At 56.0% G+C, this 113,775-nt stretch carries 112 protein-coding genes and 1 tRNA gene (2 of these 113 cut by a window edge); 22 read left to right on the top strand and 91 right to left on the bottom strand.

Annotated features, from left to right (window positions below; genetic code table 11):
- Both ACLCGK_RS01170 and ACLCGK_RS01165 read right to left on the bottom strand, forming a co-directional pair.
- Positions 1-328: the 5' portion of a hypothetical protein gene (locus ACLCGK_RS01170; protein ID WP_410950939.1), read on the bottom strand. 62 nt of this gene lie to the left of the window's left edge; the window shows 328 of its 390 coding nt (coding positions 1-328); the start codon lies at positions 326-328; its stop codon lies beyond the left edge, outside the window.
- Positions 329-330: 2 nt separating this feature from the next.
- A complete protein-coding gene (locus ACLCGK_RS01165; RefSeq protein ID WP_410950938.1) occupies positions 331-729 on the bottom strand; it encodes a hypothetical protein in 399 nt (132 codons plus the stop codon).
- A gap of 320 nt (positions 730-1,049) precedes the next feature.
- Between ACLCGK_RS01165 and ACLCGK_RS01160 the strand changes: the two genes are divergently transcribed.
- The 3 genes from ACLCGK_RS01160 (at position 1,050) to ACLCGK_RS01150 (ending at position 3,270) form a co-directional block, all read left to right on the top strand.
- Positions 1,050-1,433, top strand: a complete 384-nt coding sequence (locus tag ACLCGK_RS01160; protein WP_410950937.1) for a hypothetical protein — start codon at positions 1,050-1,052, stop codon at positions 1,431-1,433.
- 90 nt (positions 1,434-1,523) lie between these two features.
- The gene (locus tag ACLCGK_RS01155) at positions 1,524-1,952 is read left to right on the top strand and encodes a hypothetical protein (RefSeq protein ID WP_410950936.1); all 429 of its coding nucleotides are present in this window, start codon (positions 1,524-1,526) and stop codon (positions 1,950-1,952) included.
- A 37-nt stretch (positions 1,953-1,989) separates the two neighbouring features.
- A complete protein-coding gene (locus ACLCGK_RS01150) occupies positions 1,990-3,270 on the top strand; it encodes a hypothetical protein (RefSeq protein WP_410950935.1) in 1,281 nt (426 codons plus the stop codon).
- A gap of 10 nt (positions 3,271-3,280) precedes the next feature.
- Here the strand turns inward: ACLCGK_RS01150 and ACLCGK_RS01145 are convergent, their stop codons facing one another.
- The 24 genes from ACLCGK_RS01145 to ACLCGK_RS01030 all read right to left on the bottom strand — a co-directional run bounded on the left by ACLCGK_RS01145 (position 3,281) and on the right by ACLCGK_RS01030 (position 30,050).
- Complete coding sequence (locus ACLCGK_RS01145; RefSeq protein WP_410950934.1) at positions 3,281-3,826, bottom strand: hypothetical protein; 546 nt, start codon at positions 3,824-3,826, stop codon at positions 3,281-3,283.
- 62 nt (positions 3,827-3,888) lie between these two features.
- Positions 3,889-4,140 carry a hypothetical protein gene (locus tag ACLCGK_RS01140; protein WP_410950933.1) on the bottom strand — a complete coding sequence of 84 codons (252 nt, stop codon included), beginning with the start codon at positions 4,138-4,140 and terminating at the stop codon, positions 3,889-3,891.
- 3 nt (positions 4,141-4,143) lie between these two features.
- Positions 4,144-5,211, bottom strand: a complete 1,068-nt coding sequence (locus tag ACLCGK_RS01135; RefSeq protein WP_410950932.1) for a hypothetical protein — start codon at positions 5,209-5,211, stop codon at positions 4,144-4,146.
- A 116-nt stretch (positions 5,212-5,327) separates the two neighbouring features.
- Positions 5,328-6,494 (bottom strand): hypothetical protein, encoded by a 1,167-nt coding sequence (locus ACLCGK_RS01130; protein WP_410950931.1) that lies wholly within the window; start codon positions 6,492-6,494, stop codon positions 5,328-5,330.
- Between the two features lie 2 nt (positions 6,495-6,496).
- On the bottom strand, positions 6,497-7,663 hold the full coding sequence (locus ACLCGK_RS01125; protein WP_410950930.1) for a hypothetical protein: 1,167 nt from the start codon (positions 7,661-7,663) through the stop codon (positions 6,497-6,499).
- 49 nt (positions 7,664-7,712) lie between these two features.
- The gene (locus ACLCGK_RS01120; RefSeq protein ID WP_410950929.1) at positions 7,713-8,651 is read right to left on the bottom strand and encodes a hypothetical protein; all 939 of its coding nucleotides are present in this window, start codon (positions 8,649-8,651) and stop codon (positions 7,713-7,715) included.
- On the bottom strand, positions 8,648-9,310 hold the full coding sequence (locus ACLCGK_RS01115; RefSeq protein ID WP_410950928.1) for a hypothetical protein: 663 nt from the start codon (positions 9,308-9,310) through the stop codon (positions 8,648-8,650). Before ACLCGK_RS01115 ends, ACLCGK_RS01120 begins: the two co-directional genes overlap by 4 nt.
- Positions 9,311-9,405: 95 nt before the next feature.
- Positions 9,406-10,656 (bottom strand): hypothetical protein, encoded by a 1,251-nt coding sequence (locus tag ACLCGK_RS01110; RefSeq protein ID WP_410950927.1) that lies wholly within the window; start codon positions 10,654-10,656, stop codon positions 9,406-9,408.
- Entirely contained in the window at positions 10,653-11,852 is a 1,200-nt protein-coding gene (locus tag ACLCGK_RS01105) for a hypothetical protein (RefSeq protein WP_410950926.1), read from the bottom strand. The genes ACLCGK_RS01110 and ACLCGK_RS01105 overlap by 4 nt, the downstream gene beginning before the upstream one ends.
- Before the next feature lie 64 nt (positions 11,853-11,916).
- Entirely contained in the window at positions 11,917-12,993 is a 1,077-nt protein-coding gene (locus ACLCGK_RS01100; protein ID WP_410950925.1) for a hypothetical protein, read from the bottom strand.
- Between the two features lie 2 nt (positions 12,994-12,995).
- A complete protein-coding gene (locus ACLCGK_RS01095) occupies positions 12,996-14,126 on the bottom strand; it encodes a hypothetical protein (protein ID WP_410950924.1) in 1,131 nt (376 codons plus the stop codon).
- Positions 14,123-15,268 (bottom strand): hypothetical protein, encoded by a 1,146-nt coding sequence (locus ACLCGK_RS01090; RefSeq protein WP_410950923.1) that lies wholly within the window; start codon positions 15,266-15,268, stop codon positions 14,123-14,125. Before ACLCGK_RS01090 ends, ACLCGK_RS01095 begins: the two co-directional genes overlap by 4 nt.
- Positions 15,265-16,146, bottom strand: a complete 882-nt coding sequence (locus ACLCGK_RS01085) for a radical SAM enzyme, Cfr family protein (protein WP_410950922.1) — start codon at positions 16,144-16,146, stop codon at positions 15,265-15,267. The genes ACLCGK_RS01090 and ACLCGK_RS01085 overlap by 4 nt, the downstream gene beginning before the upstream one ends.
- Positions 16,147-16,174: 28 nt before the next feature.
- Positions 16,175-17,512, bottom strand: coding sequence for a hypothetical protein (locus ACLCGK_RS01080; RefSeq protein WP_410950921.1), 1,338 nt, complete (start codon positions 17,510-17,512; stop codon positions 16,175-16,177).
- Between the two features lie 6 nt (positions 17,513-17,518).
- On the bottom strand, positions 17,519-18,781 hold the full coding sequence (locus ACLCGK_RS01075; RefSeq protein ID WP_410950920.1) for a hypothetical protein: 1,263 nt from the start codon (positions 18,779-18,781) through the stop codon (positions 17,519-17,521).
- A gap of 59 nt (positions 18,782-18,840) precedes the next feature.
- On the bottom strand, positions 18,841-20,106 hold the full coding sequence (locus ACLCGK_RS01070) for a hypothetical protein (protein WP_410950919.1): 1,266 nt from the start codon (positions 20,104-20,106) through the stop codon (positions 18,841-18,843).
- An 87-nt stretch (positions 20,107-20,193) separates the two neighbouring features.
- Positions 20,194-21,390 (bottom strand): hypothetical protein, encoded by a 1,197-nt coding sequence (locus tag ACLCGK_RS01065; protein WP_410950918.1) that lies wholly within the window; start codon positions 21,388-21,390, stop codon positions 20,194-20,196.
- A 17-nt stretch (positions 21,391-21,407) separates the two neighbouring features.
- Complete coding sequence (locus ACLCGK_RS01060) at positions 21,408-22,598, bottom strand: hypothetical protein (RefSeq protein ID WP_410950917.1); 1,191 nt, start codon at positions 22,596-22,598, stop codon at positions 21,408-21,410.
- The gene (locus tag ACLCGK_RS01055) at positions 22,595-23,434 is read right to left on the bottom strand and encodes a hypothetical protein (RefSeq protein ID WP_410950916.1); all 840 of its coding nucleotides are present in this window, start codon (positions 23,432-23,434) and stop codon (positions 22,595-22,597) included. The genes ACLCGK_RS01060 and ACLCGK_RS01055 overlap by 4 nt, the downstream gene beginning before the upstream one ends.
- Positions 23,435-23,494: 60 nt before the next feature.
- The gene (locus tag ACLCGK_RS01050) at positions 23,495-24,838 is read right to left on the bottom strand and encodes a hypothetical protein (RefSeq protein WP_410950915.1); all 1,344 of its coding nucleotides are present in this window, start codon (positions 24,836-24,838) and stop codon (positions 23,495-23,497) included.
- Between the two features lies 1 nt (position 24,839).
- On the bottom strand, positions 24,840-26,207 hold the full coding sequence (locus ACLCGK_RS01045) for a hypothetical protein (protein WP_410950914.1): 1,368 nt from the start codon (positions 26,205-26,207) through the stop codon (positions 24,840-24,842).
- A 1-nt stretch (position 26,208) separates the two neighbouring features.
- Positions 26,209-27,258, bottom strand: coding sequence for a hypothetical protein (locus tag ACLCGK_RS01040; protein WP_410950913.1), 1,050 nt, complete (start codon positions 27,256-27,258; stop codon positions 26,209-26,211).
- A gap of 3 nt (positions 27,259-27,261) precedes the next feature.
- On the bottom strand, positions 27,262-28,863 hold the full coding sequence (locus ACLCGK_RS01035; RefSeq protein ID WP_410950912.1) for a hypothetical protein: 1,602 nt from the start codon (positions 28,861-28,863) through the stop codon (positions 27,262-27,264).
- 47 nt (positions 28,864-28,910) lie between these two features.
- Complete coding sequence (locus ACLCGK_RS01030) at positions 28,911-30,050, bottom strand: hypothetical protein (RefSeq protein WP_410950911.1); 1,140 nt, start codon at positions 30,048-30,050, stop codon at positions 28,911-28,913.
- A 216-nt stretch (positions 30,051-30,266) separates the two neighbouring features.
- Here ACLCGK_RS01030 and ACLCGK_RS01025 point away from each other — a divergent pair, with 216 nt between their 5' ends.
- Positions 30,267-31,322 (top strand): RNA ligase family protein, encoded by a 1,056-nt coding sequence (locus ACLCGK_RS01025; protein WP_410950910.1) that lies wholly within the window; start codon positions 30,267-30,269, stop codon positions 31,320-31,322.
- A 31-nt stretch (positions 31,323-31,353) separates the two neighbouring features.
- Here the strand turns inward: ACLCGK_RS01025 and ACLCGK_RS01020 are convergent, their stop codons facing one another.
- The 6 genes from ACLCGK_RS01020 to ACLCGK_RS00995 form a co-directional block, all read right to left on the bottom strand.
- Complete coding sequence (locus ACLCGK_RS01020; RefSeq protein ID WP_410950909.1) at positions 31,354-31,743, bottom strand: hypothetical protein; 390 nt, start codon at positions 31,741-31,743, stop codon at positions 31,354-31,356.
- A gap of 98 nt (positions 31,744-31,841) precedes the next feature.
- On the bottom strand, positions 31,842-32,669 hold the full coding sequence (locus ACLCGK_RS01015) for a hypothetical protein (RefSeq protein ID WP_410950908.1): 828 nt from the start codon (positions 32,667-32,669) through the stop codon (positions 31,842-31,844).
- A gap of 102 nt (positions 32,670-32,771) precedes the next feature.
- The gene (locus tag ACLCGK_RS01010; protein WP_410950907.1) at positions 32,772-33,257 is read right to left on the bottom strand and encodes a hypothetical protein; all 486 of its coding nucleotides are present in this window, start codon (positions 33,255-33,257) and stop codon (positions 32,772-32,774) included.
- A gap of 76 nt (positions 33,258-33,333) precedes the next feature.
- Positions 33,334-34,470 carry a hypothetical protein gene (locus ACLCGK_RS01005; RefSeq protein WP_410950906.1) on the bottom strand — a complete coding sequence of 379 codons (1,137 nt, stop codon included), beginning with the start codon at positions 34,468-34,470 and terminating at the stop codon, positions 33,334-33,336.
- 85 nt (positions 34,471-34,555) lie between these two features.
- Complete coding sequence (locus ACLCGK_RS01000) at positions 34,556-35,476, bottom strand: hypothetical protein (RefSeq protein WP_410950905.1); 921 nt, start codon at positions 35,474-35,476, stop codon at positions 34,556-34,558.
- A gap of 50 nt (positions 35,477-35,526) precedes the next feature.
- Positions 35,527-36,480 (bottom strand): hypothetical protein, encoded by a 954-nt coding sequence (locus ACLCGK_RS00995; RefSeq protein WP_410950904.1) that lies wholly within the window; start codon positions 36,478-36,480, stop codon positions 35,527-35,529.
- A gap of 168 nt (positions 36,481-36,648) precedes the next feature.
- Between ACLCGK_RS00995 and ACLCGK_RS00990 the strand changes: the two genes are divergently transcribed.
- A complete protein-coding gene (locus ACLCGK_RS00990; RefSeq protein ID WP_410950903.1) occupies positions 36,649-38,196 on the top strand; it encodes a hypothetical protein in 1,548 nt (515 codons plus the stop codon).
- Between the two features lie 59 nt (positions 38,197-38,255).
- Here ACLCGK_RS00990 and dcd read toward each other — a convergent pair whose 3' ends face one another.
- The 6 genes from dcd to ACLCGK_RS00960 all read right to left on the bottom strand — a co-directional run bounded on the left by dcd (position 38,256) and on the right by ACLCGK_RS00960 (position 44,757).
- A complete protein-coding gene (gene dcd / locus ACLCGK_RS00985; protein WP_315696087.1) occupies positions 38,256-38,891 on the bottom strand; it encodes a dCTP deaminase in 636 nt (211 codons plus the stop codon).
- Between the two features lie 290 nt (positions 38,892-39,181).
- On the bottom strand, positions 39,182-39,859 hold the full coding sequence (locus tag ACLCGK_RS00980; RefSeq protein WP_410950902.1) for a hypothetical protein: 678 nt from the start codon (positions 39,857-39,859) through the stop codon (positions 39,182-39,184).
- 24 nt (positions 39,860-39,883) lie between these two features.
- A complete protein-coding gene (locus ACLCGK_RS00975; protein ID WP_410950901.1) occupies positions 39,884-41,251 on the bottom strand; it encodes a hypothetical protein in 1,368 nt (455 codons plus the stop codon).
- A gap of 11 nt (positions 41,252-41,262) precedes the next feature.
- A complete protein-coding gene (locus ACLCGK_RS00970) occupies positions 41,263-42,759 on the bottom strand; it encodes a DUF6384 family protein (protein ID WP_410950900.1) in 1,497 nt (498 codons plus the stop codon).
- Positions 42,760-42,915: 156 nt separating this feature from the next.
- Positions 42,916-44,112 (bottom strand): hypothetical protein, encoded by a 1,197-nt coding sequence (locus ACLCGK_RS00965; RefSeq protein ID WP_056798888.1) that lies wholly within the window; start codon positions 44,110-44,112, stop codon positions 42,916-42,918.
- 126 nt (positions 44,113-44,238) lie between these two features.
- Complete coding sequence (locus tag ACLCGK_RS00960; RefSeq protein ID WP_410950899.1) at positions 44,239-44,757, bottom strand: hypothetical protein; 519 nt, start codon at positions 44,755-44,757, stop codon at positions 44,239-44,241.
- A gap of 111 nt (positions 44,758-44,868) precedes the next feature.
- Between ACLCGK_RS00960 and ACLCGK_RS00955 the strand changes: the two genes are divergently transcribed.
- The gene (locus ACLCGK_RS00955; protein WP_410950898.1) at positions 44,869-45,081 is read left to right on the top strand and encodes a hypothetical protein; all 213 of its coding nucleotides are present in this window, start codon (positions 44,869-44,871) and stop codon (positions 45,079-45,081) included.
- Here the strand turns inward: ACLCGK_RS00955 and ACLCGK_RS00950 are convergent.
- From ACLCGK_RS00950 to ACLCGK_RS00935, 4 genes are all read right to left on the bottom strand, one after another.
- Entirely contained in the window at positions 45,051-45,806 is a 756-nt protein-coding gene (locus ACLCGK_RS00950; RefSeq protein WP_410950897.1) for a peptidyl-tRNA hydrolase, read from the bottom strand. The genes ACLCGK_RS00955 and ACLCGK_RS00950 overlap by 31 nt on opposite strands.
- A 423-nt stretch (positions 45,807-46,229) precedes the next feature.
- Entirely contained in the window at positions 46,230-46,484 is a 255-nt protein-coding gene (locus tag ACLCGK_RS00945) for a hypothetical protein (RefSeq protein WP_410950896.1), read from the bottom strand.
- Positions 46,485-46,494: 10 nt separating this feature from the next.
- The gene (locus ACLCGK_RS00940; RefSeq protein ID WP_410950895.1) at positions 46,495-47,565 is read right to left on the bottom strand and encodes a cysteine protease StiP domain-containing protein; all 1,071 of its coding nucleotides are present in this window, start codon (positions 47,563-47,565) and stop codon (positions 46,495-46,497) included.
- 10 nt (positions 47,566-47,575) lie between these two features.
- A complete protein-coding gene (locus ACLCGK_RS00935) occupies positions 47,576-48,526 on the bottom strand; it encodes a hypothetical protein (RefSeq protein WP_410950894.1) in 951 nt (316 codons plus the stop codon).
- Between the two features lie 223 nt (positions 48,527-48,749).
- Here ACLCGK_RS00935 and ACLCGK_RS00930 point away from each other — a divergent pair, with 223 nt between their 5' ends.
- The gene (locus ACLCGK_RS00930; protein ID WP_410950893.1) at positions 48,750-50,003 is read left to right on the top strand and encodes a hypothetical protein; all 1,254 of its coding nucleotides are present in this window, start codon (positions 48,750-48,752) and stop codon (positions 50,001-50,003) included.
- A gap of 89 nt (positions 50,004-50,092) precedes the next feature.
- Here the strand turns inward: ACLCGK_RS00930 and ACLCGK_RS00925 are convergent, their stop codons facing one another.
- Positions 50,093-50,740 (bottom strand): hypothetical protein, encoded by a 648-nt coding sequence (locus ACLCGK_RS00925; protein ID WP_410950892.1) that lies wholly within the window; start codon positions 50,738-50,740, stop codon positions 50,093-50,095.
- Positions 50,741-51,670: 930 nt separating this feature from the next.
- On the opposite strand from ACLCGK_RS00925, the gene ACLCGK_RS00920 reads away from it, so the two are divergent.
- On the top strand, positions 51,671-51,880 hold the full coding sequence (locus tag ACLCGK_RS00920) for a DUF1127 domain-containing protein (protein WP_410950891.1): 210 nt from the start codon (positions 51,671-51,673) through the stop codon (positions 51,878-51,880).
- A 73-nt stretch (positions 51,881-51,953) separates the two neighbouring features.
- Positions 51,954-52,910 (top strand): CNNM domain-containing protein, encoded by a 957-nt coding sequence (locus ACLCGK_RS00915; protein WP_410950890.1) that lies wholly within the window; start codon positions 51,954-51,956, stop codon positions 52,908-52,910.
- A gap of 204 nt (positions 52,911-53,114) precedes the next feature.
- On the opposite strand, the gene ACLCGK_RS00910 is transcribed toward ACLCGK_RS00915, so the two are convergent.
- From ACLCGK_RS00910 to ACLCGK_RS00870, 9 genes are all read right to left on the bottom strand, one after another.
- Positions 53,115-53,456: a hypothetical protein gene (locus ACLCGK_RS00910; RefSeq protein ID WP_410950889.1), complete on the bottom strand. Its 342-nt coding sequence runs from the start codon at positions 53,454-53,456 to the stop codon at positions 53,115-53,117.
- A 90-nt stretch (positions 53,457-53,546) separates the two neighbouring features.
- Positions 53,547-56,903 (bottom strand): CRISPR-associated protein Cas3, encoded by a 3,357-nt coding sequence (locus ACLCGK_RS00905; protein WP_410950888.1) that lies wholly within the window; start codon positions 56,901-56,903, stop codon positions 53,547-53,549.
- 61 nt (positions 56,904-56,964) lie between these two features.
- Positions 56,965-57,273 carry a hypothetical protein gene (locus tag ACLCGK_RS00900; RefSeq protein ID WP_410950887.1) on the bottom strand — a complete coding sequence of 103 codons (309 nt, stop codon included), beginning with the start codon at positions 57,271-57,273 and terminating at the stop codon, positions 56,965-56,967.
- A 35-nt stretch (positions 57,274-57,308) separates the two neighbouring features.
- Entirely contained in the window at positions 57,309-57,872 is a 564-nt protein-coding gene (cas6f, locus tag ACLCGK_RS00895) for a type I-F CRISPR-associated endoribonuclease Cas6/Csy4 (protein WP_315696122.1), read from the bottom strand.
- 60 nt (positions 57,873-57,932) lie between these two features.
- Positions 57,933-59,135: a type I-F CRISPR-associated protein Cas7f/Csy3 gene (locus ACLCGK_RS00890; RefSeq protein ID WP_410950886.1), complete on the bottom strand. Its 1,203-nt coding sequence runs from the start codon at positions 59,133-59,135 to the stop codon at positions 57,933-57,935.
- Positions 59,132-60,145, bottom strand: a complete 1,014-nt coding sequence (locus tag ACLCGK_RS00885) for a type I-F CRISPR-associated protein Csy2 (RefSeq protein ID WP_410950885.1) — start codon at positions 60,143-60,145, stop codon at positions 59,132-59,134. The genes ACLCGK_RS00890 and ACLCGK_RS00885 overlap by 4 nt, the downstream gene beginning before the upstream one ends.
- Complete coding sequence (locus ACLCGK_RS00880; RefSeq protein ID WP_410950884.1) at positions 60,142-61,509, bottom strand: hypothetical protein; 1,368 nt, start codon at positions 61,507-61,509, stop codon at positions 60,142-60,144. Before ACLCGK_RS00880 ends, ACLCGK_RS00885 begins: the two co-directional genes overlap by 4 nt.
- 112 nt (positions 61,510-61,621) lie before the next feature.
- Positions 61,622-62,770 carry a hypothetical protein gene (locus ACLCGK_RS00875; protein ID WP_410950883.1) on the bottom strand — a complete coding sequence of 383 codons (1,149 nt, stop codon included), beginning with the start codon at positions 62,768-62,770 and terminating at the stop codon, positions 61,622-61,624.
- A 21-nt stretch (positions 62,771-62,791) separates the two neighbouring features.
- Positions 62,792-63,895 (bottom strand): hypothetical protein, encoded by a 1,104-nt coding sequence (locus tag ACLCGK_RS00870; protein ID WP_410950882.1) that lies wholly within the window; start codon positions 63,893-63,895, stop codon positions 62,792-62,794.
- Between the two features lie 135 nt (positions 63,896-64,030).
- On the opposite strand from ACLCGK_RS00870, the gene ACLCGK_RS00865 reads away from it, so the two are divergent.
- Complete coding sequence (locus ACLCGK_RS00865; protein WP_410950881.1) at positions 64,031-65,656, top strand: AAA family ATPase; 1,626 nt, start codon at positions 64,031-64,033, stop codon at positions 65,654-65,656.
- A 47-nt stretch (positions 65,657-65,703) separates the two neighbouring features.
- On the opposite strand, the gene ACLCGK_RS00860 is transcribed toward ACLCGK_RS00865, so the two are convergent.
- From ACLCGK_RS00860 to ACLCGK_RS00850, 3 genes are all read right to left on the bottom strand, one after another.
- A complete protein-coding gene (locus ACLCGK_RS00860) occupies positions 65,704-67,293 on the bottom strand; it encodes a hypothetical protein (RefSeq protein ID WP_410950880.1) in 1,590 nt (529 codons plus the stop codon).
- A gap of 81 nt (positions 67,294-67,374) precedes the next feature.
- Positions 67,375-68,121, bottom strand: a complete 747-nt coding sequence (locus tag ACLCGK_RS00855; protein ID WP_410950879.1) for a hypothetical protein — start codon at positions 68,119-68,121, stop codon at positions 67,375-67,377.
- Positions 68,122-68,130: 9 nt separating this feature from the next.
- Positions 68,131-68,775, bottom strand: a complete 645-nt coding sequence (locus ACLCGK_RS00850) for a hypothetical protein (RefSeq protein WP_410950878.1) — start codon at positions 68,773-68,775, stop codon at positions 68,131-68,133.
- 129 nt (positions 68,776-68,904) lie between these two features.
- Here ACLCGK_RS00850 and ACLCGK_RS00845 point away from each other — a divergent pair, with 129 nt between their 5' ends.
- From ACLCGK_RS00845 to ACLCGK_RS00835, 3 genes are read left to right on the top strand one after another with little or no spacing between them, the layout of a single operon-like run.
- Positions 68,905-69,360 carry a hypothetical protein gene (locus ACLCGK_RS00845; RefSeq protein ID WP_410950877.1) on the top strand — a complete coding sequence of 152 codons (456 nt, stop codon included), beginning with the start codon at positions 68,905-68,907 and terminating at the stop codon, positions 69,358-69,360.
- Positions 69,361-69,367: 7 nt separating this feature from the next.
- Positions 69,368-69,868 (top strand): hypothetical protein, encoded by a 501-nt coding sequence (locus ACLCGK_RS00840; protein ID WP_410950876.1) that lies wholly within the window; start codon positions 69,368-69,370, stop codon positions 69,866-69,868.
- A gap of 30 nt (positions 69,869-69,898) precedes the next feature.
- A complete protein-coding gene (locus ACLCGK_RS00835; RefSeq protein ID WP_056798817.1) occupies positions 69,899-70,144 on the top strand; it encodes a hypothetical protein in 246 nt (81 codons plus the stop codon).
- Between the two features lie 48 nt (positions 70,145-70,192).
- Here ACLCGK_RS00835 and ACLCGK_RS00830 read toward each other — a convergent pair whose 3' ends face one another.
- Both ACLCGK_RS00830 and ACLCGK_RS00825 read right to left on the bottom strand, forming a co-directional pair.
- Complete coding sequence (locus ACLCGK_RS00830; protein ID WP_410950875.1) at positions 70,193-70,885, bottom strand: hypothetical protein; 693 nt, start codon at positions 70,883-70,885, stop codon at positions 70,193-70,195.
- Positions 70,882-71,541 (bottom strand): hypothetical protein, encoded by a 660-nt coding sequence (locus ACLCGK_RS00825; protein ID WP_410950874.1) that lies wholly within the window; start codon positions 71,539-71,541, stop codon positions 70,882-70,884. Before ACLCGK_RS00825 ends, ACLCGK_RS00830 begins: the two co-directional genes overlap by 4 nt.
- Positions 71,542-71,874: 333 nt before the next feature.
- On the opposite strand from ACLCGK_RS00825, the gene ACLCGK_RS00820 reads away from it, so the two are divergent.
- Positions 71,875-73,821, top strand: a complete 1,947-nt coding sequence (locus ACLCGK_RS00820) for a VacB/RNase II family 3'-5' exoribonuclease (RefSeq protein ID WP_410950873.1) — start codon at positions 71,875-71,877, stop codon at positions 73,819-73,821.
- Between the two features lie 276 nt (positions 73,822-74,097).
- Positions 74,098-74,541, top strand: coding sequence for a hypothetical protein (locus ACLCGK_RS00815; protein ID WP_410950872.1), 444 nt, complete (start codon positions 74,098-74,100; stop codon positions 74,539-74,541).
- A gap of 88 nt (positions 74,542-74,629) precedes the next feature.
- On the opposite strand, the gene ACLCGK_RS00810 is transcribed toward ACLCGK_RS00815, so the two are convergent.
- Positions 74,630-75,040, bottom strand: coding sequence for a hypothetical protein (locus ACLCGK_RS00810; RefSeq protein WP_410950871.1), 411 nt, complete (start codon positions 75,038-75,040; stop codon positions 74,630-74,632).
- A 328-nt stretch (positions 75,041-75,368) separates the two neighbouring features.
- Positions 75,369-75,542, bottom strand: coding sequence for a hypothetical protein (locus ACLCGK_RS00805; RefSeq protein WP_162949007.1), 174 nt, complete (start codon positions 75,540-75,542; stop codon positions 75,369-75,371).
- A 137-nt stretch (positions 75,543-75,679) separates the two neighbouring features.
- Between ACLCGK_RS00805 and ACLCGK_RS00800 the strand changes: the two genes are divergently transcribed.
- The 3 genes from ACLCGK_RS00800 to ACLCGK_RS00790 are packed head-to-tail and all read left to right on the top strand — an operon-like array spanning position 75,680 to position 79,299.
- Complete coding sequence (locus tag ACLCGK_RS00800) at positions 75,680-76,462, top strand: hypothetical protein (RefSeq protein WP_410950870.1); 783 nt, start codon at positions 75,680-75,682, stop codon at positions 76,460-76,462.
- A complete protein-coding gene (locus ACLCGK_RS00795) occupies positions 76,462-78,696 on the top strand; it encodes an ATP-dependent RecD-like DNA helicase (protein ID WP_410950869.1) in 2,235 nt (744 codons plus the stop codon). Before ACLCGK_RS00800 ends, ACLCGK_RS00795 begins: the two co-directional genes overlap by 1 nt.
- Before the next feature lie 24 nt (positions 78,697-78,720).
- Positions 78,721-79,299, top strand: coding sequence for a YcbK family protein (locus tag ACLCGK_RS00790; RefSeq protein ID WP_410950868.1), 579 nt, complete (start codon positions 78,721-78,723; stop codon positions 79,297-79,299).
- 18 nt (positions 79,300-79,317) lie between these two features.
- On the opposite strand, the gene ACLCGK_RS00785 is transcribed toward ACLCGK_RS00790, so the two are convergent.
- Positions 79,318-79,623 carry a hypothetical protein gene (locus ACLCGK_RS00785; RefSeq protein WP_410950867.1) on the bottom strand — a complete coding sequence of 102 codons (306 nt, stop codon included), beginning with the start codon at positions 79,621-79,623 and terminating at the stop codon, positions 79,318-79,320.
- 18 nt (positions 79,624-79,641) lie between these two features.
- Positions 79,642-80,949: an acyltransferase family protein gene (locus ACLCGK_RS00780; protein WP_410950866.1), complete on the bottom strand. Its 1,308-nt coding sequence runs from the start codon at positions 80,947-80,949 to the stop codon at positions 79,642-79,644.
- Positions 80,950-81,114: 165 nt separating this feature from the next.
- Between ACLCGK_RS00780 and dsbD the strand changes: the two genes are divergently transcribed.
- Positions 81,115-82,794, top strand: a complete 1,680-nt coding sequence (gene dsbD / locus ACLCGK_RS00775; RefSeq protein ID WP_410950865.1) for a protein-disulfide reductase DsbD — start codon at positions 81,115-81,117, stop codon at positions 82,792-82,794.
- Here the strand turns inward: dsbD and ACLCGK_RS00770 are convergent, their stop codons facing one another.
- From ACLCGK_RS00770 to ACLCGK_RS00750, 5 genes are all read right to left on the bottom strand, one after another.
- Positions 82,795-84,060 carry a hypothetical protein gene (locus tag ACLCGK_RS00770; protein ID WP_410950864.1) on the bottom strand — a complete coding sequence of 422 codons (1,266 nt, stop codon included), beginning with the start codon at positions 84,058-84,060 and terminating at the stop codon, positions 82,795-82,797.
- Positions 84,061-84,151: 91 nt separating this feature from the next.
- Positions 84,152-86,140: an AAA family ATPase gene (locus ACLCGK_RS00765; RefSeq protein WP_410950863.1), complete on the bottom strand. Its 1,989-nt coding sequence runs from the start codon at positions 86,138-86,140 to the stop codon at positions 84,152-84,154.
- A 262-nt stretch (positions 86,141-86,402) separates the two neighbouring features.
- Positions 86,403-87,443 carry a hypothetical protein gene (locus tag ACLCGK_RS00760; protein ID WP_410950862.1) on the bottom strand — a complete coding sequence of 347 codons (1,041 nt, stop codon included), beginning with the start codon at positions 87,441-87,443 and terminating at the stop codon, positions 86,403-86,405.
- 142 nt (positions 87,444-87,585) lie between these two features.
- Positions 87,586-87,915: a hypothetical protein gene (locus ACLCGK_RS00755; protein WP_410950861.1), complete on the bottom strand. Its 330-nt coding sequence runs from the start codon at positions 87,913-87,915 to the stop codon at positions 87,586-87,588.
- On the bottom strand, positions 87,915-88,457 hold the full coding sequence (locus ACLCGK_RS00750) for a hypothetical protein (protein ID WP_410950860.1): 543 nt from the start codon (positions 88,455-88,457) through the stop codon (positions 87,915-87,917). The genes ACLCGK_RS00755 and ACLCGK_RS00750 overlap by 1 nt, the downstream gene beginning before the upstream one ends.
- Positions 88,458-88,636: 179 nt before the next feature.
- Here ACLCGK_RS00750 and ACLCGK_RS00745 point away from each other — a divergent pair, with 179 nt between their 5' ends.
- Together ACLCGK_RS00745 and ACLCGK_RS00740 are read left to right on the top strand one after the other, a co-directional pair.
- Positions 88,637-88,903, top strand: coding sequence for a hypothetical protein (locus tag ACLCGK_RS00745; protein ID WP_315696162.1), 267 nt, complete (start codon positions 88,637-88,639; stop codon positions 88,901-88,903).
- Positions 88,904-89,105: 202 nt separating this feature from the next.
- Entirely contained in the window at positions 89,106-89,822 is a 717-nt protein-coding gene (locus ACLCGK_RS00740) for a hypothetical protein (protein WP_410950859.1), read from the top strand.
- A gap of 249 nt (positions 89,823-90,071) precedes the next feature.
- Here the strand turns inward: ACLCGK_RS00740 and ACLCGK_RS00735 are convergent, their stop codons facing one another.
- The 6 genes from ACLCGK_RS00735 to ACLCGK_RS00710 all read right to left on the bottom strand — a co-directional run bounded on the left by ACLCGK_RS00735 (position 90,072) and on the right by ACLCGK_RS00710 (position 92,728).
- Entirely contained in the window at positions 90,072-90,551 is a 480-nt protein-coding gene (locus tag ACLCGK_RS00735; protein WP_410950858.1) for a hypothetical protein, read from the bottom strand.
- Positions 90,552-90,590: 39 nt separating this feature from the next.
- On the bottom strand, positions 90,591-91,139 hold the full coding sequence (locus ACLCGK_RS00730) for a hypothetical protein (protein WP_410950857.1): 549 nt from the start codon (positions 91,137-91,139) through the stop codon (positions 90,591-90,593).
- Between the two features lie 52 nt (positions 91,140-91,191).
- Positions 91,192-91,545 (bottom strand): hypothetical protein, encoded by a 354-nt coding sequence (locus ACLCGK_RS00725; RefSeq protein WP_410950856.1) that lies wholly within the window; start codon positions 91,543-91,545, stop codon positions 91,192-91,194.
- A 65-nt stretch (positions 91,546-91,610) separates the two neighbouring features.
- Positions 91,611-91,982 (bottom strand): hypothetical protein, encoded by a 372-nt coding sequence (locus ACLCGK_RS00720; RefSeq protein ID WP_410950855.1) that lies wholly within the window; start codon positions 91,980-91,982, stop codon positions 91,611-91,613.
- 35 nt (positions 91,983-92,017) lie between these two features.
- Positions 92,018-92,347 (bottom strand): aminoacyl-tRNA hydrolase, encoded by a 330-nt coding sequence (locus tag ACLCGK_RS00715; RefSeq protein ID WP_410950854.1) that lies wholly within the window; start codon positions 92,345-92,347, stop codon positions 92,018-92,020.
- A gap of 302 nt (positions 92,348-92,649) precedes the next feature.
- A tRNA-Asp gene (locus ACLCGK_RS00710) sits at positions 92,650-92,728 on the bottom strand.
- A 244-nt stretch (positions 92,729-92,972) separates the two neighbouring features.
- On the opposite strand from ACLCGK_RS00710, the gene ACLCGK_RS00705 reads away from it, so the two are divergent.
- On the top strand, positions 92,973-94,205 hold the full coding sequence (locus ACLCGK_RS00705; RefSeq protein ID WP_410950853.1) for a hypothetical protein: 1,233 nt from the start codon (positions 92,973-92,975) through the stop codon (positions 94,203-94,205).
- Positions 94,206-94,274: 69 nt separating this feature from the next.
- Here ACLCGK_RS00705 and ACLCGK_RS00700 read toward each other — a convergent pair whose 3' ends face one another.
- The 19 genes from ACLCGK_RS00700 to ACLCGK_RS00610 all read right to left on the bottom strand — a co-directional run.
- A complete protein-coding gene (locus tag ACLCGK_RS00700; protein WP_410950852.1) occupies positions 94,275-95,459 on the bottom strand; it encodes a hypothetical protein in 1,185 nt (394 codons plus the stop codon).
- Positions 95,460-95,540: 81 nt separating this feature from the next.
- On the bottom strand, positions 95,541-95,876 hold the full coding sequence (locus ACLCGK_RS00695; RefSeq protein ID WP_410950851.1) for a hypothetical protein: 336 nt from the start codon (positions 95,874-95,876) through the stop codon (positions 95,541-95,543).
- 450 nt (positions 95,877-96,326) lie between these two features.
- Positions 96,327-97,094, bottom strand: coding sequence for a hypothetical protein (locus ACLCGK_RS00690; protein ID WP_410950850.1), 768 nt, complete (start codon positions 97,092-97,094; stop codon positions 96,327-96,329).
- A 1-nt stretch (position 97,095) separates the two neighbouring features.
- Positions 97,096-98,616, bottom strand: coding sequence for a hypothetical protein (locus tag ACLCGK_RS00685; RefSeq protein WP_410950849.1), 1,521 nt, complete (start codon positions 98,614-98,616; stop codon positions 97,096-97,098).
- Positions 98,613-99,590, bottom strand: coding sequence for a hypothetical protein (locus ACLCGK_RS00680; protein WP_410950848.1), 978 nt, complete (start codon positions 99,588-99,590; stop codon positions 98,613-98,615). Before ACLCGK_RS00680 ends, ACLCGK_RS00685 begins: the two co-directional genes overlap by 4 nt.
- 67 nt (positions 99,591-99,657) lie before the next feature.
- On the bottom strand, positions 99,658-100,590 hold the full coding sequence (locus ACLCGK_RS00675; RefSeq protein WP_410950847.1) for a hypothetical protein: 933 nt from the start codon (positions 100,588-100,590) through the stop codon (positions 99,658-99,660).
- Between the two features lie 2 nt (positions 100,591-100,592).
- Positions 100,593-101,690, bottom strand: a complete 1,098-nt coding sequence (locus ACLCGK_RS00670) for a hypothetical protein (RefSeq protein ID WP_410950846.1) — start codon at positions 101,688-101,690, stop codon at positions 100,593-100,595.
- On the bottom strand, positions 101,687-102,088 hold the full coding sequence (locus ACLCGK_RS00665; protein ID WP_410950845.1) for a hypothetical protein: 402 nt from the start codon (positions 102,086-102,088) through the stop codon (positions 101,687-101,689). The genes ACLCGK_RS00670 and ACLCGK_RS00665 overlap by 4 nt, the downstream gene beginning before the upstream one ends.
- A 29-nt stretch (positions 102,089-102,117) precedes the next feature.
- A complete protein-coding gene (locus ACLCGK_RS00660) occupies positions 102,118-103,353 on the bottom strand; it encodes a hypothetical protein (RefSeq protein WP_410950844.1) in 1,236 nt (411 codons plus the stop codon).
- 339 nt (positions 103,354-103,692) lie between these two features.
- Positions 103,693-105,183 (bottom strand): hypothetical protein, encoded by a 1,491-nt coding sequence (locus tag ACLCGK_RS00655; protein WP_410950843.1) that lies wholly within the window; start codon positions 105,181-105,183, stop codon positions 103,693-103,695.
- A gap of 374 nt (positions 105,184-105,557) precedes the next feature.
- On the bottom strand, positions 105,558-105,959 hold the full coding sequence (locus ACLCGK_RS00650) for a ClpXP protease specificity-enhancing factor SspB (protein WP_410950842.1): 402 nt from the start codon (positions 105,957-105,959) through the stop codon (positions 105,558-105,560).
- An 11-nt stretch (positions 105,960-105,970) separates the two neighbouring features.
- Complete coding sequence (locus ACLCGK_RS00645) at positions 105,971-106,453, bottom strand: NUDIX hydrolase (RefSeq protein WP_410950841.1); 483 nt, start codon at positions 106,451-106,453, stop codon at positions 105,971-105,973.
- Positions 106,454-106,504: 51 nt separating this feature from the next.
- Positions 106,505-108,163, bottom strand: a complete 1,659-nt coding sequence (locus ACLCGK_RS00640) for a hypothetical protein (protein WP_410950840.1) — start codon at positions 108,161-108,163, stop codon at positions 106,505-106,507.
- A 49-nt stretch (positions 108,164-108,212) separates the two neighbouring features.
- Positions 108,213-109,934 carry a hypothetical protein gene (locus tag ACLCGK_RS00635; RefSeq protein WP_410950839.1) on the bottom strand — a complete coding sequence of 574 codons (1,722 nt, stop codon included), beginning with the start codon at positions 109,932-109,934 and terminating at the stop codon, positions 108,213-108,215.
- A 114-nt stretch (positions 109,935-110,048) separates the two neighbouring features.
- Positions 110,049-110,867, bottom strand: coding sequence for an ammonia-dependent NAD(+) synthetase (gene nadE, locus ACLCGK_RS00630; RefSeq protein ID WP_410950838.1), 819 nt, complete (start codon positions 110,865-110,867; stop codon positions 110,049-110,051).
- Between the two features lie 9 nt (positions 110,868-110,876).
- Positions 110,877-112,085: a nicotinate phosphoribosyltransferase gene (pncB, locus tag ACLCGK_RS00625; protein WP_410951275.1), complete on the bottom strand. Its 1,209-nt coding sequence runs from the start codon at positions 112,083-112,085 to the stop codon at positions 110,877-110,879.
- Positions 112,085-112,723: an isochorismatase family protein gene (locus ACLCGK_RS00620; RefSeq protein WP_410950837.1), complete on the bottom strand. Its 639-nt coding sequence runs from the start codon at positions 112,721-112,723 to the stop codon at positions 112,085-112,087. The genes pncB and ACLCGK_RS00620 overlap by 1 nt, the downstream gene beginning before the upstream one ends.
- 77 nt (positions 112,724-112,800) lie before the next feature.
- The gene (locus ACLCGK_RS00615) at positions 112,801-113,643 is read right to left on the bottom strand and encodes a hypothetical protein (protein ID WP_410950836.1); all 843 of its coding nucleotides are present in this window, start codon (positions 113,641-113,643) and stop codon (positions 112,801-112,803) included.
- A protein-coding gene (locus ACLCGK_RS00610) for a hypothetical protein (RefSeq protein ID WP_410950835.1) crosses the window boundary here: on the bottom strand, positions 113,628-113,775 show its final stretch. It continues 659 nt past the right edge of the window; the window shows 148 of its 807 coding nt (coding positions 660-807); its start codon lies beyond the right edge, outside the window; its stop codon occupies positions 113,628-113,630. The genes ACLCGK_RS00615 and ACLCGK_RS00610 overlap by 16 nt, the downstream gene beginning before the upstream one ends.

Raw genomic sequence — 113,775 nt, 5'->3', positions numbered from 1 at the left:
TTGAGAAGGGTACCTCCAACTCAAGCTTTTGCGCCCAGGCCTCGGTTTTGTCCATGCAGTCACGTGCGACCACGTCCCTGGCAATCGGGATACCTCTGCCAATGACCCCCACAGTTCCCCTGGCAACGCATGACGCATAAAAGCTGACCAGGTTGCGGTGATCCTGGCTCTTGGTGCCGAGCGCAGCGTACATATCGTGGTAAGCCGCTTCCGGGGAATTGGCCTGGCGATTTGCCCAGGCGGAGATCCCATATGAAAAGACCGCCGTCGCCGCGATCGCGGCGCCTGCCAGCCACAATGCAGCCACAACGACTTTGCGCGCATTCATGCTCATTTACCATTTAAAAACGTTGAAGGAATCTGCGCGTAGATGGTTTGCTCGCCATGGCGCACATCCTGCTCAACCTGGAACAATTGAGCGTGCGTTGGCTTCAATAACAGCATCTGCTGCACCGTTTCGCCGAGACAGTTGGTGGCGGGGCCTGCACCTTTACGATCAGGCGTGCAAAGACGGTACTTGTCGATGAACGCTTTGTGCAGCGGTGACTTTTCCTGCAGCTGATCGTACAAGGCCTCAAGGCGATGCGTGCGCTCGACAGCCTTTTGGACTTCAAAGCCAAAGATGACCAGCACCACCAGCGTGCCGATACCAATCACGATGCCGTCCAGTGCGGTTTCGGCAATGCCGAGCCGGCGTTTCAAGCCAAACGGATGAGATGAATTGGACATGACGGTCTCATTGCCGGAGATCGGCAGCTGCAGGTCTGAAAGGTTGAGTTCAATATATCACTAAACAGTGCTGGTGTGTCATGGATTGATGCGGCAGCTGTGCAAGAACGGGGTGCCCTTGTGCATCCCTTGGAATATGCCTATATTGTACACACCGTTTGCAATCACACCGTTCTCATGAGTCCTTATTTACTTTACGTCACATTCTTTGCTGCATTCTGGCTTGGCGCAGGGTTCGCGATGATGCGGATCTTCTGGGTCAGGAGTAAAAGCACCCGACCATTGGCCAGGTGCTGGAGCAGCCTAATGGTGGTTATCGTATGGCCGTACCTGCTGAAAAAGTTACCCAGCTAATCCACTGGCTCAAGCTGAGGCGTCTTGCCTTCAGGTTTGATCACAAAACCAAGGTCATCTGCTTTGCTGGGTTCATCGTGCCAGGACTGCCGGCGATTGACAGTCCAGGTTGGCTGTATTTGGCCGCGCTGATCGGCGTGGTGGTATTGGCCGTGGCGCCTGTACTGATCGGTAAAAGCGTTGCCAAAGAGATCGAGCACCGATTTGGCAAGGCAGTGCTTGAGCGTGCGCTGCATCACTGCACGCTGGGCCGCTATTTGCGCAACAAGACGTTTACGATTGGTGATATTCAAGCGCAGCTTGAAGCCGAGCGACAAGCCCAATACGCAGGGGCAGCCAACGACGCTTAAATAGGATATTGACAGAATGGCAAGCAGCCACGATACTCCATCGCACTTGCCCCACGCCTTCTGCCGTGGGCCTCTTTGTCGGAGCCTGTCATGACCAAGTCGATTCTCCTGGATGGTACCTCTCGCCGGTTGTTTGAACAGCAGGCGCCCGCAGCGCTGAACCTGGATATGACCAGAAACACCGAAGGCGATTACGCTGACCCCATGACCCATGGCATGTACCTGGGCTTTCTGGTTGGGCATGTCACCGGCCTTTCCCACGGTCTGCGTGTGGCCAAAAGCGAGTTCGAACAGGCGTACACCACGGCTGCCGACCGGGCGATGATGGCACAATCGGAAATCGGCACCTCTGCAGGGCTGGCAGCAATTGACCTTGCGGTCGAAGCGTCCGATCACGACCGTGCCGCTGTTGCCCACTCCCTGGCTGGCTTCTCGCAAACCTTGATGAGCCAGCATGGCGAGATTGTTCGCACCATGACCCTCGAAAATCACCTGGCCAACTACAAGCAAGCCTCGTGATCGGCCACTGCCTGGCCGGCTTCTTGGAGACGTGGTGATGTTCGATAACCAGCCGACCGAACAGATCCTGCGCTGGATCAGTCAAGGCCAGGTTTTGCAGCAGCAATCCGAGTTGTTTCGCCATCAGACCCTCAGCCCGGATACCCTGCTGGTAGCAGGCTTCAGTGCACTGGAACTCCAGCGGGCGCTGGACTTTTTCCATGGATTTGCTCCCGCGCTGCAGAGCAGCATTACCCATTGGGTCGATGGCTTGCTCGCGGCTGATTATCGAAATAATGAGTTCGTCGAAACCCTGGGTGACCGCTTTCATGCTGTACTGATCAGGGGGCTTGCGACCGAAGCGGGAACATCCCACTGTTACCAGATTCGCTGCAAACAAGCGCGCAAGTGGATCGCCACAATTCATGAGCCTCGGGGCTGTGTGTCACACCGTTTCGACCTGGAGCTGTGGGACGGCGCCCATCTGCTCGGGCAGACCATGATTGAAAAAGCGTCTATCAAAGGGGCAGAGCACTCGCTCCTGATGCGCTATGCGCCTCGCGACTGCATCATCGGCATCCTGAGCCTGTGCTTGGCCAATGAGCGCGGTTCCTGCGAGGTGCCATTGCGCAGCAAACTGTGGGCGCCAGGGGGAGCGAGCGCTCTGGTCGAGGTCGGCCTCCAGCGTTCATCGCGTGTGCTCTGGGCTGACGATGCCACCCAAGCGGCATTGAAACATACGCCTGCAGTGGCGCTTTTTCCCAAGCTTGAAGGGGTCGCCCCCGGTAGATACGCCTATTACAGCGGTCAGTTCCAGAAAGAGAGTCCCCACCCAGTGGATGGGCGGCATGATCATTATGCGCTTCAATTTCCCGATGATCTTGGGGGAGCATACGCGACCCAAATACACAGCGACGGATGGATTGCCTGGCAAGCTCGATCGGATCAGGAGGATACATCTCAGGCCGATGGCCCCTTGAGCCTGGCTCTATGCGTCGATCTACGGCTAACTTCAGGCGATGTGCTGCTTGGGTGTGATCCTGGTGACTTTAACTGGGCGCCCTACGGTCGTGGAACTATCGAAGCCTACCGGATTGTCAGGCAGCGCCAGCACCTGCTCGATGTCCATGTGCTGGGGGCCTACGAGCGTTACTTGGAAGAACTGATGGGGATGTACCCTTTTGTGAAAGTCGCGGAGACCTACAGCCGCTACGAGGACTGGGCGCTGGAGATCGTTGAGACCCGGTCGCGGTACGAGTTGGTCAGCGTCTATTCTAGCAGTCGCCATGGCCTGCTCTGCAAAGCGATTCAAAGAATTTTATGGCGTCTTGCGCAGTGAGTAATGGCTTTTACGGGCCTGGCTCTTGATGTTGCACCTTAGACTCGAACTTGCAATTTGGCAGCAACCCAATTTCCTGCATGGCGACTACATAGCGAGCGAGCGCCTTGCGTTCTCCCGGCAGGTAGTCTTCCAAAAGACCACTTGCCAACCATTGCGTCAGCAAAGCGGCTGCCTCATCGCCAATCAACTCGCCCGGCTCGTTAGCCAAGGCCAGATATTCATCCCTCAGCTGTTCTGACAAGCTCAGGCCTTTTGCATCGGCGAGATAAGCCTGTGCCCCAGGCATGTGGCAATAGGCATGCACAAGCGCCCACAGCGGCTCCCCCAGGCCATTCTCGAACGCATGCTCATCGACCAGTACGCCGATAGGCAAATGGAGCGTTTCTGCCATGGTCAGGGCGAATAGATGGCAACGGCCATGGCGATAATGATCGACGGTGTAGGTTCCAAACACGGGAAAGTCGTCGATCACCTGGCAGACACTGTTGTCATACGGGAGCAGATCGGTTTCGGATAGCTGCGGCTTGGTTGGATTTTGCTGCACTCTTAACATTTCCTGACTCCGGGGAAGGCGCAGAGGTGGGCGAGATGCAAGGCGATCGGAGCTGAGCCCGTTTAGCTGCGCATGAAATATTGGGCGAACATGCCAAAGAACCTGTTCAACTGAGCGGGTGTCATCGGTTTGTTCATCATGATGCGAAACTCAGCCTCATCAAGCAGGGATTCGCTGGCCAGCTTCAGCCCGCGCTCCTCCAGACAATCCATCGGGCAGCGCCGTCTGGGCCTGAAGGCCTTGATCAGGAGGTAGAGGCACAAGGCGTAGAGGAGCAGGTGGATCAGTAGCTGGAAAGTGGACTGCAGGCTCATTGATCAATCCTGAATGGACTTGAATTTGGGGGATGCGGGGCAGCCGGCAACCGCGCCGACCTTGTCGAGAATCTCCACGAGATCCTGACCCGCCACCTTGCGATCGTGTTCAAGCTGGTCACTGAGCAGCTGAAGGATGTTCTCATTGGCTATCAGCAGTTCACGCACCAAGGCTTGCTGCGAGCGTTTGAGCTCGATCAGGGTCTTGTGGTTGTGGTCTTCCTGCCAGGTGTTCTGTGGTGCGTGGAAATAGATGAGATCATCATGGCCACTCAGGTATTTTTGGGCGAGGGTGTTCCAGTTGCGGTAATCACTGGCACCGCCGAGGCTGATTTCGCCCAGCAACAGTCGTTCAGCCTCAATGCCCGCAAGGGCGAACAGCATCTCCCATTCAACGTGGATTTTGCTGTCCAGGGCGTGGTTCCAGGCGGGCCCGGTGCAATAGCCCAGACTGCCACTGTCGTCGGATTTTTTGCGCATCACGATTTCCATGCCCAGCGGGAGGTGGCGATGCAGGCCTAGCACTACGGCATGCCCGGCTTCATGCACGGCAATGATGCGTCGATCCAGGGCTGTCAGGGGCTGCGCGTGGCCTGCCACAGGAAGGCCAAACAGGCTTTGGGTGTGCGTGGCCAGTTTCTCGCCCAGTTTGCGCACATAGGCTGTACCGATGAAGCAGATCAGGCAGAGGGTAATTTCAGCGAGGTGTTGGTTGATGAATTTGGACACCTCTGTCACATCACCCGCAATCAGTGGGCCAACCTGCAAGGCACCCGCGAACAGACCGACCAGTAGCGTTTGTTCAACGATGGCGCCGATTGAAGTATTTTGACCCCGGCCATTGCGAATCAGCGTGTTCCACATTTGCAGCCAGATCATACCCGGTAGCACCATGGGGGCGAAACTCTCGATCTTGAGTAAATGGATCAGGCTGGTCAGGGGGGCGAGCACCAGAAATGCCATGGTACCAATGGAAAGCAGGGAGTCGAGCAGTGACTGCTTTATGGACTCAGGCTCAACCGGCTCAAGAACGATATGATCCTTCGAGTCATGGGGCGAGGGGGTGCTCATTGGGTGTCCTTATGACAGTGGCAGCTGGTATCCAGTTGCCAATATACATAAAAACCGTAGGTGTGGCACCCCTGTGCAGGGGAGTCGATAGTTACCCGGCTTTGCCGGGAGCTGCTTCACAGACCCAGGTCGTCCGTGAGAATGTCCTCGCGCAGGCATTCCAACTGCAGCAGGAGGTCTTTGGAGCAATCCGGCGACAGCATACTCAGCAACGCTTGTTTGGCGCCCTGTTGCTTGATGCCATTGGTATCCTTGGCGCCGTCGATTAGGGTGGTCAGAATACGATTGACTGCCTGGGGATTTTGCAGGCTACCCGTGCCTGAGTCTGGCAGCGTGTTCAAAAACCTCATGACAGCTGGCCCGAAATAGTAGACGGAGGAGCTCTTGGCGATCATGTTCCATTGTGCCTTGGGAAACTGAAGGTTGGGGTAGCGATCGACCAGGCTGAGCAGGGCGACCACTTCCTCGCTGCTCAAACCCACTTTGCCGCGCTGCACGGGAAAGAGCTGGACGAGCTTGGAGCTCAGGCCTTTGTCACCAAAGTACTGATGGGCGATATCAAGGTAGGCGGAATCCATCTGCCGGATATCAAATTTGGTGTTGTCGAATACTGTTTGCGCCAGGTCATCATGGCCTGCCGCGCACAGCGGCGGGATGATCGTCAATGTTTCGACCCAATGCCCTTGCACCGCCGCAGCGGCTTGGATGACCGGCATATGGTTTTGCAAAATGCGGTTCATCTGCTCAGGCCACGGCGTCGAGATGGTGCTCATATGGTAGATGATCTCCTTCCCACCCATATCCTCCTGGCTGATATCAGGCATGGACAGGGCCGCCTCAAACAACTTCAGCGCAATATCTTGGCTCTTGGAAGAGAGCGCCGTGCAATATTCGCCAACACAACCGGGTCGCGAATCTTCGAATAAGCACCACTGCAAGTTTTCAAGAATCTGGTTATCCAGGGCCTCCGTAATGCCCAAATGCGCCGCAAGGTTCCGACCTGCAGCCACGAAGGGGATAGTGGCCAGCAGTACGTGCATGTGATCAGGGGCAATGGTCGGAGCCCCGGTGTCGGGGTCGCGGCGATCAGAACGAAGGAAGCTGCTGAGAAGCTGCTGTCGTAAGTCAGTGATGGCTCTATTTAGCCCGTTGGCAGCCAGGTCTTTGAAAACGGCATTCAGTGCTTGCAGCGGTGCAAGACAGGCTTGAAAGCCACTGTCTTCACAGGTTTCGATCAATGCACTGCCTTGATCTCGCATTTGCACAGCGAGCAACATATCCATTGTTACAGGCCCAGGTCTTCGCCGAGGATGTCCTCAGCATGGTGTTCAATACCCTTCATGAACTGGCGAAGCGCCGGCACTTGCTTAATATTGGCAAGCCATTGTGGCCGATGCTCCAACACGAAGCTGAGTGTGGTTTTCAGGTGGTCTTCATTCACGGTGTCCTTGTAGTTGACCACGGCAGTTTCCATCCAGCCAATCATCGAGCTGCTTGCTTTTGACGTGGTCAGGTGCAGATCATCAAATTTCACCAGCGGCGCCTTAGACGCAAGGAAATGCATCACCAGCAAGCCGGTGTGCTGCACATGGTCATCGTGGGTGAACGGCGTGTGTTTAATCTTTTCCACCAAGGGGGTCAAGTTCAAGCCCGTGCGCTTTTCAATCTCCAACAGCGCCGTATGCTTCAGGGTGTTCGATTTCGGGAAGCATTTGAGCAGCATGACTTGCGCGGCATCAGGGTAGCCATGCTCATGCAACGCAATAGCCTCCTCAACACGAGGCAGGTCAAAGGAAGTGCTGGTGCGCTCCACCGCAGGGATGAACTCCTTCAACACCAGCCCCAGGTCGTGATGGATCTCAATATCCAGCTGCTCTTTCAGTCCGCCGTAATAGGCCGCGATGGCGTAGGCCACGTTCTCGGGCGGAAAGACCTGCGGGCAGCTTTTGGACACATCGGCCAGGAAGCGGATGAACCCCAGGGCTGGCTCGCCATGGCCTTTGCCCTGCGCGGCGATGTCCCGGCAGATGCCGCAAGCGTCCTGCTTGAGCGTGTAGTGTTCGAACACGTTGGCACTGTCCGTGTAGGTCTGCAGGGCTCTGAGCAGTGATCGCGGTGAGCCGCTGATGTAAAACCGCAGTGCGCCATGGTCAGGAACAGGCAGGTGCATGGCTAAGCTTTCCTGTAGCTCGCTCCAATCCTCGGGCGAAAATACGAAAGCCGCGCTAAACCCGGCCTCCAGGTAAAGTCGCTGAGCCTGCTGAGTCGCTTGCTTGACCACGCCATCAAACCCCTTGCTGCGCGCAGGGGCGAGCAGGGCGCCAATGTTGTGCGTCAGCCGAATGGCCTGGTCAACGGAGGAGCCTTCACTGGTGCAGACATGAATCAGGCTAGAGAAGGCGTTCATGACCCTTTCGTGGGTCACAATGGCGGAATGCGGTTTATGGGGCATGGCAAGATCCTCGATATATCCCCAGTGTACCACCAGCCATCATGGCCAATTAAAGCCCTAAATCATTTTCCAGGTTCGCTTGAACATCCAGCTCAAGCCCCTTGGCCTGATATTGCTCCTGAACCCAGGCCACCAGCCCCTGGCCGCCCAGGTGTGGCAAAGCCCCCTGGCCACGGATTTCCCAGAGGATTCGGCTTTCCGATCCCGTGGTTAGCCACGTTATTTGGCGCGTGACGGGGTTTCGAGTGGCCTGCGGAAACCGTGCATGGACAATCGCCGCGCCCGCAGCTCGAATGGTGCAAGCGATCGATTTGAACTCAAGTGACCCACCGCGCAGGAGCAAGCGGTTGGACTCTTCGAAGAGTTGCAATACGACATCCAGTGCACCTTCCAAGGTGCTGGCGCCGCCGCGTAGCCCCTCACGGTCGAGCCACTTGAGCATGTCGACATGATCGCCAAATTTGTTCATTGCTTGGACTTGGCCAAGCTCCTGCGTGTGGTGGATGACCTCGAACTGTATTGGGCCCGCCAGGCCAGGGGCCAGGGAGAATGGCTCAACCTTCTGGTTTGGCAAAACAAAAGCCCCTGCCACATCGGCGACAAAAAGCGCGAAAGATGGATATTCGGTCACTGCGCTAATCAGTCGATCGAAAGCTTCCTCTTCCTCCGGATGCTGCTGCAACTCGGCGATCAACTCGTTCAAGGGGATCTGGGCGCCGCGCAGGCTGGCCTCGATTTGCGCATCGCACAGGCGATTGAGCTGTTTCGCCAGGTGCGAAAACTGCAACTCATCCCCGAGCTCCAGGCGCATGTGATCGCCCAGCCATTGGAGGCCAGTCGGGATAGAGCCATCTAGATACAGGGCGGGCAAGTAGCAGTCGTCTGCCGGGGAAGGTGTGCGCAATTCCTCCTTAAGCTTCAACCAGAAGAAAATGTCCAGGCGACTGTCGAGCAGTTTCAACACCTGTTTCTCTCGCGACTGGCTCATGGCTGCATCCACGGCTCATCATCGAGCTCATCGTCGAATTCAGGGCCATCATGGAGCGCGACCAGGTTGTTGAGCATGAACTCGGCAGTGACACCAAATGCCGGCAGGACGGCGTCGACTGCCTCCTGGTTGACCTCTCCCAGCGCGATCAGCTCGGGCAGGGTGGTTTTGCGCAATGAAACCGGGAGTCCCAGCATGGTGCCTTTGAAATGGTTGAGGACATCCTGCTGGGTACGCACCCCGTTAGCATCGAGTAGCAGATCACCCGTCGCATCGGCGAGCATGCTGTGCAATGGCGCGCCGTGCTGGTCGACCACCAGGATCAGGCTGTCAGGCGCCTGCAGATAACTGGCCAGCGCGACGGCGAAGGTGCAGTGGTGCTGGTGAGCGTATTTGAGGGTCAGGGAGGCAAGTTGGCCATATCGCTCAGGCTCGCTCGACAACAGGTCATGCAGCACCGTACTGTCCTCCAGCCCCTCGTAGAAGGGAATGATCTCGCCCGCCATGAAGGCATCAGCAAACTGCCGGGCAAATACCTCAGCACCTTCCGGAACTGGAGGTAGCGGTGCGCGCAAAGCGTTGGTGAGCCGATGGAGGGTCAGCTCGTCTTCTGCCGGCGCCGCGCTTAAATTTGTGGTGCCCGTAGTTAGGTGTTTCACAAGTTCAGCTCCTTGAAAGGCCGTCCTGGCGACCCCTTTAAACGAATGCTCAGTGTGCAATACTCGGGGCTAGCTGTCGATCGAGCTGCGTAGTCCTAAAGCCCCAGATCCAGGCACAGCTTCTCTTCCCTGACGCTCTCCATTTCCATGTAGGATTCAGGGAGGCCTTGTTTGATCAAGCGCTTGATCAGGTACTGATCCTTGGCCATGAACATCGAGAGTAAGTCCTGCCGTTTGTTGCGCGCCGTTTCGGTTATCCCCACCGATTTCAGCAGTTGGATCAGCTGCTGTTCGTAGAGAAAGCGACCCTCCGCGTTGGAGAATTTGCGCTGAATCAACCAGGGGAGCTCAATGTCCGAGAGATCGATCTGCAGCGCGTCCTTGTCCAGGAAATAGGAGGCGGACATTCTCCACTGTTCCTCAGCGTCCTCATTCAGCGAGGCGCGAATGAATGACTCGGGAATTTCCACGCCCAGATGGTCAAGGTCGTGGTACTTGCGCTCAGGCAGCTGGTGCTTGCGGTGCAGTACGCGCCGACCAACTTCCAGGGCAATTTGGCCAAAACCCGAATTTTTCATCGCGATCAGCAATTTTGGCTCCGGGGTGTTGTACCCCATGCTCAGCATCGGCAAAATCGTTTCGAAGGACTTCTCGTTGGCCTTGATGAATTTTTCCATGCCCGGATACAGGTATTGGGAGGTATAGGCCTGAGACTCAATGATCAATTGCCAGACGAAATCCGTCTTGGCCACCGTGTAGGCACTGTCGATCGGTGTCGCGCTGTCCCAGGCTCTGAACGCAATGTCCATGGCCTGGAACGCCTGCTTCTTCGAAAAATTGATCGCCATGGATCTCAGTTGCTCTGCACTGAAGACCTCTTGACGCAAGAATCGTTGGAGCAGTTTAACGTCCAGTGCCTCAGGCGTTTCTTTGTGCCAGCTCACGTAGTACTCGGCTGTAAAGGGCAGCCGGCGTTCCATGATGGGAAGTGCGTACACGGTGTCTTTCTGGAAAATGGGGTGGCGTTCGACGGCCTTGTAGGCCATGGACAACATCTGACGCTGGAAATATTCCCCCTGACCTTTAGCATGATGCTCCAAAACGTAGCAGATGTCTTCTACGCAGTTCTCGAAGTTTTCACAGATGTTCTTGAACGTCGCGAATTCGTGTTCATGGAGAGCCTCCCATGACGGTTCTTTGTCGCCGAACTCATGGCTACGCAAGTCCTCTTCGAAGCCCATGTGAAAACAATCGACAATGCGCTGCAAATCTTGCTCGATTCGCTTGAATCTCCACATCATCAACTGATGGGCATCATGCTCGTTCAAAAAGTCTGGTGTTTTCACAGGCCGAGGTCTCCCAGCAATCGCTCTTCACTCAAGGCCGCGCTGTGCCGCCAGTAGGGAGACTTTTTCAGCGTCTTGGCCATGTGCTCCTTCGCTCCGCGAACCGTTGCACACAGCTCGTCCAGGAAGGCCCCCGTGCGGACAAGGACGTGCTCATCCTCGGGGACATTCAGAAGTAACGCCACGCTGATGCGGTCGACATCGGCAGAAGTGAAATAACTGGCGTTGATGTGCATGTCGAAGTTTGGCCTGACCAGGCTGTAATCCAGCAAGTTGAGGTTCATGTATGTCAATGGGTAATTCTCACCGGCCAACTCGCAATGCACTTGCTCCAGGAGCGCCTGATCAACCACAAAACCCTCGTCTTCCAGCATGCGGATCAGGTCAGTCCCCTGATAGTCCTTGATCCATTCAATGCACAGGCACGTGGCGAGCTTGTCCAGACCGTTTCGGTACAAAGACCCGATAAAGTTTATGTCGTGGATGGAGGGCGCCTGTTTGGCGGTTGGACGCAAGGCCACCAACTGGTCTTGGTATTTCGCCAGCAGCTTGAAGTAGGGGTTTCCCATGTTCATTTCTTCGGCGAACAGGGTCACGTAATGCCTGAGGATGGTATCTGCAAAGGCGGGTGCATGTGGCATTGTCCGAGTTGCACTCCTGACACCCGCTTGCTGCTCGGATTCTAGCCGGGCAAAGTAATCCAGCAGGTGTTCTGCCACCATCGCAAAAGCCTCAGAGCTCAAGTTATCCGACATCATCTTCGTGTATGAGGCCAGGTCGCCAGGCCTGCAGAGCTCCAGGGGCGCAGTTTCAATAAAGCTCTGGGCGATGCGCATGCCGGTCTCAACGGGCAGCTGACGGGTGAGTGGCAGGATTTCCAGCTGCATCGGGAAGTGATTCAATAAGTGCTTGATGATGAAGGGCTTTGTATCCGGGTCTGCGCTACTTACCAGGTCGATATTGGACTTGAGGAGCTTGGTCACACGCTCTTGGATTAGGAGCGATCCCGATAGGGCAGGGTGCTTCAATGCTCGCGCCAAATCCTGAAAAAAATGCGGCATATCCGCCTCGAATTCGATCCGCTCAGCCTCGCTGCGTCGAGCCATGAGATACCAGCCGAGTTTGTTTTGCCGATCATCAAGCTCATGAAGCAGGTTGGCAATGTCGGCAGGGGTAAGCATGTCAGGAAGCTGCATGGATAAGGCTCGTTTCGAAGTGGGATAGCTACAGGATACCTGGGGAGTTAACTCAGGAGGTAGCCTACAGTCCCAAATCCACCTCAAGCAGCGCGGTCATACAGATGGAGCTTTCTTTCAACCATTGCTGCGGGTAGCGTCGCACGATCGCCACGACAACCTTTTCGGATTGGTGAGCCAGAAATGCATCAAGGAATGTTCCTACGCGGGCGCGCAAGCCGTGGTCTTCGCGGATGTAACCCGCTTTTACGGCAAATATAAGGGAATCCATCATCGGCTCCCACGCTTGCTGCATGGCGGGCCTAGTAGCGACTTCTAACAGCGCATCCAGATGGCAGTTGCGCAGCAGACAATAGCTGACTTTCGCATCCAGTGATGCACCCTCGGTTGAAAACAGATCATTGACGGACACCCGGAAGGAGCACTGCAGCTTGAAGTCATAATAAAGCAAATCGCTGCCTCGGGCCTGCTGGGAAAAATCGGAAAAATCCAGGGTGACTCCCGCAGCCTTCATGTCCACCAGCTCGCGAAAACTCCACTGCGCCCCAAAATGACTGTTCATCAGTGGCATAATTTTCTTCTGATGGTCGCCCCTGGCCAGCCAGGCAAGCACAGGTTCGGACAACTGTTCTGGTGCCGCCCGCATGGCCCACATTATCAGCGAGGGAAGCGCATCCGGATTGTATTTGAAGATTTCGCTCATCAGTGCGCACAAAAGCGGGGCGTCACACTGTTTGATGAGCAGCTTCCCCAAGGCAATCGATCGGGAGGACACCGAATCTTTGGGATCAAAAGCGACGGCCTGGTGTGTGGCAACGTTGTCAATCAGTGTCCGCCGCAAGTCCGTTGCTTCATGCAGGCGCATCAAGTCATAAACTCTGGTCAGGCTGACCGGAAAATTCTCGGCCAGCAGCTGAACAAATGGAGCGGAATCGGCTTCGGCGATAATCCCGTCAATTTTCTCGTTAATCGGACTGAAAGCTGCATAGCGACCACGCAGGGCGCATTCATGCATGAACTGATGAAGGGCATGCACCGCCTTCTCTGCGCTCAGCAAATCTTCATCTGCCGAGCACTCGGCCAGGCATTCGGCGAGGTACAGAATGTGATTGCTGTGGTTCTGGATGTGGTCGAATTGCATGGTTACAGACTCATGTCGACTTCAAGTTGATGCGTTCGGTACCCTTCGCAGGCCAGTTTAACCTCGTCGGGCCATGATTGCGCCTTTAGGGTCTTGTAGTTCCTGCCGGTGGCATGCCACCAATAATCGAGCAGAAACCCAATGCGTGCGGGGTCATGGGGCACCTTGCAGTCGGTCAAAATCCGCATACTATCATCGATATCCCGGAGCACCCGGTTGGGGAAGCTGGCGTGAATTTCAGGGGGTATTGGTGCATCTTCGAACGCCATAGTGTACATCGTCAAGGCGACGATTTTGCCGGGTTGCAGCCGGCTGGTGTCACCAGTATGTTTCCACAGGGCCAGGATTTTTTCATCAGTGAGTTTGATCCCGGCTTCCAGGCGAAGTCTGCAGAGATCCCCCTGATCCGGGATCTTGTCCGAATGTTGAATGACGATTCTAGCGAGCTGGCGCAGCCCGGCTTTGGCCAGGCTCAGACCAACGTCATAGGTGATATCGGATGCACACGGAACGGCTACAGGGTCAAGATTGATGATGGCTTGTTCATTAGCAATGGCCCATTCTAGAAAGGGGGTTGGGGACTCGAAGGCGCCCCCCGCGTCTTCGGCTGCGGTCTTCAATGCCCCAATAATAACCGTTTGCAACCCCTGGGGATGGCGGGCGGTCAGCATCAATTCATCGAGCAGGGGGAGGGCGAATCCGTATTCCTCTCTATCCAGCCACGTGCTGATGATGACATCAATCTCCAGAGGCTTTTTGACCGGGAGCATCTCCCAAGGCCTGAATTTAATCAAATTGTCAAAGACAGCCTCGTTGAAGATGCGATCCTTTTTCAGGTGTCGTTTGGCACTGACAATTTCGCAGGCTTCGTGCAGGGACAAGCTTTTGTCACCGATGACCTTGATCTGCAGGGGTGCGTTGCGATCGCCCATGGCATTGATTTTCGACAGCAGTGCCGTCCGATGCTCGACAATCGCAGTGATATCTCCATACAGCATGCATTCGATTTGGATCTTATCCAGTTGAATCAGTTCGTTTTCGAGCGTTCGCTCATCGCCAGTCTCGATGGCCCGAATCATCCGAGCCTCACGTTCCAGCAGGTTGGAGTGTGTGGAGAATTCAGTGAGACTCATAGCCCGAGTTCCGTTTCAAGTCGTTGCACCTGGTACCAATCCGTCGTCTTGATCCATTCCTCGGGGATTTGAGTGAGTTTGGACAGTCTGGAAAGGTCACGCATGTTTTTGTGATTTGAATTTTCGATAAGTACGTTGAGGTATTCGCCGACTTTACCGCCATCGCCAGGTGGCGGAGCGGGTTGACCATCGATATAGCTTTTGGCGATCTTGAACAGGATTTCAACACGCGCATTGTGTTCGGTGTAGCGGTGAATGAAGGTGCGCGTGTCCAAGTGATTGGACTCAAACAGTGCGTGGGCCAGCGGATTGGCCAGCGACAACTCACCTCTGCACGTCAAGCCCTGCACGAGCTTGACCAAGCCCACCTCATCCAGGTGAGAGACAATGAAATTCACCAGTCTCCGATAGTCCTTGTGGTGGCGCTTGTGTGTATTCAGCACATCGATTTGACACCCCATACCAATCAGATGGCGCAGTGGGCGCACCATCCTAAGACGCTGGTACCCATGCGCGTAATCCAGGGTCAGGGTGATGTTCGGCAGCTTGAGCGAAGTCAGGACTGTCTCCAGCAGTTGATGGTGCTCCGTGCTGAGCTTCAGCCCAGACGGGCACATGCCGATCGAGTGTACCAGGTGCCTGGCCACCCGGTGGAATTCTGCGGTCGTTGGCTCCAAGTTCTGCAGATGCCGGGCCATGTGGCTCGTCACGGCGCCATAGGCAGCACCGTTCGACAGCGCCTGGAGCCGTCTTAGGAGCGTCCGGTAGCCTTGTTCATCTTGCCCGAAGGTCAGGGCAGTGATGTCCAACTTTTGGGTGAGGATATGTTCGTCACTCTCGGGATGAGCGCCGAGGTGCTTGAACGTCATGTGGTCGTTTTTTGGCAGCAAAGGCAACAGCGGCAACAGGAATGCAGGCGGGCGAAGACCCCAGCCTAAATGCTTGTCTTCGACCGTCGCGATGTTGCGCAGGGCGTCCATCAGGATGCTGTGCTGGGCGGCGATCTCGTCAAACCGGTTGTCTTCGATGCTCTGACGCATGCGTGCTTTGGCTTGCTCGGCGCACTCCAGGAACAGCAAGGCGTCATTGGCCAGCGCTGCCTCGCGAAAGTTGTCCAAAGGCACCAGCGCTTGCTGGTTCATTTTGCAACCTCAATGAAGGTACCGCAGCTGGCGAACACATCCTTGCCCACACGCGGCACAATGCGTACGGCCTCCGGCTTGATCAGCGACGTCAGCAGGTCGGTGTTGCGGTGAATGACCGCTTCTTCAGGCTCCTGGCCATAGCGTGCGTCATAGGGGTTGTAGCGCACGATGTTGAGGTTGCACTTCAGGCCCACGGCGTTGATGGCGTTGCCGATGAGCTCCATGTCCTGCTCGGAGTCATTCTGGCCTTCGATGAATGCGAAGTGAATCTTGGGGGTCTTCCCGGTCGCTTCCTGCCAGGCCTTGAGCATCTCCAGGCCATGCTCTGCAGGGTGGGCCTTGGCCAGCCAGCGTTTGCGAAACTCCGGCTTCATCGAGTACAGGGAGTAGTAGATCTCAGGATGCACCTCGGGGAAGATGTCCATCAGCGAAAGATCGCCCAACGAGCGGGGGAGGATGGTCGAGATCAGGAACTTGGACTTGAGGTCACGCTCATCTGCCTGTTGCTTCAGTGCGTTCAACAGTCTGGCACTGTCTTCCCGGATCAACGGGTTGTTCAGTGCCTCGCCACGGGCCATGAAATTGAAGTGCACCAGCTCGGCTTTTTCGGTCTTGTCGTAGTACTCCATGACCAGGGCCGATTGCTTCATGAAGTCTTCGAAGGTGGCATTGTCCAGCTTGTTTTGACCGCTGTTGGTCAGCCAGCACATGCGGCATGCTTGGTCACAGCCCGACTGACTGGACAAATAGGTGATGAAATAGGCCTGATCGCGGCGCACGTAGCGCGATTCGAAGGAGAAGAAATTGGGGGCGCGGTACGTGAAATTCACGGACTGGTCGAGAGCGCTTTTGAGCACTTGAATGTCTTGATTCATGGTTCCTCCGGCAATCGTGGTTATGGCTTTAAAGGCCCAGTTCAGTTTCGAGGCGATCCACATACCACCCTGGTAGTTTAGACGCGACAGGGCCAATGACGGGGTCGCTGCCCATGGCTTTGATTGCTCCGGGCCGCTGGGCCATGAATTCTGCGACCAGGGATTTCAGGTGTTCTCGATTAACCGGGCAGCCTGCTTCGGCGGTACATCCGGTATCACTCCCGATATTACCACTGACCACCTCTACAAAGGCCTTGTAGTCGTGATCCTCAGCGAATTCCAAGAGGTTTTCCTGAATGGTGGGCGCCGTAGTCATCAGCTGGTAGCCAACCACCACTCGCAATGCCTCCACCGGGTCTCGCCCGAAATTGTATAGCGTAGACCAGTGAGTGAGCATGGGCGCAACGTCAATGCCCATCAGGCGCTCCACATCGATGAGGAACGTGAAGGGATTGCCCCGGTGAAAATACTGAATGTGCTTGTACCCCTGGGACATTAACGGCGCAGCGACCTCAGCGAGGCCGGCACTCGCCATGTTGAGCAAATGCTGGACATGATCGCCGATTCGACTGAAGTGATGGTCGCTGACATCGAATTGACTGAAAAATGCCTCAAAGCGGGATTTTTGCAGAAGTGTGAGCGAGAGTGGTTGATCGAATGCTTCCAGGCCAAAGCGCAGCAACGGTTCTCCCACCCAGGGTTGCAAGCCGTCGCCGTAGAAAAACTGAAGCGCCTCCATCAAATCAAGGGCTAGATCGACGCTACCTGCTTCAAGCAGTTTTTGCCGGAGGCTGGCGTAGCCACCGCTCAGCATTTCATCCGCCGCGTAGTCTGTGGGCTGACCTTGAATGCTGATGGCTTCGCCGGGCAAGCAACCGTGGATGATGGCGTTGACCAGCAACCTGTCCAGATCAGGATCAATGCCGATAAGGCCTATGGCGTTGTGCATCTCCTGGGGAATACCCGTGAGGCTGACCAGTGTAGTGACTACGGCGACAAGCTCGGCCTGGATGGCAGGATCAATCCACTCTTTTCGCTTACAGTGCTGCCCCCAGACCCTGCCGAGCACACCATACAATGAGGCAGAACCCGTGCAAATCCACGATCGATTGAGTGGATCCTGTTCGATGAGGCGGGCGCCTTCACCTGCAATCTTCAGGAGTCTGCCAACCAGCGTATCTGGAGTCCAGTTGGCTGCTTCGCGCATGGGCAGCAGGTCTGACGCAAGGCTGTCCATCAGGAATTTGAAGGCACGCGCTTCACGCAGTTTTTGAGTCGCGGGACTGGGCACGGTCGGGTCGTCCTGAATTCGATTATTGCCAGTATTGCCTGCTGACAGGCTTGCAGGCAATCCTTTTTGCAGCAATGAGAATCAAAGCCCCAGGTCGGTCTCCAGCTTGTGCACGTAATAGCACGGCAGCGTTCTCACGATCGGGCCAAGATAGGGATCATCGGCCATTTGGTTGATCGCGTTCGGGCGCTGAGCGATGAATTCTGCGAGCAGGTCGTTGAGATGAGTTTCGTTGACCTTGAATTCGGTAGGGTCGAATTTCTCATGCCGTTCATTGGCCACGATTTGCGCGATGATCTTAAAATGCCCGTCATAGGAAAATTGGAGCAGATTTTCCTGGATGGTCGGCTCAGCTGTCAGAAGCTGATAGCCCATGATGGCCTGTAGTGCTTCACGGTCGTTTTCCCCGTTATTGTACGCTTCAGCTATCTTCGCGATTAAGGGCGCCATGCGCAAAGTGGTATAACGCTCAATGGCTGGCAAGAGCGTGATGGCATTGCTGGAGTAAAGGGCGGAAAAATGAGGCAGGGTGCGAACAATCAGTGCTTCGGCTTGTGGCACCAGGCCAGATTTGGCCATGTTGATGAATTCATTGATCGAACCCCCTGAAAATTCGTGCGTGTCGACTACTGGCCATATGGTTCTGAAAAATGTCTCGACCTTCGAGCGCTGAGCATCGCCTAGTGCCACTGGGTTCGTGAACATTTTGATGGCCGACTCAAACAACGCGGCGTCCTGCCATTTCGCTGGCGCGCTTGCATGAAGCAAGCCCATGGTGTCGATCACCTCCATCAGGGGCGCAAGGGCCTTAGCTTCTGCCAGGCGCTGAACCAGATGTTCTGTCTGACGCTGATGGAGCACTTCATCACTTTCGTACTGGTTATGCTTACCCTGAATGCTCATCCCCTTGGCAGGCAGATGGCGTAAGATCGCTTCGTCGACAATGATCCGATCTAGATCAGGGGTTAGGCCCAAGAGACCATAATCGTATGTTTCGGCTGGGAGTCCCAACACCTCAACAGCATTTACCATCAGCGCCGCAAACTCGGCTTTTAGGGTTGCATCAACCTCGTCGACTGTACCTGCATAGCGTTGCCACAACCCGGTGATTGCCGCGTAGAAGGGCGCGGAGCAACCTGCCAGCCATGTCCGATCGTATACCTTGGCCTGACAAAGGTCAGTTGCGGCCCCCAGGAGATCCATGATCCTGGGCTGCACCCAGCCCCACTCGACGAGATTCAGGCCCTGGCCCTCCTTCAGACCCTGCAAGGTGGCACTGGTGGCTTCCAGCTGAGTGATAAAGCCAATGGCATTCTTCAGGGCGTCTTGTCTGGTGGCTGTCACGGGGCTTTCCTTGTCACTGATGAGCGATGTTTCTGATCCGACCAAAGCCAGGGGCTGGCCTACAGTCCCAGGTCGGACTCCAGACGGTGCGCAAGCCAGCCCGGCGATTCGACTACCACGGCGTGCAGGTTCGGGTCTCTGGACATGTCATTGATGGCGCCAGGGCGCTGGGCCATGAATTCCGCCACCAATGCCTTGAGATGCGCCTCGTTGACGGGGTATTCACGGGGATTGATTTCTCGACTGAGGTCTGCGCCCACCATGGCTGAGATGGGCTGGTAATCAGCATTGGTCGAAAACCGAATCAGGTTCTCTTCGATGGTGGGGGAGGCGGTTAGCAGCTGGTAGCCCAGGACGATGCGCAGTGGCTGCATATCGCGGTCGGAGGCGTTGTAGAGGTTAGCCCAGTGCTGCACCAGGGGACGAACGTCAATCGAGGTGTGACGCTCAATATCGACGAGAAACACCAGGTCTTTCTCGATGGCGAACTGGTTTTTGCGCTCATGAATGGTGCTCAGCAAAGGCTCAACGACATGCTCAAGCCCTGACCTTGCCATGTTGATCAGGTGCTCAGAATTGCCCCGCACATCATCCAGTCCGCTACGCGGTAGCGTCAGACGGGCAAAGTAGTCCGAGAAGAAATCACGCTGGGCGTCGGTCAGGTCATGTCGGCTGCGAAAAAGAGTGACCCCCATTTCAAACAGGGCATCGCCACGCCATCTTTCCGGGGCGCTTGCATGCAGCACTGACAGTGCCTCCAGGACTTCCAATGCCTGGCTCAGGCCGCCTGTCTCGGATAGGCGTGAAACCAGGCTGTTGAGTCGGTTGTGGTTGATGGTCTCCGGGTACTCGTCTTCGTACTGACGATCACTGATGCTGATGCCACACCCCGTCAGGTTGTAGGCAACTATGTGGTCGGTGATTTTTTGGTCAAGGGCGGGCGCAATGCCAATCAGGTTGTGGACGTACAGCGAATCCGGCATGCCCATGACATCGATGGCACAGGAGATGAGTGCTGCGAATTCTGCGGCAAATTCCCGGTCTACGCCGTCCTCCTGCTGCACGTCATATTTGACCCACTGGCTGCCCATGATGGAATAGATCCGCTCAGATTCCCGCGCCACCAGCGACCTATGATTCGGATCGTTTTCGATCAGATCCGTTGCCGAGGTCAACACCTGCATGATGAGGTTCTGCACGCCAGTCCACTTGTCGCCTTCCAAATCCTCGTTTCTATAATTTTCCCAGAGGGCGGCATGTGCATCCGCGACCTGGCTGGAAAATTTTAACGATTGCTTGAATGCTTCAAGGGCCTTGCTTTTCATGGTGTCATTCCGTCTCTGATTGCCTCAATTATGACCAGTGCGACAAGAGCATGCCAATCAGGAGCACCGTGAACCAGGCGGGTTGGACTACAGGCCGAGGTCGAACTCCAGTAGCTCCCTGGCCACTTCCGGGTGCTCGACAAGGCTGGACGCCAGGATCAGCTCTTTGGGCAGGTGTTTGGCGAAGAGGGCACCAGCCCGCGCCTGTGTACGCGGATCCGCCTGCATCTGCGCAAACAGATCTTCCAGCAGGGCGGAGCAACGCGTCTTGTCGTAGACGCCCAGCGTCTGCAGTAGATTGGCAGTTTTTGCGATGACTTGGAGTGAAGCTTCAGGGGTGCCGTTGTTGGCCCTCCAATTCGTCCAGGTCGAGACCATGGCTTCGGATAAGTCATAAATCGACAAATGGGCATTGGCCATGTACAAGGCCGTGGCGAAGGACTGCTCATTTTTACCGGCGCCCTGGTCTACCTGGATGCAATAGGCCAAAGCCTCTGAATCAAAGGGAAGGTCACGATTCAGGAGTTTGAGCAGGTGCTTCTGCTCGTTTTCATGGAACTTCTTCAGGTGCTCGCTGCGCAGCAACACCTTGACGAGCTCGGGCACACACAGCTCACGCACGGTAGCAATGAGCTCAATGGAGGCATTGGCCCCACCCCCAGACTCCAGCATGTGATTTAACGTCGAGATGATCAACTTGTGTTTTGCGCCGAAGGCTGCTCGAAACTCTGAGTCGATAGGGCCCAGTGCTGGCAACGCCTTGAACATGGTCTTCACGAACTGCACGCCAACCATTTGCGGGTCGATCAGTTCGAACACACTGGTCAGGATACCCTGTGTGATGACAGGGTCATGCTTGACCAGCAATGCGACGATCTCCTCCGGCGCCGAGTTGAAATCGTCAAATTGCTGGGCCATCCAGCCAGGGTTGATAAAGATCTGCTCCGCCAACAGGCCAGTGCAGGCAGGGTACGTCTTCATCACCTGCAGGGTCAGTTGTGCATCCAGAGGTACCTGAGCAATGAGTAGGCGTATCGTGGCGTCGCTCAAGGGTGGCTTGTTCCCATTCCCCTGTTGAATCAGGCGCTGGCGACATTTGCGGTTGATCGACATCAGCGACAGCTGCTTGTCTGCCAGGTGGCGGTGATGGCCTTCGGCACACAGCATCTGCGCATACTGACCATACGTTTTGAACAAGCCATCCAGTGCTTGCGTAGCGTCCTGGTCGATCGCCGTTTCGATGTCAGCCAGCACCTTGGTCAAGTTGCGCAGTTCTTCGAGCATATGAGGTTCCGGGAGGGTCAGAGGCCAAGGTCGATCTCAAGTACCGAATCGGCGTGGGCGCGGCCATACCGGGTCTTGAGCAGGACACTGGATTGGATGTTGGTGGTCAGCAGCTTGTGCAGGTAATCACCATCCTCGCTGAGGACTTGGGCGGGCAAGCCGTCGAACAGGTCATTGAGCATGGCGGCCATTCGATCCTCATCCAGCAGGTCGAACCTGATCAGCATCTTGTAAGCGCACACCAGCTGCGCAAAGGAGGCTTTTGGGTCGTTGGCCTCGCTGTCCTTGCCATTGGGCCCTTGGCCCACCCAGGCGCGCCTGTAGAGCGACGTGGCCACGGTCGGATCCAGGCTGGGATTGCCGGCAAACAAGGTCAGCATGAATGTGTGGGTTTCGCCTGGGCGGCGCAGGTAGGAGGCTGCCAGGTCTTCATCGATCTGCAGGGGCTCCCGGATCATCGCCTCCATTTCGTACAGCTCAATGTCGGTAAAGCACTCTGCCGTGAACAGCTCATCCTTCAAACGCTCAGACCCCGTGCGGTAGGCGCCAAGCATGAGCGGGGGCGTTGCGTAGAACCGATTGACGCGAGACAGCTCGACCACCCCCTGACGCAGGTCGTCCTCACGGGCGCACAAGGCCTGCTGGAGTTCCGTCGAGATTTCTTCGCGAGGTAGCCGGCCAACGCAGTACAGCAGGTCATAGGCAAAACCGCCGTCGTTCCAGCCCTGACCAATCTCGATAACAGCCTGGGTCAGCACACGCCCTGCCTGGCCTTGCGGCTGTTTGGCCAGGTCGCGTATCACGTCAAACACCGCATCTCGACGTTTGGATGCGAGTTGACTGGCCAGTTCGTAGGGGGCACTTAGCAGCGCCTCGCCGACCTGTTGGGTCAGAGCAGGGTAGTGCTGCAGTACAACCTTGGCCAACCCCGTGGTGACGGGGGCCCGCTGGAGGATGACCTCAATCAGCGATGATGGCTCACTCGCGCCATACTGGCTCAGCTGACGGGTGATCACGTCAGTAACCGTGACCAGAGAGATCGCCTCCTGAAACACGATATGTCCAAGGCCCTGAGCCAGCATCGATTGAGCCAAGCCGCTATAGTCATCGAAGCCGGCGTGCAGGGTCGCTGGACTTCCGGAGCCGTAGCAATCCACAATCCCCAGGATGGCGTTTTGCAGATCCTGTGTGGTGTATGGCGATTTCATAATCCGAGGTCTCTTCCAAGCATCTGCTCTTGTCGCGAGGGAGTATACGCAAAAAGCTCAGAGGCAATCCCGCAGCGCTCAAAGCGATTGAACTGTTCGGCTTCCTGGTCACCAAACTCCTTGGCCACAGACCACATCAGGTCGACAAAGCGCTGTTGCTTCTTCCTCGGGACAGAGGCGGGTGCAGCGGCCAACGCCCGCGTCATCGCATCCAGGCGGTGATCATAGGATGCCTCCGTGTTGTTGCCAGCGTGGATGAACACCGCTGGAAACCGCTTCAGCGGCAGTCGGTACAAGTAGGCTTTGCATGCAAAATCCAGGAATTCGTTGGTATAACCCCTCACGCTTTTCAACATGGATCGCTCAACCATTTCGGCCAGGTGTTTATCGCTGGCCACCTCCAGCAATTCTTCGAACACGGATGAGTCATATTGCTTTTGGAGCTCTGCGCCGTAGAGGCTGCACCCTACCAGTAGGTCGAAGGGCCCGTTGGCCAGCGGCAGCATGCGCATGATCTGCTCACTGGTTTTGTCGCCGGCTTTCAAGAATACCCCGATTGTCACCAGATGGGCGCTGACGACCTCACAGAGGCCCTGGTTTTCAGGCGTCAGCAGCTCGGCCAGGTGATCAAAATTGCGCAACAGGTACTTCGTGTTGTCGTGCGCCAGCAAGGGGTCTTGCAACAAGTTATGCAATACCTCAGCGCCCTGCACCGAGTCTTGTTGCGCCATTTGATTGAACAAGTCGAACGCCGCAAACCCGGTGTCCATGCTGATGAACCGATCGACGAGATCGCGGGTGGCGTGAATGGGCAGGGCAGGGTTGCTGGTCGACATGAAACTCTCCTTTTATTCAGTGTACGTTATGCCAAGGGGCAGGCCGCAAGGCTTCCCAGCTTAGATCTCCAGTTCGTCTTCCAGCCTGGAAACGGCCATGTGTTCAATTTCCGACAAAATCCAGGCAGGCGATTGCGCGCATGCCAATTTGCGGTCACCTTTACTCCATTGGCCATAATTGGTTTCAATGATCTCGATGATGATTTCCCGTGGCATGGGTGAGCCCTGCTCTGCCGCGCCGATGAGAAACGCCACATCATGCCAACCGAACCTGTATCCGCGCCAAGGCCGTGGCCAGTTCTGGGCAATCTCCGGATTGATGGTGATGTCGTGCTTCAAGGCTTGGAGGTAGGTTGTCGCAAATACCAGCGGGGCATCCCGGTAGCGGTAGGCAATAGCCTGGTAGGCCTGATCCATATCCTCGCTCGATATTGGGTAATTGTGGCGCTTTAGCCCCTCCTGAAGACCATCCAGCTTCTTGGCATCCAGGTGCCTTTGCCCCGCCATTCGGCCCATCATGGACACTCGGGCGGCATTGATCTTTATGCCGGCTGTCTCGGCTGTTCTAACTGCATCCAGGAGACGGTTTAGATCCAGCCCCCTCTCCAGCAGAGGATCAATGTCTTGCTCGGTGACCAGTGCATAGCACAGGCGCTCGTAGTCCCCCAGGTTGTACTGCAGGGCCATTGCCCGTGACTGGCCGACGATGTTTTCGAACTGCAGGTAGTCGTACTGACCGCACGACCCGATGGTTTTTTCCAGTGATTTGAGCCCCAGTGTCGTCATGCCGCGCTGGTACATGTTCAGACTTGTGCTAAAGCTTCGATCCTCGGCCAGGTGTTCAGCCCAATCCAGTTCGAGGAAATAGGCCTCCTTGCTCAAGAACCAGTCCATGACGGGCCCCGGCTCGTTGGCCCCAAAGCAGGTGCTCATGGCCCTGCGCATGGGATAGACCCAGTGATCCCAGTAGTCAGCGGTCTCCAGCAGATTGTCGAGGAAATACAACGACGCGTCATGCTGGTCACTTTTGATCATCTCGCAGAGACCGTCGTCAATGCGGGCATCCTCGTGGGTGTAGGCATTGAAGCGGAACAGGTTGTCGATCAGACAGTTGTTCAACTCAGGGGATTTATCGTCGCTCAAGAAACCAAAGATGTTGTCGACGCTGAGCGAAACGTTCTGCGCCAGCGCCATGACCACATCGGCCTCAGCCCCCTCTTTGTACAACTGCTTGTTGAGCTGCGCCATGACCTGCTCGATCACCCAGAACTGCCGGTCTTGGGCAAACTTGTCCAGAGATTGGAGGAGCTCCATCACGTGGTTGACCTGCGACTCAATTGAGTAACCGCCGCGCCCCAGTTGCTTGATAAGGGAGAGTTCGTGGTTGTAGTAATGGGTGTCCATGCTAGAGACCTAATTCGTTGGAGAGTTTGTCGGACAGGAGCTGGTCGCTCAGCTCAAGCAGAAAGGTCGGCGCCTGTTGGCGCAGTTCCTGCTGCTCCCTTTCCGGCCATTTGGGGTAGCGATCACGCATGATTCGCGTGAAGAAACCGTCTGACAGCGGCAATCCCTGTTCACGCGCATTGGCGTACATTACCGCCTGACCAACCTTTGCGGTGGAGGCGGCCTTGTTCAGCCGACTGGCCGCCAATTCGCCGGTCAACGCGTCCTCCAGCTTGATGCGCTCGGCTTTCGCCCAGATAAAGATCGTGCAGAGCTTTTCCAGTTCGACTTTGTCAATATTCCCAATTTTCTCATAAACCGAGCGCACGGTCTGCCTGTCCAGCTTACAACCCATGTCCGTTATCAACTTACGAAATGGCTTCCACAGCTCGATGAATTCATCCGGCTTGTTGCCCGCGAGGTGCAGCACGAGCTCCTGCAGTCGCTCGTGAACGATCGGCTTTTCTGATTCGCGCCAGCCCTGGACATTCTTCATCAGTCGTTCCAGGCCGTTGTCATTCAGGGTTGCGAGCAGGTCTTCGCACGGGCGGGGCCAGGTGGCAATGAAGTTGATTGTCGGCTCGGCACCGGCTTTCTCCGCTTCAGAAGAAGTAATGCTGCGGTTGAGCATTTTTGCATACAAAACCAGGTCAAAACCATAGACCTGATCCAAGGCGTTGGGCAGCATGCGCAAGCCAAGGTCGACCAGGCCTTTCTCGTGAATGGCAAAAGCCTCCGGTATGAACATGCCGCTGCCCAGGGCGCGGTCGATGTCGCGCTTGAGCACATCCTGTTCGTGCACGACAAACCAGTTGAACAGCTTGACCAGCTTGTCGCGATAGCAGGCGTGCACCGCCAGGCTGCTCACGCACCAGCCCATGATGGCAGAGTTGCGATCATCGGTGATGATGCCATCCAGGATCAGGATGGCGGCGTCCTCGTTGTCATCCATCCAGCGGTCTTCGAACCACTCACCCAGGGTCTCAGTGTCATAGTCATCCTGGTCGACGAGGTTTTTCGCCAGGTTGAGTCTAGCTTGCGGGGCGATACTGTTTCTGTGCAATAGTGTCATGATCAGCTGGGGATGCAGATCCACCTGATTGGCCAACAGCTCAATGAGAATATCATGGTTGTGCTTGCTGTTGAGGCTATCGAATTCCTCTTGAATGGCATTCATGGCGTCGGCAATGATGCGAAAGCGGCGCAGCTTGGCCAGATGATCCATTTGCTGAGAAAAATAGGCCATGCAGGTTTCAAGTTTCTCACGTCCTTCAAGGCGGAACAGCTCCCGGACAGTCGCAAGGACTTCACTGCGCAGTTGATTGGCCATATCAGATCCCCAGGTCATTCATGAGTTGTTGTTCCATGTACAGTGGTGAGAGCTCCAGCACTTTACGGGGCAGTCCCTCGTAGACTGGGTGTTTGACACCCTCTGAATGCGCCACCAGGTGATCCAGGAGCGCGATGTAGCGTTCGCTGGTGTAGACCCCTGGCTTGTCCGCAAACAGCCTCAGGGCATGATACAGGTGCTCTTGATGCACAGGCTCGTTCGCCGGCAGTTCAATGCCACCGTATTCGAGGTAATAGCGCACCACCGCCTCAACGGGTTCGGCGCTAGCGGATGCCCAGCAGCGCTCCAGCCTCGAATCGCTGGGGGAGCGGTCAAGGGTCGCCCTCATCCAGACGAGATCTTCCCCACAAGGGATCATGTCAGAGCCGGCGAAGATCTCCTCGGCGAACCGGCAAACGCCATACTCCCAAAGTTTTCGGCCACAGGACAGAGTGCACGCACGCACTCCAACGCTGGTGCGGTTGGCAAGCCTGATAATCGCCTGTTCATGCCGGATTAAAATCTCGCGGTGTTCGTATTGGGCGGCTTTTGCCAACACGTGGGCCAGCGGGAAATCGATCAGGACGGTATCCTCCTGCTCGCACGTGTTGACCAGGTGGTCAATAATCCGTGCTGCCAGGTGGGTGGGCAAATGCTCGTAACGCAACAGTGATAAGTAGGCGACAGCATTGACATACCGCACCGCCTCAAGTCCCGGCACGCAATGTGCCTCGACCATACGCTCAAGGAGCTCTTCGGACAGACCCCTCAGCCCATTTACTAGCTTGATCGACGGAGTGAAGTGATCGCAATAGGCCGTAGTAGCATCACTGAGGAATCCTTCCTTTTCCCATCGATGGCTGCCAATGGACAGCAAAATTGTTTCGAGAGTCCCGCTTACCGTCGACGTCATGGCATCACGATCATGCCCTGGCGAGGATGATATCTCCACGTTCAGCTGGCCCATCAGCTTGTCTATATCAAGCGTTGCCGGGCCATGGCAATGTTGGCGGAAGTCATCGATCAATCGATCTATTCGCAGGCTACTCATCGATCAGAGCCCCATATCCAATTCGAGCATGGCGGCACGCGCCGCTTCAGGGACGTTGAAATTCAACTGCCCCACCACATCACCGCCCCACTGCAGGAACTCGATCGCTGCCGCGTCCAACAGGTCGTGCGCATGTAGCATCTGCAGGGTATGGATCTTGACCTCATCACGCTCTGTCAAACCCCGCAATTTCTGGATGCCTGCTTTGAGCGGCAAGTATTCAGGCCCGTACAGGGGTTCTGTGCCAAGCGAAAATCTGCGTGGAATCTCTGCCTTCTGCGCCCAGAAGCACGCCGCAAAGTAGGCTCCGCGCAACAGCGCCGGGGTTTTCTGATCAATGAACGGGGCCTGCTCGATCACCAGCGGCCACAGCTCCTGAGGTATGCCGTTACGCCAGTGTCGGCTGAGCTGGGTGTGTTGCTCACGCGGATGGGCGTGGCACACCCGGCTTAGGGCGGCAAAGCCGGTCGGCGATGATTCAAAGCGGCTGACGGGCATGCACTGCTGGCGCTCCAGCACGGCGAGCATCGCAATGCAGCCGTGCCTGTCCCCTGGCGACAAGCGCTTCCATTGCCGGGTGGCTTCGAGGCGCTTTTCTTCCAGCAGGTCGTGATCCGCAAAACGCAGGCCCCAGAACCGCTCGGTTTCAACGATCATACTGTGGGTCATGATCTTGGCCAGAAATTCCAGGCTGTCCTGACTTACCAGGTAGCGCAGTAAGCCCTTCATCCTGTTCCACAGATCGTTCCAGGTATCGGCGGGGGTGCGCTGACTGGCCACCGCCTGGCGACCCGGAATTTCCACCAGCGGCACCATGGCCACGACTGACGCATTCATGCGGGCGACGATCCCGGTGTCATCCTTGTCGACCACGACACTTCGGCGCGCCAACTCATCGATTTCGTGTTGGAGGGTAAGTTCTTTGGTCAGCCGCTCCACGGTGCCTCTGTCGACACCTGAGGTCTTAAGCACCTCCAGCGCTTCCTTATCTTTCACTTCAAACAGTGGAGTGGAGACGGATGTGACTGCCGCGAACTGTTCGGCGGTAAAGAATCCCCGGTAAGGTCTGGATCCGAATACCGCGCCAAGAGCCGCCATCGTCATATGGCCGTTCTCATTGGATTGATCATAAAGATGTTTGCGTATCTTGGTCTTTGACCAGGCTTGGTACACGCGCTTGGCAAATGCCTCGGTAAATTCAACCGTGCGGGCGCCGTGCACTAGACCCATGCTACGGAACAACCCCCGAACGCCGCCGCAGCCAAGCCGATCAATGACGGGCAATGTGTCGATATCAGAGTGAAAAATGCGCATGAAATCGCTGGCGCGTCCACCGTCTTGCAGGAAGGCTTCCACGGCGGCCAGGTGCTCGTCCTCGACGAAGCAATTCAAGTCGAAGGTTGGCCAGCCCAGTTCAGCGCCTTGCTCAATATAGGCCTCGGGCAGATCCACTTTCTTCATGAAAGCAGCGAGATTCGAATACTTATCCGGATCTTGTCCGGTGCTGAGCAAAAAATGATTGATGGACGCCGTGATTTCCTGGCACCGGGCACGAAATTCGGGAATCATCAAGTCGTCTGGCAGGGAGGTAAACAGGGCCTTCATCGCATCAATCCTGGATTTTTTTCACGATAACACGGGAGCAACGGGCGCTACAGCCCAATGTCACGCTGCAGGTAGGCTTCGCGCAACGTTTCAATTTCCATCAGGCCTTCCAGGCGAATATCAGCGGCCAGAATGTGGCTCACCAACCGTGGCTTGTGCGTCACCAGGGTGCGCAAGACCTCGACCAGCCGTTGTGGCCCATGTGGCTCCGGCAGCTCCATGGTGTTGATTTTCTTGATCCATCCGGTCAGTACGTCAAACGCGATGGCGCTGCGCACCAGGTGATCCAAAGGCAGCACCAGCTCCGGGTTTTGAATGGCGTAACAAAGGTGCTCCAGTGTCAGATTGCCCGGCACACTCACCAGTTTGTCGTTGAAGTAGGTGGGGGCTGGGGCTTTGCCGATCGACGCCAACCGGTGCATGGCATTGTACGGATTACCTGTATTTTCGGGCCTCAAATGGGCCGGAACAATGGAGCCTATGCCCAGTTTGTGCAGGGTGACGAACAAATCGAGACCAATCCAGCCATGCTTGCCGCCCACCATGTCACAGGGCAAATTAATCAGTTGTTGCAGGCACCGCTGTTTGCGCTGCAGTAAATTATGGGTATGCGGGTTGTCCGGGCAGTGACTGAGGTGGTTGTTGAGCGCCTTGAGGGCTGCAATGCAATGCTCGTGGCGCGTGCTGACTTGCTGATTGCGGAATTTTCCGTCCTTCGACAAGGCCAGGAACTTGCCAAATAGAGTGGCGAAGGAAGCTTCTGCGCCCTGGCAACACGCCGCGAATTTCCCGAGTGTGTGCAGGAATGGCAAGATGATGGATTGCCGAGGATCTGAGGCCAGAATTTCAGCCAGGCGCTCGCGCCCCGCAGGGCTCAGCGAGGGGAGTACCAGGCGATTGTAGTCATGGGTCGTGCCGAGGTGCTCGGCGATGGCCAGCACCACCTGGTCTGAGCGATGTGAAGCCTCCAGGGAGGTGAGGGGTGTCAACGCATTGACCCAGGCACTGTGGCTGTACACCGAGCCCTGTGTGAACGCCGTGTTCAGCAACCCTCTGACCACACGCAGATGATCGGACAGATCCGGCCACTGTGGATCGACCTTGATGCACCTGCAGATGTCCTGGATGTAATAATCAAAGGCCTGCAGATCCATCGGGTTGGTGAGGGCTTTTTCCTGGCTGTTCATGGTCTATTCCCTGGACTTGGACTGAAATAGTACTGTTCTACCTACCAATTATCAATTAAAGCGTTGACCATTTGGCCATGCCGAGCGATAATGGCCGAATCAACCACAATCCCGCAATCAATCACCCCATGACCCTCAACCACAGACTAACCACCATCCTCTAGTCTGCCTCTTCGCATTTCGGAAGGGCTCAGACCCTTTTAAGGAATGCATATCATGAAAACCAAGACTCCCCCACGCCAACTGTGGCGTACCCCCGAACTGCTGACCCCGGATCGCTTTCGCTCGTCCGTGTTGAAGCGGGACAACCACTGCTGTGTTTTTTGTCACCAAAAGCCAGTGAATGCCTATCACATTATCGAGCAGCGAGCGTTCCCTTCGGGCGGCTTCTACCTTGAAAATGGCGCTGCGCTGTGTGAACAGCATCGCCAGGACTGCGAGATGACACTCATCAGCCTGGATGACGTGCGCAAGGCGGCGGGTATCGACTCGGTGTGTGTACCGCCTGACTGGTACGAAGACGAAAAATTCGACCGCTGGGGCAACCTGTACCTGCCCACCGGCATGCGCAGCAAAGGCGAGCTGTTCTATGACCCTGCAGTCCAGCACATTCTAAAACAGGCTGGGGTGCTGGATCAGTTCACCGATTTGCAAAAGTACCCGCGCACCCTCCATGCACCCTGGTCAGAAGGCATTCATGATGATGACCGCGTGATCGCCAGCATGGCTGCTTTCACCGGCAAAAGGGTGGTCGTCACGGAGAAAATGGACGGTGAAAATACGACCCTGATGCAGCACATCTGCCATGCCAGGTCGCTTGATTCGCGCCATCACTCCAGCCGCGATTGGGTCAAGAATTTCTGGGCGCGGTTCAAGCACGACATCCCGCTGGGCTGGCGCATCTGTGGGGAGAACTTGTTCGCCCAGCACTCGATCCGCTACAAACTTGACACCTACTTCCACGGCTTCAATGTGTGGAACGAAATGAATTATTGCCTGAGCTGGGCTGACACGCTTGAGTATTTCGATCTGCTGGGCATCAAGCCCGTCAAAGTGTTGTACGAAGGCATTTATGACGAAGAGAAGATCAGGGCGCTGTACAACAGCAAAGAACACCGGGAAAGCTGTGAAGGCTATGTGATACGGGTGGCCAAGGCATTTCACTTGAGTCAGTTTCGCAATGTCGTCGCCAAGTTTGTGAGGGCAGGGCACGTTCAAACGGGCAAGCACTGGATGTACGACAGTGACATCAAGCCTAATGAGCTGGTTTAAAAAGGGCCTTCCGGCCCTTCTTTTTAGCCTATCAAGTGGGATTGTTGACAGCATACCAGGCCTTGGCCAGTTCTTCGGACTCAGGCACGCCAGCCTCCACAAGCCCTGCAATGAGCCGGTTCAGGGTGGCCCAGGCCTTGGGGGCGGCCCTGCGAGGGTTGGTCATTCTGTCGTCCAGGAGCACACGCGTGACACTGGGGCTGAACGCGGCAATGTACTTGGCATTGATGATGCGCTGCGCGTTATTCGTGTCGCTGGGAACCTGCTGGGCAATAGCGATGTCCATTTCAGTATCGGCTGCATAGACATTGAACACTGCACCGTTATCATTTATATCGGTGACCCAAGGCCCCTCTGACGCCAGTTTTACAAGGGAGTCTAGCGACGCGATACGCTCATCGCTCAGGGCGCAAGAGGTCATGGGAGGTTCCTAGACGTTCAATTCAGGTTTTTTCAGGGTAGTATTTCAAGGCGGACAAATCAATAGAAATACAAGGGTTTCTGGCGCATGATTAGGAATTACAATCCAAGGTCACGCTCCAATAAACCTGCGAGAAGCGGGCCATATTCGGCCAATCCTTCGGCAAGTTGCTGCGAGCCAAAAACCTCCGCTGCGATCCGCAAATGCGCGTCGGTTTCTATGAACTGGCAGACGTCCTTGAGAGGCTGTGCGCCTAGCCAGGCCTTCAGCAGAAACGCAAAGTTGCCAGGCGTGCCCTTGAGGTGGCGAAAGCAGTCAGCCACATCCTTGGGCTTCATCGGATTGCAGGATCGGGGCCACCAACCCTCCTTGATCTGCATGATCAGCACGCTATAACCATGGTCTTTGACCTGGGTTGAAATTTCGCTCAAGGCGAAATCACGGAACACAACAGGGCAGTCAGGTTCGGCAGACAGGGAGGCCTGGGTTTGCAGGCGCTCCGGCAGGTAAGCTTTCAGGTATCGAGGCATGAAGTCCGCTGCCGCTGGATACAGTGCAACCAGTTCCGTCCCATGGAGTGCCATGAAGTCAGGGTCGAGGCGGGTGATGGCTTGCGCATTGGCGGTGACTGCCCGCAGTGCCAACTCCAGGTAGCTTGCGGGTTCGACGGCGCGAGCCGGAATCAGGCTAATCAGCAGGGGATCCATTTCCACGATTAATCGCTGCAGATAGGCCGATTGGCCGATGAACCATGGCGGCAGAAAGGCCGCATTGGCAGGCTGAAAGCCAATGTACGTGGCGGCCAGCTCCGAGGTTAGACACGAGACGGGGAAGTCGACAATTGGGACACGCGTAGCGTGGCGCTGCACTTCTTGGCTATTCGCGGGATTGAAACCGTGCGCGGCGATGAATTCTTCGATGTTCATGGGGGCTCCTGTCAGCTGAGCATAGCGTATCAGCCGAACAGGAGAAAAGGGCGCTCGCGGAGCGTTGATTGGTGGACGCTACAACGCTGCTGGGTACCGCTATCAGGCCGCCTGGCAGTAAGCGGGGTCACATTCGGTGTTTGCGATGTCGCTGGCGATCTGCAGATTGTTGAATGGGATCATCAGTTCGGCATTGAATACCGGCTCATCAATACCAGGCATGCCGAAGATGGCCACCACCAAGGTGCCATTCACTTTGATGCGTTTTAGCCTGGCTTCAGCCACCCACTGTGAGAAACTTTTTGCCAGATGGGCTTGCATGGTTGCTTCTTCATGTGGCTTTACACTTTGGCGCATTCGCTGAATCTGCATCTGCAGGTTCGCCCGCGAAACCCCGCGCCACACGCTGTAGAAATGTGGAATCAAGCGATCGCACTGATTGGCCAGGTATCGGGCCAGTTGCGAGTGATAGGCCATGGTTTCATCGGTCGACTTCACAATGATCAGGGTTTCGTTGTCAAGATCGGTGGGATCATTGACCGCCAGGGAATACACCTGATCATTGTCTACAGCCTGGATCTCATCCATCGCATCATCCTCGAAGGGGGTCGAATGTGCGAAATCTAACCAAGCCTGCTCATGGTGTCAATATACCATTAACGCGTCACAGGCCAAGGTCTTCTTGCAGCACCCCTTCAACTGCTGAATCTTCCTCCATAAGGTTCAAATAGAACGGATCATTGCAGTGGTAATACCGGCGTTTGCGGATCTTGTCGGTGTCCAGCCCGGTGGCCACCAGTTCCTTGGGAAGCGTATCCATGACCAGGTTACAGAAATGGCGCGAAGCTTCGTGGTCAGCCGAGTTGCGAAACGCAAAGGCACTGAGAAAGAGCTTGAGGGCCTGCTCCCGATCCGCCTCGCCCAGATCATCATCCAGCGCCGCCATGTTGCTACCGTTTTGCGTGGACAAGGTGAAGGCTGAAAGCCAGTCCAGGCCTTGGCTGGACAAGTGATTGATGACCTGTCCAAGGCCGTGTATCCCATCGGCGCCAATGCCATAGCGCAAGCCGGTATTCACCAGATCGAAGATCTCCTGGGCGATCGCCTGGCCATAGCGCGTCATGAACGCCGGGGAGAGCGCCGGCATATCGACAAGCTTGCACTCACTGGCCAGGCCACTGGCCTGCCACACGCGTCTAGCATTGTTCACCACGCGGGCGTAGCGCTCCTCTGCACCCAGTTCAGCACAGCCAAACACCATCGTTCGGATCTCGGAGGCATCAACGTTCAGTGGCTGGGTGAACAAAATGGGCTTGATCAGCGACTGCAAGTAAGACGGGTAGCGGCGGTAGCCCTTGGCCGTCATGTCCATTTCACCCTCGATCAAGGCTGAGTAGGCGCGAAAGTGCTGCGCCAGGTTGTAGGCCAGCATGTCCCTGATCATGTCTCGGCGGTTGCTGAACAGCGCTTCGAAGGTGGCCAATGGTTCGACCGAAGCAGGCACGAGGGTCAAGATACTTAACCCCGCTGCATTCAGCGCTTGTGCTTTTTCCCCTACGAAATTGAGCAGCGGCCCCATCAGTATATTGTAATTCGGGCCTGCCGCTGTTTTTGAGAGCTGTGCAGAGAGCTCGACCCAAGGGCTGTCGGGGCGCTGCTCGATGGTGTCGACAATCAGGTGGGCGGTTGCCAGCACCGCGCTCTTGTAACTGGTTGGACTGTCCTCTTTGCCAGTTTTTCCGAGGATGTCAGCAATCAACGGGTCAATAGCTGTCCCATGTTGGTGGATGTAATCCTCCATGAATGCTGCTCTGGCGTAGCTGAACGGAGCTACGCCATTGAGTTCCATGAAGTAGTTGAGCAGCTTGTTTTTTGATTCCATCTCGTCAAAGCCCCAAATCCAGTGTTAAGAAATCTTGAAGCACCTGCTCCCCATGGCCCAGCTGAACCTCCCGCTCAAGCAGTGCCTGACAAAGCTCCTGGGTGGTGAAGCCACAGTGGGCATTATAGTAGTCCGGTATGTCATCATGTTCATGCCCAGGTTTGTGCCACACGATACCCTGAGCCTCTTGATAACCTTCGAGCAGCGTAAACCCATAGAACTTTAATTGCAGACACATGCCGCGATGCAATGAGCCATCCCGTGCAGCCTGGAGCAGGGCATCCATGGCCTGCTCAAAGCAACCGTGGGTACTGATCAGGGTTTGCTCATAAAAGGGCGTCGGATCTTCCGCGCCGTCCACATTGAGCATCCGTCTTTCCCGGATGTGCTGCAACCAGAAGCGCTGACTGAAAATTTCAGCGGGGCGAAGCTGGCTGGTGCGATCACAACGGTACTGCCCCTCCTCATGAACATACGCCTTCAGTGCTTTCGCCGCCTGCTCGATCACCTGAGGCTGAGGTCGATACGCTTCCAGAAATGCATCCACCTTGCTCCCCACGAGCGCTTCGAACACCCGATCAACCACGCAGCGCTCGTGGCTAGACATTGCCTGCAGGGCCCAGACCAGTTTGTCGAAGCGCAGCAGGTGCTCATCTTCTGGGGTAAATTCTCGGGAAAAGCTCATGACCATCAATGTGCACATCAATGGATTGGGGGACTTGCTGCTGAAACCGCCCTCGACTACGGTCACGTGGAAACAATTGAAAAGGATGTCACACACCACGGGGTTGCGCTCCAGATCGTTATCAGCGGCGATCCAGAGGTCAGTTGTGGTGATTTGACTATACCGATTGCGATGAATTTCTGCTGTCTTGGCAAACGCCTTGGACAGCGTGAAATTTTCGATTGGCTCTATGGGATTCATGGCAGCGCTCCTCTTACTCTCAGTATGCAGGCTGCCGAATCCGCAAGTCATTAAAGCCCCAAGTCATCCATCAAGAAACGCTCAGCGGACTTGACTTCGCCCAATAGCGCCACTTCCACCTCATACAACGTGTCGGCAATAATCTTGACATCAACTGGGCAAGGCGAGTGCCACCGGTCATAGGTGTGAGCGTGTTTTTTCCACGTATACTCATCATTGAGTCGCATGCAGGAAAGCAGCTGGTAATCCTTGAAGTATACGAAGACACTGCGATCTTCGCTGTTGTCTGGCAGATGAGTGAAGACCGCTTCGATCGCTTGCTTGAGGGTTGCGTGGTAGCTTTGGGTTTGAGATTTAAAGTCTTGCTCAGGTGGGTTCCCCCATGAGTAAATCATTTCCATGTCACAGGTGACCACTGAAAACCGATAGCCAAACAGCGCATCGCGGTACCAGCGTCTTTCAAACGGGCATTTGCTGTACGCTTGCTCCCCAACCTGGCGGCGCTGGCGGTCGGGCGGCAAGCGGCCAGGGCCCAGTACAACCGCCTGGGTGGCACCAGCTTCCAGCTGTGCAAAATCGATCCCTGCAACCTTGGTGAACACTTTCTGAAGCGTTCTGGCGCTTTCCTCATCACCGGTTAGCCGCCGCTCTACCTCATCCCAGTCCACCCAATCGGCAATACGCCAAGGGTGCCGGGCTTGCCACAGCGAATGTTCGACACCATGGAGCACCTCGCTAACCCGCTGTTGATCAGAAAGCCCACCGGCATACATCCTTTGGAGCAGGTAAGGTTCAGGTTTGCTGGCCTGGTACTCGCGGTACTTAATGGGCGGCAAGCCCAGGAGCGCGAGAAATTGCTCCACCTGCGCGGAAAAGGCCTGCTCAGACTCCAGGCCATCGGGCACGTGCTCTTGAAACGCAAAGGAGCGGATGTGTCGTCCACGGCGTGCCGCGAAATGCTGGGTCAGCCGCCACTGCTCCAGGGGTGATCGTGGTCGATGCATGTAACACTCCAAAGTCCTGCTGTTTTCTTCACTGTACCCATGGAGCTCAGGTCGCGTCAGCTATGACCTGGCTAACCTGGGTGCTGTTCGCTCGCAATGCTCCCTTGTTAAACTCAGAGTATCTACAGCCGACGCCAGGCTCGGCTCATCGCGAATTGTGAGTGCACCATGTCGAAAGTGATTCCCAACCCCGAGCTCATCATTAAAAACCTTGTGAAGAAATTGTACATGGGCCTTGAGGATGAAACCTATGATCCGAAGAAGACCATCGGCAGCCAGCTGAAGGGCCCTGGTTTTTTGCAGCGTCAATTCTGGGAAAAATTCATCGACGCTTTCAATGCGCGCTTCAGTGGTGAAACCTATGACACGCAGGCCTTGTGGAAGGCCTTCCTTGACCAGGATATCAACCCGTTTCATGTCGAACACCTCATCCTGAACAAGTCCTACACCCGCAAAGAGAAGTCGGCGCGCCTGGTGCAGTTGCATAACCCCCTGGCATTGCCCAAGGAGGAGGGCGGCGTCGGCCCGGTGGAGTACATCCGTCAGTGGGACGCACTACTGGATCGCACCCAGGCGTTTGTCGCGCCCTATGAGCTCGACGACCAGGTCATTGCACCGGATGCGCTGGTGCCCAAGCAGCATTTCTTCGCGAGTGCACTGCAGTCTGAACACACCCCCTTGTTCATGTATGCCTCGCGACACTATGAGGACTACCTGCATGCCTGGGTTGACGGTCTGTCTCGATACAGCAGCAAGGATCGGGTGGCCGCTGCCAAGAAGCTAATAGAAACCATCTGTGACTCCGGCATCATGCCAAGCGAAACCGCTCGTGCCGTAGGCTACATGGGGCCTGCTTTGCTGCAAGCCGCCACCCTGCTTCAAAAGGTAGACTTCGGCACCGAGCTTGACGCGGGCTATCTCAGCATCAACCTGCCACGAGCTCTATTATTGCATTTCCCGCAGCCTATGGCGCGGGTCGAGCCGGCCAAGGCCATCATGGCCATGAAGCTGCCTGAGGCCACAGCGGGGGCACTTGAGTCATTGTTGCTGGAGCCTGAGTATGCGGTCGAAGCCCTCTCAAGCATTGAACCTGAAGCGGCACTGGAGGCCTTTGGCAAAGAGTTGAGATCCGCCATAGGCAATGGTAAGTATCACACTATCAACAGTCTGCCCCAGCTGATTGCGGTGGTTGAAACCTATCGCGAGCTGTTCATCCAGTATGGCATAGGGGATATCAAGGGGCATGCCTGCCTGGATGCGCTTTGCACGTCGCTGGAGTCTGCTCAGCACTTCGCAGAATTGGGTTACATCCGGCAAAAGCCGGTGTTGCACTACCATTTCACGACGTCTACCTGCGCCGCCTTTACCGACCGTCTTACAGAGACCAGTGAGGAGGGCATGCTGCTGCAGAAGGCGGAAGTGGACAAGCTGCTGGACGTATTAGCCAAGCTTGATGCCATCCACACGCTGAGGCCAGATCTGGAAGCCTACTTCAAGAATGACATGGTGCCTGGGGGGTTCATGACACGCCCGGCCTTCGGGCACCTGGTGGTGCGGCTGATCGAGCGTGCCCTGGTCGATGTCAATGAGCTGCTTCGCACTGAAACGCGACTGAAGAAGGTTCAGGCACTGGGCGTTGACCGGCATGCACTGGAGGGCGTCAAGGTGTTCGACAAACACCTGGATAACTACCTGAGCAGAGACCTCGGCCTTTGAATGCAAAAAGGCCGGCAGTCGCCGGCCACTTTCTGCTTCTAAGCGCCTGAGTGAATGACTCAAGCCTTTGGTAGGGTCACACCCCGTTGCCCCTGGTATTTACCCCCGCGATCCTTGTACGAGACTTCACAGGCTTCGTCGGACTGCAGGAATAGCATCTGGGCAACGCCTTCGTTGGCGTAAATTTTCGCGGGCAGGGTGGTCGTGTTGGAAAACTCCAGGGTTACATGACCCTCCCATTCTGGCTCCAGCGGGGTGACGTTCACGATGATGCCGCAACGGGCGTAGGTGCTTTTGCCCAGGCAGATGGTCAGCACATCACGCGGGATTTTGAAATATTCCACGGTGCGAGCCAGGGCGAACGAGTTGGGTGGAATGATGCAGACATCGCTTTTGACGTCGACAAAACTGCCGGCGTCGAAGTTTTTCGGATCAATGATCGCCGAATTGATGTTGGTGAAGACCTTGAACTCGTCAGCACAACGCACATCATAGCCAAAGCTGGACACGCCATAGCTGATCACCCGGTTGCGTTCTTCCCACATCGACCGAATCATCGGTGGCAGGTGATTATCCTCACAATGCTGAACATAGGCGCGGTAGTCGCCAAACCGCATCTGGCGATCGCAGAAGGGGTCGATCATGGCGTGCTCCTGGGCCATGGTGCGGATCCATTTGTCAGACTTGATGGTCATGCGTATACCTTTTTCAGGAGCCTTGCGGCGCTAAATGAGAGAAACGTCAAGCATATCAGGATTTTGCGGATAGATGAATAATTCGTATATTGAATAAATTGCGAGAGGGGACGGTGCAATGCCCCCTTGAATTGGGGCTCATAAGGGGCGCAATGCCGTTTTCCGGGGGCTGGCTGATAGAGCTAGAATGCGGCAGGTGTCACCCTGCGATTGCTTGATAACCGTTAGGGCTGAACATCAATTTCTGTATGCCCCTTGAAGCGCCCGTGCGCTCCAGGGGCCTTCAATACTCATTTATTGCGTGGTGCATGCTTGGCAACATAATCCACGGCCCATTGCTTACTGTGCTGGCGTTCGACTTCCAGCTCCATTTGAGCAATGCCGTAGGCAATCAGCCCCGATTCCTGCTCAGCCGTCAGCAGTGGCATGGGGATGTCTGAGGGTACAGAGGCGGTGCCCTCGATCTCGGCTACTCGCTCAGCCAGCCAGGTGTAAGCACCCCGCAAGCCAAGCTGGGCAATGCTGCCGATCAGCCGGCGCCCATTTTGCCGGTAAATCCAGAAGGGGGCTCGCTTGCCGACATTAAGCACGATGCCTGACACCGCAAAGGCGTCTTCTACATGCTCCAGCTTTTTCAGGCGCCAGGGCACCAGGCCCAAGGCCTTTTCGCAGCTGTCGCGGTACGCCTGCGCCTCCAGGGTGGCGCCCTCGAAACTGCCGACAGTCCCGAAGTAGAAGCTTTTCTGACAGCGCAGACGGCTTTGGTTCAGCGCCTGCCTGGCATCGGCAGTCGACTCGACCGACACCCGCCAACCCCGGAAATCCTTCGAGGCATTGTCCACACGCTGATGGATGCGCCGTTGGGCATAGTCCTTGGTGGAGCGCCAAGGGGCGTAGACCATCCATGGCTCAAGCTGATGGATCGTCAGGTGGCGCAGGTCGGCCAGGGTCATGCTGGGAGAATTCATTCAAACCACTCCTAGTCGTGGGCTTCAGAAGCTATCGCTGGTGGAGATCGAACCACCGCCGCTTGAGATGCTGTCACTGACAGTGAAATTGTTGTCCGAGCGGGTACCGCTGCTGCTCGAAATGCTGGAGCTGTTGCTCTGGTAGCTCTGCGTTTGTTGCACGATACTGGAGTTGCTGGCGCAGGTTCGCTCGAAGTCATCCAGGCTGTAGTGGCCAACCAGGTACCCGGCCATCAGGCGATCGATATCAAAGCTGCCCGGAAACTCTCGGCGCGAACTGTCATAACCATTGCTGGCGTAGCTGTCGCGCAACGCCTTGGTTTTTTTGAAATCTTGCGCAGCCTGTTGCAACCGCCCCTGGATCTCTCGTTCTTGCGCCGCCAGGATGGGCGCCTCGTCATTCAGTTGCTGGTACTGGCGCAACGCAAGGTCGTCTGCACTGCTGCCGGTGTCCTTGGTGAGGCGGTCAAGGGTCGCAAACGAGAATTGCGCCATCGTGTCACGGACTTTGCGGGTAATCTGCCCCATGATGCTGTCTTCCTTGGATTGGAAGTCATCAATGGCTTTCTGCTGCTCGGCAATCTGCTTGCGGCAGTCTTCGCGCTTGGCCTTTGCCTGGGTCACAGCCTTTTCCATCTCATCGTAGCGGTGCTGACGGCGCACCTGCTGCTCGATGATGCGGTAGTTGTCAGTGGCACGGGCAACGGCCAGCCGGGCTTCCACCACCTTCGCATCAGCAAGGCCCGGCAGCTGGGTCAACACATCAAAGTCATGTTTGGCCTGGGTGTAATCGATTTTTTTCGCCACCCAGCCATCAAGGCGGCGGAACAGTCCCTTGCCGAGGTAATCGGTGTTGCCGTAACGCCTGGCCACCAAGTAGCTGAACAATGGGTCGGCCTGGTAAGCCACCAATTTCGCGGCAGTTTCCTTGTGAATCTCGGCGGCCACCTGTACGCAGGTGTCCACGCAGGCGTTTGCCTCATCCATCATGCGACGCTTTTCGCGGAAGTCGCCTGACCTGGCCAGTTCTTCATAGACGCGGATCCGCATGGCTTCGAAGTCGGCTTGGGCCTGGTCGACGGCAACATCGGAAAGACGAAGCGCTGTGCGCGAGCGATCCATCTGAAGGAGCACATCCTGGTAGGCTTGATCGCGGCGGCTGACGAGACTGTCCACTTCACTGGTAACCGCACGCACTGGGTTCTTGGTCTTATCCAGCAAGGCTTCTACATGAATCGAGGCGATCGTGCTCATGCATTCCAGGCGCTTGGCCTCATTGGCTTGCTGGGCATGCTGGTTGCGGCGCAGCTCCGCCTCGATACTGGATTTGGCGCGATCGAGCTGATTGACCCGCTCTTCAATCTTGGAATAAATCTGTTTGCCTGTGGCCATGATCTAGCTCCTTACCAGCGCGTCAGGGTGCCGTTGAGCATCGGCATGGTGTAGTTGAATTCATAAAAACCGGATGGTTTGTCACCGACGTTGGTGTTGTCCAGGATACCGTCAGCGATCTTGTCCTTCTTGACCGCGTCGTACCCCTTTTTACTCACCTCTTGGGCCCACAAGCTGACCCGCTCGACTTTCTTGGTTTCGATGTTGGTGATGTCCATGGCACGGGCTTTGCCTGTCGCATCAACGGCGCGCACCACCAGGTACCAGCGCTTAGGGCCCGGCGTGCTGGCGCTCTGCCCATTCTCATGGTATTCACGCTCGATACCCGATTTGCCAGCGGAGCTGGTGGTGATTTCCATGTGTAAAGGGGTGGCCACATAGTCGGCCAGCGCTGACACCTGGTCGGTGATGCGCGTGTAGCTGTCCTTGTTGCCCTGTTGGGCGGCCAGCTGCGCCTGGGCCATCAGCTTGTTCAGGCGCGCCTTGCCCTCGGCGTCTTTGAAGATTGGCTCGACCTGATTCTGCAGGGCCTGTACGTTGGCGATCAGCTGTTTTGCATTTTGCCGCCCTTGCAGCAACTGATTCAGCTGCTCTACGCCGACACGCGCTTCTTCAACACGGCCTTGACTGAAGTCCATCTCGGCACGCGACAGCTTGAAAGCAACATCGGGTTCGTTGGCGTAACTGGCGTACAAGGCCGATGCTCGCACCTGTGCCAGTTGCTCTGAAGTGCTCTTTAGCGACTCGACCACCGCTACCCGCTTGGCCATCTCGGAGCGAGCAGCAGCAAGTTCCTTGCTGAAGGCGGCGACGTGCGTGTGCGTCTTGGCTTCCCAGGCCGCTTGAGCGGCGACCGGATCTTTCTCGACCAGCGCTTTGTCAACAACCATGCCGGTTTTGCCCCAGGCGCTGATCTCATCGCGCAGCTGGATCAACACCGTCAACTGGTCACTGACCGCCGCGAGTTGCTGGTGCAACAGCAGGGCCGTGCTGGCGCCTTTCTTGGTGAGGGTGTTGAGCCATTGCTGGCGCTCAGTGATGTCTTTCCCCAGCTTCGCCAGGGACTGGTTGAAGTTTTCAACATCCTGCTGGATCGATGCGGCAGCCGACTCGCGGCCCATGCTGTCAAGTACCCCCGAAAGCTTCGTCGCGCCAATGGACAGCACCATGACCCCCAACACACCACTGGCGGCCATGAGCGACAGTTTCTTCCATTGTGGCTGCAGCCACAGGTACGCGCTGGCGAGCGATCGGCTGAAATTGCCGCCGCTCCACCCCTTGTAGGTGAAGCGATCCTTTTTGTAGGCGGCGACCGCTTTTTCAATCATTTCCGGGGTGACATCTTCCACCCCGTTGCGGCGATAGAATGCAGCAAACTCGGCTTCCAGCGCCTGGCGATCTTGATGCAGATTCAGGTGTTTCTCAAGCGACAAGCGCTCATGACGGATGTTATCGATGCTGGCAGCAATGGCCATTGCACTCGGTGTATTCATCAAGTTCTCAGACATGACCATTACGCCTTGGGTTTAGGTTTGCAAGGTGGCGCACGCTTTCACATCATGCGCCGTTCAGCCAATGGATTAAGCGGGAAGGGCATCGTTACCGTGGATGACAACGACGGCCACTGTCGATACCCCTTCCCCTGGAATCAATATCTGGCTAAATCAGGCGCGGGTCAGCAGCGCCACATACTTGGTTTTGCCTTCTTCGGTGGCAAGCGCGGCCTTGGCAGCGTTTTCGGTGCTTTCGCGGCGCAGCTCAGCGGTCATGGTCAGCTGCTTTTCCTTCATCTCCACCACGTGGTCGATGAAGCGCACCAGGTGCTCTGCCATGATGCTTGGGCCATAACCGGCGCGCATGGCCGCCTCCACGTTCTTGCCACCGACTTCGGCCAGGTGCTCCAGGGCACGGCCAATACCGTCCGTCATGGCCTGGGCGGTGGCCGCAGCCTCTGCCATACCGTTGTTCTGGGTGAACTTCACACTCAGGCCGGTCAGGACGATGTCGCTGGTGGAGAAGAACGACACCGCATGCTCGTACATGCGCGCCTTGAGGTCATTGTCCTGCTTGATGCTGGCAAAGATGAACTCCGAGGTGTTGTAGGACACCTTCAGGTTGTCGGCGCAGTCCTTGACGACCTGGTAGTCGGCATCCATGGCCGTGTACTCGCTGATCTTGAGGTCTCGCGCCAGCTCCAGTTCCGAGCGGCGAACGGCGTCACCCTCTGCCGGGAAGGCGGCCAGTTCGGCTTGCGCCTGATCCAGTAGTTGCTTGGCCTTGTCCAGTTCGGCTTCGGCACGCTGGAGAAGCACATGTGCCTGCACTTCACTGTTTTTCAGGGCGAAGCGAAAATCCTGGTAGGCCAGGAGGATGTTGCGTTCACGCTCGACCTGATTACCCAGATCCTTGGAAACAGCATTGTAGACGCTGCCGATCTTGTGGAATCGGGTCGGGAAATTACCGCGACGGGCCTCCATCCACTTGATCTGAATTTTGCCCAGGAACGACAGCTTGCCGCCTTCTACCAGGGACACCTGGGTTCTTGCGTCGGTGATCACGGAGTTGAAGAGTGCAACGACCTGCTCCTGGCGATTGGCGAACTCCATGCCAGAGATCTGCTCGCGGGCCATCTGGTTGAAAGCCTGCTGGCGATTCAGCACCAGGGAGATCACCATGGCTTCGTCTTGACCATACTTCGCGACACGCGCCATCAACTTCTGCACAGGGCCTTCTTCCGCCGTTGGCAGGGCGATGCCCAGTGACTTGAAGCCTGCGACAGCCTTGTCCAGGAAGGTCAAAGCCTGGTTGGCTACCGGGGATTTTACGGGTACGCCGAGGGTCGTTGCGGTCATGGTGGTCATGCGAGAAACCTTTGCGGAGGGATGTGTACGCAATATATGGATAAATTGCCATTCCGTCAACACGTCTGGTTCAACAAAAATGGCAATTTATGGATAAAGGTTTGGTCGCCGACGCATCATCGGATTTCAGAAATGCAGGTAGTGGCCCAGGGCGCGAATGGCATCGTCTGCAGAGCATTCAGGGTGCCTGAGCACATAGGTTGAATCGGCGGCCCCCTGGAGCTTGGTTGCGATATCGTAGACCCCCGATGGATGCTTTAGGACACGGATGCAATTGCCCTTGGCGTCTTCCACCTCCACCAGGGTTTCACTGCTGGCGGGGTAGGGGGCGGCGTTGGCCATGCTACACATTGGAACACCAAGAAATTCGCGTATCTGCTCCTGACAAGCCCAGTATCCTGGATCAAGTAGAGGCGGGCACACTGTTCCGATCGTCACGCGACCCAGTGCCGACATGAAAATGCCGGTGTTGCGTGTGAGCAGTCTGAAAGCACTTTGCTCGATGATCTGGACAAGTTCCTGATGGCCAGTCTGATGCAAATCAGCTTTGACCAATTCCCAGAGATCCTGGCCATGGGATTCGGGTAGGTCACATTGGAAAACGGAATTGAAGGTTTTTTTGAAGCAAATCGGAAGCGGGCTCATGGTATATACCCCCAATAAACGATTAACTGGTAACATCGTCATCCATGCTGATAGCCCAGAGCAAGGCTGTCAAGGTGGCGTGTCATACACAACCTAAAAGGAGGGGGAGCGATGCGATCGGAACGAACAGAGAAAATGCTGGCGCTGATTGATCAGCGCTTATCCGCGTATTCAGTCGAGGAAACGATTGAGCGGTTGCATGCCTATGGCGGGGTCGGCCCAACGGTTAATGAGTTTTTGCAGGGCATGGGCTCCGGGGCTGTCCAACCAAACCCCATTGCCCATTCCATCGGTCACAGCAGCGATAGCATCCCTGATGTATAGATATCCGATTCACGTCCCATGATGGGAGCCACCGTTTCTGGGAATTGCGGCCCAATCACCAACAGGTGGTTGCCATTCATTTCCAGCGACACGGTGGGGATCTGCTGCCCTTCCAGGGCATCACGCAGGCCCTTGAGGGCCGCATCGGTCTTGATACCCATACCAATCTTGCCAAAGCCTGCGTTCAGCCACCCACGCAGGGCGGGATCTTGCAGTGGCAGCACGGCGTGAGACCCGGCATCGAGAGGCTGGCTGATCAGCTTGTTCATCATCTGCAGGCAACCGATGGCCGCCATGCGGGCAGCATGCTCTTTCGGTAAGGCTCGCTCCTTGGAGAACACAAACCATTGTCGGGCGATCAGGTCGGCGCCGGACATGGGCACCGCTTTATTCGGTGAGGCGCTGAACGCCCCCTGGGCAGCGGTGGTAAGTGTCGGCACGCCACCGAACTCGGTCAGACCACGGTCGATGATGATGGACGCGTTGGCCGGATCGGGCAGGGAATTGTGCAGTGCCTCTTCGTTTTCAACGGGGTGGACACTCACCGCTTGTTCACGCAGCAGTACCTGAAGGGTCATGTAGGCGGCATAGGGCAGCAAACGCAGATCCCCGCCATCATCCATGGCATTGAGCAACTGCGCGCAGGCGGCGTGCGCGACTTGTGAGGCAAGCTTGCCCTTGCGCATACCCAAGTCTTTGCGGAAAAACAGGTTCAATTCGCTCATGCAACACTCCTTTCTAGAATGGGGTCATTATACGCAAGAGCACTGGCCGGCAATAGTCGCATTGACTTCCTCCCTGCCCTAAAGAGCGGGGAATCATTCTGCAAATGCTTGGGCTCCGCCGCTGGAAATCCACCCCGAGCATAGCGCCGATATAGCGCACATTGTCGTACAGCACGGTGGTGCAGTCGAGGAAGGTGAAGCCAGGTAGTCGCTCGGCATGCTGGCGGAACAGTGCCCAGACCTTGACCATGCTTGCGCTGTACGCCTCATGATTGCCCGGCAGGTACACGGCATCCCGCGCTTTGAGCGTCTCCCCGATGAAGGCGAGTCCCTGGTCAAACTAATGCAGGTCACCTGCGATCGGGCAGAGGTCAGCATCGCCCCACGGGTGGTGCCATGGGGGTCACATCAAGATGCAGATCCCTAAACAACTGGCCTTTCATGGTCAAGCTGGGCGATCAATTTATCGATATCCCGAAGTTTATCCAATGCGATGTCCAAATGGCCACAAGCCCGCCACATTTCCTCGCTGGTGACATTGTTGCCGTGACGAATGTCGTCGATGTTCGCCAGGGCGTGCTTGACCGGGTTGCGCAAGGATTGAACGGCCTCCACAACTTTTTCAAGATCCTTTAAGCGCGCCTCAAGGGATTGGATACGATGCTGTGCATTGTCCATGAACAACTCCTTATGGCGTGATGGCGCAGGCCTTGAGCGACATGTCTTCCCAGATCTCGATCTGCACGTCCTGGGCTCTGGCCATGGCGAGTAGATGTGCCACCTCGGGATCCTCGGTATCGCGCACGATCAACAGTGCCGGCTTCTTGCGCTGGAAGAGGCGGGTGGATTCACCGATACCCGGTTTCAAGAACGTCGGATTGTTGATGCCCAGGCGGTTGGCCACCAGCTGGTAGAACTCCAGCATCCTGACGCTGGCAGTCTCTTTGACTGTCACTTGGTGCAGCGAGGTGTGGCCGCGATCGATGGCCTGCTTGATGCACCCGGCGATCGTGTCGACGAAGTAGCGACTCAGGTCATGCGGCTCCATGTACTCCAGGTAGGCGGCACCGTGCATGCGCGGCGATTCTGCCGTACCCTGGTAGATAGAGCGGGAGACGAGCCCGGAAATCGGCCCGCTCAGCAGCGCACTGGAAATCAGGCAATCTTCCCGCGTCGCGGCATATTCAGCCACGCCGGCAATGTCGCTCAGGACATACAGAGCGTCGTGGAACTGGCCCAGCCGGTCACCCATTTTTTTGAGGGCAAAAGACAGCTCGTTCCTGACCACACCTTTGCCCGTCCAGCCGTCGATGAAGTACAGCTGCTCAGGTTTGTAGCCTTCGCTGAGGATGGTTTCGATGGCCACCTCGTCGAACCCCCGGCCTTGGACGATCGAGACGGTGAAGTGTGGTGCCTGTACACCCCAGAAGGCCAAGGTGCGCTTAAGCAGAATGCCTGTCGGGGTGCCGGCACGCACCAGCGAGACCAACACCGGCTCTACCTCGCGGGCCTGGGCATCGAGCAGGATCTGCGAGGCGAGGTTGAGGAACAGGTGCGCCAGCTGATCGCCGAAGCGCTCGGTTTGGGTTTTGAACAGGTCGAGAAACGCCTGGTCGGGCACCTCTTCGCGGCTGATCACTTCGTTGTAGTGCGTGCCCGCCGCGATACGTGCGGCACGCTCTTCCTTGGACAGGAATTCAGGGTGCAGGCGTTCCAGCAGCACAGTGACGTCTTCAGGGGCATAGGTATGTGGGAACATGGTGGCTTCCTCAGATATTCATGTGGCGCTGGGCGTGTTGGCCAGCCTGCTCGGCAATGGGAGAAACCGCTGGGGTGAGCATGAAATCACCCAGCCGCATGAAGGGCACATCGGTGTGCGAATCGCCCGCCGTCAAAATCAGCGCGATTTCACCGATTTCATGCGCTGCCTGGTCGAAGCGTGCATCACCAATGCCTGTCTTCAATGCTGAAATCAGGCGCTGGGCAGCTTTCTCCTTGCTGACATAGGTCGGCCAGAAGGCCAGGGTGTAGTCGTTTTGATGCTGGATGTACGTACCCTGCAGGGTCTGGAGGACGGGCTCCAGCTGCAACTGCACGATCTGCATGACCTTGGCGATCTCTTCGGCCTTCAGGTTTTTGATTTGCAGGGTAATATAAAACGGAACGTCACCGCCGAAGCTGTAGCTCAGATCGATCTTCGCCTTGGCGTGTGCTGGCAGGAACAGCTCGGGCAAAAAGGCACTGAGCGTGTCCAGGTCATGCTCCAGAGGCGCTTCGCAGACCCGAGCGGCATCACGGTAGGTGTCCGACCAGGCAGGCAAAGGTGTCCAGAGCGGAGAGTCGTCAATATTTCGGTAAAGAAGAGTTGCGCCATGGTCGGTGAGAGCGAGCTGATTCACATGCTCAGGTGCCCAGCCCCTGGTGCGCTGCATCTGATCAGGCGTGCGCGCCGTCACCGCAACGCAAAAGGCACGCGGCTTGAGGAGGTTGAACAAGGTGTTCTGGGCCTCGGTGGCGAAACAGTGGGCTTCGCCTGAAGCCTTGAAGGTCATCGGGTGGACACCGGCACTGTTGACCCGAAGGCTTTGAAACAGGCAATTGTCCAGATCCGACAAGAACAGAATGTCTTTCATGAAGGTGATCCCAGAAAATGAATTGGAAATATATCGCGTGATTGCCATTTTGTCAATTTCTTGCAAAAGCGACAGCAAGGCAGGCATTGCCACTCCCACAGATGGCTTCGACTGGGCCTGGTTGGCGCCACCAGAGCGATCGTACTGGTGTGCATTGACGGGCAAGCCACTCGGGGGATGGCATTGTCCAGTCATGGAGACTGGTGGTACGCTGTGTTTATAGGACTCACGTGACGACAAGTTGACATTAAAATTTGCCGCAGATTAACGACACTTAAGCAATTTCAACAAGTTAAGGCTGAAAATATTCATGGCAACTAATGAGCGCCCAACAGATGTGGAACTTGAGATCCAGAAGTACGCACTGATTGCCACCCTAGAGTCCCCGGCAACCGATAATGGACGCATTGCCGAGTTGATGGGCGAGCTCCCCTTCGACTTTTCTGCATTGTCCCTCAGAGAAGCCCTCATCGAAGTAGGGGTCGATTATCTGCACTCAGATGCAATCGAAAAACTGAGCCCTGGCTCTGCAGAAATCGTCAACACCGTCATCAAAAAATACGAGGCCTCAATCGTCCGTGCTCCTGGCTTCCTCGCTTGCATCGACTATGTAAGCCTGCAGGATGATGCTGTGTTTAATTTGCTCAACTACTGCGGACTGAAAACGCCGATTGCGAACGAGCTACTGAGACGAACGGCGACTAGCCCAGATTTGGCGGATAGAATGTTTGCCTATGTAGACCTGCACGAAATAATCAATCGACCACCCGAGGCATTACTGAGCATTGCAAGGGCAGAGGATCCAGCCCTTGCCGTACAGCTTATCCAGAAATTGGCCCAAGGGGCCACAGATAGGCCGCGTCTCCAGGGCTACATCCACCAGGTTGGGTCAGAGATCAACCCCAAGGATCATGAAACCAAGCGAAGGGTGCTCTCTGCCTTGTTGACCAACATCACTGATCCACTGACTGTGTATGAGGGCATAAAATGCATGAATCCCATTCTCATGGTGTTCAAGCACCTCCCAGTCAAGTTTGTAGTCAAATCCAATCTGCTCGCTGACATGCTGGTGTACGTAGAGCGCAATCGCGAGGTTGCCCACCAGTGGTTTGCGGAGCACTCTTTGGCCCATGTCACCTTCCCATCAACCATGAAGCCCTGGGCGTCTGACGGCGATAAAAGAGCAGCAGACAAGGGGATGCTGAGCGGTAGTGCTGCTGACGCTCTGGATAGCCTCAGTGTAAAAGATGCCGTAAAAACCATCGTGCGATTGGACATGCTGGCTCGCCTTCCAGAGGGTGCCACAGCAAACGTGGATCTTGAGAAGCTCACTGACAGTGAAATGCTGCTTTTCAGCCCACTCGTCAACGACAACGTGGTAAAAAAGCTGCTGGAACGCGGTCGGGCAGAAGGTTACTTCAATCTAACGGAACTAATGGATGCCAAGGGTGACCAGATGTACAAATACTCCATCATATCCCACCTAGTAACTCCGCAGTACTTCATTGAAAACTGCAATCATAATGTGGCAGAAGGGATCCTTGAGTTGGATCTCGGCCTTTAGGATCGAATCCTGTTTTGTGGCCTCGATTCGTGGTGATCTGATTTGTCTGGCATGATCGATATAATTCAGAAGGTTACCACGACCCTCACTTAAGGCTCAGGGTCTATGTCAAGACTTACTGCCTGGAAGTTGGGTTTAGGTCTCGCAGTAACCACCTCCTCACCAAGTTCAAGCAGAAAGTCGGAGAATTGCTTCGCAACTGGCTGGCCAACTAGCGCTTCTACAAGCCTGGGCGGGGCAATATAGGCTTCGAAGCGTGCAGAAGGCTGGTAACTATTCAGCTCATCAAGCTTCTCAGAGAGTTCAAGCCAAAGGACTTCGTTCTGTGCAAAGTGTTCGGGGTACTTAGACAGGAACTTGTCCACGGCGCGATTAACGACCACCAACTGCCGATTGCGCCAGGTGAGGTAAGGGTTGTCTGACTGAGCGCCTGATTGATTGTGCTGTTCTGCGCAGGGTCGCTCGCAGGGTTCAATAGACTCAATCGTCAAAAGTCCGTAGCCATCGGGCATCAATGGCTGAATGTAGTAGCCTGTGGCCTTAATTGCCAGGCCAGGTTGCAGGAGCTGGGACACTTTTAGATCATACTCGCCTTCAATGATCGTCCGCTCATCCCATCCAGCGTAGGTAACCTTCTTATCTACGAAGGTGCCCTTAACGCTAAATTGCTTCTTGTCCCTCGTAACCTTGGGAAACTTGTTTATGACGATCCTCTCGCCGACAATGCGTGTTTGCATAACTTCCTAGGTCTCTTACGTTGCGGCTCTCCTGCAGTGTAACACAACTCAACGAAAATCTGTAATAGTAAGAGGCTGCTTATTCCTCCTAAGGTTGTGTTTCTGAGCTATTTCAAAATTACAGCCACCAAGCTTTTTCTAAATCTGCAATCATCACGAGCAAAGGCTAATTCGTAAACAGAATCTCCTTCTTTGAGCCCAGGGCTGGCTTCGTAGCTTTCGCCATAGCTGCGCGTCAGGCAAGCTTGCAATTTAGTATGAATTGACGTCTAATAAAAGCAGTGCTTCACCAAGCTCTAAGGAGTCAGCATGCACGCCATTTACAAAGAAGAAGACTGGATTTGAAGCTTTTCGACCATCTGTGGGCACCGATCCTACGCTAGCCCTCTCCACGTCGGGGAGGGCGCGAATGATCGGTGACACATGTCCTCCAACAAAGAAGCGCGGCGTCTTCGGCGCCAGGCTGATGCGAAACAAATCTGCCGGCAATTTCGGATCGTCTTGTGCTACTCGGCAAACTCCGGCCACAGTCAGAAACCCCTGGGTGCATGGCGCAAACAGAGCGCACTGAATTGCGGTCGTTCGGGTTGCCATATGTGCTGCAACCCTCGACGGGTTTTTAAGACTGTAACCTTGGCTGAGCTGCGCGCCCAGGATACGTTTGCCCAGGATCTTGCCGACTACCATCGCGGTTGAACAACTCGGTTATTGGCCGCAGACGCTCCTGCGGCCATCACGCTTTACTCGTCCTCCAGCCAGTACCAGCGCGCTCCCGGCACAAACCCTATGGAATCGCGCCAGGAAGAGTTCACTGCCGCGAGGGCTAGCCCACGATCACTGAAAATTTCCTCAATCGCTGTGTGACTCCCGCCCGGAGATCGCTCGTCTCTTTATGCATAAATTGACTTCTATTTTCGTCCGGGTGATCATATGAAATCCAGCTGCAGCAACGCCTTGCCTATCGATTTGCAAGGGCCCACCCCCAACTGGTGTGTGCGCCTCTTCCAAACACTGAATCGTTGGCAATCCAACGTCCACAACCGTCGTACCCTGGCGCACCTAGATGCCCGGCTGCTGCGTGATTGTGGTATTTCAGAAGTCGAGCGTCAGGCCGAGTTGTCAAAGCCATTTTGGCGATAGCGGGAATTCGTGCGTCCTCCTATTTGAGTGAACAATAATTATGACTGAACTCGCCATCCTATTGGGGTGCTCATTGGCATCCATTCTGTTTTCCGGGCTGATCTCCTGCCTGGAGACCGTGGCCATGCTGGCGGACGAGTTCAAGGTTCGCTCAGTGGTGCAACGGCGAAGCTTGACTCCGTTTCAGCTGCGCATGATCACGGCAGTCAGCGATCGGCGCGACCAGCACATGGCCGGGGCCATGATTCTTCAGGTCATCATTGGCGTGGTGAGCAACAGCACGGTCGGGATTCTGGCGTTCAACCTGTTCTCCGGGCAAGCGATGGCTATCTACATGGGGTTGTCGATTTACGCCAACATCGTTTTTGCGCGCTCACTGCCCAAGGTGGTGGCCCGTCATCATTTCGAAGGCCTTCTGGTGCACCTGGCATGGCTGATGCGGCTGGTGTTCTTCCTGACCTATCCGGCAGTGATGATGACGACCGTATGGATCCGTCTGTTCCGCCTCGATCGCAAACGCACCCTGCGTATGTCCGAGCTCAAGGAAATCGTGACCTACTACTCGGAAAATGGTGTGATTGGCCATCTAGAGGAAAACATCCTGCAGAATGCGTTGCTGCTGCAGCGGATATTGGTCAAGGACATGAAGCCGAGCAGGGGTATGATCAGCGTGGACGCCGGCTCACGCCTTGCCGACCTGGAAACGCAAATCGCCGGTCAGCACGATACCTACTTCATCATCCACAATCACACGGGCATCATGGGGGTTATATCCACCAGGGATGCGGCCATGGGCGTGATGTCGGATCGCAATGCGCGGGCCGAAGACGTGGCGCGTGCCGTGGCACTGATCGATGAGGACAGCAGCATCATTGATGCCTTGGTCATGTTGCGAGAAGGCAAGTGTTCGCGCTTGCTGGTAACCCGCAACGGTATGCCCCTGGGCGTCATTTCAGCAAAAACGATCTACAAGCGTATCTTCCAGGGCGCCGGGCACCATGTAGCCAAGGAGATGCCTGTGGCTGCCTGAGCAATTGCCAGCCGCTGATCAGAGCAGCCGCTACATTGGTCAGACGCACGGGGCAGTCGCATTTTCGCTTGCCGGCTGCTTCTGGTTGAGACAGCCGCCAGGGCCATTTTCTCGGGGGATCCACCAAACTCCTGCCTGGCCGACAGACTCCACGCGTGCCAGCATCATGAGTTTTCAACACGCTATGGCGCCAGCTTCAGTGGCTTAAAAGGGGCTTGGCTCATTTTCCGGCAGTTGTCGACGTGGCGACGGCACTGACGGTTGAGCATCCATATTTCGACGCATGTCTGCCAAACGTGCCAAGGCAGACTTCCACTCATACCCATCAATATCTTTGTGCAGCGCTTCTAGCGCCGCCAAGGCCTCAAGATCAGCTTGTGAGCCCGGTGCGTTTTTTGCCTGACTCAAGGCATGTGCTTGCCCATGGGCAATGCCTGCGTCATAGATCGCTTGCACCATAGCATTGAAGCTGACCGGTAGTCGACGAAAGGAATGACACTGCTCTTCAGTGAGGGTCGGAGAGGGTAGTTGCTTGTGCGTGCTCATACTAGATCCTTGATGATCAACCACCCGTAGAGTGGCTTGATGTTCATTTGAAAATACCTGAAGCGCTTCTGGCCGTTCAATAGAGAAGTGCTAAGGCGCCTGGCTGGCGTCGGTCTTGGCCACCAGCGCTAGCGTCTCCGGGTGCAGCACTAAGCCCAGCCCTGGGACATAAGCCGTGGTGAGCTCATCGGCCAACAAGACTTTCTGGAACTCACTGAGGCGGATGGTCAAAGCCCCGGCCATTTCCGTGGAATGCATGGCATAGCGATCCATCAGCTCCACCAGGTTGGGCGGCACCCACAGGGGGCCGAAGCCGATGTGCACAATGGGCAGGCTGATGTCCGAGTAATTGTCCTGGCCCTTTGCGGTGCGCTGCACCATCACCCGCCAGTGATCCACCAGCTCGGCTGCACTTTTGGTATCTTCATCGTCGGGATACAGGGTGACGTTTTCATCCGCTTCACGCAGCAATCGCTTGGTCGGATGGTTGGCGTTGAGTACCGCCATGTTGCAATGCGCGTAGTGCAGTCCATGTGGCCAGTTGAAGCGGCGATCGCTGGACAGGCGCGGAATTCCTGTGAGGTTCATTGCCTGGTTGGCCAGTTCGGCACTGCTCATCACGTTTTTGACGTAGATGGACTGCTTACCTTCCTCAGGCACACCAAAGCACATGCCGGCATGGACATTGGCCAGGTCTCGGTTGGTGTTGGCAAAATCGTCACACCAAAGATCCACGGTCTTCATCAAATGATCATTAGCCCACTTGAAGGCTTTCAATGGCCGCTTCACCACGACCCCCAGGTCATGGAGCAGGTGGGCCATGCGCTTGAGCTTGAAGTTGGGCGATTCCAGGTCGCAGAACCGGTACAGCGACACCCCTGGAATGTTGCGATCTTCATCGGAGTCTTCAATCCCAGGGAAGCGCCAGACATCATTGGATTCGCACCGGGTGAGGTACTTCACTGGGCCACTCAGGATCATCGAGTTGTACATCCCTTCCGGAAGCAGCTTGTTGCGATGGCGCCAGACCCGACCTGCTGCCTGCACCATCGAACGCGTCGAGCTGGGTTCCAGGATTGCGTAGTCATAGTCATGGTCGCGGCCAACCTCGATGATGTTGGTCGTGCACAAGATCAGCTGGATATTGCGAATGCCGTGCTGGCGGGCGATAGCCATTAGCTTCTGCACCAGGTCATGCTGGAAAATGGCGTCGTCTCCGGACACGCCATTCTTGGCCTTCCGGGTGTTGAGCGTCACAAGCACGTCTTCCACGGCCCGGCGTTCGGCACTGATCATCTTCGAGTGATAGCAGAAGGGGATGATCAGGGTGTCTTCCACCTGTTGCGCATTCAGCCACGCGGCATAGTGTTGCGCGGTTTTGATGTGGGTAAAGCGGATGAACCCCGAGCTCAGCTTGATTCCATCCCGTTCAACCCCGACATGTGGCAAATTGTGCAAGGGTTGGATGGCCTTGTTAAAGATTTCCCAGCACTGTTCGTCTTTCAGGAACTTGGCATTTCGTTTGTACTTCAACTGCGTCTCGGTGTAGACAGCGGGGGTGATCTGCACGATCTTGACTGCGTGCTTGCGCTGTTCGCTGCTGCGGGCATGTCGATCCACGCCACGCATGAACACTGTCAAATCCGCCGAGAAGTGCCGAGGGTCGACCAGGCGTGTTTCATAGCCAGGCACATGACTGATCAGTACAGCGCGGGGGATCACCCCAATCTTCATCCGCTGTCGCTTTTTGATCCCCTTGTACCAGGCTTGGTACAGCGCATCGACGATCACCCGGCTGGCAGTGGCCGAAGACACGACAAACGAACGCCCAAAGAAGCCAGAAATGAAGGCCATCCGGCTGATTGCCGGCAAGCTCTTGGGATCATAGTCATCCACTTCATCGATCACCATGTCCGTCGACATGAGGTGGAACAGCTGCTTGAGGCCAGAGGCCATATCCAGGCTGGCGCCGGAGATCAGGTGGTCAATGGTCAGTACTTGCACCGGGGTGGTGATCAGCTTGGCTTGTTTTTTGGCATCAAAAAGAAAGTCCAGCTCATGTTTTCGCCTTGAGGTGCTGTAGAGTTCGTAGCCATCACCCAGGGTTGCCACATCGAAGGCTTGATCGTTGCCGGTACCCTGAGGGAGCAGCGGGTCGTAGCCACTGTTCTGACTCAGCTTGATGGCTTCCGGGTTTGGCTTGGCATGGCCTTTTTCACCAATCAGAAGGGCGACGTTGCGCAGATCCAGGCCGATGAACGTCTCCTGGTAGGCGGAGAAGGTCTGCTGAACCAGTGCTCGCAGGCCAATGGCGCACGTGAAGCGCAGGCTTTTCTTCATCGCATGCATGGTCAGAACGTTGCCACGGGTCTTGCCCGAGCCGGTCTTGCCAATCACGCAACCGAAAAATGGCTGGTCGGAGGCCTGCTGTGCCAGCTGCTCGCCGATCTTGTTTTGCCACTGGTACCGAGGGTCATTGGAGGTGAATTTCACCCCTTTCATTTGCCTGGCCCTGGAAGTTCGTGACAGTGAGGGAGCCTTGTCCATCAGCGTGCGTTTGTTCAGGAACATCTTGCGAAAGTAGCCCCTGGCGTACGCTCCGGTATGCAGCAGATGTTCATCCAGGGCGTCAGCAAACATGCCGTCGATGGTGTTTGCATAGATTTCCCCCTTGTCACGATCGGAGATGCTGGGCTTCTTCTGAGAGGAATCCAGGTAATCGGCAAACACCAGTGCAGGCCTGGCCATGAAGGCAAGTCCCTGGGTGTAAGGATTGTGTTCGTCCAGAATGTCGAAGTCCCGGCTACGCCGCTTGAGCTGCCGCTCAGCCAGCTTGATCTCCTTGTAGGCCGTGAGCACCGCCTGGCACCAATCCAGGTTGTTCCAGGGCAGGCCGCCTGTGGCGACAGCAGACAAAGGGATCGTCAAATTCTGCTCGATGTCCGCTACGGTGGTTGCGTCGTATTCGGTCTCGCCACGCTGACGGATGAAATAGCTCCGGCTTTTACGGAACGCCACCCAGGGGGCTTCCACCAGTCCATCTGAATCGGCGCCTTCTGGCAACCGGTGGTGGGACAGCGCCAGCCACAGGGCACTGGTCAACCCTACCTGTTCAACACGCCAGTGTTCTGCTGTCAGCCGGGCATTGACAGTCTGGCAGACGTAATCCAGCACCATCTCTGGATAGGGTGATACCCGTAGCACACGCCGGAGCAAACGTGGGAGCTGACCGTTGCACCAATCGCGAAGCGATTCCGGCGTGGCCAACTGATGGATCTCTTTGAAAATCAGACTACCCATGAAAAACGACATGGTTTCGTGCCGGATCGGCTCATAACCGAGATTGCCTGCCAACTTTTCCTGAAAGCTGACACAGCATTTCCCCAGGTCGTGGATTAACGCGCCCAGCACGGTGACAGGCGCCAGCATCTTCAGGTACACGTTCATGGATTGCCAGTCGTTGAGAGATCTTGGAGAAAATGCAATTTACAGCTAAAGCGAACCGGCTTCAACACTCTGTTGAGCAGGGCATGTATTCAGACCTTGAGGTAGGCGACACGCTGAGCATGAACATCAGAAACAGCTCGCGTTGCACACGCCTGTCAAAGACCTGCATGGCTCGCCAGATCTGTTCGGGGTTGGCCCCGCGTTGGCATTGATAAAACCCCATCGATTGTGGTCGGCCCTGCTCAGCCACCTGAAGCATCACAACCAGCGGGTGATCGCTGCGCACCATCATCTCTTGCAGGACTTCCTCCCCACTGATCACCACGCCTGCATTCTTGATGGCAGCCAGGAACTCTTGGATGTGCTTCATGATGGCCTCGCGTGGGCAGTAGGGTAGTTCTTGGACTAGAACCAGGGAACAGTCAGCTGGTTGTCCTGGGTTGCCAGGCCATAGCTGTTGAACTTGCCATCGGCCCGCGCTTGCGCATGCTCGAAGGCCACAAACATGTGCAAAGGCTTTTCAATGGTGAACACCTTGATCATTGCCAATGGGGTTGGGTCAGCCTTGTTGACGCTGTAGGGGGTGATTCGCTGTCCTGGAAACAACTCCCGCATCCGCCGCGCAATCCCCTCAGGCTTGCGACTGCGGATAAAGCAGACCTCTGGAACCCCCTCAGGCACAGGCATGATCTTCGACACCGCACAGTCACCGTTCAAAATATCGCTGGCGAACCATTCGCCGCCACGCACACTGAATAGTGCCACCTCACTGGTGGATACGAGTCGAATGATGTTGCCTACCAGCGGCAGGCCATCAAGGGTGGTCTTGCCATACTCCGGAAAACTCAGGCCGATGTTGTCCAACGCCTTGCTTCTGAGGTGGTGATGGATCCCAGACAGGATGCTGTTGGCATACTTGACCGATTCGCGCTTGTTCTTGATGTAGAAATCGAAGTAGTACCGCTGCATCGTTCTTCCTCGCAGGCAGGGCCTCGCCCTGCCGGTTTTCTTGTTGTTAGGGGCAGTGATTCAAGCGACGGACTTTTTCCGATTGCCTTTCTTGGCATCGGCATCCGAGGTGTCTTTCTCACCGCCGAACAGCCCGCCCCGGATGAAGCATGCTGCCAGGTAATGCATGTCGTCGGTGAGGTCGGCCAGCCCGGTGGCGCTGGCCAGCTTCTGATTGATGCCACCTACCAGGTTGCGTAGGATTTCGAAGACGTCGATGTTCAAAGCCAGGCGGTAGGCGAGGTTCAGGGAGCGCTCGATCCCCAGCGGTTCCACCGGCATGGCTTCGAGCTCAAAACTGCCATCCAGAATTTTCGGCGTCAGCGCCTTCATGACGTCCAGCGCATCGCTGCCAGCCATGGCAGCTTCGAGCAGCGGCTTGTGATACCAATCATCAATTCTGCGAATGGCATTACCCACCTTCTGGCTGTGCATGATCGCCTGGCGCTGGCCCTGGCGGGTGGACAGGTAGGCGAGCTTCTTGCCTTGGTCATCCATGTTCATCAACTGCGAGGGATAGACCTGCATGCCGGGGAATACCCGGATACGTGCCCGGACTTCGAAGAATGCGGGGGTAGGGGTGTTGTCGGCACCGACCAATGTCCCGTCGAGCGCGCTGGCCATCAATGCGATAAGGCCCTGGCTACCATCGATCACCGTGAAGTCCGGTTTGGCGCTGAGCCCTTCAAAGGTGCAGGTGATGGGCTCAACCCCGTGGGCATAAGCCGTTACTTGCACACTGCCGTCGTGGCGAAACTCAAGGTTTCTATGCAGCCACAGACCGCGCAGGATGTTGCTGATGTAGCGCTCGGCTAGGTAGGTAGAACCGCCCAGGGCATAATACTGGCGAATGAAATCCATGCTGGCCAAGGCGATGTCGAGGTTGTTCGAGGCATGCGGCTTCAAGCTGTTCGCATTGACAATCATCCGATAACTCACCTGTAGGTACTCAGCCGCCTCGTGTTCGATAACCGCCTTGTCGACCACCTGGGGATTGAGTGACAAATCTGGCGCTTCGCCAGGGTGCTCTTGCAGGTGCTTACGCACTTCGCTGGCGTTTTTGTCGGAGCCCTTCATACCCAGCAGGCCGCGAGCAGTGACCAGGACTGGTAGTTCTTCTCCATCACGGGTGATGATCTTCATCAGTGCATCGGACAGGGCAATGCTGCCGCAAAAGCTGAAAATGCTCGGTAGAGTGTTGCGAGTCACACTGGACTTGCTCATGAATTTCGACCTGTAACTGTGAGGTAGGGGAAAGAGGATTGGTGTGTCCAGAAAATCGGAGCTGCTTGCTTTCGGCAACTAGCAACAATCTGTAGTCGTGCAAGCCCCGTAACCGGCTCAGCATAGGCATGGGGGTAGGGGTGTTCGTCGGTGTACCGATGACGGCGCTGCACCGGCTCCTCAAGCAGCCGATAGCCAATGTCAACAGGAATCAGGCGGCCAAAGTACTCTTCCAGCCACCCCTCCTGATCCAGAAGCACCTGCGCATCGACATCGCCCCATTCGTCTTCGCTGTCAAAGATGGAAAAGTCGAATTCCAGGTCATCTGACAGCATTTCGAGGGCCTGTTCAGGCACTTGCTCGCCACACTCGCCGACCAATACGCTCTGGCCGTCAGGTGCTTCGGCGATACGGGGTGTATCGGACGTGTTCGGCTGAGTCACCAGCGCCAGGAGAGCTTCGAGATCATCCACCCCATGATGCAGTGCGTAGCGCTGAATCAAGTGCGTGTGATCCACGTAAACCCGTGCGTCGTAAGGTACCTTGGCCAATGCCAGGGCGCCGTCGCTGTCATTTTCGAACAGCTTCACCCCGCGTGGATCCGGGAAGAATTGGCCACCGGCCAGACGAAGCTTGCCCAGGTTGTGACTGATCAGGGAGAGCTGTTGGCGAACGGCAATGAACGCTTCGTCTTTGGCTTCAAAGCGCACAATAGCAAAGCCGGCGAGACTGCCTATGCGAAACTCCTGTACCGGGGCGCCGCCGACTGCCTTGGCATAGAGGGGGCGCTTAGTCCACGAAGGTCGCTGGTAATGCGGAAAATAGTGGTGCTCGGTCAGGGCGAGTGCAACCCCGTGATCAGCCAAAGGCAGTCCAACAACGCTGGAGATCATGCGTACCACCGCATGACCGAAGCCTGCCAGCCCGGTCATGGACAGGGTGCCAAAGACGTGAACGCTAGGGCTCATGTTGACGTTGTTGGCCATGAATGGAATGAGCAGGGTATTCACAGCAGTTTCCTCCCGACCATTTCAGCTGTGCGCACGATGACCTTCTTGCGCACCACCCCCAGACCTGCACCAAAACCCTTGTAAGGGAGCAGCCGCGCTTCGATCTGGTCAGCCACGTGCCTGGCGAGCATGGCATAGCTGTGCTTGTCGATGGCGCGCTTCAACAAATCTTCGTACAAGTCTTTGCAGACAAAATCTTTCTCGATTTCGTGCCGGTAGCTGAGGGCCAAGGTTTCTGGGCTAGCGCTGCTTCTCAGGTCGGCCAGGGGGCGCATGATCTTGAACAATGCAGCAGGCAGCAGCCTGGCCCACTGCTTGAGTTCTGCCGGGGATCTGATAGCCGTGCGCAGGTATTCCAGCAATTTAGCATCACCCAGTTCGATGACGGAGGCATACTCGTAACTGTGCTGGCGCAGGACATGCTCGCTCAAGTAGAGGCGCTTGCTCAGCGGCGGCACATACGCTCGCAAGGGTCGAAGGTTGTGCGCGAGCGGGCCTGATCCTCGGGACAGATTAAGCACCGAAGAGCCCATATTGATCGGGTTAGCGCCACCCAGGCGCATTTTCTCGAATTGGTGAAGGCCTTGTCGCAAGCGTTTGTCTACCGCGTGGTCGATTGCATAGATCATGCTGACAGCCGGCGCGGGGGTCACTACGACATAGGCCTGCTCGCGCATGGCCTCAGGCCCCACTGGGAAGGCCACCTGCTTGCCCTGGACAAGCTCCGGATGCCGTCGATAGGTTAGGGCCTGCGTTTGCTGCTCAAGCGCATCAGAGAAGCGCTGAAGGCCCATTGCGCGCAGCTGGTGGTGCAGGGCGTGCTGCAGGTCAGGGAATGGTTGGCCAAGCACCGCTTCGATGCCGCTGGTCAATCGCCCCCTGTAGTAGAAGAGGGTGCAGTAGAAGCTGTAAAAGGCCGCCCCTTGCAGGTGAAAGAGATTCAGAAGGGTCGGAGCATCTATCCCATCCAGGGTCAGTCCCTGGCGAACCTGCGATTTGGGTGGCGGCCTCAGGAAGTGGTTGTCGTAGTCTGCCCGCACAGCCTTGCTCAAGTAATGCGAGGTGTGGTCGTTGCAGAGCAAGGCTGTGGCAATGCTCACCTGCGCCGGGTCGACCAGCGCATCAATCGCCACTTGTGCAGAAGAGGGAACTTTCTTGCTGCCACTGAGTTTGAACGAAACAGCGGTGAGCAGCAGCTCGGCCAACTGGTTTTCGTTGTCCAGCTCCGGATGCACCGAGGCCTTGCCAGTGATGGCGGCAGCGAAGGTGTACAGGTGACGGTTACCGGCCTCTTCCTGCTGCTTTTTCGTCAGTGCAGGATCAGGGTCAAAGCGAAGAAACGCTTCCAGGGGTTGGCTTTGCATGGCATCTCCTCGATATGCCATGCAATGTATTTAAACGTATATTGATAGTCAAGCGCTTTGCCAAATGACTATGGATGAGCATTGCCAATTTGTCAATAACGCGAAGAAGAATTTACAATCCAAGGGCCGTGGACAGCTCTTCTTCGGCGAGCCTCGGGCATTGCTCCAATATCTCACGGGGAAGACCGTGTGCGGCCAGCCCTGTGCTGTCGTTGAACTCCAGGAACCGCTCGATCAGTTGCACGCATAACTCCGGGTGCTGGGCGCCGAAGGCCTGGCATTGCTTGCTGATGAACACCGCAACGACTTTTCCACCCATGATGCTGAAGTCGATGGCAGCGGGAATGCTGCCAGCACTGGCCAAGTGCATGACGATGGCGGACAGCCCGTAACCCCCACTGCCGGCATCCTCACAAATGGCGATACGACGGGCAACGGCTTCAGGATCCAGTGTCAGCCCTGCCGCCAGCATGCCTGTAATCAGCTTGTCATCGACCACAATCATGCAATATTGATGAAACATGTGTTCTGCATGCTTGACCTGGCCAGCAGTGAACAGCCCCCTGATAACTGCAGGATCCAGCCATCCTCCATCCAGGAGGTCATCGCGGATATCGCTGTCTGGGTCGCACATGGCCTTCAACGTGTCGCCATGCGTTTCAAAGCCCTTGAGCGCCTGCAGCAGACCTGATCGGGTAGCGCCGTGGTCATCAGCGTCCTGGCTATCGTTCAGGCTGTCCCAGGCAGCATGCCGAGCAAACACGTTGAGTAGCTGGGCAGTTTCCGCCAGAAATCGATTGTCGCGATCGAATTGTTTACCGCGATGCCATTCCAGAAGCCAATTCATGATTCTGCCGACGAGCTGGTAATGGCCGGCTTTACACATCTTCTCAACCGGAAGGGCCAATTCATGGGCGCTCCTGAGCTTTTTGCTGTGCAGAAACGACTCGACAAACCGCTCATGCATGGCCAGGGTCGGCGAATCAATGAGCGCAAGCATTTCAGGGGTAGGGTCGAATTCGTTGCAGTAGGCGGTGGCCATAGCGGGCGCCAGCCGGGTGTTGTCCGGCACATAGTTACCCATGCTGCCGACGTAGCTCATCGTGTGCTGCACAAGACCAAGGTGCCCCTCGATGGCGGCGGTGGCCATCACATCCTTGAGCTCACGGTAGGCATGGGTCAACCGCAGCGTGCTGCCGTGCTTCACAAAATCTTCAACTTCAGCTTTGGCCTGGCTCAGGCGTTTCGAGAGGGTGTGCATGAAGGATTGTCCTTGGGTGACCTATAAGCCCAGATCTGCTTGCAAGCTGCCTTCCAGCAGGGAGGGGTGACGGTTGACGACTGCCTTAGGTAATGGCTTAGCGAAAAAGTGGGTTGCACCAGAACATCCTTCCAGGAAGCGCACGGCAATTTCGCCGGCCAGGGCAGGAGACTGATCACCATGGTCACGAATCATGGCCCCCATCCGCGCCCCATGGGCCTCCAGGATCTTGTTGCCAGGATCGACCAGCAGCGGAAACTGCCCCTTGGTGGCCAGGTGCAATTCGATCAAGCCCAGCAGGTAGGTACCATTTTTTTGCTCGACCGCCCAGGCTGCATTCTGCTGGCAGGCCTCTCGGTCAGGCAACTTGTTGATAGCGATCATTTCCGCAATCAACACGTCGGAGGCATGGTGCTTGAGGTGAAGCTGAAACATCTGTTCGGCCAGGGTGTTGACCCCATGGGCATACAGCGCGGCGATCAGGTACGATTGAAAGATGCCAGACCAGTTCTGCTTAAGCTCTGTCTCATTGGATTGGGCGATGGCCGCCACGATCTTTTGCTCATGCTTGCCATACACCTGCATGTACAGCCGCTTTTTGTCCTTGTTCAGGGATCCCCAGTCGATCCCATGGTTGAACTCAGGCAGCATGTGGGCTGTGCTTCGCTGCCCCCGGCATTGCGGCACGGCCTGATCCAGCATGAGATCCATGAGTTTGGCGATCAAAGGATGGCGCTTGCGATTGATCAGGGCAGCGAAGTAGGTGCCTACCTTCTTTTCGTGGAACTGCTCGGGATTGGTTTCAAATCCGCGCACAACCCGCTCATCTACTTCCTTGGGTAGCGAGACCATGTCCTCGACCATGCGGTGATGGGGCACGAATTCCAGCGAATACAGGGTAAGAAATTCCCTGCGCAGCGGCGCGCCCCAATACTTGGTTCGACGGATGGTTTCTTCAATTTCCACGAGCACCCGCTGCGACGTGATGACATCGCCCTGCAGAATCTGCTGGGAAGCGATGATCTTGGCGGTTTGTAGTCCGGCTACTAGCCGCGCCGTGTCTTCATGGGTATTGAAGCCCTGGATGTCCTCCATGGCTTGCGCAAGATCATGTTTCCAGTTCACGGGGAGTGTCTCCAGGTGTGAAATACGGCTGCTCTTTGCATTTTACGCGATGAAGAGGCATCAAGCCTACAGCAGAGCTTGTCTATCAAGGTATATTGAGTATACTTAAATACTCAATTCCCTGGAGACCGCCCCATGATCGTTGATATTGATGACAAAAATTGCGTGCCCTTGCGCGACTTCCTTCAAAGCCTGGGTCTTGACGAGGGGGCCGAGCTGGTCGAGTCCAAGCACAGGCTCATCAAGGGAAGTGACAATAAGGCCATCTGCGATCTGGGTCGGTTGAAACTGGAGCACTACGAGGCCATTCAGCAATTTGCCAAGGAGCAGGGCTTTCGCGGCCTGCAAATGTTGGCCACCACCATCATCAACGTGCTGACGAAGCCGGATCAGACCAAAGTCCGCACGCTCAAGGCGCTGCCCAATGTGCTGATCGAGCATTTTATGGGGCAAGCCATTGATGGTTGGGTGTACATGGAAAACAACGGGATTTTTCTGCCGTACCTGATCGGTAAAATTCGCTATGAGCCAGAGAAAAAGACCTCGTACGGCACCAATCCTGCCGAGGTCACCCTAGAATTGCTGGCGAACGTTGCGGCAAAGAGCAAGGGCAATCAGCAAGTCGGCTCGAAGAAAATCACTTTCCTGTCCGAAACGATCGCAGGGGTGACGCTACCCGAACTGTTGCGCAACCACGGTATCCATGTGGAGACGCCGGAGCTCAAGGCGGACTATGAGCGGCAAATGGCGCTGTTCCTAGATTATCAGCCACGGCACGCCGAGCAGTTTTTGTTGAGCGGCATGACGTTCAGCGGGGAGGATCTGGATCGAATGGGCGTCGCCCATCGCCTGGGCGAAGAGACCACCTTCCGAGCCATCAATGAGGAAGCGATCATTCAGCGCGTGTTTATTGATGAAATTGACAACGAGTTCTGGTCAGAGCGCTACCCTGGGGCATTTTCTGCGCTGCCTTATCATCCGCTCATCTACTTTTTCAATCTCGAAACCCACGCTTATGCCTGGGCTCACGTCGACCATGCAAAGCCCTATGTCTACAAGCCAGAGCTGCGGGAAAAACTGGTGCTGCCCGAAGATCACAAGACCTTGATCGACATCCTGGCTTCGGACATGGAGATGCTCAGCGATATCGTCCAGGGCAAGTCCGGGGGCACCTGCATCCTGTGCAGTGGCGCACCTGGTCTGGGCAAGACCCTGACGGCGGAGGTTTATTCGGAAGTGGTGGCCCGTCCGCTTTACCGGGTGCATTCGGGACAGCTGGGTATCCAGTCGGATGAGGTCGAGAATAACCTAAAAATGATCCTCATGCGGGCGCAACGGTGGAATGCGGTGCTCCTGATCGACGAGGCGTGTGTGTACATCCGGATGCGGGGCAATGACCTGGAGCACAATGCCGTGGTGGCCTCCTTCCTGCGCAACCTCGAATATTTTTCCGGGCTGCTGTTCATGACCACCAACCGCCCTGATGACGTTGATCAGGCGATCGTCTCCCGGTGCGTGGCCCACATCCGCTATGTAGTGCCGGATGACGTCACGCGCCGGAAGCTGTGGCAGGTGCTGGGTGAAAATTACAATGCGGGCTTGAGCGAGACGCTGCTTGATCAGCTGTGCGAGAAGTTCACCTCTGTGGGAGGGCGGGACATCAAGGAGCTCCTGAAACTAACGCTGAAGTTTGCCAAGGGACGCAAACTGCCCGTGAGCATCGAGCTGTTCACGCAGTGTGCCCAGTTCCGGGGCTTATAACTCCTCAGCGGGTACCACTTTTGTGTGGGCAGACAGATCCGACTGAACTACAAACCCAAATCGATCGCCAGCCCCCGATCCCAATGTTGCTCCCCCAGGCTGGCGAAAGAGGACATCGAAGGGGTGATGTGGACAGCAGCGCGCTCCAGAAAGCGTTTGGCCACATCCCCCTTGACCAAATCCTTGTAGGCGTTGTCATAATGCTCTGGGTAGCACCGGGCAAAAGTGCGCAGCCCCTCAAGCGCCAACTGTTCTTCATGCAGCTTGTCCGACAGCATGGCGTGAAAGAACCGCTCGAAGGTATCTGCATTCGACCAGTCTAACCAACCCATCCGAAAGCTTACCAGCGGGTGAACCCAGTGCAATTTCGACAGGGGCTGGGCATGGTAGTTGCGCAGTGCTTGTGCGGCATCAGGGTAGCCGAGAATATCCTCCCTCAGCAGCCTTTTGCCCAGGCAATAGGCAGCAGTTCTGTGTAGCGTTTTGTCGCCAAACGCGTGAACGGGGGAGATCGTCTCCAGGCGCTGGCGGGTTTTGAAGAAGTTGAAGACATTCTTTTGCCGAACCTGATCCTCGGACTGGTCGAAGAAGCTCAGTGGCCCTGCCAAGAGTCCAGGTGCGGCCTTCAAGATGTCCAGCCGCTTGTTCTCATCCAGGGCCTTGGCGCAGTTGTAATCGATACCTGCCAGGTCGTCGTCTTGAATAAACGGTGCGGCTTTGCGCCATTTGGCTACAAGGAAGGCTCCGCTGGCTCCTACACGTGCGATCTGGTCGACATGGTCGCCTACCTTCATAAAGCTGAGAAAGGCCCGCAACCTGCGCTGTGCAAGGGCGAATACCTGCGCCGGATCAGTGCCTTGCTCCAGGAATACATGGCTTTGCGTCACAGCCAAGGCAGTCATCGCCGGGCCAGTTTCGTTGTACCAAATGAAGGGCGACAGCGGCTCAGCCTTGATGCGGTGCCTGATATGCAGGGCATCATGGAAAATGGTTTGCACGCATTCGCGGATAGCCTCATCCGTCAGAGCATTGGCACGTGCGAAGCTGCAGCGCCCCTCCCGGTCAACCCCAAGTAATCTGGAGTACAGAGCTCCATTCGGCGTCTCACCCAATGTTTTGGTGTAGTTGTCCGGATCACCGGCTGTTAGGCAGCACAGGGTGGCCATGAATTCGCTGCGCCCTCTGGTACTGACCCTGTACCACCCCGCAGCGGGATCCAGCATGGCACCGATGGTTGAGCCTGGAATCAGCGCTGGAAGTCCTGCAATGAGGGGAAGCATGTTGAGCGCCTCTGCGTTCCCTGAGCTGGCTAGGCTGTAGGCAACGAGCGAGCCGTAGTGACAAACCCCTTCATACATTTCCAACTCATTCCATCCACCCTCCCAGGCCCAGGCCGCTTGTCTAAAGTCCAGGCTGCACTGCTCAATTGCGGCGACCGCGAACAGGTCAGGTCTGGCCAGTTCAGACGACAGGTTGAGGCTTCGATTGCCAACAACATTGCGGCTGATGCCAGCAGCGGTGTTTAGCTTCGGACAGGCCTGCAACAGCCGATACAGATCAGGGGAAAAGTGACGGACAGTATCGCCGGGGAGATGTTCAAGCAGGTACCCGGCAGCGGTTTTAGTGCCCAAGCTCATGGCCTAGCGCCTCGCAAATAAGTGATTTTAGGCGCAGGCGCCTCATGCGGCTGTGCCAGCCCCCTCAGAATGAACGGCTGACTAAAGGGAAGGGCTATCGCCACCTGGTGAACACCTCGGGCGCGATTTTCGAGCCACCATTTCCGGGAGCTGAAGGTCGTCAATGAACGCCAGGAGTTGGGTCATCTCAGGGTGATGATCGTACACGCCTGGCGTCCCAAAGGCTCTGTGTTGCTCAATCCCTTCCAGCACCTGCTGAATGCTGCAGCCAGGTGCAATTTCTTGAATCAACTTGCATTCTTTATGCTGAAGGGCGACTTTACGTTGAGCCGGGTCTTGAAGGTTCGCCAGGATGGTGATGTCGTCTCTCAGGCGCAAGCGAAACCACCCTAGGTCGTCCACGGTGCTGAGGGTCGGAGCCGTGCCCTGGACGAACAGCTTGAAGGTGCTTTTGAAAAGCGCCTCGCGCTCACGGTCAATGTGCTGGTTGACCCGCTCTTCGAAGCCTACGCGTGGGGCTGCCGCTTCGGCGCAGAGGTCAGGCGGCACTAGCCCTGAATGTGCGAGGGCGCGAAGCAACGCGTGCTTCATCACACCGCCGTCCAGACTCAGTACCCGACCTTCACTGACATAGGCGTAAAGCCCTGTCTCGATTCTGGCCGATACCCGCGCCAGGTTGACCAGAGACAGGAGTAACAGGTCGTTGGTGAAGGTCTCGACCATCAGCCCTTCCTGTTTTTGATACTCGTGAAACTGGTTGCAGCAGAGCTGGAGCAGCGGTCTGTGCGCCCCATTTGCACATTCAAAACCCAGCGCAGAAGTTGCCATCAGATTTCCTCAGAAGGACGAGGCAGCAAACCGTTCTTCGGCGCGGCTATCCAGCGCCCGCTTGACCGAAGCAATGATGCCCAGCTGGGCATTCTGCTTGATTTCCGCAATCGTCTGGAGCAGCGGTTCACGCGGCAAGCGCGCCGCCCTGATGCTTTCAAGCACGCTAAGCACATGCTTGAACACCATGTAATCCTGCTCATAGGGCATCACGGTTATTCTGGGCTTGCGGCTCAATTCTACACCCAGGGCCACGATAGTCAGGCGAATGGCAAGCAGGTTTCGGCAGCTGGCGATTCTGTCCTTTACCAGCAGCAAGCCGGGAAGGTGATGCGCGCCAGCATGGTCGACATCGTCACGCGACTTTTCGCTGTCGACGAAGGCATTGGCCGCATGGGTTTTCTGCTTGTACTCACCCACCAATGCGCGGAGGTCGCCAGGATGGTTGATGCTATTCAGGACTTCGATCAGACGGGTATCGGCACGACGCTCCAAGGCCTCCCGATCGAACTTCAGTGGCTCTGCTGCGGAGGCCTGATCAATCCATGAATTGATGCGAGCATGGAGCGCCGGAATATCCGAATCTTCCAGGGGTAATCGATCGATCAGGCCGAGGACAAGCTCAAGGCCCGGCTCTTTGAGTCTGTGAATCATGGCGAATCCTCTTGGTTATGGGTCTAGTGTGGGCAAAACCAGCCTCAATAGTCAATTATTGGCTAACTCGAAAGTGCGTGCAATTTTTAGGTCGGTCTCATAAAATCCCCTAAAGCACAGGAGTCTGGCATGCTGAGCAAGCGCGATTTACGAGCTGAATACCCTGCACAATTGGCGCTGACCGAGGCCAACCTGACCATTGCCCGCGAGGCCATCAAGAGGCTTTGGAACGAGCGCCAGGTCGAGCGCGGGCTGGCACCGAGCGCGGATCGTTCTGGCAGCTGTAAATTTGCAGCGCTGGTATGCCGAGACTTGTTTGGCGGTCGGTTGTCGGGCAATTATGACCACATGTTCGTGCGCGCTGATAATCGGGTGATCGATCTCAACAATGACCAGCAGGACGTCCTCATCCTGGGCAAGCGTGCGCACTTGCACGTTCGCAGCGCTATCGAGCACCCCGATTACCGAGCGTCTCTCGGGTACTGCCAGGCGCGAGCCAAGCGATGGGTCGAGTGGGTGATGCAACACCCAGCCATCGAGCGCTCTCGGCATGACCAATCCCCCACCTACGAACCCTTCTCATGAGTTAACCATGAAAACCCTTCAGGAAAATATTGATGCAACCCTGGCCTCACTCACCACCAAGGTGGTCTCCGATCTAGTGGAGCAGGGGGTCGTTGCCGGCCAGGCGGTTCTCTACCATGAAGATGGCTACCGCATCTTGGACGCCAAGGCGGCGGGCTTCCTCACCCAGGTGAAAGCCTATGTGACCCGCGAAAAACCGGTGGCTTATGCCCTGATCACTGACGGACAGTACCAGTCTGATCAGCGAGCGAATCAGTCCTGCGTGCTCAGCGCATGTGTGTTGCCAAATGGCCAGGCGCGCATCGAATGCATCCTCTACCAAGAATGTGACAATGGCATCAGCCTTGGCGACAGCCTGCCGTTGTTCCTGGACGACGATTTTCTGAAGTATTTTGAGCAGCCGCTCGACTTTTCCAAGGTCAATGCTGTAGCCTTGCACGCAGCCCTGGATGAGGTGACCGCTCAGCCGTTGAGGCCCTACATGGAGTTTTTCCTGTTTCAGGCCTAACTGGGCAACCGTGCATCAGGAGTATTGCCGATGAGCAAAACAGCGAAATCGAATACCAGTGGGTTCGAACCACCTTGGATTCGCGTGGTAAAAAGCCGCATCCCGGAAAACGTCGAGTTGCTCTGGGCCGATTGCGAAGGCAGTTATCACCTAGGCAGGCGCAAGGGCAACTACGTCAAGCTGGAAACCTACGGCGATGCCAGAGAAGTCTACCGCAAGGTTGACGACTTCGTTTGTTGCCAACACATTTCGCCGCCGATACCCATTTCGAATTGACCGTCGCGGGGCGCACTTTCTGCAACCGTGGTGCGCTCCAGGCAAGGGTTAAAGGCCCAGATCAACCCCGAGCACCGACTCAATCCCCACCTCATTGGCATGCACTTTCATTTCCGGCCACTTCAGGCGCCGGTACGCTTGTGCCATCGCAGCAGAGGGAAGCAGCGAAATCCCCTTGTCCAACAAGCCAGTCACAACCAGCGCCTCCTTGAGCGTTCCAGCAAAATCCTCGGAGTGCTGCAACCGTTCATCCTCGCCACGCAGTGACAGCAGAGTTGTCACGTCGCCAAAGCGCGACGCCCAATCTTCAATGATGTCGACCATGAAGCGCAGCGCTTGATGACGGTTACGCACGGCGAGAAAGTCATGAAACTCAATCATCATTGAGACGGCTTCACGCTTGACCCTGGGGTTTGAGATCAAGTCGACCATGATCTCCACAAAGGCTTGCGTATCCTCAGGGATTTTGTCGAAACCAGATCCGGGGATGTCATAGAAAACCGGCGTCTCATTGCAGGCATGACCATCCTTGATCGGCAGCAGCCCCATGTGCCAGGCAATGTAGAAGGGGGCGTACGCATAGGAAATAGGCCCATCACAGAGCATTTCCTCGGCGAATTCGGGCGGACGGTCATGCATTTGCTGCAGGAAGTCGTGGCAGCGTGTGAAATACACCATGTTTTGCTTGGTGTGGTAGTAAACGTAGTCGGACAGGGTAGAGTCATGCTGGTCAAGGTTCATAGGCCTAGCTCCTCGGCAAGTTGGGATTCGTGATCACTGGCTTTCATGTGTTCCATGGCCTCCCGCCAGCCCATGCGCCGATAAACGGTGCGATTGTCCGCTGCGCTCAGGTGTTCCCTAAAGTAGGCCCCGCCTGGGTAAGCCTCCTGGATGGCCAGCCGGATGCATTCGGACAGTGCCATTGAAATTGCAAGGTGATCGCCAGGCGCGTGGTCAGGGTCTGTTGCAGTCTTTAATCCCTTGGTAAGCAGCCGACTGAGTTTCTTTGGCGGCAGCTGAGTGACCAGCTCACCGACAAGGTGTCGGCTGAAGGCCGGGTGGCTTGTCGCGTAGTAATTGAACGTCACATCCAGCACCCGTTGATAGCGAGCAACCAGGTCGAAGGAAGGTTGCGTCAAACCCAACTTGGCAATATCCACCACACGCCCAAGGTTCTTAGACCACAACTCCCCGGACGCCTGATGCACCAACAACAGCAAGTCGGTGTAGATGACGGTGGGTGGTTTTTTCATCAGCTGCAGAAGGTTTTCAGCGAGACCAGGAAAACCCTGGCGGGTGAACTGGGCAACCAGCAGCCTGAAGGTTCGTTCGGATGTGTAATCACTGTGCGGAAAAACGATTTCTGCAGTTGGAAAAAGCGCGGGATCTAGGGGCATCGGCAGGCCAACCGGGTGATGAATCAGGGAGATCCCCAGGCTACAGAGTAGTGCGTAAGGGGCGAAAGGATGTACTCAGCATAACGTGTCAGGGCTGCATGAATCTACCCATGGGTGTACGAAGACGAAGGTGTAAGCGGATTTTTGAGTGGCGAAAGCGCGTCGGAAGGGCCCGCATTGGGCGCAAGTGCGGATCAATCCAATTTAGAGCTAAATAAGATCCAGGAAAGCGCTAAATCCTTGCCTAGGGCGCCCACGAAAGCTAAGATCAACCAACCTTTACACAATTATTGATTATGACTGATCAGCAGCGCCTGGTCATAAGGAACCCAGATGTTCAAAGGCAACGCGGCGCTGATGGCGCTCAAGCAGGCAATGGCCGAACAGAAAAGCGAGCAGGCCGCGACACAGGCAGCCGAACCGAAGGTCGAAGGCCGTGTTAGTGGCCATCCCAAAGGCTACGGCTTTCTGCGCGTCGATTCACTGACCTCGTATTTCATCACCCCGCCTCAAATGAAACACTGCCTGCCCGGCGATCTGGTGCGGGCACGGATTGTCGAAGACAAGCCCGGCTCTTCCAACGCGGTGATTGAAGAGATTGTCGAGCACGGCCTGTTGGATTTTTTTGGTACCGTGCGGGTCAAGAGTGACTCCTATTTCATTGTGCCGGAGTCCAGCTCGCTCAAAGGTTGGTTTTACATCCCCCATTCCCTGCGCGCAGGCCTGGTCGACGGGCACGTGGTCAAAGGCGTGGTGACCCAGCACCCGTTCCGCAATGGTAAGGCGCAGGCGAAGGTAGGCATGATCGTCGGCCATGAGTCTGACAAAGACTTGATCTGGAAGCTGGCCCTGGCCCGTCAGGCCATTGCACGGCACGACGACATGGGTGGAGAACTTGCCAAGAGCATCAGACCCACCTCGACTGTGATGCACGACTTGACCAGCATTCCCTTTGTGACCATTGACGGCGAGTCTACCCAGGACATGGATGATGCGGTCTTTGCCGAAAAGCATGGGAACGGCTGGTATCTGTGGGTGGCGATCTCGGATGTCGACGGTCATCTGTTACCAGGCTCTCCTGTTGACCTCGATGCGCAACAGCGCGCCGTTACCACCTACTTGCCTGGCATGGTTGTCCCAATGCTCCCCTCGCAGCTGAGCGAGGGTTCCCTTTCGCTAATGAAAGGGGTCAATCGCGCCGTGATTTGCGCGAAGATGGAGATTGGGCGCGATGGTAGCCTGCTATCTACCGAGTTTTGCCAGGCGACCATCAATTCCCGAGCCAAACTCACGTATCAAGCCGTGTCTGACTATGTCAGCGGCCAAACCGACCTGTTGGCTGCGCCCGAGATCAAAGCCAACGTCAAGAACCTGTACTGGATGTCCAAAGCGCTGAACAACTGGCGCGAAAACCATGCGCTGGTGGCGGCAGATTCCAGCGATTATCGCTTGGCCGTGTCCGACTACCAACTGGCCAGCGTAATCCAGGAAGAGCGTAACGAGGCAATGAAAATCATCGAAGAGTGCATGGTGGTGGCCAACCGTGCGTTCGCCGAGGTCATGCGCGATGCCCAGGCGCCCTTCGTGTGTCGCCGGCAGGATGGGTTTACCGCAGATGCACTGCCCAAGATCAGTGCCATCGCCCGCCACCTCGGCCTTGCGGTGACTGATGACGAACTGCAGACCCCGGCAAAGATCAGCGAAGTGTTGCGAGCCGTGAACGCCAGTGGGCGCCTTGACTTGCAACTGGCCACCCGATCGACCTTGTCATCGAGTTTCTATGATTGCGAAAACGGCCATCATGCCAGTCTCGGTCTGCCAATTTATGGCACCTGGACGTCACCGATCCGTAAATATGCCGACCTGATCAACCATCGACAGCTCAAGGCCCTCTGGCTGGGCGGTGGACAAACCAACCCCATCGATCCAGCCATCATGGAGCAGCTCAATCTGTGCAACCGTGGTGCGAGCCGGGCGGAGCGTGAGGTGGCCAACCGACTGTACTGCAAATACCTGGAGTATCGCGTGGGCGAATTGCTAGACGGCTTGGTAGTAGGCATCCGCCCGAATGGCATCGATGTTGAAATCAAAGGCGTGGGGGCGCGGGTGTTTGTGCACAAACGTACCTTCTCAGCAGCTGATGATCTGGTCACGAACAACGACATGGGCACCGAATGCCTGGTGAATGGCCAGCTGCATGTTTCACTCGGGCAGGGCGTGCAGGTACGCCTTGATCCCAAGGATCTTCAGGAGGGGCAGCTGATTGCCACGCTGAAATAGAAAACATGAAAGGAGAAGCTTTGATTTACATCGGCCTGGGACTAATGTTGGCTAACACCCTTGCAAATAATCGGCCATCTAAAAGAACTGTGCTCCTGGCAAACCATGCGCTTGTCTCATGCTCTTTATGAACTCATTGGCTGTCGGATCATCACTTCAGAATCCAGTTCTTCGTGCAACACTCCTCACATCCCTTGGGATGAGGAGTGTTACTCCAAACCCGGATATCTCGGGCTTTCACTATCCTAAAAGAGGGGGCAATACATGAAGTTCTGTATGACTATTGAGACGTACTGCCACAACCCTTTTTCCGTTGAGCAGGTCAATGCGATCAGAGCATATGTGTCAAAACGACAAGAAGAAAATAAGCGTGCGGATAGAGTGTATGGTGCAATCGCCCTGGTTTCTAGCATAAGCTTGCTCGTGTTTGCCCTGGCAGGGTCATTATCTGGCCTTGGTTTCTCGCTGGGCTTTCTGGCGGTTCTTGCTACAATCCTGCTCTATGTTGCAGGTGAGGCCAAGGCATATGAATGCATACACTTGGTCATACATGGCATAAATATGGCTACATATGAAACATTTGCCGATTACATTGCCCTGGTCGACGACAATTTGGTTAAATCACCTCTTGCAAGAATACTTGTGTCGAATATCAGATCCCAGAAAAGAAATATTATGCAGTTTGAAAAGGATCTGATTGACAAATTAAGCTCGGCGTAATATCGCGACTTAAACAAGCTAGGGTAGGACTTCACACTAGCTATGCAGGTGATTTTGGCGTTTCAATTTCCGAAAGCTGGTGGCACTACTATTTAGGCTGTCGCTGCATGCCAATCAGCCTGGCGGGCGTGAAGGAGGCACCCTCAAGTTCCATTATGAGAATCTCAGCGAATTGGGCTTCGTTGTAGCACGACTCAGTAGCACTCATGAAGTCGCGCATTTGCGCCGCGTCCAAGGGGTAATCGGCAACGTCCATCAGCAGATTCTGGAACAGCACATAATGCGAAATCAGCGCGATCGGCAGCGACAGCAGCACCGGGACGGAAATGGCGATGGATCCAGGGAAGCCCATTCCAGAAGCCAGGCCGAGTTGGAAGATCCCGACCTGCGCCGACAAAGCCAGCATATGGATGGTGAGGGTCTTACCTGGCGAAGCCTGTTCAATCTGATCGAGCATCTTGCGCTGCAGGGCGAACAGCGAGCCGAACAGCACAATCATGGCTGACACCACGATGGCCACACTTAGGAGAAGGCCAGCCAGTGGTGGGGCAGGGGTGAACTTTAGGATAGCCAAGACGGCGATGCCGGCGAAATTGATGCTGAGCAGCCACTGGTATTGGGTGGCTACAGCCCGGAATGACTGGCCTCCGATTACTAGCCATTGCTTGAGCAACTCATTCAAAGCCGCGCAATTGCACTGAAGTTCCGTGGGCGGACAATCTCGTTGAGTGCGTGGGTAAAATGCCCGATGGAACGCGCCAGGCAATCGCTTGGGGGCTAGCCGACGCATGGTATGGGTGTAGAGTGATGCGATCACAAGGAAGCCCTCAGCGCACCCGCAGGGCCGCCTTGATTTGTGTGCGCCGATTCAGGCGCTTGTTCGTAGCCAGCTTGCGCTCCTTATCCGGATTCTCGAAGAGCCAGCGGACGACGCCGTTGGGCTTGCCCCGGTCACTGCGGGCCCTGGAAATCCATTGCTTGATTTCACGTGGTGCTTTCATGCGTTTGCTCCAAATAGGGCTGCCATGAGGACAGCATTCAATATTAGCACTACCTGAGTAAAAGTAAACGTAGATCGTTATCTATTTTAGGTTTTGAAGGTTGCCCACTACCGCGTAGGGGTGATTAGGTTGAGGGGTTGCCGTTTAAGCTGTATATTGGCTTGATGAAAAAGATGATTGCGTTGCCGATCGCTCTGTTCTGGCTCCTCGCGGAGGTTGGCCAGCAGCGGGCCTTTGCTGGCCCTCGGGTAGAAACACCTCCAGCCATAAAGTGCCTGGCGGTCTTCAACCAGACCTTGCCGACGCTCAAGGAGACGCTGCGGTACAAGCTCCAGGTTAGCGCAGAGCCTGAGCGGGCCATCGATGAATACGTTGACATGCAAAAACTCTCCATCGTGGGCAAGCTGCTAACCGCTGAACTATCGGGCAAGACCAGTGCTCCTATGTTGGCCCAGGCTGCGGTTGAACAGCTGCAAACACCGTGTTACGAGCATTTTGCACAGGAGCATTTCCCTGATTCGAAGGCGCTGCAGCTCAGTCGTGCGCAGATTCAAGCACTCGACCAGGACATTGATCTGAGCATGGTCGATTTGCTGCCTGAGCGCCGACAGGTTCCGATCAAGCTGGCCGCCGTGTTGCGCAGGGAGCTGCCTGAGCATTTTGCGAACGGATTGAACATGCAGCGGGTACGCCAACGCCAGGGCAGGGTTGATGTGATGTTTTCTACCAGCCAACCGGTGGCAGACATGTACCGCGAAGCAGTCGAGCGCAATCCCGTCCAGCAAACAATCTGCACGATCGCCTTACCGCATTTAACCGTGAGAGCGGCCAATTTGGTAACATTCACGCTCATCGCCCCAGAAGATAAAGTTCTTGGGGTTTTTGAGGCCAAAACCTGCCAGCAAAAAGAGAGTCTGTAGTGTTGGATTCAGTCAACGGTGTCATCGAAAAGGTTATCCATGCCAATGGCAAAGGATTCATCATCTTCTCGGTTCGCAATGCCAGCGGCGCCACCGTTGTCACCGGCAATGATGCTGGCCTCTACGAAGGTGACTATGTCGAGTGCGAGGGAACCTGGGAATTGCGCAATGGCAATCGCCAGCTCAAGGCGCGCAAAATCATGCCGCAGATTCCCACCACGACCGATGCCATCCTGGCCTACATCGCCTCAGGCCGCGTCCCTGGGATCAGTACCAAGCTGGCAGGACGGCTCGTGCAGGCTTTCGGCAAGGACACCTTGCACGTCATCGAGCATGAGCCCGACAAGCTGAAGAAAGTACCGGGCTTTGGCAAGGCGAAAATTGCGGCGTTGACTGAGGGCCTGGCAAAGGAGCTGGGTCATCGGGGGGTGATGCTGTTTCTGAACGGCTTTGGCCTGAGTCAGCGTCACATCAACAAGATTTTCGACACTTTCGGCTTGGCGGCTGTCGAGAAGATCAAGGAGAACCCCTACACACTCTTCTGGGAGATCAAGGGTATCGGTTTCAAGATCGCCGACAAGATCGCAGAGCAGTGCGGCCAGGCAGCGGACGATCCATACCGGATCCTGGTTGGCTTACTGACCGCCATCGACAATGCCGTGCACAGCCGTGGTGATACTTGCTTCGAACCTCAGGCGCTCGCACAACAAGCCCACAAGCTGTTTGCCCGTACAACCAGGCCACTGGATCGTGCAACCATCCTCATGGCGATGGATCTGGTCAAATCCAGCGATTTCGTCCGCGTGGACACGATCGATAGCGTGGAAATGATCTGGCCGAAGGAGCTGTACTACGCCGAGAAGAAAATCGCCAAGGATCTGTTCCGGTTGCACAACGGCACAGGCAAGATAGCCAGTGCTGACGCACTGAAAAAGGCGATTGCTGTGGCAGAGAAGGCCCTGGGCATTACCCTGTCACCCATGCAGCATCAAGCCGTGACTACGGCTCTGGCGTCCCCTGTCAGCGTGATCACTGGTGGCCCCGGCACGGGTAAAACGACCATCATGCGAGTGCTGCTGCTGGCTCAACATGAACTGTTCCACGTCGCCAGCGAACAGGTCGTCCTGTGCGCCCCCACCGGCAAAGCGTCCAAGCGGCTGCAGGCGAGCACCCAGATGGAGGCCATGACTCTGCACAAGGTGCTCAAGTACTCCCCTGAGGACAATGCCTTCACCTACCACGAAGACAACAAGCTGCCCTGTGAGGTCGCGGTCACCGATGAGTCGAGTATGATCGACACCCAGTTGGCCTGCTCGTTCTTCCAGGCCATCCCCTCGGGGGCCAAGCTGGTGATCGTGGGTGACTACGATCAGTTGGCCTCGGTGGGCGCCGGCAAGGTGCTCAGGGACATCATCGAAAGCGACACCATCCCGGTGGTCAGGCTTGACCGGGTATTCCGTACTGGCGAGGACTCTCAGATCAAGGTCAATGCCCACTTGATTAACAAGGCGCAAATGATCACGCTGGACAACAAGTCCAAACAGAATGATTTCTGGTTCATCAAGTCACCGACCCCGGAGGCCATCGCCGACGAGATCGTGTCGCTGATTCCTCGTCTGGTGAAGCATTACGGCTACGACCCGCTGGACGACATCCAGGTGCTGACACCGATGCGGATGGGCCCGGTGGGAATGCATGCGCTCAACGCTCGCCTGCAGCGCCTGATGAACCCGAACGCCGGCACTGGCATCCGTTGCACCCAGGACGATGTCGAGGTGCAGTTCTGCGCGGGTGACAAGGTCATCCACATCAAGAACAACAACGAGCTGAAGGTGGTGAATGGCGACACCGGCAAGATCATCAGTGTCGACCTCAAGGAGCGCAAACTGATTGCTCGCTTTGAGGACGTTCAGGTGGAGTATGCCTATGCCGACCTCGATGAGCTGCGCCTCTGCTACGCCATGACCATCCACAAGTCGCAGGGCTCGGAGTACCCATGTGTGCTGATGCCCATGACCCTGGCCCACGACATCATGTTGTCGATCAACCTGGTGTACACCGGCATGACCAGGGCGCGTCAGAACATGCTGATGGTGGGCCAACTGGCGGCGGTAGAGCGCGCATTGACCAGACGGGCTACCGACCTGCGTTCCACCGGACTCCTGCACTTCCTGAAGCAACTCTGGGCCAACCAGCAAGCCTACAGCCAACCCAAACAGACCATTACAGCTTAAGGCTATATTGAACGGTGAAGACTCATGATCCTTGATCCCATCGGGGCAAGCCGGCGACAGTTTCTCAAGGGGTTGGCAGCAGCCCCGGTTGTCCTGAGTGCGGTGGCCAACGCCGCCGATCCCGACCAAGACTGGCGCAAGGCCCTGCTCCAGCAAGACCGACACCTGGAGCTATACCGCCCCGCCAGTAAGGAGCGGACGAAGTTCTGTTACTGGCGCCTGGGGCGCGGCTATGATAAGGCTGAGTACCTCAAGGGCGCCTGGCTGCTGCGAGATGTGGAATACAACTCACAATCCTACATACAACCTGCACTTTTTGATGTGCTCTTCACCATCCAGGAGTGGTTGAGAAGGGAAGGGCGTAAATCGGACATTCATATCTTGTCAGGCTACCGCACGCCTGCGCACAATTTCCGGCTGGAAGGTGCAGCCAAGCAGAGTTTGCATATGAAAGGCCAAGCAGCTGACATTCACGTCCCAGGGGTGTCGACCAAATTGCTCGCGGCCATGAGCATGGTGATTTCTGCAGGCGGCGTGGGCATCTACATGGACAAAGGCTTCATCCATGTGGATACCGGCAGGGTGCGCACCTGGCGGGGCTGAGGGGAAACCTCGGCCCGTTTAAAAACTGGCGAGCGAGACTTCCACCTCGTCCCGCGCTTTACGCATGGCCTCGTAATCACGTTGCCGACGTGTGCTGTTCGCCCGCAGGGTGCGGATCCCCTGGAAGTCGTTGCGAACCAGATGGTTGGCCAGGCGCTGAATCGCCCGGTCGATGTCTTCCTCGGCCAGCTGCGGGTAGTCTTCCTGCAGCGCCGAACGCATCTCCGGCAGCCGCTTGTATTTACCGGACTTCATCAACAGCAAGGCCGTCGCGCTGGCCGCTTCGATTTGGTCATTGAGGGCTACATGCCGTGTCTGTTCCATGCGAACTCCAGGCTAAGGCTAGGGGGCAGTCGATCCCTTCGCCACGGATGTGGCAGGCTGCTGTTTTGTGGACAATATCAGCTTTTCGATCCAGGCGCGAACACGCTCCACAAAGGCTTTCTGGAAATAAATGCAGACTAGGGTGAGCAAGACGAGAAACAGGGGGTAATGCCAGGCTGATTTGTCGCCAGCTGCCGCCAGGCAACCCGTCAATTCGGCAAAACAGAGCCCAGGATTACCATCGAACACTCGGTCGGCCCGTGCAAAGAGCATGAACAAGGGCATGTGCAAGGCGAACAGGGATAGACTGCAATTGCCGAATGGTTTCGCCCATTTGGACAGCATCGAGCTGGGGCTGGGGTTGGGAATATGTACACAGAGGTAGATCAGCGCCAGTTGTGCCGGCAGGAGCAACCCGTCATGCACCAGGAAATAGGAGACATTGCCCTTGCTGCTGAGCTCGCCTGCGTTAGTCAGTAGTAGGCTGGCGCCCACCAGGCTGCCGACCAGGATGGCCAGCAAGGCCATCATCCAGCCACGGGTCAAGCGTACACCCAGGCGCGCATGTTGATGGTACAGCGAGCAGAGCAAGATGCCAGCGACGAACTCCGGCAGGCGGATAATCGGGTTTCGGTGGAGAATGCCAGTCTCTGGCGAACCAAACCAGCCCATGGCAATACAGAGTATCACCGGCAGCAGGTACAGAAGGTTGGTCACCAGGAGCGCTTTAATGGGACTTTTCAGGCGATTAAGCCACGGTGCCAGTCCGGGGAAAAGCAGGTACAGGAAAAACAGAGTGGAGATCGACCAGGTGGGGAAGTTGAAGGTCAGGTAGTACGGGTTCCATGCATGCAGCAAGGTCGCGTTCATGAACAGCGCCAGGTAGAGCTCAGCATCGGTCATAGTGTGCTGCATGTCGGCGAAAGGCGACCAATTGTTGGAGTCAATGGTCACTTGCCGCAAGCTCAAGGTGGCGTCACTGGGGATGATGCCCAGCATGGGGAGTACCGCGAATACCGCAACCATCAGGAAGAACGAACCCAGGTGGATTGGGTAGAGGTTAGCCAGGCGTTTGACCCAGAACGATTTGCGACTGCCTGGCATGTGGGCTTGTATCTGTCCCTGGTCGCGTAGGTAAACGTGGGCGAGCAAGAAGCCCGACAAGACGAAAAATGCACTGGTGGAGAAAAAGCCCATCTCGAAGAATTTCCTCAGCCAACTCGGTACTTCAGGGTAATTAAAGGTGTGGAAGAGGACGATGTAAATCCCCAACAAATACCGCAACCATTCAAGGGACACGAATTTTTGCTTGGCGCCAGAATTCATGGTCTGGCTCACGAGAGATGACGACACGACAGAAATCCATGCACAAGGGGTGGTGGTGCCGCCAGTATACGCCAAAAATCAATATACGCATTAGTCGTGTTTTGGGTTGAGATGGGCGGGTGTAGCTGAGATGATAAGCCGTCAATAGAAATTGGATGCACCGCTATGCGCACCTGGCTGACCATTTTTTTGATGGCATGGTCGTTGTTGTCTCACGCCTCAATTCTCAATACCCCGCACCCTCAGCAATCCCTCTTGGGGGGTGATAGCAGTGAGCGACTGCTGCCGGCAGAGCAGGCCTTTACAGCAGGCTCTGCACGGGTGGAGCGTGGCAAGGCGTTCTTTGATCTACAGGTGGCACCTGGGTATTACGCGTATCGAGAGAAGTTTTACGTCAGGGATGCAGCTGGCAGGCAACTGCGCAAGTTGATTATCCCCCAAGGGCAGGTCAAATCCGATCTGGAGTTTGGGGATGTCCAAGTACTTGAAGGCCATGTGACCCTCACGCTTGCACCAGCTCCCTCCGGTCAGGTCACCCTTGGTTTTCAGGGATGTGCTGCGCGGGGGGTGTGCTATCCAGCGATGACCAAGGTCTATGAACTTGGGGGCGTGTCTAAGGGTAAAACGGATGGTGACGCAGGCCATTCGCTCTGGTGGTTTTTCCTGGCGGGTTTGGGGCTGGCGTTTACGCCTTGCGTCCTCCCCACGCTACCGCTGTTGCTGCGCGTGGTGGCTGGCAATACGCAGAGCAAAGCGCGCAATGGTGCCTTGGCGGCGATTTTCGTCCTGGCGTCGGCGGTGGGCTATGCGCTGCTGGGCATTCTGGTTTCACTGCTGGGGGGTGGATCACAACTGCAGGCCCACCTGCAAAACCCTGTCGTGATCGTGCTCGCCACCGGGATTTTTCTGCTCCTGGCGTTCACACTGCTTGAAGTGCGTGGCTTCACCCTGCGGCTACCCACGATTCCGGTTGTGCAGAGGCTCTACCTACGCATGAGCGGAGGCTCTGTTGCCGGCGCAGCGGGCTTGGGACTGGTTTCGACATTCGTGCTCTCACCGTGTGTCTCGGCGCCGTTGGCAGGCATACTCCTGTACCTTGCGCAGGGCGGGAATGCTCTTCAGGGCGCCGTCGAGCTCTTCGCTCTGGGTGTTGGCATGGGCATCCCCATGATGATCATCGCCCTGGGTGGCCAAGCCTTTATTCCGCAAGCGGGTGCCTGGCTGACGCGGGTCAAGGAAGTCTATGCCGTGTTGATGCTGCTGACCGCTGCTGCCATTTTCTCAAGGATCCTCAACCCCCAGGCTATCCTGGTGTTGGTCGGGGTGGTGACGGCGGGTCTTGGTGGATGGCTGTACAGCCTTGCAGGGCGTTCGTTCGGCATCCTCAAGGCCCTGGCTGCAATCCTCATGAGCTTTGCGCTGGCAAGCTTCATCGGCGCCTGGCAAGGGCATGAGGATCCAGGCCGACCTTGGGTGGCTCCAGTAGTGCATCCGTACACAGAAATTAACACGCTGGCTGCGCTGCAAGCCGTGCTGGACAACAGCAAGCAGGCAAAGCGCCCGGTGATGATCTATGTGTCGGCCAAGTGGTGCCTGAACTGCAAGGTCGTGGAAGCAAGGCTCACGGCTTCGGACATGCAAAGCACCCTCAGGGCGGCGGTAGACTGGGTGAAGCTCGACATCACCGAATCGAGCGCAGAGATACAAGGCTGGCTGGCTGATCGAAATCTTTTTGGCCCGCCTGCGCTAATTTTCCTGAGCGCCGCAGGCGAGGAGCAGGCAGACAGGCAGCTGGTTGGTGAGATCGAACCAACACAGGTCAAAAAGGCCCTGGAAGGCCTTTGATTACAAACCCAGGTCGTCTTCAAGGACAGTGGTGATGGCGGCCTCGTGTTGCACGTCCTGCAGGTAGCGAGCATCATGAGTCAGGCCGTAGTAGAGGATTTTGACGCGGTCATGGGTGTCCATGGCCGCTTGCTGCGCATCATCACTCATGGCAAACAGCAGCGCCTTTTTGAGGCAAGGGCGAAAGTCGCTATCGATTGACCCCAAGTGATTCTGGCTGGTGAATGACAAGCTGTCTGCCAATTTCTTCGCGCCCCTGAAGGGGTCTTTTTGCACGGCATCAAAGGCTTCGCCAATATTATGAAAATGCAGGGATTGGAGGGCAATCATCGAGAGTTCGCCGTCGCTCATCTTCAGTGCCTTGAGCAGCTGCACCAGCCTGGCGCCGAGGGCCTGACCATGCTTGAAGGTGCCGTGATCGTCGTTGCGCCTGTGCTCCAATTCATTGACCAGGTGGCCGAGGAGGTCTTGCTGCAGGCAATGAGTACGGTAGCCTTGATTGCCCAGTAGCGCCGCGATATTTTCCACCATCAGGTCTTCAGCGATGATGTGGTCATTGAAAATGCGCGTTAGTATGTACTCCAGACGATCAGAGCATTCACCGGAATGCACTCTGGTATCACCCAGTACGTGTGCTCGCAGCGCCAGCAGCGGCGCAATAGGCGCGGTTTTGAGCATCGAGGTCAGGTGCGGCTGGATCAATCCGAAATCCGGGTGGGTGCGCAGTTCTTCATAGGCGGCTATGGCCTGCTCCTGATTGAGTTTGCCACGGCAAACGCCTTGCCAAATGGCATTGGCCAGCCCTTCATGATGGATCGAGAACAGGCTGTCATAGGTCGCAATATTCACGAATTTGGAATTGTGCATGGGAAATGGTACATCCTCCTGATCCTTGATCCTGACCACGTGACTCAGATAGCCCAGATTGCTTATGGAGGAGCGAAGGGTGCCGACCCGACTGCGGCTCAGTGAGCCCAGGTCGAGTTTTTCCAGCAGCGCATAGAAACCCTCGGACTCATGGGACAACGCAAAAGAGAACAGGGTGTTCGACCATTGGGTGCTTGCTTCGTCTAACAATATCTGGTCTAACCCCAATGAGTCGGCCAGATTTAACAGGATTACCTGGCAACGCTCGGATATGTCCGCAATGGCTGTGCGCATGCTTTCGATTTCAGGTGACTCAATTTGATGCATGCGATCGGTCAGGCTTTCGCATTCATCATACAGACCCATTGCAATAGCAATGTCATCAGGTTGGTTGGTCATCGTCGCTCTCCGTTTCCTCCATGGTAACGGTGCAGTGCCCAGGCGGCCAAGTCTGCAATGAAGAAACCCGGCTGTTGCCGGGCTTTGGAATTCAGTTCAGCAACCGTTTGATGGGTGTCCTGGCGCCGCTGGATTTGCCGAGCAAGACTTCCAGGGTGAGGTAAGTCTTGTGCCCAGGTTTGCACGTGCAGACGACGTTGTTCAGCGCACGCTCCAGCAGGCGACGTGTTTTCCGGAACTGCAGGTCTTCATAGTAGGCTTCTCTGAGGGCCACCAGTACTTCCGGGTCAATCTGCTCGTAGATCAAATCGTCAATCTGATAGCTGTCTAACAGGCTCTGCCAGATACTCCGGTGCACCGCGTCAATCTGCGCCTCTTCCCGAGGAGGGTAGACATAGATCACCTGAAGTCGGGTCAGCAGGGCATATGGAATTTGGCGCGGCTGGTTGCAGGTAAAAATCCAGTTGACGTTCGACACATCGTGCGGCTCATTGTGGTAGGCGTCGACAAAATTTTTGGCCTCTGATGGCTCTAGTAGGCGCATGAGCGACACCTCGGGTGAGATGCCATTGCCATACACTTTGGGCGGTACGCGATCGAGCTCGTCAAACACAATCAGTGGATTGGTTTGTCGGGTTTTAAGCATCGCATTGGCAACATCCCCAGGATGAGCAGTCCGCCAGCCCTGGGTCAGGCCCACCAGCTGTGAGCCGCAGGTGTATTGACTGGCGTGGAAAATGTTCCGGCCCATGTCGATGACGTCACAGAGGTCACTGAAAAACTTCGACTTCCCGATCCCTGGCGGCCCGGCGACCAGCAATGGGGGGATGCGGAAAGCGGACGACTGCATGAAGGATGCTTTTGCAAACGGCAGGAGATGGTCGATTACCGCAGCGAAATGCGGGTGTTTCAGCGCTAGGGCTTGAAGCTTCTCCAAGCCATCTAGACTCATGGACTTGCCGTGCAGCGTTTTCTGCTCTCTTTCAAGACAGCCATCTCCGAGAACATCTTCCCAGAAATACTCTGTAACCTCCTTCAGCCTCACCTTGTGGTAGGGATCGGATGGAGTTGAAACACTGGCCGGGGCCACCCCTGTCTTCATCAGGCAAAGGGCGCTCTCTAGCCCTTCGCTCATGTCCAATTGAGCAATCAGCTCTGCTTTTGGGATCACATTGCGATCGATGGCAGTGATTGAGGCCATCATTTTTTCAATCAATGGATATCTGGCAATGAAGATGTAGAACAGCACGGCCAGCACCTCACGGCATTCTCCGCTAAGCTCAAAACTGCTCGACAACAGGCTTACGCCAAGAAGCTTCTTCACCTCTTGATTCAGCATCAACTCAGGCAGCACATTGGTCGCGAAAATGCTCTGCAATACATCAATATGTGATCTCAGCTCTGTGAATTGGGGGATGCCATTGAGCTCAGGGTATTTGTCTACCAGCGTCTTGAGGCTTTCCCAGGTGCCCTCCAGTCTAAGCTGGCCTATGAAATTCAGATTGGCGTCGATTGTTGCCTTGAAGCGTTCGGATTGGTCGTCAGAAATGCGCGCATAATACGAATGCACCAAGGATCTGACCACGGGATTGACCTTGCCAGTGTTGTTAGCTGGATCCAACTGACCGGGGAAAGTGCCATAGGGCAAACGCAGCGATTGCTCACCTTGGCTCACGCCTGACAGCGAGCAAAGCGTCGAATGATTGAGCATCTCCTTCGTCAGCTTCGTGAAAGGTGCCATTTCACCGAGTTTTGCGATCGTGAAGCCAACCCACTCATACTCAGGGGCTTTCGCGGCCACTGGCCAAAGAGGCAGGAGCAAGAAGGGGAGCTCGGACGCGGTACCTGGGTAAGTTTCAGTGTGGCCGTTGATGGAAACCTTGTAATTGGCTGTCGGCTCAATCCCTTCCGATGTGAGCAATTTCTGAAGCTGAGCTACAGAGTCAATGCAAATCTCGGGCGCCATGGCAAAGGACTGCGCTTGCCGCTCAGGCAGGCATACTGGGTGAGCTTGAGCCTGCTCGCCCTCAGTTGATGCTGATGGACTTGCTTTTTCGGAGCTCTCAATAGGATCGGACATCAGGATTCTCCACACAGATTGTGAGATCCTACCAGAATTGCAGTCTCAGTCAATTTACAGCTAAAGCGTCACTGGGTCGGGTCATCCTGTCAAAACCACCCAAAGAGAGAAGATGCAGCTAGGCAGCCGGAGTGCCTGGGGTTGGCTAACACAGTCCCGAATAAATTGGAGAATACCAGGGCAGCGGCCAATAAAAAGACCTGGGGAGTGCAGCTCCCTCAGGCCCTTTACATTCAGCAGATGGCGCGCCAGTGATCGCCCATCATTGCGCGCAGATAACCGACTTCCCAGCATAAGACACGGCGTCAAATTGGCTGGCCGTGTTGTTTTGGCAGAACGGGGTGCTGGCAGCCAGCTTCGGCCCTGCATAGTTTTTATAAATCATGATCTTGCCGCCGACCTTGATGTTGCGAATCCCATCCAGGTTGTTCAGCTTGGCATTACCATGGAAGCTGAGGTTCCCACCCACATAGGTGAGGTTGCTCAGGCCATTGACATTGGGCAGCTGATTGCTTTGGATAATGAAGCTGCCCGTGGCTGTTGTCAGATTGCTCAGGCCATCGATGTTTATCAGCGTGTTTGAGGTGAAGGTGAAGTTACCAACCGAGGTCAGCGATCGCAAGCCATCCAGGTTGGTCAGGGGAACACTGGACAGAACGAGCTTGTCCGAAATACTCACGATGCTGTCGATGCCACCCAGTGAGGTCAGTGGGTTGGAGTTCAAAGTGAGAGCCTCGATGTTGCTGAGGGGGTAGGGCTCACTTGGCAGCACGCTCAAATTCTTGCTGATCCAGCCCAGGTTGTTCCAGGTCGTTGGCAGTCCCCGGTCGATTGCAAATTGCTCCCAGGCTGCCGAGCCATCAGGCTTCATTGTCCCAACCGCCTCTTGGGAATGCTCTTGCCAAAGAACCTGTCGCTCAGTGGTTGGAGCTCCGACATCCCGAATGACCAGCGTGGTTTCGTTCTGCTCCCGCTGCTGAACGGTACGCTCTTGATCTTGCTTGCAATTCTGCGACTGGTTGAACGTTTCCCCTAGCGCTACGGTGTCAGGAGAGGGCGACCATTGCGAACAATCATATTCACTCCCCTTGTTTTGCCACGCAGATACCAGGGGCGCGATGTCTTTCCACGTCTCACCGACTGCCGCACTTTGAACGATAGGGGCTGATATTCGTATGATATTGCCAGTAGTGTCCGAATTGGCGAAGGCGGGAAACGCGGCAGCGTTGGCCAAGGCAAAAAGCAACAGCCCTTTGCAATCGGCAAGCACTGTTCTTTTCTTATTTTTTGCGCCATGAAACATACATTACTCCGAACCTGGTATTTATATAAATTTTAATGAAGCTGAATCTTAATCGTCAAGCAATACAATGGGTTACCGCCATTGCACATGCGCGCCATTTGCAACTTTGTTTGGGCTTGCTGCCTCCAGAGAGCTGCACGCTTTAACGGCTATCAGGTGCCTTCGACGACCCGATCAACAAGAAAAAGGTCGTTTGCACGGGGGTGATGGAAGCGCCCTGGACGTTGACCAGCCGCAAGTTTGCACCGGGGTTGCCCTGGGAGCGGGTAATCGATACATCTCTCAAGGCGTTGGAGCTAAGGATGCTGAAACCCGCACCTGCCTTTTTGTTCGCAAAATCGGCGGGCAAGGTTTCATTGCCGGAAAAATGCCCCCACGCGAACAGGATGAGCACCAGGGTAAACACCCCGGTAGCCACATAGGTGTACCAGACGAGCATCCAGCGAAGCAGGGTGGTCAGGAATCCAATCATTAAAACAGGCTCCCTTGCGGAGCTGATTCAGCTTCTAGTTGGGCTTGAAGCGCCATGAAATCCATGTTGTGGTGATCAGCGGTTGGATTGAACTGCAGCCTGACCTTTTCAAAATAGGCCAGGATCCACTCAGAATCCTTCGCTTGAGTGACCACCATTTTCCCGCCGTAGGCCTTGGCATAGTAGTGCAGCAGCGGCAGGGTGCTGTTTGCCAGGGCTTCCTTGATCTCGGGGTACGTGTCGAGTTTTGCTTGGTTGCCCAGGTTGATCATGCGCTGGAACTCATCCTTGGCCAGTGTCTTGACCACCGGAAGCGAGCGTCCGTGCCGCTTGGCTTCGAAGCCACTGAGGGTGCGCAAGCTGTCCTCACGTCGGCTGATCCAATACCACAGGCCTTCACCTGAGCGAAACTCACCAAACACAGGATGGTAGATTGGCAGGTCGGCAAAATGCGACAGCTCTCGACCAAGCTTGGTTTTGGCGGCACTGTAGATGTTGATGTGGGTTATGCCGTCTTGTGCGGGATCTGCTTCGGGCTTCATGGGCGACTCCTCCTCGTTGCTGGTATCAATATACCACTAACGAATTGACTGGCGGAACATCGCTTTTGCCATGTATTGACAATGGTGATTTCCAAGGGCAAGATTGATCTTGTCTGCGCCAAAGGAGCGCAGTAACCGAGCCTACGGCTTCATCCCGAGATTCCTGCACAGGAAACGACATGAGCACACCGAATATCCATTCGTTTGTGGAAGACATCAAAAGCGCCGGCATCACCATCGACAACGAACAGCAGTTCGTCACTTTGATGTCCAATGCTGACGACCAGGGCCTGATGCTAAGTCGTGTGCTGCGTGACCGTCGAAACGACATCGACTTTCGCAGAACGCGCCACTTTTCTGATGAAGGCCTGGCTCTGGCTTTCAAGAATCAGGGCTTTGACGGCTTTGCCTGGAAAGAATTTGTGGATCACATGAAGTCGGAGTGACCTGTTCGGGTGCCTTCGAACCCACGTCTTCGACCTACGCCGCGACCAAGCTGTTCTCCACACTGACCAAGCCTGGCTAACGCCGGGCATTGTCATTTGCGTTTGTTATCTTGCACGATAACCCGCATGTGCGCACTTTGGTCGTTGACATAGATGAGGCACAGGCTTAGCCTGGAATGTTGAATAATAAAACAGGTGAACAATGCTCATCAATCGCGATTTCCAGGATTACTACGATTCGGCCATTGGTTACGGCGTGGACAAGAAAGTCGTCTATGACCGCCAATCGGTAGAATACCGCCCCAGCCTCAAGAACAACCCCAGCATCATCGACGCCGTCAGTAATACGGTGCGCCAGCTCGAAGACCAATGTACGCGCTTCGCCACCAACCCCTATGGGGTGTTCTACATCGGCTTTTGCGGCAAGATTTACACCGGGCTCTATGCCCGCGTTGACCCTAAGACCGGGGTGCCTCCCCAAACCTTCAGCTACAAAGAGGCGCATACATTGGCGAAGGCATTCTACTGGGGTGAGAAGGATTTCCTGCCGGGCGAGTTTGACCTGCCCCGCAAGCACGCCTGGCAGCGCAGCCGGGCGGCTGGTGGGCAGAGCCTGCGTGACTGGTATGAGCTGAACGCCCATCTCCTGGTGCATGAGGCGCTGGACGTGTTCATCGACCACAAGGTCGTCAGTTTCGTCTATCTAGAAGGTCTGTTGGTTACCAACCCGTGCCTGAAGGATTACAACTTCCAGCGCATGATCGGTGGTGTGCAGGCCTTCCAGGACATCTCCATGTTCATCTCCGGAGTGCTGGGGAGCGCCGAGCGCGACCTGGTGGTGACCGAAGACAAATACATCATCATGTCCAAAGGCTTTGATGAACACAGCTTTCGCAAGGCACCGACGAAGCGGGGCTAAGCCGGCGAGCTGATTTTGCCTGGCGGCTTTGCAGTGTGTCCAAGGCGTTTTCACCACCTGGGCGCCACCATCCATGATAGACCCAGCGTTGGAAGCAGGGCACCCCGGCTTCACACCAGCGAACATGGCGGGATCTTTCCCGCAGGAGACTACAGCTGGTTCAGGCGCCCCTAAGTAGCCCTACGCCCGCGAGATCGCAGCCAAAACGCTGCCGCCACTGTCCGGGGATGTCATAAACGCAAGCATCAGTCAGTCTGCTTCCAGGTCGAGGGTGTATTGATCTGGCGCTGGGTATGCGCGCCGACCGGGATGGAGGATCTCAGGGGCAAGGCTCAGCTCCGGCTGTACGGCGACATGATCAATGGCATCATAAGTGTCCACATCCTTGAGGGGATCGAACGCCTCCGCCGCCACAGCCACAGCGTGCTCGACAGCCGGGGGCGCGGCCATCGCCTCAGTGGCTGGAAGCTCCATCGGCTGGTTGACACCTTTGGTAATGCTCATCAGGTGGGTGATGTAGATTGCACCGAAGAGCGGCGCTTGCGTGTCTGCCTCGACCAGCACGGGCTGCTCGACGCCACCCACGGTCTCACGGCGATCGACAACGAAGCGCTTTTTCATGGCGTCGATTTCGGCGCCAACGGGCAGTGCGTAAAACTGAGCATGGGACAGAGGCATTTCAAAATCCATCACGTTGCCGAAAATTGTGAGGGCCATCATAGCGAGCATGACCCCTGTCATCAAGCGATCGCGCAATTTACGACTAAATCATGCCTCCTTGAGCGCCAGCAGGGTTGCGATCTGCTTGCCACGACGATCGATGTGCTTCCACTTCATCTTGAATGACGTGGAGTCGATGCCGCCAAACATGGAGGCGTTGGCATGTATCTCACACAGCCCGGTCAGCAGCAGGGTGGCGGCTTCGGGGCGGGCGGCAAATTGCGCCAGTCCTTCGGCCTTGAGCAAGTGGATGTCCATGTCCATCTCGATCAAGCGCGCTTCTGCTTCGGCGCCGCCAGCGGCCCGCCAGGCTTGCGCAGACACCTTGGCATGGTCTGGAAAATGCACTTTACCCTCCTGATCGACCTCGCGGCACAGCGGCTTCCCACAATCGTGGAACACCTGGTAGTTCTCAATGGTCGTGGCGGGCAACAAGCTGGCCCACAACGCTGGCGCGGTGGCCCATGCCGGCAGCTTCCACTCATACCTCAGGGGCGCGCCCTCGGTGACGTGTCCTTTCAGATCGAGGTAGAAATCCCGAACCATTTCCCCGTGCTGCAGGATGGACATCCCCTGGGTCTGTTCACAGTCTTGCATGGCCTTGAGCAGCTGTTCTCTGTCGAGATGCGGTCTAATCCGTGCGCAAGGGTCATCGCTCGGCTTCGGCGATCAGGCTCGGCTGCTCCAGCTCATCCCAGGATGCCTTGTGGGAACAACACTGTCCGTCCTCGCTGCGCCAGGTCAGCAACAGGCCATCCCGTTGCGCCGTGAGTGTGGAGGGCTCCTGTGGCTGCCCCTGGGCATCGACAGGCGCTTTGCCCAAGCCACAGGCTAGCTTGAATGCAGCGGCGCTGTAGTCGGCCTCCAGACGATCCAGGGCGCGGTAATGATCCCTCGTGTTCGCCATGAACTGGTCATCCGCCGCTTTATGCAGTTGATGACGCTGGCTTTGCTGGTTTTCGATCTCGGTGTGTGCGGCGTCAACGATGTCGTGCAGGCGCATGTGAAGTGCTCCAGTTTGATCAAGAAATGAGGCCCGGATTGGGCCTCGGTTTGGGCGAGTGGGCTTCAGGCGGCGAGGGCGGCCTTGAGCAAGGCCAGCAACTCGTGCTGGTCGGCGTCCTTGCCAATGTATCGTGCCCATCGGTACGGCACCGAGTCGGCATCTTTGCCCTTGGCAATGTGCTGGGCCAGCGCATCATGCAGGGCTACCAGCGCCTCCCTGGCATTCGGAGCACCCTCTGCGGCCAGGTGGCTGGTTTTTCTCCAATCCGCGCCTCGGGCGACAGCGTAGAGCACGTAGTCGGCGAAGAAGATCTTGCGGGCGCGGTACCCGTACTCATTGCGGGGCGGGCGCATGTTTTCAGGGTTGGTGATCAGGGCCTTGATGTGAGCGATCATGGCTTTGCGGGTGGTGGTGAATTCTACGTATGCGTTCATGGTATTACTCCAGATATGGTTTTGGTTTTTTGGTATCAAAGGCATTGGAATTTTTTGACGATATGGCGCGCCTCAGCTTTCGTGCAGGGGCCAATCCCCAAAGCCGTGATGATGGGCGTACCGTCAAAGTGAGGAGGAAAAATGTGGGTTTTATCGACCACCAGGGCGCAGGGAAGTCCGGCTTCCAGGGCTTTGCCCCAAGCTACAATCAGCTCGCGATGGTTTTTGGCCTTGAGTGCGACTTTCGAGCCCCCTTTGCCAAGATCGCGATACTGCGCTGCAAGCTCAGGATGGGTTTCCTTGGCCGCGCAATAGCTGTCGACGTAGGCATGGCCGGCTTGAGGGCAGGTTTTGCCGACTGGCATTTCCAGGGATGTGGGGACAATCGCATAGATATACAGGTGATCCTCGGCAGTGCCGATGGGATGATTGCCTGCAAGCAGCTCTGCAAGAGCTTTCGGGTCGATTGTGTTAAAATCGATCGATGCGACTAAATCAGAAAGGCTCTGATTTTCGACCGAAGGGGATTCGATCGTTTGAAGCGGGTCGGAGTGCGGTCTAATCCGTGCGCAAGGGTCAGTGGCCCATGATATTACCCTCTATTGATTTGGCTTCACTTGGATCGAGAGGAAGCGAATCTCGTTGAATCTGCAACTTGAAGCGAATTTGGTAAGACATGCCGGAATCGAACCGACGACCTTCCAGGTTGACGGCCTGGGTGCTCTACCTAGCTGAGCTAATGTCCTGCTGTGATTTCCATACTACCAGCACAATTACGGGTGTCAATATCCGCGTTAAACATTTTCCGAAAATAATTGTTTTCGCCATTTCCGGAGTAATTCGTAAGGGGACTCAGGGGGCCTCGGTGACGGTCTTTGACTTTCGTCTGGCTGAAGCGCGAGGCTTTGGAGGACGGCAAGCAGCTGATTGACGGGGTTTGGCTTGGCGCATGAAAGACGCAGCAGTTAAGATTGAAAAAAGGAGATTTCAATGCCGCGCTTCGACCTGTTCAGTCTTTCACCCAACCCCACACCCGAGCAGCTGCTGGCCACGGGTAAAGAATTTGTAGACTTTCTGATCGGCGACAGGGGCAAAAAGCCTGACGTGTATGAGCTTTTGCAGGCCGCTGAAGACCTGGCTGAGCAGATTCTCGGGCATTACCACAGCTTGCAGAACGTGGCCGATGTGTTGGCCTACCGCTGCACACCGCCGCAGAAATTGCCCTACCAGGTGTTGTACGTCTTCCTCTATGCTTGCGTTCGAGAACACCCGAGCCTCGGCGTCATGCTCGATGAGGTGGATACCCTGTACGGAGACGGCTTAGATCACAAGGCTTATGCTACTGTGCGCAGCCTGCTTCGGGAGGTCACGCTGATGATGGTGCCACGCCCCAAGCTGTGGGGGGAGAACGGCGAGCTAAAATACCAACCGAAAGCCTTCTCACATATGCATGGTGCTTCCTTCACCCGTCAGGTGTCCGATCTCTTCTTCGATCGGGCCAACGGCGTGCAAAAGATCCTCGATGATTACCCGCGCATGAATGAGGCCAGTCGCGCCTTGATGGATGAGGAGCTGTCCAAGCGTGTGTATCGATCAATGATGTCGGCTGACGATCCTGTGCGCGTGCTGCTGCGCGACAAGCTGGATGACGTCAAAGATGGCCGCGCCCGTTTCGCGACGCTGTTTTCAGAACTCGATAATCTGGATGACCAGGTGGGTTTCGAGATGAGGTTGGAGCATGCGTTTGCGCTGGTGGCCGAGTTGCCCACAACGCAGGCAAGCCAAGTGCTGGATGAAATCAACGTCTGCATCCGCGACTGGATGACCGACCATGGAGAGGGGATCATGCGGTTCAATCACCCCACTGTGGTTGTACCACGGCTTGTGGCTGTACTCGAACGCGCCCAGTCGTATGGCTTCAACGCCCTGGAAGAGGTGGCCAGGAACGTTGGCTACATGTCGCTGCAGACGCTCAACAAGGCCATGGTTGAGTGCCTGCTTGACGAAGGTTTCTGCACCAACCCCTGGGAGCTCGACGCTGCAGACGCCTGGAAAGAAGCCGCGCTGAGAGTCACCGATGAGGCATATTACCTCTCGCTGGGCCTGCGCCCGAAGCACCTGACCCAGTTGCTGAAGATCAAGGATACGCCAGGTATTCGACAGGCCTTGCTTACAAGTGACGTGGGGCGAGAACACATCCTTTGTCAAGACCTGGGTTTGTGACATCTCCCCCGGCGCCTGGCTTGATCTGGGGCCAGGCGAAATGCAGGCGAGTTGCCTGCGAAGCTCAGGTTAGCGAATTTCGTAATCCAGCGCCGAGCCATCCACCATCAGATCCTTGTTCACAATGGACTCGGAAATCCTGACCAGCTCGGGCGTCTTGTCTTCACCCGTGCCTTTCCAGCGAATGCCGAACGTGCCCCGCCTGAAATGCGGTTTTCTGCGGCCTTGGCCATATTCCGCCCCCTGAAAACGCTCGGAAATTGGAATGTAGGATTTTGGGCCGATGATGATACGATCGTAGACTTTGGCCGCCTGGCGTTCCAGCTTGGCGCGTTTCTTCGGATTGGCATCCTTCAATTTGAGGTCGAGGGCTTCTGCGCGTTTCTCCACCACCTGATCGCGTAGGTTCAGGTTGAGGTAGAGCAGCAGTTTGGAGAGGTCGACTATCATTTTTTTTATGTGTTCGGCGTTTTCTTCCACACGTTGTGGGCTAACCCCTCGTTTCAGTTGTTCCTGAGCAATGACATCGAGCTGGTGCGACACCAGCTGGGTCAGTGAAGCCTCCTCATCCTGAATGGAGATGCGCACGGCTGCATACCGGCTTTGGACATGATAGTCATTGTTCCCACTGCCATCCTTGCAAGGGGCGTAGCTGAACATGATGTCCAGGATGCGGGTTCTTGCCGAAAAATCCAGGTTCATCGCTTTGCAGACATCCAGGTCGGCATCCATGTGCCCCAGGTCTTCACAGATGGTTTCCTGGATGTAGCAGCCTTCAGGGTAATGATCAGCTACGCCGCCAGCATTGAGCTTGGCCAAGCGGGTCTCGTAAGGTTCGAATTCCAGGTAGCAGGTCTTGAATGGCGGACACAGAAATTTCGCTGGGATGTCACTTTTGACCCCTGTGTCCTCCAGCATTTTGCTGAGTCCTTCAGACACGGTGAAAAGTGGGGCTTTAGCCAGCTGGTGGCGGCGGGTCATGTACAGAAAGTGCAGCTGACCCAGCTCGGCATTCCGATCCATCAACTGGTGGATGATGGATTGATTGGCATTCATTTGATCGATGAACTCAAAGAGCGGGCGCTGGGCCTTGGCCAGTGGGTCGATCAACTTGTAGGCGGGAGCATAATCATACAGGGCGCATTCGTAGATGGACGGAATTGCCCAGCGTCGTGGCAGGGGCATTGCCTGGAAATCCGAATGAACTGAGTTGAGAAACTCTTCCCTTTGCTTGTGGTGTGCGGTGATGTACATGGCCTGCGCTCAATTTATGCTTTACTCAATGTACCACTGGAGTCAAGGGGCTTTGTACCAGGACTCCACCCTGAGTAGCCGTCAACACGCAATGATGGCCGAGGCCTGCAGCAGCAACAGCTCGTAGCCACCAACAGTCTTGTGCAGTGCCACCCACAGTTGGCTATCCACGGTTTTGAACACCGCCAGAGGCGACGCTTGGTCAAATCCATCACCGAGTTCAGGTTGGCCTAAATCCGCTTGCAGCGGGCCGAACAACCTCAAATAGACTGGGTCTTTAGCACTGACAAATTGTGGAGCCTGATGAGCTTGCTGGCTGTAGGTCGACAAGGTCTGCAGGAAGGCTGCCACTGGATCGCCTTGCAGGAGCTGCTGTCCAGAAAGGTAGATCCTGAGGCGCAGGTCAGTCTTGTACATCTGGCAGACCGCTTGTTGCGGATTGAAAACGCCGTTGCGAACCTAGGCCTGATCAACCTCATGAAGCTTTGTCTGCAACCCTGGCATAAAGGGCAGGCCAGCCAGTTCTGTTTCTGGTGTGCGTGCCTGCCGAACAGCCTCCAGCAGGCACAGCGAGGGCCGTTTGCTGCAGTCTGGTGCAAAGGCAAGATCATCTGAAGGTAAGGGGTTTACCTCGAATAATTCGCGGGCATTTGGGCAGGTGATCGGATTATCGGATTGATTGCATCGCGATCGGAGCGCTGATTCACTGCGTCCATAGCCGCCGTGGAACTGCTCGTAGCGCCCTGCGACTTCGACATGATCATTCGAGCCCCAGCGATCATCATTACCAGGCCCAGGACGACCATCAGCAGGATGACGGGGAGCATGATGACGGAATGCCTGATGTTGGTTTTCCTGATCATCGGGTTATTTCTCCCATCCATGACGGAACTGATAGCGCTTTACGCACCGCGAGTATTTTGGGGTGCTGAGCATGACAAGCTCATAACCGTGCTCAGCCTTCGACAGTGCAACCCATACCTGCGAGTCAGGGTAATCAAAAAAGGCCAGTGGCGGTTTGGTATCAAATCCACTGCCAAGCTCCGGCTGACGAAGGTCGTGGCCAAGTTTGCCTTCAAGTGAGACGACCAGGGGGTCTTTGGCACCCAGGAATTGTGGCGCTTGCTGGGTCAGCTGACTGATGGTGGACAACCTCGATAGAAACGCCCGAGCGGGATCGCCGAGCACCGTGACATGAGAGAACGCGTATGCGGCGTCTTCCAGGCCGCCCTTGGTTTTGCACACGCCAATATAGCCCTGGTCTACCGCCTGCCTGAAAGCACTTGCGTCAAGTGATCTGAAGAAACCCGATTGGTGCGGAGTCGCTTTTGATTGAATGACTGCCATCAAGAGGCAGCCGCCGGGGCTGGTTTGGCAGGCTTTCCAGAACGGATGTTCTGACCGAGACCATCGCGAATTTAGAAACGCGAAATCATCTTCATGGGCATCGAACAACTCGTGCACACCCGCATAGGTCATGGGGTTCTGAATCACCCCGGCTGCGAGTTTTGGCGCACTGGTGTTTTTTTCTGCCTGATCATCGTGAAAGGTCAGCCATAGGAGCACCGCCGAAATTGCAATGGACAGCAGGCTCATGGCGAGGTCACGTCTGTTGCGCTTGTAATCGTTGCTCATGCTATAACCCCAAGTCAGCGGCAAGGATGGTTTCGTGCAAGTGTTCGGGTAAACGTTCGATCTGCCCTGACGTCAACTGAGTGAGGGTCGCTAACCGTGCTGCCATAGAGCGCTTGGTCACTAGCGCCAGCACGCTTTCGATCACAGCCGGGAACGTGTCCAGCGAGGATCTGGCCCGCTGCAGGTTGGCGTTCCCGCCCGATTCGAGATAGTTGATCACCGCATGCCTGGCGGCATCCTCACCAAACAACGCGGAAACCCGCGTGCCCTTCAGCGCCTGGTGCCAGATGCCGGCTTGCATCATCTGGTTGATTTCCTGCGCAGCGGGGGCGAAGTCCTCCACACCGCTCACCCACGCAATGTTGCATGTTCCCCAGCGTCTGACGATGTGCTTGGGGTCAAACAGACCGTACCTGGCACCGAGCGCCTTGAGCGCGCATTTGGCGAAGGTGCCGTCAGTACCATCCCGAGGAATGAAGGCCAGATCCGCCAGGTACCCGCCTGCCGTCTGACGTCGCTCGCCGTAGTCTTTCAGCATGTGCTTGTAGTCGATGCCCAGCAAATCAGCCGCGACCAGTGAGAACCGCTCCCAATGTTCAGGATGGTTCCACAGCAAGGACATGAGGGTTGTGTTCATGCCGGCATCATATGCCTCAGGCGCACCTATCTTGAAGTTTCCCTGATCTTCAGCAATCTGCAGGAAAATGAAATCCAGTGTCTTGTGCACCGTCTCGGCTACGGCCACCACGTCCTGGCCAAAGAGGATGGCCATCGGCGCAATCACACGCACCAAGGCAAACACATAGGAGCTGACGACCAGATTTTTCGGCATCGGCTTGTCGAAATGCCAGGGAATGTCCTGCAGACAGAAGGCAACCAGGCCAGCCTGACGGTCTTCGAAGGGCAGGGCCAGGTCGACCAGCGTCTGAATAACACCATCAGGCAGACTATGAGTGCTGCTGCGCGGCATGTCCAACCCGCAAAAATGCGCCATGGCACTGAAAACGATCACATCAGATTGGGAAGGCAGGCCACCGCTGTAGAACGATCGGCCAGCAAGATCGGTCATGTCATTGATCATTTGCTTGCGTTCTTGTTCATAGTCTAGCCAGTTTTCGACTAAGCTTTTCCTGCCAGGCGCCTTGCCCAGGATCATCGGCGCAACCTGCTCTATCAGCCCCTTGAAATCTACGTCAGGAAACTGCAGTTGATTGCGCTGTAGGTTCAGCGAGCCGCACAGGTCGCCAAGACTGATGGCGGCACGGCCTTCGAACAAATGCCCTCCAAGGTGAGTGCCAGTGCTGGCCAGGATTAGACCAAGCAACCCATCGGCGCTGTACTTGTGGGCGATTGTCAGCAGCTTGCCGGCCTGGTTGTACTCCAGGACGTCGTCAAATTCCTCACGTTCACTGGGGTAGTGGTTCTGCTCGTAGAACGCCCTGAGTTCACGCCCAAGAGGGCCCTTGAGGGCCTTCTCGGGGACAGAAAAAGGCCATGGCGCGACCTTTGTCTTTGTTGTCATGCCTCGCACTCCAGGATGACGTTGCGCGCCTCCTCACCGAGCTCTGGATGGCTCAGCAACGTATCGCGCATGCCATCGTCAAGCTCACGCCCTTCCATGAGGATCAGCGGGAACTGGTTCAGCGCCGCCAGGAACAACTCGATGTCCTCCATGCTTTCGTCAAACGGCAGGGCTGGATCGACTTTGCACAGCAATTCCAGGATTTCCGGAGCCTCCTCGTACGTGAGGTCATGGTGCGCCAGGGCATCTTCAATCAAGCTCAACTCGCCCGTACAGTCGTACACGATGCCGCGCTCATTGCTGGCGTGTGGGCGCACCAGCACCTGGACGCCGAAATCGCTGAGCAGCAGGAAGATCTTTCCGAGGCTTTTCAATTTACGGTAAAAGCCTTTTCCACGGCTGTCGAGCCACTGCGGATTGCCGAGCAGTGCGGCAGTCTCCTCGATCGTCTGCGGGTCGCAGACACTCAACCTCTCGTGTTCGAGGATGAGCGTGCGCTCGAAGACTTCCTCGGCGTCCAGGCTGGCCAGGAGCACATTGGAGATCGTATTGAACGACTCAGCATGCTCGGCCAGCACCAGGCCCACCTCGCGCAGCGACTGGTACGCGAGAATATCGCGTTGTTCAAGTGGCAGGTACTGGCTTTTGACACTGAACGCCAGCAGGGTCTTCCTGGCGGCCAGCCCCTGACGGTCGAAGTCCAGATCGAAGACACGTTCCGGGGTCTGGCGGTTCATCCGGTTGAGGATCCAGCGCAGGTATTTGCCTTCGCGGGTGGGATCACAGCTGCACAGAAACACCTTGAACGCTTCCAGATCACCCTGGAATAGGTTCAGGCCCTGGCAAGTAGCATGGGCGCGCTCGACATCGGCGTGCATGTGCGACAGCCGACGCATGGGTTTCGAGTGGGGGTCGCCCACGGCAGGCAGAACGCTGGCTTTCACGGTTTGTTCTTGTGTATTGCGGGTAGCCATGTTGCTCTCCTGTTATTGGTAGGGGAGAGCTTATCCTGGCATCACAATATACGCAATAATCGAGATGCTACAAACCGAGATCCTGGCTCAGCGAAGCTTCCAGCATTTGCTCCTGGGTAAGGGCATGGGTATAGGCCCTCAAATGCCCGCCCGCCGCTACCAGTTTGCGTCCTAGTCCGAGGTGGGCTTCGCTGGTTGTCATTTGCGCCAACGTCTCAGGGGTCGCGCAGTGGGCGGCATACCACCGCTGAGCTTTGTCTAGTGACAACACCGCCAGCCCACTCAGATCGAATTCGTAGCTTTTCGAGAGATGATGGTAGAAGCTGTAGGCGTGAAACTTTTCCTCCTGGGTGAGGATGCGCGGCCCCTTCACCGTTTCCCAGGCCGCCAGCGTGTCGCGCTCATTGCCCTTGGGGGGGAAGTGCTGGAGCAGTACATCCATCAGCAGTGCGTGCAAACGAACCGTTGCGCAGTCCGAATCCTGGAGCAGATCCAGCGCGAAATAGGCCGCGCCGAGCGCTTCGAGACGATCGCTTGCTATCTGGCCACGAACATGTCTTCCAAACACCACGGCTTCGAGTTTTTCTGGAGAAACGGTGTGCGTGCTGAGCAACCCGGAAAGCCTGAACGCGGTTTTTTTCGCACTCTCGAAGCTGAGCAAACGGTCGAACAGCGCGTCGTTGTACTCAACGCTTTGAGATGCGCTCAACGCCCTGGTGAACTCACGGGTTGACTTGGTGACGATGGGAACCGGATCGATCAGGGCGTGATCGATGAGCCTCAGCCGCAATGGCTCGTCGGCCATGATACGCGCCAGCACATAATTTTCACCTGTGGTGTGAAAGCTCAAGGCTCCGAAACTCATCACCAGCGATGCATCCGAAAAGGGCGTGGTGGACTCACCCAAGTGTTTCAATATTCGATCGGTGAGCTCCGGGTAACCATCACGATCAGAGGCACTACGCAGATCATCTCTGACCTGTTTGATCCAGTCTTTCATCGTCACAACCCCAGATCCGCTTCAAGCTGATAGGTTCTGATAGCCTCCGGCACCACATTCAGCAGTTCCTGCAGGTCGAATTTCCCCGAATCCCGCGCATACTGGAAATCATTGACGGTTCTGACCAAGGAGCCGATGTCTGTGGTTGAGAGCAGCGCGTTGTCGGTCAGGTTCCGGAACAGGATGTTGGCAACCATGGGCGATTCAATATGATCCTGCAGCCTGCCCATGAGTTCGACAGTGGTGGCCGTTTTCATTTGCTCTGGCTTCAAGGCCTTTGGCAGCAGGGCGCACACGCTTCGGGCCAACGGCCTAGGCTCATCTGGACTGCACGTGCGCGCCAGGTGCAAGGCCCATTCTCGACGATCACCGTCCTTCAGCGAGATGACGCCCTTGCCGACAAATTTCCGAGCTTCGAACTCGACAATCCTGGCGAGGTATTCGTGATCATAGTCAGCAGTCCCCTGGCAGAGGGACAGAATCGCCTTGTCAGGCTTGCCCTGGGCAAATTGGGCATCGATGACTTCTCGATTGCGCTGGCGCATGACGTCACTGGAAACGCCCAGGGACTGCAGCAGCTTGTAATTGAATTCGAAGCACCCTGGGTACCTGGCGCCTGGCACGGCGTGCTCGCCAGGGTTGTAGGTCATGAAGCTTTCCAGCAGCAGCGTCCGTGCGTCTGGCACCAGCTTCAGAATCAGCTCATAGCAAGCCCCCAGAAATTTTTCCGTCTGGTTGTGCCTGACCTGTTTCGCCCTATCGTCCTGCGCGCTGGCATCATCCACCTGTATCAGGAGTTGCTTCACCCGCATGCCGTAGAAATGCTCGATGCCCTCCGGGCGGGTTGCGGCCTCGGCGAGCAACAGGTGACAGGCCGCGTTGATCGAGTCGGCTAGGAAACACCCGTCCGGCTTGTAGTGAGCAACCACGATTGCCTGTGCAATGATTGGAGACTCGGTTTCGATCATCGCTGCGACCAGGTAGTGGTCAATGTTCTTGTCCCGAAGCTCGGCTGGATCGCGGCCAATGGGCGTGCGCAGCAAGTTCTCAGCGGCGGCATAGTCACATGTGACCAGGGTGGTGCGCAGATCGGAATTCACAGACCCAACTCCTGCTCATCACGCTTGAGATGGCTGCGATCAGGCGCCAGGCTTCTCAGCACAGCCCCGGCATTCAAGCCCACCGACATTTCTTCAAGCTCCTGGTAGGTCAGGTCTTTGCAGTCGCGCCCTACAATGCCCGCAATCTCATCGCGACTGCCGTAGTAGATGAAGGTGTGGTCGACGACCTCCCGTCCGTGGGTAACCGGGGCTTTCTGGTAAATGCCGGTAGCCAGGGCTTCATACACCGCATGCTCGGACTCAAGCTCCTCGCCTTTCTTGCGATAGGTGTACTCATGCGTGGTCAGCATGACGGATTCACCACGTTCGAAAGCCCTTTCGATGGCTTTGCACAGTCGAGCGATGGCGGCGGTTCTGGTGGTTTGTCGTGGCTGCATGGTTCTCTCCGGTCGGATTAGAGTCCGTGTTAAAGCCCTATGTCGTGTTCCAGTCGTCCGGCTTGCACGGTTTCAGGGGCATGTGGCAAAAGGTCGAGCAGCTTGAAGTTGCTGTGACGGACGGCAAAATCAAGCTCCTTGTTGGTGTTCAATCGTGGGCCGATCTGTTCGGCTGTCAGAATATTGCGCCTGTAGAGAGCGGCCAGGCGCGCAGAGTTGGAGGGGCAGGTGTGAGCGACAAAATCAAGCAGCAAGTCACCTCCAGACCTGCCAGGGAGCAAGGCCGGATCCATGCCGGCAATGGCCTTCATGCACTGGCCGATCTCCTCCACCTGGTCAACCTGCGCATTGGCGATCAAAGCATCACCCAAGACGCGCAGGTGGTTGTTGTTGCTCTGCTGCATCATTACCCTGGTTTCATTGGGCTTGTAGAAGTGCTCGGCCACCTTGGTCAGGTAGGCCATGTCGAACTCAGGTTGTCCTGAGAGCAGCAAGACCAACTGCGGATCCGCAGCGCCTTGAGCAAGCTGTACGTCCAAGACCTCTCGCGCCCGATCACGGATGAGCTGATTATCAAGCCCAATGTAATTCATGATGACCAGCATTTTGCCATCGATCAGCCCCAGGCTTTGGGACATGGATGTCAGATCCATCGGGTCATAGGACAGGAAGTTGTCGCGGATCCACTGCCTGGACTCAGGAGCTTTTTGGAACAACGTGCGGTACAACAGTCGAGTCAAGTGCTCCCGCACCGACCCGCCAGGGTTGGTACTGGTGAAGTGATTAAGCTCGTCGTACAAGGTGCGCCCACAATCCACCGGAAACTGTTCGGCTGCGTCCGAGCTTTTGTATAGCGTCGTGGTGATATCGACTGTTTGGTTCAGCAGTCGAATCGACAGGCTTTCGGGCGCCAGTTGCAGCAGCCTGAGCACTGCCTTGGCGATGATCGGGGTTCTACGTTCCAGGAGTGCGCTGGCAATGTACTCAGCCTTATCAACTTCATAGATGTGCGCGACAGCACCCTCGAAGTTCTGCTCGAATACCCATTCAATGTCTGGGTAGAAGAGCTTCTCAATCGCGGCGTCCAGACGGGTTGCATATCGGAAAGGGGGTAGGGTCATGACGGCCTCACTGTTTGATTCAGTATTCCCTTTGCATTGCACCAGGGTCAAGCGCGAGAGGGTTATGAGCCGTTCGTTGGGCACCAAGGGTTTACGAACGGCGACCAGGATGGCGGTGATCGTTACATCACGGTTACCGCTCATCCATCCAAATCGAGAGCGCTTGCTTCTCAACAACTCGCTTTGGATGGATATTGTGCTTCAGGATTGAGGTCATTCCTGAAGGACAATGGATTGCCTTAAGAAAAACGAACATAGGTCTGTCACCTCCCGACATCAGTGTCGTGTTGCCCACCTCATTTTCACCAAGGCTGCCCTAACCATGTCTCCACGCAGATCGGCGACAAGATCTCCGGCATTATCGAACAGCAAGACATGAGGGAGATTCACGGCGCCCAATTGCCGTTGGCGTCCTTGATGTCCGTTGCAGCATTTTCCTCGCGTAACGAGGTGGCCGCCCCGGTGATCGGCAAGCTCCATAAGTTAATTCGAGCCACATACCGATAGGTCAAATCCGCTATAATTTTTTGCCCCATTCTCGATTGCTGAATCCACAACGTTCCAAGCACCGTCCGATCTGCATATTTGGCGATATTCGGCACCACGAGAATCACTGACGATGCGAGTACCGCCAATCGGCTGGGTTGCGCCCGCATAGCTTGCCCCACTGACACTACAGCCTCCTATGCGCCAGCCCTGGAGGCCGACTGGATCATCCATCTTGCAGCTACTGGCTGCTGATGGATCAACCCACAAGCCAGCATCACACGACAAAAGCTTGCCAGTCGAAGTCCGAGCAACCAAGCCGTTGGAGGGGCAGGGGGTGTTTTTGATTGCAATGCCATTGACCTGCAGAAATTCATTGAAAGTGCCCCTTCCAGCCAAAACTAGGCCGTTAAGATATGTGCTATTGCTGGGATCTACATAGAATGATGTGTTATTTGCATCATAATAAATTTGAGCACTCATGGCACCATTGGCTGTTACATCTACTTGTGATCCAACAGAACCCTGGGCGTAAACTCCACCACCCGCTAAGACATTACTAGTGGACTGAATATTTTTCGCGATGACATCGCCGTTAGCTGCTCGAATATTACCTTGATTAACAAGAATCCCGTCGCCGCCTTTCACACTCTGCACCATTAACTTTCCGAGAATGGTTTGATCTGCATCGACGATGACTTGCGCGGCAGTCGTTTCATTGGCACCCCCTGCAACACCTAGGTAAAGCGCCTGAGCAGCAAGACTTTCTATTCTCGACAGATTGCGTATGATGCGCATGGATTGTGGAGAATCGGAACTGAAAGTCAGATTATTATTCATGGTGTTGCTACCATCTGTTCTCAGCCAGGCATCCTCAGATCCGTTATTACTGGCCACCATTGTGACGATGGCGGTATCTGGCTCTGACTGGAAGCTGCCATTAGTTGCAGCTGACACGGGCGTTCGGGTGTCATACATCCCTGCCGCAGCCGTAATAGCAGCTACTGCCGAAAGATCTGACCGCAAGCTTCCAGCGAGTTTGAATGGGCTGGTTTGTGTGGTGAGTGTGGTAGTCAGGTTTGGAGGTGCTCCAACACTCACCACAGTTGTGCTAATGCTAATTTCCCCAAACCCCAATGGCTTGAGAGTGGTGAGTTCCGGGAAATCACATGGTAGGTAGGCCACAGCACTCAGCCCGCCAACACAGGATGTCGATTTGAGCCAGGCTGTACCGATTTTTTGCGCGCCGCTGGCGCCGATATTGTTAGAAAGCCACGATCGTGCCGCGTTATTGTATTGAAAAAAATAGTTCCCTACGACCCTGGCTTTCTGTATCTCCAAATCAGCCTGTCTTTCATTAAGGGCGAGGATCGTTCCGACAGCCATTAAACCAATAACCAAAATCAATTCGAGAAGCGTGACACCAAACTGTCGGAAGCGCATTGCCAAACCCTTATCTTTTTTCAAATGATACCATGGCAAAGACAAGTGAGAATCCTCGTCACGATATTTCGAGTAAAGGCTTTATTGGGCGATGGCTTGTAAGCTAGACGCACCAAGGGATTGGCGTTATTGTGAACTTTTTATGAAATTTGTTTTTGTGACTTAGTTCGGATTGCTTCACTTTAGATGGCCCTCACATCAAGCAGGATTGAATGCTTCGCTGAGTGAAACCTTTCGCTCGTGGTAGATCTTGGATGGTAACAAAGAGGTCGCGCTTTAGAGCAAAAGCCACGAATATGCCGCATAAGTCCTCCGGCGCGATGCCTAGTCGCGCTAAGGCCCTGAAGTCTGTGAAGAACCTCGACGATTACAGAATCAACCTAAAGTGGGGAGCGTGAAGGACACTTCCTAGCCACACTTCAGTTGGAAACAACCACGGTGAGAGCCGGTCGCCCCTTGCGGGCAAGATGCCCAGGGGCAATGGGGGCGTGTCTGGACACCTCGAATTCGATACCTTCCTTGGTTTCCCCGGAAAAACACGATTCCACAGCCTCCGCTGGAAAGCTCACGGACGTGTGCACGCCGCTGAACGAGGCGTAGAACGAAATCACCCCCGTCTCCACATTGATCGAAAGCCCCTGCACGCATTTCGGGGAAATATTGAAGCGCATGCGATCTGCCTGGCTGGCGAACTGAGTCGGTGCACGAACACCTGGGTAGTCAGTGCGCACAACCAGGTTAGGGCTTTGGTTCAGTGAGAGAATCCACTCGTAGAGCGCCCTGATCGAGAATACCTTGAAACTGGGCGAAGGTGTGTTCATGTAGAAGCGCCTTATTGCGCCACCAGGTACGCAAAGGATGCGAGGCTGTGGCTATCCGTTATCTGGCCAGTACTTACCAGCACTTTGAGCTCATTTTTGCTGACTTCCCTGGTGTTTGCAACTTCACCATCGGTTGCCTCGGCCACGCGGATGGCATTGCGGATGACATACAGGTCGATGTGGCTGGCCAGCAGGGAGTTGTTGGTGTGCAGTTTGCCCAGCAGTTGCGGTGCATCGCCGGCATAGCCGGTTTCTTCCAGTAGCTCGCGGGTGGCGGTCTGCGCGGTGTCCTCACCTGGATCGCGGGCGCCACGTGGGAACTCCAGGGACGTTTGGTTGATGGCGGGGCGGAAGTGCTCGACCATCAGGTAGTTGCCGTTGGCCAACTGGGGGACAATGACAGCGCCATTGCATTCGTTTTGTTCGGTGACGACAAAGTGACGATTACGCAATTCGACGCTGAAGTACTTGTTGCTGTAGAGGATATCTGGCATGGCGAGGCTCCTGTGGAAGTATACTGAGTATACCTTAAAGGGCCCCGTCATTCAAAGACCCAGATCACTTTCCAGGTGGCTTGCCTGCTGGGCTGGCGTCATTTTTTCAACCAGTCGGAGCGGGTTGTCATGGTCACCGACCAGGGCTGCGACCTCCTCCATGGAAAGTGCAACATGCTCCGAGGCCTGGTCGAGCATGTCATGGGCCACCATTCGCAACAGTCGCCCTGGATCGAGGTCGCGGAAAGTTCTGAGCAGGCTATCCGCAGGGAAGGCAAGCAATGGCTCTGCTTCGCCTTGCGAGGCGAATTTAAGATCCCGCGCCACAGCCATATTCAGATAGTCGCGCAGTGTCTGCTTGAAAATCTCCAGTGACGGGGTCTTGCCATCCACCTGCAAACCAATCCCGTGAGGGTTCATGAGACTGGGTTTTCCCAGCGTGACCGTAACACCGCCGTGATCAAATTGCGCAGACACCGCCGCAGGCGGTACCGTGTGGGCAACCATCGCTTCCAGTGCATAACTGACCACCTTGTAGGCCTGGAAGAAGCGGTCATGACCGGTCTTTTCGAGGAAATACGCTGGTTGCCTCTCAATCGCCAGCGGCGCTGCCCAGGGCATGCTGTTTTTCCAGTCGAACTCAGAAAAGACAGCATCGATGACAGCCCTACTCACGCCGTCTGGCATCCCCTCTGGGATCAGCATTAGGAAACTGGCCTCGACCATGGCGCGGCTCTTTTCCCAATTACCAGGGTTGAACACCCCGCGAGTGGGCAGAGCATGGCAAGCGCCAAAGGTCAGCATCTTCTCTTGCTCAGCCGGCGCCATGTCTTGGTACAAGGCGGCCAATTGCGCTGGCATAGGGCTCATCAGCCACGCCAAATGCGGTCGGTCTTCCTGCTCGATGCCAATGACACGCGACACCCTGTCCAACAGGGTCTCGGGATCTGGCTCAAGCCCACGCTCGACCATGGCGCGAATGGCGGCAAAAGGCATCTCATAGGCCGCCCGAAGCTCTGCAGTCACATAGTCGTCCCACTCCAGGTGGTTGACAAACTCCTGGTGTTCTTCGAGCCATGACAACATCAGTGGCGAAGCCTTGGGGTGCAGATACAGCCCCCAATTCAGATCAGGCCTTAGGCCTTTTTCCTGCATGTGAGGTACGCAGTTCGACAGGTACTGCAGGATGACACGCTCGTCGTTCGTGGTCTTCACATGATCCATGAGGGTACAAATCAGGTCGCAATGGTAGAGTGAGAAATAGGTCGAGCAGCCGACGTCATCATCGCTCCAAGCGAGCGCGTCCAGGCCCAGGCGCCCATCGTACTGCTCCAGGATCTTCATTCTGAGCGCAGCGTCCTGGTCAGTGAGCAGCCCAAACACCGATTGGCTTTCACACTTCATATAGGCTGCTGAGCGCTCTTTGACAAGCTCCAGGAAGGTGATGCCTTGCTGTTGGAGGGCACCAACAGCAGCGGGATCGTCCGTTAGCAATTGACGCAAGCAGGGGATGAAGGTTTCAATCTCCATCTTGGCCATGAACGGGACGAAACGCATGCTTTCCCGCTGGGTGCGGATCATCAGGCACCGCATGAGGTCAGCCACATCGCAGTAGTCACCTGTGACGCTCAAAGATGCAAGACGTTCGTGTCCACTGCTCAGATTGATCTTCTGTTTCAGATTCTGAAAAAAACGCAGCAAGGGAGTCATTGGTGAGTCTGCCTGATGAAGAAAATACGTTAGCAAAATGGCCTGTTGATCACAAACCCAGGTCTCTTTCGAGCACGGCAGCCTGCTGCCCTGGGGTCATTTTCTCAATGACCGCATGAGGGAAATCGACTCCGGTGAGTAAAGGCTTGAGGCTCTTCAAGCTCAAGGCAACCTGCACACCCGTCTTATCAAGAAGGTCGTGAATCACCAGGTTCAGGCAGTCCTTCTCCTTCACGCTCTGGAAGTAGTCCTTGAGCACAGCCTTGATCGGGCGGGGCTTCGATCCGACCTGCCCGCGCTGGACAACCTCAAACGCCATCGCCCGCTGCACGGTGAGATCGAGTGCTGTCCTGATGGTGTCAAACAGCGTCTCAAGGTTGACCAGGGCGCCTTGGTGTTTGAGCAGAATGCCCTGGCCATTCCGGGTTGATTGCTGACCGATGGTGATCGACACATCGCCGTGCGCAAGCTCGGGTTCCGGGCGCTCAGGAACCGAGGTATACGCGCTGATTGCCTTCACCGTTTTGACAATGAGCCGGAAGGCGTCCTGAGCATCCAGTTTGGCCAGCTGATCCAGAAAATACGCCGGCTGGGCCTGCACAATCAGGGGTGACCACCAGGAGCTTTCCTCAGAGTTTCGGCGCGCCACGTCATAGTCAATCGCCGCTCGGGCAAAGCGCTCTGACAGGCCTGCCTGGGCGATGCTCAAAAAACAGCCTTCCACCATGCCTCGTTTGAGCTCGCTCTGCCCAGGCACATAGGAACCGGGCAGCGGCAGGCGGTTTTTGAAACCAAACAGCAACAGCTCCTGTTGCTCGTCTGCATCCAGGGTGTCGTACATCGCCTTGAAGGCCGCTGGATCAGGGCATAGCAACCAGCCCAGCTTTACCTGATCCTGGGCGGAGACGTCGAGTGCCTGTGCGATACGCTCAACAGCCTGGCGGACATCCACGGCAACGCCCCTGGACATCAAGAAGGCAAGGGTGGCCGCAGGTCGAGCGTAGGCGTTTTTAAGCGCGGCGCTGATCAGCGGGCTGTCCGTCATCAGGGTGTTTGCTCGCTGGTTCGCCGGAATCCAGGCTTGGATGTAAGGGGTGGCATTGGGGTGCAGGTACACACCCCAGTTGATTTCCGGAGTGTGCCCAGTGGCGCGGCAGCTCGCCAGGTAGTCAATGACAGCCTGTTCGTCAGCATCGTCCTGTACCGCGTCCATGATCTTCACGATCAAATCTGTGTGGTAACCTTCTTCGTTGGTCGAGTACCCCAGCTTATGGGCACTAAACATCATCGAGTTCAGGCCCTGGCGGGCATCGTAGTGCTCCCAGAATGCCGCCTTCAGCGTTTGATAGGAATCGACAAGATGTGCGTACAGCGAGCGTCCAGGGGTAAGCTGGTCGAAAAAGGTGGTTTGTGCCGCTCGTTCCAGAAAGGATAAGCCGTACGCCTGCAATTCGGGAATGGCTTCTGGGGCGTTCAACACCAGGGCTCTCAGGAAACTCATTGTGCAACTCGCAGCCTCCATTTTTTCTTTCGGAATGAACCGAGGCTCACTCGGCGGGTATTCCAGGAGCATGCATTTGATCAGGTCGGCTGCATCGCGGTAGCCACCCTGTTCAACACAGTGCAGGGCGTCGCCGCCACCCTTTTGAAATTCAATGCTGGCACGCACGCCAGAGAAAAATACCTGAAGCGGAGTCATGCCACTACGAGCTGCGTCAGCTTGCTTCCATTCTATGGTTTGGGGTGGGATTAATGCTTGGTGCAGGCTCATGATGCAATTCCGCAGTCAGTTTTCTTCATGATACCGACCCCCGGCAAATCAATTCACCCCTAAATGCAAAAAAACACGCCCGAAGGCGTGCTTTTCGTTCGGCCAGAGCCGCAATTACTTGTCGAAGATCGTGTAGGGCAGTGCCCGTTTGTGCCGGGTGGCCTGGTAGGCCGTCAGAATGATGTCCTGAGCACGCTCACTGACCTCATGCCCCAGCAGGAATGCGTCGATCTCTTGGTAGGTGACACCGTAGGCGTCTTCATCGGCTTTTTGTGGCAACAGATCTTCGAGATCCGCTGTAGGGGTCTTGAAGACCAGTCGCTCCGGCGCTCCGAGGGTCGTGGCCATTTCCCGCACTTGACCCTTGACCAAACCTGACAGCGGGACGATGTCGCAGCCCCCGTCACCAAACTTGGTATAGTACCCGAAGACACATTCACTGGCGTGGTCGCTGCCGATCACCAGGCCTTTGTGTCGACCTGCTACAGCATATTGGGCAATCATGCGTTGCCGCGCTTTGACGTTGCCTTTGACGAAGTCCTGCTCGGCATCACTGGCAAAGGCCTCGCTCGCCAGCAGCGTTTCCATCATGCCATCGGTGGCGGGCTTGATGTTCACGGTCAGGGTGACGTCCGGCTTGATGAAGGCCAGACAAGCCTGGGCATCGGCCTCATCCTTCTGCTCGCCGTAAGGCAGGCGCATGGCGATGAAGCGGGCGTCGTAGCCTGCCTGGCGCAGCTCAGTCGCCGCTTGCTGGGCCAGGGTGCCGGCAACGAGGGAGTCGACGCCCCCGCTGATGCCAAGCACCAGGGCTTTGAGGCCGCTGCGAGTCAGCTGCTGCTTGATGAAGTCCACGCGTTGGCGAATTTCGTCTGCGGCGGGTAGGGCCCGGACATTCAGTTCGCGGATGATGTTTTCACGTTCAGTATTCATGGCGACCCCTTACTCTTTCACTTTGAAGACGTTTTTGAGGTAATTCAGAAACTCGGGTGACTCGCACTGGCTCTTGCCGGGCTCGTCAGAAATTTTCGCGACTGGCTGGCCTTGGCAGGACACCATCTTCATGACGATGCTCAGCGGCTTCACGCCCTCGACCCCGTTGGTGAGGTCGGTGCCAATGCCGAAGGAGACATTGATGCGACCCCGGAAGTGACGCAGGATCCGAAGGGCACGATCACCCAGGTTCAGGCCGTCGCTGAAGATCAGGGTCTTGGTGCGCGGGTCAATGCGCATCGATTCGTAGTGGGCGATCAGGCGGTCGCCCCAGACCAATGGGTCACCAGAATCGTGGCGCAAGCCATCGAACAGCTTGGCGTAATACAGGTCGAAGTCGGCGATGAAGGCATCGAGGTTGATGACATCCGTGAGGCAAACGCCGGCTTCGCCACGGTATTCTCTGATCCAGCCGTCCAAGGCTGCTTTTTGGCTGTCGATCAGGCGCGGGCCCACTTGCTGGTGGCCCTGCAGCCACTCGTGGGCCATCGTCCCTGACACCTTGATGCCCAGTTCGCGGGCCAGGTGCACGTTGCTGGTGCCAACAAATACCCCAGGGAAGTCATGCGCCATGGTTTTGACGACTTCCTCCTGGGCGTTGAAGGAGATACGGCGGCGGGTGCCAAAATCCGCAACCTTGAAGACCTGGAGTTCTTCCGGTGTGGCATTGGCGGTGAGCCATTCGAACTTCTTGTACAGGCTCTCCCTGACCTGTTGCAGCGACAGTTCGGGGTATTTGTGCCGGTTGCGAATCTCACTGACGATGGCCAGAATCTTGATCTCGAAGCCGCTGACCGCCACCCAGGGGCCGCGTGCGCGGATTTCCAGCTGGCCATTGGCCTGCCCCACCTTGACGAAGCTCGGGTCGAGGCGGAAATTGCCCAGGTAGTTGATGTAGTCGGGCTTCAGGAACGGAATGCCGCGCAGGTGACGCAGCATATCCTGCGTGCTGTGCAGCTCCTGAAGCTGTTCGACGGCCTGGCGGATCTCACCGATGTAAGGCGTCAGATCCTCGTCCGAACGCACGCGCAGGGCCCATTCGGTGTCGGCGGCAGGGTAGGAGTGGTGGATGGCCTGACCCATGGTCAGCTTGTAGAAGTCGTCGTCGTAAGGCGAGCGGACGATGGGCTTGCTGGTGTCGAATACGCTTTCCATGATCAATTCCTTTCGCTGAGTTCTTTGACGGTTTCGACGATCTCGACGCCGGCTGCGAGCATGGCCTGGGTGGCCGCTGCGGCGGATTCGTCGGCGATCGCTCGGCAGGCTTCTCGAACCACGATGACTTCGAAACCGGCCTTGGCCAGTTGAATGGCGGTGTCCTTGACACAGAAGTCGAAGGCCAGGCCACCGACGATGACGCGCTCGATGCCCTCCACTTTCAGCACTTCAATCACCCCTGTGCTGAGTCGTTCCGACACGTCGTGATAGCAGGCGCCGAAGGGATGCAGGCCGGGCTCCAGGCCCTTAAACACAAAGGCTTGGTAGTCTTGTGGCTTGGGCAGGCCGTCAAGCAGTTCGAAGCCCTCGGTGCCCACCACGCAGTGGCTGGGCCAGTACAGCGGGGCTTCAGCAAGGCCGGTGGGAGTCGCCATCAGGGCGCGATCGGCGCTGGCCCAGGCAGGGGCGGGGCCATGTGCATCCTTGGAGCCTACGCGGAAACGGCCCAGGTCGGCCATGGCATTGAGTACCGGGGCAAGGGTCTCCCCCCCCGGCACAGGCAATTCCTTGGGGCAAATGTTCGTGAACCCTTTTTGGGCATCAACGTCAAAGGTGGCTGTCTTGTTTTTCATCGTCATTGTCTCCTGACCATGGGGACAATGTACACCTGGTATACTTAATGCGCAAGCGCTTTCGTATACCGAGTATATGGAAGCTAGCAGTGGTCGAATGAGGAGGGTTTCTTGCCGGGCATTGGCAGGCGCTGGAAGTCTTGGCCTTGAGACTGCATCAGGGTTTTGAAAACATAGGCATTGATCGCGATACCATTGCCAGCGCGCTGGGTCAGGTCTACACCCAACGCTTCATACTCCAGGGTCATTTCCCGTGCAGGCAGCAAGCCGATCTCCACCTGACCCAGGCGCAAGGAAACCAGGGCTAGCAGGTGATCCGGAAAGGTGGTCAGATGCCGCAAGCGGTTGCCGTAGTATCCGTGCTCCCGATCATAGAATCCGAAGGTACGTGGCTGGGCAATGCCGGTTCTGCAGAATTTCAGCAGATCGGCAAGGGTCTCCTCCTTCTCTTGTCGAGCGCCCGACCAGTCCCACGAATCGGTGTAGTAGCTGAACAAGCTGATCATGTTGGAGCTGGGATTCAGCAGCGGGGAAGGCGGGCTTGCTGTCAGGGTGTGCTTCACGCGTGCATTGCTGAAGGGGTAGCGGCGTTGGCGGATGCGCCCCGCGACAAACCGGGTGACATCGGCGAAGCTGTTGAGCTTGCTATAATCAAGGCCAACCAGCTGTGGCATCGAGCAGAGAAAGGATCCATTCACCAGCAGCGTGGCGTGGCCATCCATGTCATGGTGGTGCGAGCAGAGTATGCCCTGCTTCGTACGGCCATCCCCCAGTTCGATATAGGAACCGGCATCGGTCGCCACTGGCTCGAAATGGCGAGGGATTTCGTCGTTGCGACTGGCCATTCGACCTAGGGCCGACGTGATGTCGGAGGTGACTTTGTGAAGCATGTCATGACGCACAGCCATGATTACCTGGGCGCCCATGCCGCCTCCTGCGCTTGAACGGCGTTTTTTGCAACCAAATCCAGGCCCAGCCCACCAGACAAGGCCCTGATCTTGGCGCGATCCATGAGGCGGTTTCTGTGCCCTGATTGGAACTGTTGGCTGATGATCGCC

The organism is Pseudomonas sp. S1(2024) (genome assembly GCF_046557535.1).
The sequence above is the reverse complement of the archived record's forward strand: the minus strand, read 5'-3'. Positions and strand labels throughout refer to the sequence as shown.

Coding starts and splice junctions, on each gene's coding strand:
- ACLCGK_RS01165 (WP_410950938.1), bottom strand. CDS start 729: ATGTCCAATTCATCTCATCCGTTTGGCTTGAAACGCCGGCTCGGCATT.
- ACLCGK_RS01160 (WP_410950937.1), top strand. CDS start 1,050: ATGGCCGTACCTGCTGAAAAAGTTACCCAGCTAATCCACTGGCTCAAG.
- ACLCGK_RS01155 (WP_410950936.1), top strand. CDS start 1,524: ATGACCAAGTCGATTCTCCTGGATGGTACCTCTCGCCGGTTGTTTGAA.
- ACLCGK_RS01150 (WP_410950935.1), top strand. CDS start 1,990: ATGTTCGATAACCAGCCGACCGAACAGATCCTGCGCTGGATCAGTCAA.
- ACLCGK_RS01145 (WP_410950934.1), bottom strand. CDS start 3,826: ATGTTAAGAGTGCAGCAAAATCCAACCAAGCCGCAGCTATCCGAAACC.
- ACLCGK_RS01140 (WP_410950933.1), bottom strand. CDS start 4,140: ATGAGCCTGCAGTCCACTTTCCAGCTACTGATCCACCTGCTCCTCTAC.
- ACLCGK_RS01135 (WP_410950932.1), bottom strand. CDS start 5,211: ATGAGCACCCCCTCGCCCCATGACTCGAAGGATCATATCGTTCTTGAG.
- ACLCGK_RS01130 (WP_410950931.1), bottom strand. CDS start 6,494: ATGGATATGTTGCTCGCTGTGCAAATGCGAGATCAAGGCAGTGCATTG.
- ACLCGK_RS01125 (WP_410950930.1), bottom strand. CDS start 7,663: ATGCCCCATAAACCGCATTCCGCCATTGTGACCCACGAAAGGGTCATG.
- ACLCGK_RS01120 (WP_410950929.1), bottom strand. CDS start 8,651: ATGAGCCAGTCGCGAGAGAAACAGGTGTTGAAACTGCTCGACAGTCGC.
- ACLCGK_RS01105 (WP_410950926.1), bottom strand. CDS start 11,852: ATGCAGCTTCCTGACATGCTTACCCCTGCCGACATTGCCAACCTGCTT.
- ACLCGK_RS01100 (WP_410950925.1), bottom strand. CDS start 12,993: ATGCAATTCGACCACATCCAGAACCACAGCAATCACATTCTGTACCTC.
- ACLCGK_RS01095 (WP_410950924.1), bottom strand. CDS start 14,126: ATGAGTCTCACTGAATTCTCCACACACTCCAACCTGCTGGAACGTGAG.
- ACLCGK_RS01090 (WP_410950923.1), bottom strand. CDS start 15,268: ATGAACCAGCAAGCGCTGGTGCCTTTGGACAACTTTCGCGAGGCAGCG.
- ACLCGK_RS01085 (WP_410950922.1), bottom strand. CDS start 16,146: ATGAATCAAGACATTCAAGTGCTCAAAAGCGCTCTCGACCAGTCCGTG.
- ACLCGK_RS01070 (WP_410950919.1), bottom strand. CDS start 20,106: ATGAAAAGCAAGGCCCTTGAAGCATTCAAGCAATCGTTAAAATTTTCC.
- ACLCGK_RS01065 (WP_410950918.1), bottom strand. CDS start 21,390: ATGCTCGAAGAACTGCGCAACTTGACCAAGGTGCTGGCTGACATCGAA.
- ACLCGK_RS01060 (WP_410950917.1), bottom strand. CDS start 22,598: ATGAAATCGCCATACACCACACAGGATCTGCAAAACGCCATCCTGGGG.
- ACLCGK_RS01055 (WP_410950916.1), bottom strand. CDS start 23,434: ATGTCGACCAGCAACCCTGCCCTGCCCATTCACGCCACCCGCGATCTC.
- ACLCGK_RS01050 (WP_410950915.1), bottom strand. CDS start 24,838: ATGGACACCCATTACTACAACCACGAACTCTCCCTTATCAAGCAACTG.
- ACLCGK_RS01045 (WP_410950914.1), bottom strand. CDS start 26,207: ATGGCCAATCAACTGCGCAGTGAAGTCCTTGCGACTGTCCGGGAGCTG.
- ACLCGK_RS01040 (WP_410950913.1), bottom strand. CDS start 27,258: ATGAGTAGCCTGCGAATAGATCGATTGATCGATGACTTCCGCCAACAT.
- ACLCGK_RS01035 (WP_410950912.1), bottom strand. CDS start 28,863: ATGAAGGCCCTGTTTACCTCCCTGCCAGACGACTTGATGATTCCCGAA.
- ACLCGK_RS01030 (WP_410950911.1), bottom strand. CDS start 30,050: ATGAACAGCCAGGAAAAAGCCCTCACCAACCCGATGGATCTGCAGGCC.
- ACLCGK_RS01025 (WP_410950910.1), top strand. CDS start 30,267: ATGAAAACCAAGACTCCCCCACGCCAACTGTGGCGTACCCCCGAACTG.
- ACLCGK_RS01020 (WP_410950909.1), bottom strand. CDS start 31,743: ATGACCTCTTGCGCCCTGAGCGATGAGCGTATCGCGTCGCTAGACTCC.
- ACLCGK_RS01015 (WP_410950908.1), bottom strand. CDS start 32,669: ATGAACATCGAAGAATTCATCGCCGCGCACGGTTTCAATCCCGCGAAT.
- ACLCGK_RS01010 (WP_410950907.1), bottom strand. CDS start 33,257: ATGGATGAGATCCAGGCTGTAGACAATGATCAGGTGTATTCCCTGGCG.
- ACLCGK_RS01005 (WP_410950906.1), bottom strand. CDS start 34,470: ATGGAGGATTACATCCACCAACATGGGACAGCTATTGACCCGTTGATT.
- ACLCGK_RS01000 (WP_410950905.1), bottom strand. CDS start 35,476: ATGAATCCCATAGAGCCAATCGAAAATTTCACGCTGTCCAAGGCGTTT.
- ACLCGK_RS00995 (WP_410950904.1), bottom strand. CDS start 36,480: ATGCATCGACCACGATCACCCCTGGAGCAGTGGCGGCTGACCCAGCAT.
- ACLCGK_RS00990 (WP_410950903.1), top strand. CDS start 36,649: ATGTCGAAAGTGATTCCCAACCCCGAGCTCATCATTAAAAACCTTGTG.
- dcd (WP_315696087.1), bottom strand. CDS start 38,891: ATGACCATCAAGTCTGACAAATGGATCCGCACCATGGCCCAGGAGCAC.
- ACLCGK_RS00980 (WP_410950902.1), bottom strand. CDS start 39,859: ATGAATTCTCCCAGCATGACCCTGGCCGACCTGCGCCACCTGACGATC.
- ACLCGK_RS00975 (WP_410950901.1), bottom strand. CDS start 41,251: ATGGCCACAGGCAAACAGATTTATTCCAAGATTGAAGAGCGGGTCAAT.
- ACLCGK_RS00970 (WP_410950900.1), bottom strand. CDS start 42,759: ATGTCTGAGAACTTGATGAATACACCGAGTGCAATGGCCATTGCTGCC.
- ACLCGK_RS00965 (WP_056798888.1), bottom strand. CDS start 44,112: ATGACCACCATGACCGCAACGACCCTCGGCGTACCCGTAAAATCCCCG.
- ACLCGK_RS00960 (WP_410950899.1), bottom strand. CDS start 44,757: ATGAGCCCGCTTCCGATTTGCTTCAAAAAAACCTTCAATTCCGTTTTC.
- ACLCGK_RS00955 (WP_410950898.1), top strand. CDS start 44,869: ATGCGATCGGAACGAACAGAGAAAATGCTGGCGCTGATTGATCAGCGC.
- ACLCGK_RS00950 (WP_410950897.1), bottom strand. CDS start 45,806: ATGAGCGAATTGAACCTGTTTTTCCGCAAAGACTTGGGTATGCGCAAG.
- ACLCGK_RS00945 (WP_410950896.1), bottom strand. CDS start 46,484: ATGGACAATGCACAGCATCGTATCCAATCCCTTGAGGCGCGCTTAAAG.
- ACLCGK_RS00940 (WP_410950895.1), bottom strand. CDS start 47,565: ATGTTCCCACATACCTATGCCCCTGAAGACGTCACTGTGCTGCTGGAA.
- ACLCGK_RS00935 (WP_410950894.1), bottom strand. CDS start 48,526: ATGCCTGCCTTGCTGTCGCTTTTGCAAGAAATTGACAAAATGGCAATC.
- ACLCGK_RS00930 (WP_410950893.1), top strand. CDS start 48,750: ATGGCAACTAATGAGCGCCCAACAGATGTGGAACTTGAGATCCAGAAG.
- ACLCGK_RS00925 (WP_410950892.1), bottom strand. CDS start 50,740: ATGCAAACACGCATTGTCGGCGAGAGGATCGTCATAAACAAGTTTCCC.
- ACLCGK_RS00920 (WP_410950891.1), top strand. CDS start 51,671: ATGAAATCCAGCTGCAGCAACGCCTTGCCTATCGATTTGCAAGGGCCC.
- ACLCGK_RS00910 (WP_410950889.1), bottom strand. CDS start 53,456: ATGAGCACGCACAAGCAACTACCCTCTCCGACCCTCACTGAAGAGCAG.
- ACLCGK_RS00905 (WP_410950888.1), bottom strand. CDS start 56,903: ATGAACGTGTACCTGAAGATGCTGGCGCCTGTCACCGTGCTGGGCGCG.
- ACLCGK_RS00900 (WP_410950887.1), bottom strand. CDS start 57,273: ATGAAGCACATCCAAGAGTTCCTGGCTGCCATCAAGAATGCAGGCGTG.
- cas6f (WP_315696122.1), bottom strand. CDS start 57,872: ATGCAGCGGTACTACTTCGATTTCTACATCAAGAACAAGCGCGAATCG.
- ACLCGK_RS00890 (WP_410950886.1), bottom strand. CDS start 59,135: ATGAGCAAGTCCAGTGTGACTCGCAACACTCTACCGAGCATTTTCAGC.
- ACLCGK_RS00880 (WP_410950884.1), bottom strand. CDS start 61,509: ATGCAAAGCCAACCCCTGGAAGCGTTTCTTCGCTTTGACCCTGATCCT.
- ACLCGK_RS00875 (WP_410950883.1), bottom strand. CDS start 62,770: ATGCACACCCTCTCGAAACGCCTGAGCCAGGCCAAAGCTGAAGTTGAA.
- ACLCGK_RS00865 (WP_410950881.1), top strand. CDS start 64,031: ATGATCGTTGATATTGATGACAAAAATTGCGTGCCCTTGCGCGACTTC.
- ACLCGK_RS00860 (WP_410950880.1), bottom strand. CDS start 67,293: ATGAGCTTGGGCACTAAAACCGCTGCCGGGTACCTGCTTGAACATCTC.
- ACLCGK_RS00855 (WP_410950879.1), bottom strand. CDS start 68,121: ATGGCAACTTCTGCGCTGGGTTTTGAATGTGCAAATGGGGCGCACAGA.
- ACLCGK_RS00850 (WP_410950878.1), bottom strand. CDS start 68,775: ATGATTCACAGACTCAAAGAGCCGGGCCTTGAGCTTGTCCTCGGCCTG.
- ACLCGK_RS00845 (WP_410950877.1), top strand. CDS start 68,905: ATGCTGAGCAAGCGCGATTTACGAGCTGAATACCCTGCACAATTGGCG.
- ACLCGK_RS00840 (WP_410950876.1), top strand. CDS start 69,368: ATGAAAACCCTTCAGGAAAATATTGATGCAACCCTGGCCTCACTCACC.
- ACLCGK_RS00835 (WP_056798817.1), top strand. CDS start 69,899: ATGAGCAAAACAGCGAAATCGAATACCAGTGGGTTCGAACCACCTTGG.
- ACLCGK_RS00830 (WP_410950875.1), bottom strand. CDS start 70,885: ATGAACCTTGACCAGCATGACTCTACCCTGTCCGACTACGTTTACTAC.
- ACLCGK_RS00825 (WP_410950874.1), bottom strand. CDS start 71,541: ATGCCCCTAGATCCCGCGCTTTTTCCAACTGCAGAAATCGTTTTTCCG.
- ACLCGK_RS00820 (WP_410950873.1), top strand. CDS start 71,875: ATGTTCAAAGGCAACGCGGCGCTGATGGCGCTCAAGCAGGCAATGGCC.
- ACLCGK_RS00815 (WP_410950872.1), top strand. CDS start 74,098: ATGACTATTGAGACGTACTGCCACAACCCTTTTTCCGTTGAGCAGGTC.
- ACLCGK_RS00810 (WP_410950871.1), bottom strand. CDS start 75,040: ATGATTGTGCTGTTCGGCTCGCTGTTCGCCCTGCAGCGCAAGATGCTC.
- ACLCGK_RS00805 (WP_162949007.1), bottom strand. CDS start 75,542: ATGAAAGCACCACGTGAAATCAAGCAATGGATTTCCAGGGCCCGCAGT.
- ACLCGK_RS00790 (WP_410950868.1), top strand. CDS start 78,721: ATGATCCTTGATCCCATCGGGGCAAGCCGGCGACAGTTTCTCAAGGGG.
- ACLCGK_RS00785 (WP_410950867.1), bottom strand. CDS start 79,623: ATGGAACAGACACGGCATGTAGCCCTCAATGACCAAATCGAAGCGGCC.
- ACLCGK_RS00780 (WP_410950866.1), bottom strand. CDS start 80,949: ATGAATTCTGGCGCCAAGCAAAAATTCGTGTCCCTTGAATGGTTGCGG.
- dsbD (WP_410950865.1), top strand. CDS start 81,115: ATGCGCACCTGGCTGACCATTTTTTTGATGGCATGGTCGTTGTTGTCT.
- ACLCGK_RS00770 (WP_410950864.1), bottom strand. CDS start 84,060: ATGACCAACCAACCTGATGACATTGCTATTGCAATGGGTCTGTATGAT.
- ACLCGK_RS00765 (WP_410950863.1), bottom strand. CDS start 86,140: ATGTCCGATCCTATTGAGAGCTCCGAAAAAGCAAGTCCATCAGCATCA.
- ACLCGK_RS00760 (WP_410950862.1), bottom strand. CDS start 87,443: ATGTTTCATGGCGCAAAAAATAAGAAAAGAACAGTGCTTGCCGATTGC.
- ACLCGK_RS00755 (WP_410950861.1), bottom strand. CDS start 87,915: ATGATTGGATTCCTGACCACCCTGCTTCGCTGGATGCTCGTCTGGTAC.
- ACLCGK_RS00750 (WP_410950860.1), bottom strand. CDS start 88,457: ATGAAGCCCGAAGCAGATCCCGCACAAGACGGCATAACCCACATCAAC.
- ACLCGK_RS00745 (WP_315696162.1), top strand. CDS start 88,637: ATGAGCACACCGAATATCCATTCGTTTGTGGAAGACATCAAAAGCGCC.
- ACLCGK_RS00740 (WP_410950859.1), top strand. CDS start 89,106: ATGCTCATCAATCGCGATTTCCAGGATTACTACGATTCGGCCATTGGT.
- ACLCGK_RS00735 (WP_410950858.1), bottom strand. CDS start 90,551: ATGCTCGCTATGATGGCCCTCACAATTTTCGGCAACGTGATGGATTTT.
- ACLCGK_RS00730 (WP_410950857.1), bottom strand. CDS start 91,139: ATGCAAGACTGTGAACAGACCCAGGGGATGTCCATCCTGCAGCACGGG.
- ACLCGK_RS00725 (WP_410950856.1), bottom strand. CDS start 91,545: ATGCGCCTGCACGACATCGTTGACGCCGCACACACCGAGATCGAAAAC.
- ACLCGK_RS00720 (WP_410950855.1), bottom strand. CDS start 91,982: ATGAACGCATACGTAGAATTCACCACCACCCGCAAAGCCATGATCGCT.
- ACLCGK_RS00715 (WP_410950854.1), bottom strand. CDS start 92,347: ATGCCAGTCGGCAAAACCTGCCCTCAAGCCGGCCATGCCTACGTCGAC.
- ACLCGK_RS00705 (WP_410950853.1), top strand. CDS start 92,973: ATGCCGCGCTTCGACCTGTTCAGTCTTTCACCCAACCCCACACCCGAG.
- ACLCGK_RS00700 (WP_410950852.1), bottom strand. CDS start 95,459: ATGTACATCACCGCACACCACAAGCAAAGGGAAGAGTTTCTCAACTCA.
- ACLCGK_RS00695 (WP_410950851.1), bottom strand. CDS start 95,876: ATGTACAAGACTGACCTGCGCCTCAGGATCTACCTTTCTGGACAGCAG.
- ACLCGK_RS00690 (WP_410950850.1), bottom strand. CDS start 97,094: ATGAGCAACGATTACAAGCGCAACAGACGTGACCTCGCCATGAGCCTG.
- ACLCGK_RS00685 (WP_410950849.1), bottom strand. CDS start 98,616: ATGACAACAAAGACAAAGGTCGCGCCATGGCCTTTTTCTGTCCCCGAG.
- ACLCGK_RS00680 (WP_410950848.1), bottom strand. CDS start 99,590: ATGGCTACCCGCAATACACAAGAACAAACCGTGAAAGCCAGCGTTCTG.
- ACLCGK_RS00675 (WP_410950847.1), bottom strand. CDS start 100,590: ATGAAAGACTGGATCAAACAGGTCAGAGATGATCTGCGTAGTGCCTCT.
- ACLCGK_RS00665 (WP_410950845.1), bottom strand. CDS start 102,088: ATGCAGCCACGACAAACCACCAGAACCGCCGCCATCGCTCGACTGTGC.
- ACLCGK_RS00660 (WP_410950844.1), bottom strand. CDS start 103,353: ATGAGCGGTAACCGTGATGTAACGATCACCGCCATCCTGGTCGCCGTT.
- ACLCGK_RS00650 (WP_410950842.1), bottom strand. CDS start 105,959: ATGAACACACCTTCGCCCAGTTTCAAGGTATTCTCGATCAGGGCGCTC.
- ACLCGK_RS00645 (WP_410950841.1), bottom strand. CDS start 106,453: ATGCCAGATATCCTCTACAGCAACAAGTACTTCAGCGTCGAATTGCGT.
- ACLCGK_RS00640 (WP_410950840.1), bottom strand. CDS start 108,163: ATGACTCCCTTGCTGCGTTTTTTTCAGAATCTGAAACAGAAGATCAAT.
- ACLCGK_RS00635 (WP_410950839.1), bottom strand. CDS start 109,934: ATGAGCCTGCACCAAGCATTAATCCCACCCCAAACCATAGAATGGAAG.
- nadE (WP_410950838.1), bottom strand. CDS start 110,867: ATGAATACTGAACGTGAAAACATCATCCGCGAACTGAATGTCCGGGCC.
- ACLCGK_RS00620 (WP_410950837.1), bottom strand. CDS start 112,723: ATGACGATGAAAAACAAGACAGCCACCTTTGACGTTGATGCCCAAAAA.
- ACLCGK_RS00615 (WP_410950836.1), bottom strand. CDS start 113,643: ATGGGCGCCCAGGTAATCATGGCTGTGCGTCATGACATGCTTCACAAA.